At 69.3% G+C, this 111,948-nt stretch carries 111 protein-coding genes and 5 tRNA genes (2 of these 116 cut by a window edge); 36 read left to right on the top strand and 80 right to left on the bottom strand.

Annotated features, from left to right (window positions below; all coding sequences use genetic code 11):
• Both ACTIFV_RS10005 and ACTIFV_RS10000 read left to right on the top strand, forming a co-directional pair.
• Positions 1-341, top strand: partial view of a hypothetical protein gene (locus ACTIFV_RS10005; protein ID WP_439592634.1) — the final stretch only. 619 nt of this gene lie to the left of the window's left edge; only the last 341 of its 960 coding nucleotides appear in the window; its start codon lies beyond the left edge, outside the window; it ends in the stop codon at positions 339-341.
• Between the two features lie 191 nt (positions 342-532).
• Positions 533-2,008, top strand: a complete 1,476-nt coding sequence (locus ACTIFV_RS10000; RefSeq protein ID WP_439592633.1) for a hypothetical protein — start codon at positions 533-535, stop codon at positions 2,006-2,008.
• Here ACTIFV_RS10000 and ACTIFV_RS09995 read toward each other — a convergent pair.
• From ACTIFV_RS09995 to ACTIFV_RS09975, 5 genes are all read right to left on the bottom strand, one after another.
• Positions 1,969-3,060, bottom strand: coding sequence for a hypothetical protein (locus ACTIFV_RS09995; protein ID WP_439592632.1), 1,092 nt, complete (start codon positions 3,058-3,060; stop codon positions 1,969-1,971). The genes ACTIFV_RS10000 and ACTIFV_RS09995 overlap by 40 nt on opposite strands.
• Before the next feature lie 439 nt (positions 3,061-3,499).
• The gene (locus tag ACTIFV_RS09990; RefSeq protein ID WP_439592631.1) at positions 3,500-4,162 is read right to left on the bottom strand and encodes a hypothetical protein; all 663 of its coding nucleotides are present in this window, start codon (positions 4,160-4,162) and stop codon (positions 3,500-3,502) included.
• Between the two features lie 16 nt (positions 4,163-4,178).
• Entirely contained in the window at positions 4,179-5,063 is an 885-nt protein-coding gene (locus ACTIFV_RS09985) for a nuclease-related domain-containing protein (protein WP_439592630.1), read from the bottom strand.
• Between the two features lie 156 nt (positions 5,064-5,219).
• Positions 5,220-6,188 carry a hypothetical protein gene (locus ACTIFV_RS09980; protein WP_439592629.1) on the bottom strand — a complete coding sequence of 323 codons (969 nt, stop codon included), beginning with the start codon at positions 6,186-6,188 and terminating at the stop codon, positions 5,220-5,222.
• Entirely contained in the window at positions 6,181-6,456 is a 276-nt protein-coding gene (locus ACTIFV_RS09975; RefSeq protein WP_439592628.1) for a hypothetical protein, read from the bottom strand. Before ACTIFV_RS09975 ends, ACTIFV_RS09980 begins: the two co-directional genes overlap by 8 nt.
• 94 nt (positions 6,457-6,550) lie before the next feature.
• Between ACTIFV_RS09975 and ACTIFV_RS09970 the strand changes: the two genes are divergently transcribed.
• Complete coding sequence (locus tag ACTIFV_RS09970) at positions 6,551-6,841, top strand: hypothetical protein (RefSeq protein ID WP_439592627.1); 291 nt, start codon at positions 6,551-6,553, stop codon at positions 6,839-6,841.
• Positions 6,842-6,844: 3 nt separating this feature from the next.
• Here ACTIFV_RS09970 and ACTIFV_RS09965 read toward each other — a convergent pair whose 3' ends face one another.
• From ACTIFV_RS09965 to rplU, 12 genes are all read right to left on the bottom strand, one after another.
• Complete coding sequence (locus ACTIFV_RS09965; RefSeq protein ID WP_439592626.1) at positions 6,845-8,170, bottom strand: site-specific integrase; 1,326 nt, start codon at positions 8,168-8,170, stop codon at positions 6,845-6,847.
• On the bottom strand, positions 8,113-8,346 hold the full coding sequence (locus ACTIFV_RS09960; protein WP_439592625.1) for a helix-turn-helix transcriptional regulator: 234 nt from the start codon (positions 8,344-8,346) through the stop codon (positions 8,113-8,115). Before ACTIFV_RS09960 ends, ACTIFV_RS09965 begins: the two co-directional genes overlap by 58 nt.
• 157 nt (positions 8,347-8,503) lie before the next feature.
• Positions 8,504-8,579 (bottom strand) — tRNA-Ala (locus ACTIFV_RS09955).
• Positions 8,580-8,649: 70 nt separating this feature from the next.
• Positions 8,650-9,027: a ribosome silencing factor gene (gene rsfS, locus ACTIFV_RS09950; RefSeq protein ID WP_439592624.1), complete on the bottom strand. Its 378-nt coding sequence runs from the start codon at positions 9,025-9,027 to the stop codon at positions 8,650-8,652.
• On the bottom strand, positions 9,027-10,190 hold the full coding sequence (locus ACTIFV_RS09945; RefSeq protein WP_439592623.1) for a hypothetical protein: 1,164 nt from the start codon (positions 10,188-10,190) through the stop codon (positions 9,027-9,029). The genes rsfS and ACTIFV_RS09945 overlap by 1 nt, the downstream gene beginning before the upstream one ends.
• Positions 10,187-10,783: a nicotinate-nucleotide adenylyltransferase gene (nadD, locus tag ACTIFV_RS09940; RefSeq protein WP_248149525.1), complete on the bottom strand. Its 597-nt coding sequence runs from the start codon at positions 10,781-10,783 to the stop codon at positions 10,187-10,189. The genes ACTIFV_RS09945 and nadD overlap by 4 nt, the downstream gene beginning before the upstream one ends.
• A gap of 12 nt (positions 10,784-10,795) precedes the next feature.
• Positions 10,796-11,020, bottom strand: a complete 225-nt coding sequence (locus ACTIFV_RS09935; RefSeq protein ID WP_439592622.1) for a hypothetical protein — start codon at positions 11,018-11,020, stop codon at positions 10,796-10,798.
• A gap of 66 nt (positions 11,021-11,086) precedes the next feature.
• Positions 11,087-12,349, bottom strand: a complete 1,263-nt coding sequence (locus ACTIFV_RS09930) for a glutamate-5-semialdehyde dehydrogenase (RefSeq protein ID WP_439592621.1) — start codon at positions 12,347-12,349, stop codon at positions 11,087-11,089.
• Complete coding sequence (gene proB, locus ACTIFV_RS09925; RefSeq protein WP_439592620.1) at positions 12,346-13,203, bottom strand: glutamate 5-kinase; 858 nt, start codon at positions 13,201-13,203, stop codon at positions 12,346-12,348. The genes ACTIFV_RS09930 and proB overlap by 4 nt, the downstream gene beginning before the upstream one ends.
• Complete coding sequence (gene obgE / locus ACTIFV_RS09920) at positions 13,200-14,711, bottom strand: GTPase ObgE (RefSeq protein WP_439592619.1); 1,512 nt, start codon at positions 14,709-14,711, stop codon at positions 13,200-13,202. The genes proB and obgE overlap by 4 nt, the downstream gene beginning before the upstream one ends.
• A gap of 80 nt (positions 14,712-14,791) precedes the next feature.
• Positions 14,792-15,055 (bottom strand): 50S ribosomal protein L27, encoded by a 264-nt coding sequence (gene rpmA, locus ACTIFV_RS09915; RefSeq protein ID WP_439592618.1) that lies wholly within the window; start codon positions 15,053-15,055, stop codon positions 14,792-14,794.
• 19 nt (positions 15,056-15,074) lie between these two features.
• Positions 15,075-15,383, bottom strand: a complete 309-nt coding sequence (gene rplU, locus ACTIFV_RS09910) for a 50S ribosomal protein L21 (RefSeq protein WP_439592617.1) — start codon at positions 15,381-15,383, stop codon at positions 15,075-15,077.
• 216 nt (positions 15,384-15,599) lie between these two features.
• Between rplU and ACTIFV_RS09905 the strand changes: the two genes are divergently transcribed.
• Positions 15,600-15,875 carry a DUF4031 domain-containing protein gene (locus tag ACTIFV_RS09905; RefSeq protein ID WP_439592616.1) on the top strand — a complete coding sequence of 92 codons (276 nt, stop codon included), beginning with the start codon at positions 15,600-15,602 and terminating at the stop codon, positions 15,873-15,875.
• 2 nt (positions 15,876-15,877) lie between these two features.
• Here the strand turns inward: ACTIFV_RS09905 and ACTIFV_RS09900 are convergent, their stop codons facing one another.
• Entirely contained in the window at positions 15,878-18,340 is a 2,463-nt protein-coding gene (locus ACTIFV_RS09900) for an Rne/Rng family ribonuclease (protein ID WP_439592615.1), read from the bottom strand.
• 287 nt (positions 18,341-18,627) lie between these two features.
• Between ACTIFV_RS09900 and ACTIFV_RS09895 the strand changes: the two genes are divergently transcribed.
• Positions 18,628-19,245, top strand: coding sequence for a vitamin K epoxide reductase family protein (locus ACTIFV_RS09895; RefSeq protein WP_439592614.1), 618 nt, complete (start codon positions 18,628-18,630; stop codon positions 19,243-19,245).
• Positions 19,246-19,248: 3 nt separating this feature from the next.
• On the opposite strand, the gene ndk is transcribed toward ACTIFV_RS09895, so the two are convergent.
• The 4 genes from ndk to ileS are packed head-to-tail and all read right to left on the bottom strand — an operon-like array spanning position 19,249 to position 24,795.
• Positions 19,249-19,662 carry a nucleoside-diphosphate kinase gene (gene ndk, locus ACTIFV_RS09890; protein WP_439592613.1) on the bottom strand — a complete coding sequence of 138 codons (414 nt, stop codon included), beginning with the start codon at positions 19,660-19,662 and terminating at the stop codon, positions 19,249-19,251.
• 17 nt (positions 19,663-19,679) lie between these two features.
• On the bottom strand, positions 19,680-20,090 hold the full coding sequence (locus ACTIFV_RS09885) for a DUF4233 domain-containing protein (RefSeq protein ID WP_439592612.1): 411 nt from the start codon (positions 20,088-20,090) through the stop codon (positions 19,680-19,682).
• Positions 20,078-21,430 carry a bifunctional folylpolyglutamate synthase/dihydrofolate synthase gene (locus tag ACTIFV_RS09880; protein WP_439592611.1) on the bottom strand — a complete coding sequence of 451 codons (1,353 nt, stop codon included), beginning with the start codon at positions 21,428-21,430 and terminating at the stop codon, positions 20,078-20,080. Before ACTIFV_RS09880 ends, ACTIFV_RS09885 begins: the two co-directional genes overlap by 13 nt.
• Entirely contained in the window at positions 21,427-24,795 is a 3,369-nt protein-coding gene (ileS, locus tag ACTIFV_RS09875) for an isoleucine--tRNA ligase (RefSeq protein WP_439592610.1), read from the bottom strand. The genes ACTIFV_RS09880 and ileS overlap by 4 nt, the downstream gene beginning before the upstream one ends.
• A 271-nt stretch (positions 24,796-25,066) precedes the next feature.
• Between ileS and ACTIFV_RS09870 the strand changes: the two genes are divergently transcribed.
• The 3 genes from ACTIFV_RS09870 to ACTIFV_RS09860 all read left to right on the top strand — a co-directional run bounded on the left by ACTIFV_RS09870 (position 25,067) and on the right by ACTIFV_RS09860 (position 28,646).
• Positions 25,067-25,726: a pentapeptide repeat-containing protein gene (locus ACTIFV_RS09870; RefSeq protein WP_439592609.1), complete on the top strand. Its 660-nt coding sequence runs from the start codon at positions 25,067-25,069 to the stop codon at positions 25,724-25,726.
• 86 nt (positions 25,727-25,812) lie between these two features.
• A complete protein-coding gene (gene valS, locus ACTIFV_RS09865) occupies positions 25,813-28,398 on the top strand; it encodes a valine--tRNA ligase (RefSeq protein WP_439592608.1) in 2,586 nt (861 codons plus the stop codon).
• Entirely contained in the window at positions 28,398-28,646 is a 249-nt protein-coding gene (locus tag ACTIFV_RS09860; protein WP_439592607.1) for a hypothetical protein, read from the top strand. Before valS ends, ACTIFV_RS09860 begins: the two co-directional genes overlap by 1 nt.
• Before the next feature lie 15 nt (positions 28,647-28,661).
• Here ACTIFV_RS09860 and ACTIFV_RS09855 read toward each other — a convergent pair whose 3' ends face one another.
• The 3 genes from ACTIFV_RS09855 to ACTIFV_RS09845 are packed head-to-tail and all read right to left on the bottom strand — an operon-like array spanning position 28,662 to position 30,774.
• Positions 28,662-29,939 carry an MFS transporter gene (locus ACTIFV_RS09855; RefSeq protein ID WP_439592606.1) on the bottom strand — a complete coding sequence of 426 codons (1,278 nt, stop codon included), beginning with the start codon at positions 29,937-29,939 and terminating at the stop codon, positions 28,662-28,664.
• Entirely contained in the window at positions 29,936-30,154 is a 219-nt protein-coding gene (locus tag ACTIFV_RS09850; RefSeq protein WP_439592605.1) for a hypothetical protein, read from the bottom strand. The genes ACTIFV_RS09855 and ACTIFV_RS09850 overlap by 4 nt, the downstream gene beginning before the upstream one ends.
• On the bottom strand, positions 30,151-30,774 hold the full coding sequence (locus ACTIFV_RS09845) for a helix-turn-helix domain-containing protein (protein ID WP_439592604.1): 624 nt from the start codon (positions 30,772-30,774) through the stop codon (positions 30,151-30,153). The genes ACTIFV_RS09850 and ACTIFV_RS09845 overlap by 4 nt, the downstream gene beginning before the upstream one ends.
• 92 nt (positions 30,775-30,866) lie before the next feature.
• Here ACTIFV_RS09845 and ACTIFV_RS09840 point away from each other — a divergent pair, with 92 nt between their 5' ends.
• Positions 30,867-32,918, top strand: coding sequence for a M3 family metallopeptidase (locus tag ACTIFV_RS09840; protein WP_439592603.1), 2,052 nt, complete (start codon positions 30,867-30,869; stop codon positions 32,916-32,918).
• Positions 32,919-32,952: 34 nt separating this feature from the next.
• Here the strand turns inward: ACTIFV_RS09840 and clpX are convergent, their stop codons facing one another.
• From clpX to ACTIFV_RS09815, 5 genes are all read right to left on the bottom strand, one after another.
• A complete protein-coding gene (gene clpX, locus ACTIFV_RS09835; RefSeq protein ID WP_439592602.1) occupies positions 32,953-34,221 on the bottom strand; it encodes an ATP-dependent Clp protease ATP-binding subunit ClpX in 1,269 nt (422 codons plus the stop codon).
• Between the two features lie 200 nt (positions 34,222-34,421).
• Entirely contained in the window at positions 34,422-35,093 is a 672-nt protein-coding gene (locus ACTIFV_RS09830) for an ATP-dependent Clp protease proteolytic subunit (RefSeq protein WP_439592601.1), read from the bottom strand.
• Between the two features lie 30 nt (positions 35,094-35,123).
• Entirely contained in the window at positions 35,124-35,708 is a 585-nt protein-coding gene (locus tag ACTIFV_RS09825) for an ATP-dependent Clp protease proteolytic subunit (RefSeq protein ID WP_439592600.1), read from the bottom strand.
• Between the two features lie 144 nt (positions 35,709-35,852).
• Complete coding sequence (gene tig, locus ACTIFV_RS09820) at positions 35,853-37,271, bottom strand: trigger factor (protein WP_439592599.1); 1,419 nt, start codon at positions 37,269-37,271, stop codon at positions 35,853-35,855.
• 68 nt (positions 37,272-37,339) lie between these two features.
• Positions 37,340-37,413 (bottom strand) — tRNA-Pro (locus tag ACTIFV_RS09815).
• A gap of 254 nt (positions 37,414-37,667) precedes the next feature.
• Between ACTIFV_RS09815 and ACTIFV_RS09810 the strand changes: the two genes are divergently transcribed.
• Together ACTIFV_RS09810 and ACTIFV_RS09805 are read left to right on the top strand one after the other, a co-directional pair.
• Positions 37,668-37,741 (top strand) — tRNA-Gly (locus ACTIFV_RS09810).
• A gap of 296 nt (positions 37,742-38,037) precedes the next feature.
• Complete coding sequence (locus tag ACTIFV_RS09805; protein ID WP_439592598.1) at positions 38,038-38,919, top strand: alpha/beta fold hydrolase; 882 nt, start codon at positions 38,038-38,040, stop codon at positions 38,917-38,919.
• On the opposite strand, the gene ACTIFV_RS09800 is transcribed toward ACTIFV_RS09805, so the two are convergent.
• From ACTIFV_RS09800 to ACTIFV_RS09790, 3 genes are all read right to left on the bottom strand, one after another.
• A complete protein-coding gene (locus ACTIFV_RS09800) occupies positions 38,920-39,270 on the bottom strand; it encodes an A1S_2505 family phage non-structural protein (protein ID WP_439592597.1) in 351 nt (116 codons plus the stop codon).
• Positions 39,271-39,512: 242 nt separating this feature from the next.
• Entirely contained in the window at positions 39,513-40,049 is a 537-nt protein-coding gene (locus tag ACTIFV_RS09795) for a gamma carbonic anhydrase family protein (RefSeq protein WP_439592596.1), read from the bottom strand.
• Positions 40,046-42,190 carry an acyltransferase family protein gene (locus ACTIFV_RS09790; RefSeq protein WP_439592595.1) on the bottom strand — a complete coding sequence of 715 codons (2,145 nt, stop codon included), beginning with the start codon at positions 42,188-42,190 and terminating at the stop codon, positions 40,046-40,048. Before ACTIFV_RS09790 ends, ACTIFV_RS09795 begins: the two co-directional genes overlap by 4 nt.
• Before the next feature lie 162 nt (positions 42,191-42,352).
• On the opposite strand from ACTIFV_RS09790, the gene ACTIFV_RS09785 reads away from it, so the two are divergent.
• A complete protein-coding gene (locus tag ACTIFV_RS09785) occupies positions 42,353-42,838 on the top strand; it encodes a Dps family protein (protein ID WP_439592594.1) in 486 nt (161 codons plus the stop codon).
• Between the two features lie 71 nt (positions 42,839-42,909).
• Positions 42,910-44,181, top strand: coding sequence for an ion channel protein (locus ACTIFV_RS09780; protein ID WP_439592593.1), 1,272 nt, complete (start codon positions 42,910-42,912; stop codon positions 44,179-44,181).
• Here ACTIFV_RS09780 and ACTIFV_RS09775 read toward each other — a convergent pair.
• The 6 genes from ACTIFV_RS09775 to ACTIFV_RS09750 all read right to left on the bottom strand — a co-directional run bounded on the left by ACTIFV_RS09775 (position 44,172) and on the right by ACTIFV_RS09750 (position 49,964).
• Positions 44,172-44,828: a response regulator gene (locus ACTIFV_RS09775; protein WP_439592592.1), complete on the bottom strand. Its 657-nt coding sequence runs from the start codon at positions 44,826-44,828 to the stop codon at positions 44,172-44,174. The two genes, ACTIFV_RS09780 and ACTIFV_RS09775, sit on opposite strands and share 10 nt — an antisense overlap.
• A gap of 4 nt (positions 44,829-44,832) precedes the next feature.
• Entirely contained in the window at positions 44,833-46,188 is a 1,356-nt protein-coding gene (locus ACTIFV_RS09770; RefSeq protein ID WP_439592591.1) for a sensor histidine kinase, read from the bottom strand.
• A gap of 112 nt (positions 46,189-46,300) precedes the next feature.
• Complete coding sequence (locus tag ACTIFV_RS09765; RefSeq protein WP_439592590.1) at positions 46,301-47,785, bottom strand: amidohydrolase; 1,485 nt, start codon at positions 47,783-47,785, stop codon at positions 46,301-46,303.
• Positions 47,782-48,432, bottom strand: coding sequence for an FMN-binding negative transcriptional regulator (locus ACTIFV_RS09760; protein ID WP_439592589.1), 651 nt, complete (start codon positions 48,430-48,432; stop codon positions 47,782-47,784). The genes ACTIFV_RS09765 and ACTIFV_RS09760 overlap by 4 nt, the downstream gene beginning before the upstream one ends.
• A 15-nt stretch (positions 48,433-48,447) precedes the next feature.
• Positions 48,448-49,425: an Fpg/Nei family DNA glycosylase gene (locus ACTIFV_RS09755; RefSeq protein WP_439592588.1), complete on the bottom strand. Its 978-nt coding sequence runs from the start codon at positions 49,423-49,425 to the stop codon at positions 48,448-48,450.
• Positions 49,425-49,964: a ribose-5-phosphate isomerase gene (locus ACTIFV_RS09750; RefSeq protein ID WP_439592587.1), complete on the bottom strand. Its 540-nt coding sequence runs from the start codon at positions 49,962-49,964 to the stop codon at positions 49,425-49,427. Before ACTIFV_RS09750 ends, ACTIFV_RS09755 begins: the two co-directional genes overlap by 1 nt.
• Positions 49,965-50,082: 118 nt before the next feature.
• Between ACTIFV_RS09750 and pepN the strand changes: the two genes are divergently transcribed.
• Positions 50,083-52,626 (top strand): aminopeptidase N, encoded by a 2,544-nt coding sequence (gene pepN / locus ACTIFV_RS09745; protein ID WP_439592695.1) that lies wholly within the window; start codon positions 50,083-50,085, stop codon positions 52,624-52,626.
• A gap of 42 nt (positions 52,627-52,668) precedes the next feature.
• Here the strand turns inward: pepN and ACTIFV_RS09740 are convergent, their stop codons facing one another.
• Positions 52,669-54,543, bottom strand: a complete 1,875-nt coding sequence (locus ACTIFV_RS09740; RefSeq protein WP_439592586.1) for an endonuclease/exonuclease/phosphatase family protein — start codon at positions 54,541-54,543, stop codon at positions 52,669-52,671.
• A 109-nt stretch (positions 54,544-54,652) separates the two neighbouring features.
• Here ACTIFV_RS09740 and ACTIFV_RS09735 point away from each other — a divergent pair, with 109 nt between their 5' ends.
• Genes ACTIFV_RS09735 through ACTIFV_RS09705 form a run of 7 tightly spaced genes read left to right on the top strand, consistent with a single transcriptional unit; the run spans position 54,653 to position 61,588 of the window.
• Positions 54,653-55,564, top strand: coding sequence for an ABC transporter ATP-binding protein (locus ACTIFV_RS09735; protein ID WP_439592585.1), 912 nt, complete (start codon positions 54,653-54,655; stop codon positions 55,562-55,564).
• A complete protein-coding gene (locus ACTIFV_RS09730; protein ID WP_439592584.1) occupies positions 55,561-56,370 on the top strand; it encodes an ABC transporter permease subunit in 810 nt (269 codons plus the stop codon). Before ACTIFV_RS09735 ends, ACTIFV_RS09730 begins: the two co-directional genes overlap by 4 nt.
• A 23-nt stretch (positions 56,371-56,393) precedes the next feature.
• Positions 56,394-57,644: a sensor histidine kinase gene (locus ACTIFV_RS09725; protein ID WP_439592583.1), complete on the top strand. Its 1,251-nt coding sequence runs from the start codon at positions 56,394-56,396 to the stop codon at positions 57,642-57,644.
• The gene (locus tag ACTIFV_RS09720; RefSeq protein WP_439592582.1) at positions 57,641-58,297 is read left to right on the top strand and encodes a response regulator; all 657 of its coding nucleotides are present in this window, start codon (positions 57,641-57,643) and stop codon (positions 58,295-58,297) included. Before ACTIFV_RS09725 ends, ACTIFV_RS09720 begins: the two co-directional genes overlap by 4 nt.
• 45 nt (positions 58,298-58,342) lie before the next feature.
• Positions 58,343-59,431: a mechanosensitive ion channel family protein gene (locus ACTIFV_RS09715; protein ID WP_439592581.1), complete on the top strand. Its 1,089-nt coding sequence runs from the start codon at positions 58,343-58,345 to the stop codon at positions 59,429-59,431.
• Complete coding sequence (locus tag ACTIFV_RS09710) at positions 59,428-59,883, top strand: globin (protein WP_439592580.1); 456 nt, start codon at positions 59,428-59,430, stop codon at positions 59,881-59,883. Before ACTIFV_RS09715 ends, ACTIFV_RS09710 begins: the two co-directional genes overlap by 4 nt.
• Positions 59,884-59,917: 34 nt before the next feature.
• The gene (locus tag ACTIFV_RS09705; RefSeq protein WP_439592579.1) at positions 59,918-61,588 is read left to right on the top strand and encodes an FAD-binding dehydrogenase; all 1,671 of its coding nucleotides are present in this window, start codon (positions 59,918-59,920) and stop codon (positions 61,586-61,588) included.
• Here the strand turns inward: ACTIFV_RS09705 and ACTIFV_RS09700 are convergent.
• Positions 61,585-62,256 carry a hypothetical protein gene (locus ACTIFV_RS09700; protein WP_439592578.1) on the bottom strand — a complete coding sequence of 224 codons (672 nt, stop codon included), beginning with the start codon at positions 62,254-62,256 and terminating at the stop codon, positions 61,585-61,587. The genes ACTIFV_RS09705 and ACTIFV_RS09700 overlap by 4 nt on opposite strands.
• A gap of 107 nt (positions 62,257-62,363) precedes the next feature.
• Between ACTIFV_RS09700 and ACTIFV_RS09695 the strand changes: the two genes are divergently transcribed.
• The gene (locus ACTIFV_RS09695; protein WP_439592694.1) at positions 62,364-63,233 is read left to right on the top strand and encodes an acyl-CoA thioesterase; all 870 of its coding nucleotides are present in this window, start codon (positions 62,364-62,366) and stop codon (positions 63,231-63,233) included.
• Here the strand turns inward: ACTIFV_RS09695 and ACTIFV_RS09690 are convergent.
• The 4 genes from ACTIFV_RS09690 to ACTIFV_RS09675 form a co-directional block, all read right to left on the bottom strand.
• A complete protein-coding gene (locus ACTIFV_RS09690) occupies positions 63,221-63,703 on the bottom strand; it encodes an acyl-CoA thioesterase (RefSeq protein ID WP_439592577.1) in 483 nt (160 codons plus the stop codon). The two genes, ACTIFV_RS09695 and ACTIFV_RS09690, sit on opposite strands and share 13 nt — an antisense overlap.
• 7 nt (positions 63,704-63,710) lie before the next feature.
• Positions 63,711-65,390 (bottom strand): energy-dependent translational throttle protein EttA, encoded by a 1,680-nt coding sequence (ettA, locus tag ACTIFV_RS09685; RefSeq protein ID WP_439592576.1) that lies wholly within the window; start codon positions 65,388-65,390, stop codon positions 63,711-63,713.
• Positions 65,391-65,517: 127 nt separating this feature from the next.
• The gene (locus ACTIFV_RS09680; RefSeq protein ID WP_439592575.1) at positions 65,518-65,844 is read right to left on the bottom strand and encodes a DUF6993 domain-containing protein; all 327 of its coding nucleotides are present in this window, start codon (positions 65,842-65,844) and stop codon (positions 65,518-65,520) included.
• 234 nt (positions 65,845-66,078) lie between these two features.
• On the bottom strand, positions 66,079-66,558 hold the full coding sequence (locus tag ACTIFV_RS09675) for a single-stranded DNA-binding protein (RefSeq protein ID WP_439592574.1): 480 nt from the start codon (positions 66,556-66,558) through the stop codon (positions 66,079-66,081).
• A gap of 232 nt (positions 66,559-66,790) precedes the next feature.
• Between ACTIFV_RS09675 and ACTIFV_RS09670 the strand changes: the two genes are divergently transcribed.
• On the top strand, positions 66,791-67,054 hold the full coding sequence (locus ACTIFV_RS09670; RefSeq protein ID WP_439592573.1) for a hypothetical protein: 264 nt from the start codon (positions 66,791-66,793) through the stop codon (positions 67,052-67,054).
• Positions 67,055-67,058: 4 nt separating this feature from the next.
• Here ACTIFV_RS09670 and ACTIFV_RS09665 read toward each other — a convergent pair whose 3' ends face one another.
• Positions 67,059-68,483 carry a PLP-dependent aminotransferase family protein gene (locus tag ACTIFV_RS09665; protein ID WP_439592572.1) on the bottom strand — a complete coding sequence of 475 codons (1,425 nt, stop codon included), beginning with the start codon at positions 68,481-68,483 and terminating at the stop codon, positions 67,059-67,061.
• Between the two features lie 61 nt (positions 68,484-68,544).
• Here ACTIFV_RS09665 and ACTIFV_RS09660 point away from each other — a divergent pair, with 61 nt between their 5' ends.
• Positions 68,545-69,255 (top strand): YczE/YyaS/YitT family protein, encoded by a 711-nt coding sequence (locus ACTIFV_RS09660; RefSeq protein WP_439592571.1) that lies wholly within the window; start codon positions 68,545-68,547, stop codon positions 69,253-69,255.
• Between the two features lie 62 nt (positions 69,256-69,317).
• Here ACTIFV_RS09660 and ACTIFV_RS09655 read toward each other — a convergent pair whose 3' ends face one another.
• The 3 genes from ACTIFV_RS09655 to ACTIFV_RS09645 form a co-directional block, all read right to left on the bottom strand.
• The gene (locus ACTIFV_RS09655) at positions 69,318-69,530 is read right to left on the bottom strand and encodes a methyltransferase (protein WP_439592570.1); all 213 of its coding nucleotides are present in this window, start codon (positions 69,528-69,530) and stop codon (positions 69,318-69,320) included.
• A 27-nt stretch (positions 69,531-69,557) separates the two neighbouring features.
• On the bottom strand, positions 69,558-69,761 hold the full coding sequence (locus tag ACTIFV_RS09650; protein ID WP_439592569.1) for a hypothetical protein: 204 nt from the start codon (positions 69,759-69,761) through the stop codon (positions 69,558-69,560).
• Between the two features lie 35 nt (positions 69,762-69,796).
• Positions 69,797-69,869: transfer RNA gene (locus ACTIFV_RS09645), tRNA-Arg, on the bottom strand.
• Positions 69,870-69,954: 85 nt separating this feature from the next.
• On the opposite strand from ACTIFV_RS09645, the gene orn reads away from it, so the two are divergent.
• From orn to ACTIFV_RS09620, 5 genes are all read left to right on the top strand, one after another.
• Positions 69,955-70,581 (top strand): oligoribonuclease, encoded by a 627-nt coding sequence (gene orn, locus ACTIFV_RS09640; protein ID WP_439592568.1) that lies wholly within the window; start codon positions 69,955-69,957, stop codon positions 70,579-70,581.
• 37 nt (positions 70,582-70,618) lie between these two features.
• Positions 70,619-70,694: transfer RNA gene (locus ACTIFV_RS09635), tRNA-His, on the top strand.
• A 49-nt stretch (positions 70,695-70,743) separates the two neighbouring features.
• Complete coding sequence (locus tag ACTIFV_RS09630; protein WP_439592567.1) at positions 70,744-71,136, top strand: metallopeptidase family protein; 393 nt, start codon at positions 70,744-70,746, stop codon at positions 71,134-71,136.
• A complete protein-coding gene (gene clpS, locus ACTIFV_RS09625) occupies positions 71,136-71,429 on the top strand; it encodes an ATP-dependent Clp protease adapter ClpS (RefSeq protein WP_439592693.1) in 294 nt (97 codons plus the stop codon). The genes ACTIFV_RS09630 and clpS overlap by 1 nt, the downstream gene beginning before the upstream one ends.
• Positions 71,426-71,911, top strand: coding sequence for a DUF2017 family protein (locus tag ACTIFV_RS09620; protein WP_439592566.1), 486 nt, complete (start codon positions 71,426-71,428; stop codon positions 71,909-71,911). The genes clpS and ACTIFV_RS09620 overlap by 4 nt, the downstream gene beginning before the upstream one ends.
• Here ACTIFV_RS09620 and ACTIFV_RS09615 read toward each other — a convergent pair whose 3' ends face one another.
• The 6 genes from ACTIFV_RS09615 to gatC form a co-directional block, all read right to left on the bottom strand.
• A complete protein-coding gene (locus ACTIFV_RS09615; protein ID WP_439592565.1) occupies positions 71,912-72,505 on the bottom strand; it encodes a hypothetical protein in 594 nt (197 codons plus the stop codon).
• Entirely contained in the window at positions 72,480-72,800 is a 321-nt protein-coding gene (locus ACTIFV_RS09610; protein ID WP_439592564.1) for a hypothetical protein, read from the bottom strand. The genes ACTIFV_RS09615 and ACTIFV_RS09610 overlap by 26 nt, the downstream gene beginning before the upstream one ends.
• Positions 72,801-72,892: 92 nt before the next feature.
• The gene (gene dinB / locus ACTIFV_RS09605) at positions 72,893-74,152 is read right to left on the bottom strand and encodes a DNA polymerase IV (RefSeq protein WP_439592563.1); all 1,260 of its coding nucleotides are present in this window, start codon (positions 74,150-74,152) and stop codon (positions 72,893-72,895) included.
• Between the two features lie 36 nt (positions 74,153-74,188).
• The gene (gene gatB, locus ACTIFV_RS09600; RefSeq protein WP_439592562.1) at positions 74,189-75,706 is read right to left on the bottom strand and encodes an Asp-tRNA(Asn)/Glu-tRNA(Gln) amidotransferase subunit GatB; all 1,518 of its coding nucleotides are present in this window, start codon (positions 75,704-75,706) and stop codon (positions 74,189-74,191) included.
• Positions 75,706-77,217: an Asp-tRNA(Asn)/Glu-tRNA(Gln) amidotransferase subunit GatA gene (gatA, locus tag ACTIFV_RS09595; protein WP_439592561.1), complete on the bottom strand. Its 1,512-nt coding sequence runs from the start codon at positions 77,215-77,217 to the stop codon at positions 75,706-75,708. Before gatA ends, gatB begins: the two co-directional genes overlap by 1 nt.
• Entirely contained in the window at positions 77,214-77,513 is a 300-nt protein-coding gene (gene gatC / locus ACTIFV_RS09590; protein ID WP_439592560.1) for an Asp-tRNA(Asn)/Glu-tRNA(Gln) amidotransferase subunit GatC, read from the bottom strand. The genes gatA and gatC overlap by 4 nt, the downstream gene beginning before the upstream one ends.
• 59 nt (positions 77,514-77,572) lie before the next feature.
• Here gatC and ACTIFV_RS09585 point away from each other — a divergent pair, with 59 nt between their 5' ends.
• On the top strand, positions 77,573-79,273 hold the full coding sequence (locus tag ACTIFV_RS09585; protein ID WP_439592559.1) for a long-chain-fatty-acid--CoA ligase: 1,701 nt from the start codon (positions 77,573-77,575) through the stop codon (positions 79,271-79,273).
• A gap of 6 nt (positions 79,274-79,279) precedes the next feature.
• Here the strand turns inward: ACTIFV_RS09585 and ligA are convergent, their stop codons facing one another.
• The 3 genes from ligA to ACTIFV_RS09570 are packed head-to-tail and all read right to left on the bottom strand — an operon-like array spanning position 79,280 to position 83,944.
• Positions 79,280-81,619, bottom strand: coding sequence for an NAD-dependent DNA ligase LigA (ligA, locus tag ACTIFV_RS09580; RefSeq protein ID WP_439592558.1), 2,340 nt, complete (start codon positions 81,617-81,619; stop codon positions 79,280-79,282).
• A 29-nt stretch (positions 81,620-81,648) separates the two neighbouring features.
• Positions 81,649-82,746 carry a tRNA 2-thiouridine(34) synthase MnmA gene (gene mnmA / locus ACTIFV_RS09575; RefSeq protein ID WP_439592557.1) on the bottom strand — a complete coding sequence of 366 codons (1,098 nt, stop codon included), beginning with the start codon at positions 82,744-82,746 and terminating at the stop codon, positions 81,649-81,651.
• A gap of 34 nt (positions 82,747-82,780) precedes the next feature.
• Complete coding sequence (locus tag ACTIFV_RS09570) at positions 82,781-83,944, bottom strand: cysteine desulfurase family protein (protein WP_439592556.1); 1,164 nt, start codon at positions 83,942-83,944, stop codon at positions 82,781-82,783.
• Positions 83,945-84,000: 56 nt separating this feature from the next.
• Here ACTIFV_RS09570 and glgX point away from each other — a divergent pair, with 56 nt between their 5' ends.
• The 3 genes from glgX (at position 84,001) to glgB (ending at position 90,368) form a co-directional block, all read left to right on the top strand.
• Positions 84,001-86,085 carry a glycogen debranching protein GlgX gene (gene glgX, locus ACTIFV_RS09565; RefSeq protein WP_439592555.1) on the top strand — a complete coding sequence of 695 codons (2,085 nt, stop codon included), beginning with the start codon at positions 84,001-84,003 and terminating at the stop codon, positions 86,083-86,085.
• Between the two features lie 81 nt (positions 86,086-86,166).
• Positions 86,167-88,251, top strand: coding sequence for an alpha-1,4-glucan--maltose-1-phosphate maltosyltransferase (locus tag ACTIFV_RS09560; protein WP_439592554.1), 2,085 nt, complete (start codon positions 86,167-86,169; stop codon positions 88,249-88,251).
• Positions 88,248-90,368 (top strand): 1,4-alpha-glucan branching protein GlgB, encoded by a 2,121-nt coding sequence (glgB, locus tag ACTIFV_RS09555; protein WP_439592553.1) that lies wholly within the window; start codon positions 88,248-88,250, stop codon positions 90,366-90,368. Before ACTIFV_RS09560 ends, glgB begins: the two co-directional genes overlap by 4 nt.
• Here glgB and ACTIFV_RS09550 read toward each other — a convergent pair.
• Together ACTIFV_RS09550 and ACTIFV_RS09545 are read right to left on the bottom strand one after the other, a co-directional pair.
• Positions 90,365-91,303 carry a tetratricopeptide repeat protein gene (locus ACTIFV_RS09550; protein ID WP_439592552.1) on the bottom strand — a complete coding sequence of 313 codons (939 nt, stop codon included), beginning with the start codon at positions 91,301-91,303 and terminating at the stop codon, positions 90,365-90,367. The two genes, glgB and ACTIFV_RS09550, sit on opposite strands and share 4 nt — an antisense overlap.
• Entirely contained in the window at positions 91,300-93,132 is a 1,833-nt protein-coding gene (locus ACTIFV_RS09545) for a glycosyl transferase (protein WP_439592551.1), read from the bottom strand. Before ACTIFV_RS09545 ends, ACTIFV_RS09550 begins: the two co-directional genes overlap by 4 nt.
• A 165-nt stretch (positions 93,133-93,297) precedes the next feature.
• Between ACTIFV_RS09545 and ACTIFV_RS09540 the strand changes: the two genes are divergently transcribed.
• Positions 93,298-94,371, top strand: a complete 1,074-nt coding sequence (locus ACTIFV_RS09540; RefSeq protein ID WP_439592550.1) for an AI-2E family transporter — start codon at positions 93,298-93,300, stop codon at positions 94,369-94,371.
• On the opposite strand, the gene ACTIFV_RS09535 is transcribed toward ACTIFV_RS09540, so the two are convergent.
• The 9 genes from ACTIFV_RS09535 to rpsB all read right to left on the bottom strand — a co-directional run bounded on the left by ACTIFV_RS09535 (position 94,372) and on the right by rpsB (position 101,133).
• Positions 94,372-95,094, bottom strand: coding sequence for an alpha/beta hydrolase (locus tag ACTIFV_RS09535; protein ID WP_439592549.1), 723 nt, complete (start codon positions 95,092-95,094; stop codon positions 94,372-94,374).
• Between the two features lies 1 nt (position 95,095).
• Entirely contained in the window at positions 95,096-95,380 is a 285-nt protein-coding gene (locus tag ACTIFV_RS09530; protein ID WP_439592548.1) for a hypothetical protein, read from the bottom strand.
• Between the two features lie 11 nt (positions 95,381-95,391).
• Positions 95,392-96,099, bottom strand: coding sequence for a transglycosylase SLT domain-containing protein (locus tag ACTIFV_RS09525; protein ID WP_439592547.1), 708 nt, complete (start codon positions 96,097-96,099; stop codon positions 95,392-95,394).
• Between the two features lie 68 nt (positions 96,100-96,167).
• Positions 96,168-96,731 carry a DivIVA domain-containing protein gene (locus ACTIFV_RS09520; RefSeq protein WP_439592546.1) on the bottom strand — a complete coding sequence of 188 codons (564 nt, stop codon included), beginning with the start codon at positions 96,729-96,731 and terminating at the stop codon, positions 96,168-96,170.
• The gene (locus tag ACTIFV_RS09515; protein ID WP_439592545.1) at positions 96,728-97,762 is read right to left on the bottom strand and encodes a phosphatidate cytidylyltransferase; all 1,035 of its coding nucleotides are present in this window, start codon (positions 97,760-97,762) and stop codon (positions 96,728-96,730) included. Before ACTIFV_RS09515 ends, ACTIFV_RS09520 begins: the two co-directional genes overlap by 4 nt.
• Positions 97,763-97,770: 8 nt before the next feature.
• Entirely contained in the window at positions 97,771-98,325 is a 555-nt protein-coding gene (frr, locus tag ACTIFV_RS09510; protein ID WP_439592544.1) for a ribosome recycling factor, read from the bottom strand.
• 52 nt (positions 98,326-98,377) lie between these two features.
• Positions 98,378-99,097: a UMP kinase gene (pyrH, locus tag ACTIFV_RS09505; protein ID WP_439592543.1), complete on the bottom strand. Its 720-nt coding sequence runs from the start codon at positions 99,095-99,097 to the stop codon at positions 98,378-98,380.
• A 110-nt stretch (positions 99,098-99,207) separates the two neighbouring features.
• Positions 99,208-100,035, bottom strand: coding sequence for a translation elongation factor Ts (gene tsf, locus ACTIFV_RS09500; RefSeq protein WP_439592542.1), 828 nt, complete (start codon positions 100,033-100,035; stop codon positions 99,208-99,210).
• A 114-nt stretch (positions 100,036-100,149) separates the two neighbouring features.
• A complete protein-coding gene (rpsB, locus tag ACTIFV_RS09495; protein WP_439592541.1) occupies positions 100,150-101,133 on the bottom strand; it encodes a 30S ribosomal protein S2 in 984 nt (327 codons plus the stop codon).
• 302 nt (positions 101,134-101,435) lie between these two features.
• Between rpsB and ACTIFV_RS09490 the strand changes: the two genes are divergently transcribed.
• Positions 101,436-101,987, top strand: coding sequence for a murein hydrolase activator EnvC family protein (locus tag ACTIFV_RS09490; protein ID WP_439592540.1), 552 nt, complete (start codon positions 101,436-101,438; stop codon positions 101,985-101,987).
• A gap of 36 nt (positions 101,988-102,023) precedes the next feature.
• On the opposite strand, the gene ACTIFV_RS09485 is transcribed toward ACTIFV_RS09490, so the two are convergent.
• The 9 genes from ACTIFV_RS09485 to ACTIFV_RS09445 form a co-directional block, all read right to left on the bottom strand.
• A complete protein-coding gene (locus ACTIFV_RS09485) occupies positions 102,024-102,926 on the bottom strand; it encodes a tyrosine recombinase XerC (RefSeq protein ID WP_439592539.1) in 903 nt (300 codons plus the stop codon).
• A 100-nt stretch (positions 102,927-103,026) separates the two neighbouring features.
• The gene (dprA, locus tag ACTIFV_RS09480) at positions 103,027-104,229 is read right to left on the bottom strand and encodes a DNA-processing protein DprA (protein WP_439592538.1); all 1,203 of its coding nucleotides are present in this window, start codon (positions 104,227-104,229) and stop codon (positions 103,027-103,029) included.
• Positions 104,226-105,752, bottom strand: a complete 1,527-nt coding sequence (locus ACTIFV_RS09475) for a YifB family Mg chelatase-like AAA ATPase (protein WP_439592537.1) — start codon at positions 105,750-105,752, stop codon at positions 104,226-104,228. The genes dprA and ACTIFV_RS09475 overlap by 4 nt, the downstream gene beginning before the upstream one ends.
• The gene (locus tag ACTIFV_RS09470; RefSeq protein WP_439592536.1) at positions 105,749-106,117 is read right to left on the bottom strand and encodes a YraN family protein; all 369 of its coding nucleotides are present in this window, start codon (positions 106,115-106,117) and stop codon (positions 105,749-105,751) included. The genes ACTIFV_RS09475 and ACTIFV_RS09470 overlap by 4 nt, the downstream gene beginning before the upstream one ends.
• A 98-nt stretch (positions 106,118-106,215) precedes the next feature.
• On the bottom strand, positions 106,216-106,539 hold the full coding sequence (locus tag ACTIFV_RS09465) for a DUF2469 family protein (RefSeq protein WP_439592535.1): 324 nt from the start codon (positions 106,537-106,539) through the stop codon (positions 106,216-106,218).
• 22 nt (positions 106,540-106,561) lie between these two features.
• On the bottom strand, positions 106,562-107,221 hold the full coding sequence (locus ACTIFV_RS09460) for a ribonuclease HII (protein WP_439592534.1): 660 nt from the start codon (positions 107,219-107,221) through the stop codon (positions 106,562-106,564).
• Positions 107,218-107,973, bottom strand: coding sequence for a signal peptidase I (gene lepB, locus ACTIFV_RS09455; RefSeq protein ID WP_439592533.1), 756 nt, complete (start codon positions 107,971-107,973; stop codon positions 107,218-107,220). The genes ACTIFV_RS09460 and lepB overlap by 4 nt, the downstream gene beginning before the upstream one ends.
• 163 nt (positions 107,974-108,136) lie before the next feature.
• Positions 108,137-108,481, bottom strand: a complete 345-nt coding sequence (gene rplS / locus ACTIFV_RS09450; RefSeq protein ID WP_439592532.1) for a 50S ribosomal protein L19 — start codon at positions 108,479-108,481, stop codon at positions 108,137-108,139.
• 171 nt (positions 108,482-108,652) lie between these two features.
• Positions 108,653-109,147 carry an MFS transporter permease gene (locus ACTIFV_RS09445; RefSeq protein WP_439592531.1) on the bottom strand — a complete coding sequence of 165 codons (495 nt, stop codon included), beginning with the start codon at positions 109,145-109,147 and terminating at the stop codon, positions 108,653-108,655.
• Positions 109,148-109,265: 118 nt separating this feature from the next.
• On the opposite strand from ACTIFV_RS09445, the gene map reads away from it, so the two are divergent.
• Entirely contained in the window at positions 109,266-110,048 is a 783-nt protein-coding gene (map, locus tag ACTIFV_RS09440) for a type I methionyl aminopeptidase (RefSeq protein ID WP_439592530.1), read from the top strand.
• A 1-nt stretch (position 110,049) separates the two neighbouring features.
• Here map and treZ read toward each other — a convergent pair whose 3' ends face one another.
• Positions 110,050-111,774: a malto-oligosyltrehalose trehalohydrolase gene (treZ, locus tag ACTIFV_RS09435; RefSeq protein WP_439592529.1), complete on the bottom strand. Its 1,725-nt coding sequence runs from the start codon at positions 111,772-111,774 to the stop codon at positions 110,050-110,052.
• Positions 111,771-111,948, bottom strand: partial view of a malto-oligosyltrehalose synthase gene (gene treY, locus ACTIFV_RS09430; protein WP_439592528.1) — the 3' end only. Its footprint extends 2,144 nt past the window's final position; only the last 178 of its 2,322 coding nucleotides appear in the window; its start codon lies off the right edge, out of view; it ends in the stop codon at positions 111,771-111,773. Before treY ends, treZ begins: the two co-directional genes overlap by 4 nt.

Raw genomic sequence — 111,948 nt, 5'->3', positions numbered from 1 at the left:
AGATCGTTCGGGAATCCACCGCAGCGACAGGCATGCGCGGCATGTTCGGGGAAATCGTCTGGCGCGAGATCAGCGGTCTCAGTCATCCGTCGATGCTGCGATCGATCACGTCGATGGATCGCGAAGAGATCGTCGACCACGGTGACGGCACGCTCGGCGCCATGTTCACAAGTAACGCCGGCAAGGCCAAGTATTCAGTCGAGGCTGCGCACCTCGCGTTCAGGGAAGCCATCGAGATCTTCGGCGATCGCAAAATCCGTCGCGGTGACCCTGCATCGTATGTGCCTCCGAAGGTTCACCCAGTGGACCATGGAGGGACTCAAACCAAGATGACCGCATAGGAATACTGCGACGTTCGCGTCCGAGCTAAGGCGACGCCGCCTACTGGTAGCAGAATCTCAACCGCAGGCGGTGAATACACACCACCCGGTGCGCGGTGACGTCGGAAGCGATCGGTACTGTCGCTGCTATCGGCAAGGGCAGCTCCGCCCCAGCGAACCGGCCCAAACTAATGCCAAGAACGGAGCTCCGCGTGAGCGTCGAACACCTCGACTTCGGGGATAGCCTCGCGGGCCTCCTCGTTGACGGCGTTGAAACTACCCCGTATTTCGGAGCGACGCTTCGCCTCAGTGACACCGGCGTTGAGGTGGAAATTCCCTACCTCCCTGGATCCGCGGTCGATCAGTTCGCGCACGTCGATGAGTGGTTTCGGCGAATGAATCCCCAGGAGAACCTGCTACTCCGTACCCGAGAGGGCAACGTCATGCTCTACGGGTGCCGCTGGGCAGGGCATTCCGAGGCGGCGGGTTCGCGGATTGGTAGTGGACGGATCGCGCCGCAGGAGACGCTGCTCTTCGAACGCGATGGCGCTCTCTCGGATCCGCTGACCATCAAAACATGCCGGACTCGGATGGATGGGCTGAATCGGTGGTCCCGGCTCAGTGCAGTGGAGTCCGAGTCGCGTCGGGACGAGAACGGACGCTCCACCGGCGTCGACATCACGGTGGAGAGTCCCGAGCCTGTCGAGTGGGCTCAAGCGGAGGCCAGGATGCGTATCTGCACGACGTGGACGTCGAGCGAAACCAGCGATGGCTACGAGCGATCCCATGTCGTCGCGAACAACGTCGTGATCGAGTCCGAATGGGCAGAGGCTCGTCCATTTTTTGACCACCTCGTCGAGCAGCGAAAGGTCGCGCACCTTCTGGTCTTCTTGTTCGGGACGGCGCTATCTGTTCGCGAGCACCGGGTGCAGGATGAGTCGATTTCGGCGCGCCTGATGGGTGGCGAGGTTTACGACCATCCTTTCGTCGAGCTGATCAGCGCGCGCACGATCCGCGAGAGAGCGCAACCTATGCCGACCGACAAGAAGCTCGGACGGCCACTCCTGGTGCTCCAAGAGGTTGGCACTGAGGGCCTCGGTCGCTGGGCCGAGGTCTACGACCAGTGGGATCGCTTCATCCTGCCCGCCGTCGCGGTGATCGGACGGCGGCAGCGCTTCACAGAGGACGTCGTCATGTCGACATCCATGGCGCTCGAAGCCGCAGGACAACGCATCGGGCAACGTCCGGGCGAGAACGCGACGTACGATCGCGGACGCGGTCGCCCGACGATGGCCACCTACGTCTACCGCTGTCTCGAACTACTCGGTATCCGGTGGGGTGACTACATCCACAGCCAGGTGGGACTGGCTCGCGCGATCTCGAACAACTACAAACGGGTCAAGCACGCTGACAACGGCGCCTTCCCGGATCATGTTGAGACCTATCTCGTGAGCGTGATCAACGAACTTGTGGTGCGGCTCCTCGCCGCCAACCTGACGGGCTCGGCCGACGAGCTGCTCGGCAGGTATCGGGCGGGCTCTGAGCTGTGGACAGTGCAGCAACAGTTCGAAGCCCACCGTGTGCGTATCGGAGACGATCAAGGAGCGTGGGTGTCCACCGCGGACGCTGAGCACACCGATCAACCAGATCAGGCCGCCGACTCTTCACTCCCGAGCTCCAGCTCGTAGACCGTGCGCAGCAGCGAGCACATCAGCATGATCGAGACGACGCAGTTCCGTTCGCTGACCTGGTCCGGGCCCAGATTGTGCGAAACGACGTGCCGCGTGACGTGCGACGGACGGGGTTTGCCGGACTTCTCGTTCCAGTCGTCGTAGAACCGCACGAGCGGCGCCCGGGTCGCCTGCTCCATGAGTCGTGCTGGTCCGTCGGTCGGCCTCAGCGCGTGATGGCGCGGGGCCTTCTGATGATCAGAAGGCCAGCGCAGCGCTTCGACAATGCCATGTATGACCGCGACCGCGCTTATCGCAGCGATCTCCCAATGACCCTCCCTGAACCCGGCCAGCACCTTCTGGGCGATGGGTAGTGTCGGTGCGTCCGCGCCCTCTTCTACGCGGGAGAGCACCGCCTCGCAGTCATCGATAATCTCATTTCGACGCTCGATCAGAATCAGCGAACGCTCGTCTGCCGACGGCGCATTGAGGAGCGCCTCAAGAATCGCAGCCCTCGGTACCCACGCGACCGGGATTCCCTCGCCATCGACGATATCGATAACACCGTTGATCCGATCTTCGATGGCGTCGGTCCAATTGGCGGGCCGGTGAATGTGGCGGAGCCACTCCTGCCACTTGTCGGTTTGCAACGAGCCGATCAGGGCTTGGATCCCGCTCAGATCCGGCATCGGGATCGCTGCAGTCAAGGTGGCCGCAAGTTCCGAGTAAGAGGCTGAATGCGCTGCAGTGACCGACGCGGACAGGGACTGCATGGCTGACTGGAGTCCGGGAATCTGGGGCATCGTGAAACGCGGTAGCGTCGCAGCTGCCACAGCCGCCGACAACGCGGCGACGTGCGCCTGGGCGATGATCGGTGAGACGTTTATCGCGGCCAGTTGCGTGATCCAGGCAGCGTTCTGCAGGCGCGCGGTCTCTGAAATCGCGTTCAGCATCGGCTCAAGCGCCTTCTGGTTGAGTGCTGCCGTTTGCTGTAGCGCAGCGTAAGTGGCGGCGAGGTCACGCCCTGAACGCTGGTCATCCGAGTCTTCTTCGATCAAGATCGTGCTCATTTACCGAGTCCTTCTGGTCTGCGTCACCTCTCATTGGATCAGATGCAACCGACATCGCACAGGCAACAACTACGGCACTCAGATCAGTCGAGACCTTCGCGTGAAGCGGACCGCGGCTTTGTGGTGGCGCCTAGCGCATCCTGGTAACGCGAGCCTGCCGAGCTGGTAGGGGTAGGGCATCGCCGATCTGCTCCCCGAGCGGCTCATTCGGGTGCTCGCGGTCGAAGACCTCCACTCGCCGGGAACGGTTCGATTCAAGAGGCATGCACACATCGGGTCAGAACGCGGTCAGCAGCTGCGTGGCGGCGTTGCTCAGATTTCCAGCGATCGCAAACGTCTGCTCGAGCGCCCGTAGTGGTCCCCGATTCGCTCATTGCTCGGATAGGGATCGGCGGGCGACACAGCGTCCCCTAACCTGGCCTCGCCTCAGCAGCTCGTTCTAGACCGCATGACCGCGGTCGTCGACGGGCTCGACGTCGACGTCCCAATACGCAACGAATCGCGGCTGGCGCCGCCTCCTTGATTGCGCAGTGAAGCGGTCAGCACGTTCATGATCCAGGTCGGGGACGGGCCAGCCGGCAATCGTGGCAACGCTTGCGTGCCGGTACTCAGCGGTGAGTCGCTCGGCAAGTGGCTGGATCAACTCGGCCACGAGGGCGCTCATCCGGTCGACAGCGTCGGCGATGCGGCGAGCCGTGGTCTGCGGAAGATTGTGGCGGATGGTGATCGGCAGCACGTGGCGGACGGTGCCTTCCGGCGTGAGTGTGGCCAGTGGCAGCGACATCGACAGTTCCGATTGCGAATGCGCGATGGTCGTGTTCCGGTAGCCGCGAATCATGTCGTGCGTTTCAACCAGATCGTCAGGGACTGGAACGTGCGCGAGGAGGCCGGACCGGACGTTGGAGTGCGCGAACGCGCGCATGTAGGCAACCACGGCGTAGCTTGTCAGCGGCTGCCAGAGCGGCGATTCGTGTCCTGCTTCCAATGCCTGCTCGATCGCATCACTCGCCTCGGACAAGTCGTCCGAGTAGGAACTCAACTCGGCGAGCAGCCGCGAGTCGGGAGTTTCGGGAAGCATCGCGACGGTCGGGCTCAGCGGCATGAGTCCATCATGCGACCTATCCGCCAAGGAGCGTTGCGTATGCGTTGATGGCGAGAGTCGCGGCCACCACCATGCCGCCAAGCAGACCGGCTGTTCCCCAGAGAATACGCACGCGCCGCGCGGCGCCTACTTCGCGGCGAAGAGCGACGAACGCCGGGAGGTCTAGTTCCGAAGAGGCGCCGGATGTCGTAGCCCACGTCTCCGGGCGCGTCAGCATCTCAGCGAGGCGGTCGCGCGAATCAGCCGTGAGCGTGACTGCGCGGCGGGTGAGCCAGCGGACCAGCTTGGTGTCTCGGAGCACAGTCACGTCCACGGGTCGCTCACGGATAGTGACGCTGCGCGCTCCGACGAGAACGATCGCCGGGTAGACGTCGATCGGCTCCCCCGCGACCGCCATCAGCTTCCTGGCGATCCGCTGCGCCTCGTAGCGGGAGTTGCGGAGGTGGTCGGTCTTCTGGCCGTTGACCAAAAGACGCTTGCTTCCGACCCAGATCCGGGCGTCGTCGTGGAACTTCGTGTTGATCGTGAACACTCCGGCAGGACCGACAACGACGTGGTCGATGTCACTCCCCCGATCGCCGATCGGGACGGAATGCAGCACCGTCCAGTCGGGTCCGAGCTTCGCCAAGCGCTTCGCGACCTCGAGTTCACCGAGTGCGCCGAGATACCAGGGCCGCGAGTCGACCGACAGCGGGGACCGACCGAACACGCGCGACACCTGGGATCGGGCAGGGACACCAGCCTGAGCGCTCAGGCACGCCGAGATCACTGCCGCGGCGGGGACCGAGCCGACCGCATCCGCAGGTGCAGCCGCCGTCATCGGCGGCGACGCCTTCGGGTCGGTGTCAGTTGTAACCAAAGTGCGCCGACGATAATCGCCACGAACAAGATCACCGTCCACGGGTTCGCCGTGATCCCCGCCCACAGCATTCCGAGCCCTCCGGCAATGCCGTCCCAAACGACTTCCCCATAGTCGACCATTCGCTCAGCCTAGACGTGCGCAGCGACGCGACTGCGAAGCGCTCGGCTCTCCCCAGCATGCCCGAACGCGGATCGATCAAAGCGTGATGTCGGGTCGCCGCTTAGTGAGATCGGTCGTGAGCCAGCGAAAAATGGTTATCGATGATGTGGGCGATGCGACATGGGCACGGAGGTAGCCCCGGCTCGCGAACTCCAGCGCATGACGGCGTGGTTCCGTGTAAACATCGAGGGGCAGCATCCCGCCCCGGAAACGCGCGCGGGATACCTCCGCGACCCGCGCGCGCAACTCGACCTCATGATCGGTGAAGTACTCCTCGGCGATCGCAAGAATCTCGCGCGCCACACGCCGGTTCTCGGAACGCTCCCGCCACGCGCGCACCAAGTGCGGAGGAGTCGGCTCGTCCTGGTCTCTGATTCGGGCGATGTCCTCACCGCTCCGCTTTTGCGTGAAGAAGGCGTCGGCAGCGGCATCGTTGTGACGTCGCTCCGGCGCTAGCACCCGGTGAAGCCGACGCTCGGGCAACCCGGCGCGCGCGCGGCGACGCTGCAGGCGCCTTGCTTCGTTCTCCAGCGCACGATGGGTCGCGCGTTGGTCAGGAGTGGGCGACCATGCCGGGTTGCGGCCGGCAGCCCGGGCACGGTCGACCGCGCGGCGTCGAGCCTCGTTCGCCTTCTCCGGGTCTGCGGCCTCACGCGCCCGCCGGCGCTCGGCGATCGCGTCGCGATTGCGGTAGTAGTAGTCGCGCTGAGCCTGCTTGTACGCGTCCGGGTGCTTCTGCTTGTAGCGTTCGCGGGCTTGCTGACGCTCCTCCGGGTGCTCCGCAGCCCACGCCCTCGCGCGATCGATCCCCTTCTGGCGGCGCGCCTTCTCCTCCCGCTCGCGCTGAGCACGATCACGCTCCCGCTCGCGGTTCTTCCGGCGGATGTCCTCGCGATTCCGCTCACGGTACTCCGCGTAGTAGGTCGGGTGCGCGTCGTTCCATACCTTCCGCTGTGCGGCCAGGCGCGCTGCCCGCTCGTGGTCGCTCGGCTGCGCGTTACTCATGGTGGTCCACTGCGAGAACGCCGTCGAACTCCACGAGCGCTGTGAACAAGCTCTCGCGCGTTGCGGTGGGGTCGGTGATCGCTCGTGCAAAGAGTGCGCGCATGCGTTCCCGCTCGGCGTCGGACACATCGCCGAGCCGCGCGAGACACCAATCGATGTCGTCGGCGAGGCTGTAGCTCGGATCATCCACCTCGATGCCGGGGTAGTACAGGAACGCGAGCACAGCTACGTGCTCCAGGACAGCGTCAGCGCGCTCACGATCGCTCATGGCAGGAAGGTGCGCACCCAGCGCCCACGATTCGCGCGGCGACGTCTGCTGGTCGGTCTACGCTCGTGCATGTTCGGCCAGAGGAGGAAGCCTTATGGCCGAACCGCGCCGGTGGCACCCGCTCCTCGCAGCGCAGGAAGGTCCGACGGGCACGTGGACCTTGGTGGACGCGTTCGACCGCGTGTACGGCACCATCGAGATCCGCCGGGTGAACGCCACCGAAGTTCGCTACCGTGCCAGCTTCCGGGGCGAGGTCATCGGCTGGTCAACAACCCTCCGTCTCGCCTGCGAGCGGGTCCACAACGAGTTCCTGCGGAACCACGGCCCGAACGGCGGACCGATCGCGAGTTGGGGCACGAACGTTCGAGGTCAACCGATCGAGTAGGTACTACGCCGCTTCGATGTCTTCGTCGTCGAGGAAGTCGAGCGTCGGATCATCGACCGCTCCGTCGTCGGTCGAGAGCAGCGAGGTATCGGGGTTCACGCGGCGTAGTGTCCGGTCGAGCATTCCTGCCGGCCCCCGATCCACGGTGCGGTCGGGCTCGATGTAATGGCCCTCCGTGATCGCGGTCGATCCGTGGCCGAGGAAGGTGGCGGCAGCGTCGGCGCTCGCCCCGCGCGCGATGACCGTTGCGCCGGTCCGTCGGTACCAGCGAAGTGTGATCCCCTCCCCCGCGAGATCTGCCAGCTCGAGGAACGCTCTGAAGGTACGTCGCACATTGAACGGGCTCAGTGGCCTGCCCGCGCGATTGGCAAAGATGGTCCGTTCCGGGTCGGTACTCAGGATGCCGGCGAGCCGTGCTCGAACGACGTCCGCAGCGAAGTCGGGCACCGCGATTCGGCGGATAGAGTGCTCGGTCTTCGGGTGGTCTTGACGCACGGCACCGCTGCCGGTGCGCAACACGACCGTCCCCGTCACCGAGATCGTCATCCCGCTGGGACCGTCCTCGACGTCGCACACGCGGAGTGCGAGGCACTCGCCGATGCGCAGCGCCGTGCCGAGGAGCACCTCGGTGATGTCGCGCACCTGCCCGTCGGGCTTCGGCCCCTTGATGTCGGGTCCGGTCCGCCAGCGACCCGCGGCATCGCGGATCGCGTTGATCTGCGCGATGGTCAACGCCTGGCGCTCGCCCTTCGGCCGGCGCAATGGACTCGTTCCCTGCACCGGATTCCGCGGGATCGCGTCGTGCCGGAGAGCAAATCCGAAGAGCTGATTGAGAACCGTCCGCGAGTGGTGTGCGCGTGAGGGCGACACCGCATTCTCAGAGCGCAGGAACCATTCCACGCGGCCCGTGGTGATCTCACCGAGCGAGAAGTGTTCGAACTGCGGCCGCACGCGGAGGCGGAGATCATCGCGGTAGTTCTTCTTCGTCCCATCCGACAGCTCCCGCATCTCGAGATCCTCGAGCCACAGATCGGCGAGGTCACGGAAGGAGCTGCTGAGATCGAGCAGACCTCCCGCCCCGAAGCCCGGTCTGTCCAGCAGGCGCTCCCTCAAACGGGCTCGAGCGGCCGACTCCGTGCGGGCCGCGCCCGTCACTCTGCGCAGACGCCCGTCAGCGTCGCGAATGCGCGCCAACGCTACGTACGACGCGCCCCGCCTGGTCACGCTGATGGTTCCGTACGAACCGATCAGGGTGCGCGGCCGCCCCCCGTTCACCACACTCCCCCGGGGTGTCGCTGCTCGTCGGCCAGCTCCATGCGGTGAACCCATGCGTCGATCTCGCTCTTGCGAAACCTCAGCTGCGTGCCGACGCGGAATCCACGGGGGCCACGGCCCTTGCTCCGCAGGTCATAGATCGTCTGGACGGAAACCTTCAGCTCGGCGGCAAGCTCGGCCAACGAGACGTAGTTCCCGTGTCCCGACTCGGAGGTGCCAACAGCGTCCATATAGCGAAGGTGCGCGGGCCTTGCCGCGCACCTTCCAGATACTTCGAGAAGGTCCGAGAGCGAACTGCGGCGACCCGGCGAAGTGTCCAGTAAACGACTACCAAACATTCAAGCTCCCTGATCAGGGAGTGAAGATTCAGTGCTTTACCGGGAGTTTTGGTGGACCTGAGGGGACTCGAACCCCTGACCCCCTGCATGCCATGCAGGTGCGCTACCAGCTGCGCCACAGGCCCGGATGCTCCCTCGATCGCTCGAGGCAACTCGACAAGCTTACTATACGGCTCGCGATGCCTCGAACACGGGTCACTCCGCGGCGGTGTGCTCCGGGAGCTCGATCGGCACGATCGGGCAGTCCTTCCAGAGCCGCTCGAGGCCGTAATAGGTGCGCTCCTCCTCGTGGAACACGTGCACGACCAGATCACCGAAGTCCAGCAGAACCCACCGCGCTTCGGCACGGCCCTCGCGGCGCACGCGCTTGTGGCCCGACTCGAGCAGACGGTCCTCGATCTCGTCGGCGATGGCGGCGACGTTGCGCTCGCTGCGACCGGTGACGAGCAGGAACACGTCGACGAGCGGAAGCGGCTCCGACACGTCGAGGGCGACGAGGTCCTCGCCGCCCTTCGAGTCCCCTGCGGCCGCGGCGATCGCGACCATGTCGTGCGACTGCGCGCCGGCGACCATCAGAACATCCCGTTGACGAAGGCGAGGATGAGCACGCCCACGAGGGCGAGCGCGAGCACGCCGGCCGTGATGGCGAGCCACATCATGAGGCGGCTGCCCTTCTCGGGCGCCGGCGGCTTGATGACGTCGCCGTTGGTCTTCACCGTGCTGATGGCCGCGCTCGCAGCGATCGGCGTGGGCGACGAGTGAGCGGGCAGCTCGCCGTCGACGAGCACGGCATCGGCCTCGTGTCCGTCCGCCGCTCCAGGAGCATGGCCCAGCGAGCCGAGCCCCTCCGGCAGATTGAAGGTCCCCGTCACGAGCACCTCGCCCGTCGCGGTGACGGGAGCGATGATCGGCGACTCGCCGGTGGGCGATGACAGGATGAGCGCGCTCGACGTGCCCACCGAGCCGGTCGAGCCCCGGGCCAGCAGATCGTCGAACGAGGGCGGCAGGTCGACCTGCGTCGCGTCGTCGGAGAAGAGCGCCGAGCCGAACGCGGGGTTCACGACGGGTCGTTCCGCAGGCTCCTGCTCGACCTCGGCGTCATCGGACTTCGCGAAGAGGTCGGCTGCGGCATCCGCATCCTCCTCATCCTCGGCGTCGTCGACGGGCTCGAACGAGGGCTCGTCGACGACGACCACCTCGACCTCGGAGTACGGGTCCTCGTCGGGCTCGTCGTCGGAGAAGAGCCCACGCAGCGCGCTCGTCGACGTGTCGTCGCCCTCGCCGGGCTCGACAACCGCGGGCTCGGTCGGGGTCTCGATCACCTGATCGGTCTCGGTCTCGACGGCCTGATCTGTCTCGGGCTCGACGGCCTGATCCGGCGCGGCGACGGACGGCGCGGTGTGGGCCGCGATGACGTCTGGCGTGATGACGGGAACCGAGGCCGTGCGGATCCGCTCCTGCTGGCGCGCCTGGCGGCGCGTGAGGGGACTCACGCCGAGGTCGACCGCCAGGTCGGGCACGGGCGGCTCGGCGATGACCGCCGGCGCCGCGGCACGCGGCAGCGGCGGCGCGGAGGCAGCGGGCGGCGGCGCGAACGGCGACTCGGGCTCAGGAGCCGGTTCGGCGGGCCCATCGGCGTCGGTCGGAGTGACGACGGGGGTCGCTCCGGTGTTTCGGATGTCGCGCAGCTGCTTGCGCGTGAGCGGAGGTGTATCCGGCTGCTCGGGTTCAGTCATTCCTTGCTCCGGTAGAGGTGGTGCTTCGCAATGTATTGGACAACCCCGTCGGGAACGAGGTACCACACGGGGTTTCCGTGACGTACACGATCACGGCAGTCGGTCGACGAGATCGCGAGGGCGGGGATCTCGAGCTGACTCACGTCGTCCGTCGGCAGTCCGTCCGTGCTGAGCACGTGACCCGGACGCGAGACGGCGACGAAGTGGGCGAGGTCCCACATCTCATCATGGTCCCTCCAACTGAGAATCTGCGCTATGGCGTCCGCACCCGTGATGAAGAAGAGGTCGGCGTCGGGATGGATGACCCGCAGATCCCGGAGAGTGTCGACGGTGTAGGTGGGGCCGTCGCGGTCGATGTCGACGCGACTCACGGTGAAACGGGGATTGGATGCCGTCGCGATGACGGTCATGAGATACCGGTGCTCGCTGGCCGTGACCTTCGCCTTCTGGTACGGCTCGCCGGTAGGTACGAACACCACCTCGTCGAGATCGAAGGACTGCGCGACTTCGCTCGCCGCCACCAGGTGCCCGTGGTGGATGGGGTCGAAAGTGCCGCCCATCACCCCGATTCTCGGGCGGCGCTCGACCGACATGCAGACGCGGCCTTAGTGGCCGTGTCCTGACTGCTGGATGTCGTTCGCGTGCGCCTTCGCGTACGCCTCGGCCTTCGCCGAGTGGCGGTTGGCGACATTGCGGTACGAGAGCGTGACCAGCGCGAGCAGACCGAACGAGATGATCGCCACGAGGCCGTACCAGAACGTCTCGAGCGGCACGTTGCCGTGGTGCTCGGTCTCTTCGGCCGCGAAGGCGATCAGCGTGGCGAGGGTCATTCCAGCTCCGTTCGGATTGCTGCGGAAAGCGGCAGTGGACAGTCTAGCGCGAGGGACGTCGCCGACTCAGGCGCGCACCTGTCCCGCTCCGCGGGCGAGCCACTTGGTGCTCGTCAGTTCGCTGAGACCCATCGGGCCGCGGGCGTGCAGCTTCTGTGTCGAGATTCCCACTTCCGCGCCGAAGCCGAACTCGCCGCCGTCGGTGAATCGCGTCGAGGCGTTCGCCATCACGACGGCCGAATCGACCTCGGCGAGGAATCGCTCGGCGCTCGCGGCATCCTCCGTCACGATGGACTCCGTGTGGTGCGTCGAGTAGCGCCGGATGTGCTCGAGGGCCTCGTCGAGATCGTCGACGACACGCATCGCGATCTCGAGTCCGAGGTACTCAGTCGACCAGTCCTCGTCGGTCGCCGCTACGACGCCGCCGCCGGCGATCGACGAGATCTCTGGGTCGCCGTGCACCACGACGCCGTTCTCCTGCAGTGCGGCGACGACGGGACCGACGACACGGGCCGCGGCATCCCGATGCACCAGCACCGTCTCCACCGAGTTGCACACGCTGGGCCGCTGCACCTTGGCGTTCACGACGATGTCGCGCGCCCAGTCGAGCGGTGCCGTCGCATCGAGCACGATGTGCACGACTCCGGCGCCGGTCTCTATGACAGGGACGGATGACTCGGTCACGACCGTCTCGATGAGCTGCGCACTGCCGCGCGGGACGAGCACGTCGACGATGCCGCGCGCCTGCATGAGGTCCTTCGCCCCTTCGCGGCCGAACTCGTCGACCGTCTGGATCGCCTCGGGATCCAGTCCCTGCGCGACGAGGGCCCCGCGCATCGCACGCACGAGAGCGCCGTTGGTCTGCTCTGCGGCGGTGCCGCCGCGGAGCACCACCGCGTTCCCCGAGCGCAGGGCGAGGGCAGCGATGTCGACGGTGACGTTCGGTCGTGCTTCGTAGATGGAGCCGACGACGCCGAACGGCACCGAGACCTTCGTCACCTCGACGCCGCTGGACAGCGTGCGGGAATCGAGCACCCGCCCGACCGGGTCGGGCAGATCCGCGATGTCGCGGACCGCGGCGGCCAGAGCCGCGATGCGCGGAGCGTCGAGACGCAGGCGATCCAGCAGGCCGGCGGCCATGCCGGAGGCGCGGCCCCGAGCCAGGTCGTCGGCATTCGCAGCCTCGATCCCACTCGCCTCGGCGTCGATCGCATCGGCGATGGCGAGCAGGGCGTCGCGCTTGCGGGCATCGCTCAGCAGGCCGATCGAGCGCGCGGCATCCTTCGCGAGCAGCATGCGCTCGCGCGCGGTCGTCGCAGTCGTCGTCACGCGCCCAGCCTATCGGCGGCGACCGCTTCGCCGGCCGTGCGCACGGGGCCTGTGACGGGAGCGGCCGCGGGCTCGGGATTCGGGGCGAACCAGGTGCCGATGTCGTGGCCCGTCAGCGCTGCGTCCACGAGGTCCGCACTCGTCACGAGCACGCCGATGCCCGAGGCCGTCGCCAGGCGCGCGGCCGAGACCTTGGTCGCGGCTCCGCCCGTGCCGACGCTGTTGACGACGACCGAGCCGAACTCGAACGCACCGAGGTCGTCGCCGTACGCGACGTGGCGGATGGGCTGGGCACCCGGCTCCGACGGCGGCTTGGTGTAGAGGGTGTCGATGTCGCTCAGCAGCACGAGAGCGTCGGCGCCGATGAGCTGCGCCACGAGGGCGGCGAGGCGGTCGTTGTCGCCGAAGCGGATCTCGTGCGTCGCGACGGTGTCGTTCTCGTTGACGATCGGAAGGATGCGCAACCCCATCAGGCGCTCCATCGCGCGGCGCGCGTTGGAGCGGTGCGTGCTGTTCTCGAGGTCGCCCGCGGTCAACAGGACCTGGCCTGCGAGGATGCGGAACCGATCGAGCGACGTCTGATACCGCCACATCAGCACGTTCTGCCCGACGGCGGCCGCCGCCTGCTGCGTCGCGAGGTCGTTGGGCCGCCCGCCGAGATCCAGGAACGGGAGGGCGGTCGCGATCGCTCCGGACGACACCAGGACGATCTCGGTGCCGCGCGCGTGCGCCCGTGCGATCGCCTCGACGATCGTGTCGATGCGGTGCGCCGCGTCACCGCTGATCGACGAGGAGCCGACCTTGACCACGACGCGTCGCGCCGTGGGGATCTGAGCGCGATCGAGCGCGCTCACGCGTCGCCCTCGGCCTCGTCCCAGCCCCGCCCGGCGAGGCGCTCCGACTCGAGCTCGGCTCGGGCCTCGGCTTTCGCGTCCATCCGCTCGTGGTAGCGCTCGCGTCGCTCCGAGGTCGTGCGGCGGTTGTCGGTGAACATGCGGGGGTCGTGCCCGCGCGGCGCGGTCATCACCTCGGCGGCCGATGTCATGGAGGGATCCCAGTCGAAGATGATGCCGTCGCCTTCGCCGATGACGACCGTCGCCCCCGGGATGGCTCCCGCGCGGAAGAGCTCCAGATCGACGCCGAGCTTGTCGAGCCGGTCGGCGAGGTATCCCACCGCCTCTTCGTTCTGGAAGTCGGTCTGCTGCACCCAGCGCTCGGGCTTCACACCGAGGATGCGGTAGAACGTGCCGTAGGAGCCGCCTTCGACCCGCACGGTGAACTCCTTCTCGGAGCCCCGAGGGCGGATGACGATGCGCTCCGGAGCGGGCGCGCTCGCCTGCTCGAGCCGGTGCTTCGCGACGATGTCGCCGAGCGCGAAGTTGAGCTGGCGAAGACCCTCGTGACTCACCGTGGAGATCTCGAAGACGCGGAACCCCCGGGCTTCCAGCTCCGGACGCACGAGGTCCGCGAGATCCTTCGCCTCGGGGACGTCGACCTTGTTCAGCGCGATGATCTGCGGGCGCTCCAGGAGCGGCAGCTGTCCCTCCGGCACCGGATAGGCGCCGAGCTCGCCGAGGATGACGTCGAGATCGGAGATCGGGTCGCGACCCGGATCGAGCGTGGCACAGTCGAGCACGTGCACGAGCGCGGTGCACCGCTCGACGTGACGGAGGAACTCGAGACCGAGCCCCTTCCCTTCGCTCGCGCCTTCGATGAGTCCGGGGACGTCGGCGACCGTGTAGCGCACGTCGCCCGCCTGGACGACGCCGAGATTCGGGTGGAGGGTCGTGAACGGATAGTCGGCGATCTTCGGCCGCGCAGCCGACATCGCGGCGATGAGGCTCGACTTGCCGGCCGAGGGGAACCCGACCAATGCGACATCGGCGACGGTCTTGAGCTCGAGGACGACGTCGCCCTCCCAGCCGGGCGTGCCCAGGAGCGCGAACCCGGGAGCCTTCCGCTTGGGGTTCGCGAGGACCGCGTTGCCGAGCCCGCCGATCCCACCGGGGGCGGCGACGAAGCGCATGCCCGGTTCGATCATGTCGACGAGGACCGTGCCGTCGGGGTCCTTCACGACGGTGCCCACCGGGACCGGCAGCTCGAGCGACTCGCCGTGCGCGCCGGACCGGTGATCGCCCATGCCGAAGCCGCCGTTGCCCGCCGACCGGTGAGGCCCGTGGTGGTACGACAGGAGCGTCGTCACCTGCGGGTCGGCGACCAGCACGACGTCGCCGCCGTGACCGCCGGTGCCGCCGTCAGGGCCGGCGAGGGGCTTGAACTTCTCGCGCTTGACCGAGACGCAGCCGTTGCCGCCCTTACCGGCGCGCAGATGCAGCGTCACCTCATCGACGAACGTGACCACGGGTGTCCTCCTGAAACAATGCAGCGAAGGGGGCGAGCATCAGCCCGCCCCCTTCGCGAAAGATGTGCGCTGTGCGCGGATTACTCCGCGACCGCAGCTGCGACGATGTTGACGACCTTGCGGCCGCCCTTCGTGCCGAACTCGACAGCGCCCGCTTCGAGAGCGAAGAGCGTGTCGTCGCCACCGCGGCCGACGTTCGCACCGGGGTGGAAGTGCGTTCCGCGCTGACGGACGATGATCTCGCCGGCGAGGACCTTCTGTCCGCCGAAGCGCTTCACGCCGAGGCGCTGTGCGTTGGAGTCACGACCGTTGCGGGTGGAGCTTGCGCCCTTTTTGTGTGCCATCTCGAGTCTCTTCCTGGACTTACTTGATGCCGGTGACCTTGACGCGCGTGAGGTCCTGACGGTGCCCCTGGCGCTTCTTGTAACCGGTCTTGTTCTTGAACTTCTGGATGACGATCTTCGGACCGCGCTCCTCACCGAGCACCTCGGCGGTGACGGTGACCTTCGCGAGCTTGTCGGCATCGGTGGTCACGGCGTCGCCGTCGACATGCAGGATGACGGGCAGTTCGATCGAGTCGCCCACCTTGGCCTTCTGGCGGTCGAGGACGACGATCGTGCCGACCTCCACCTTCTCCTGCCGGCCGCCGGCTCGCACAACTGCGTAAACCACTTCACACCTGTTTCGTCTGGGAGCACACGGCTCCGGATTGTCCGTAAAGACGGGGAAATCGCGGTGCGGACTGTCTCCGGCCGGTTGCCGGACTGTCGAGCACACGCCGTGAGGCATGCGCATGGGACGCACCAAAGGACTACTTTACCGGATGCCGGACCAACCCGCAAAAGCAACGGCGACCGTGTCGCGGCATCCGGTCACTAGGCTCTCGCCATGGCCATCCTCATCGACGACGCGCGCTGGCCCGCGCACGGCAGGCTGTGGGCGCATCTCGTGAGCGACAGCGATCTCGACGAGCTGCACGCGTTCGCCGCGGCCAACGGCATCCCGCGCCGCGGGTTCGATCTCGACCACTACGACGTCCCCGAAGAGGCGCACGCCCGCCTCGTGGCCGCGGGCGCGCAGCACGTCGAAGGTCGGGAGCTCGTCCGGCGGCTCATCGCCTCCGGACTGCGCGTGACGGGCAAGGCCCGCCGCGCGCAGTCGTAGCGCTACTCCCCCGTCGGCGGGGTGACCGGCGTGCCGGTCAGCGCTGCGGTCGTCACGCGGCGGCGCCCCCGGCCCTGACCGGGTGCCTTCGGCTCGGGGAGCGCGCTGAGCACGGAGTCCAGCAGCATGTCCTTCTCGGTCTTGGGGGCTCGCGAGGCGGGCTCGCGCTTCTTGCGCGGCTTCTTCGGGCGCTCCGTCGGCGCCTCGACGACCGGCTCGGCGGCTGCCTCGGACGCCGGCTGCTCGTCATGATGATGGATCGTGGATGCCGCGATCTGCGCGAGCGCGGACTTCGCGCCCTCGGTGATCGTATGCGTGCCGCCGTTCGATCCCGCCGCGGGGGCACTGCTGCCGCCGCCGTTGCGGGGACGCCGCCCACCCTGAGCGCTGCCCGTGAGCGGCACGCGGTGCTTGACGACCGGGTCGTGGTGCACGATGACTCCGCGGCCGGCGCAGACCTCGCACGCCTCGCTGAACGTCTCGAGGAGTCCGAGCCCGAGCTTCTTGCGGGTCATCTGCACGAGACCGAGCGACGTGACCTCCGCGACCTGGTGCTTGGTCCGGTCGCGGCTCAAGCACTCGACGAGCCGGCGCAGCACGAGATCGCGGTTGGACTCGAGCACCATGTCGATGAAGTCCACGACGATGATGCCGCCGATGTCGCGCAGCCTCAGCTGGCGCACGATCTCCTCGGCCGCCTCGAGGTTGTTCTTCGTGACGGTCTCCTCGAGGTTCCCGCCCGAGCCGACGAACTTGCCGGTGTTGACGTCGACGACGGTCATGGCCTCGGTGCGGTCGATGACGAGCGAGCCGCCGGAGGGCAGCCACACCTTGCGGTCGAGCGCCTTCTCGATCTGCTCCGTCACACGGTGGGCGTCGAAGGGGTCGATCTCGCTCTCGTAGCGCTCGACGCGCTCGAGCAGGTCGGGTGCGACGCTGGCGAGGTACGACGTGATCGTCCCGTACGCCTCTTCGCCCTGGATGAGCATCTTGGTGAAGTCCTCGTTGAAGACGTCGCGCACGATCTTGACGAGGAGGTCCGGCTCGGAATGCAGGAGCGCGGGGGCCTGGATCGAATCGACCTGCGTCGACACGTGCTCCCACTGGCTCGTGAGTCGCTGCACGTCGAGCGTCAGCTGCTCCTCGGTGGCGCCCTCGGCCGCGGTGCGCACGATGACGCCGGCCGACTCGGGAAGGACCTCCTTGAGGATCTTCTTCAGGCGGGCCCGCTCGGTGTCGGGGAGCTTGCGAGAGATGCCGTTCATGGCGCCGCCCGGCACGTACACGAGGTAGCGGCCCGGCAGCGAGATCTGGCTCGTGAGGCGGGCGCCCTTGTGGCCGACGGGGTCCTTCGTGACCTGCACGAGGACGCGGTCGCCGCTCTTGAGAGCGAGCTCGATGCGCCGCGGCTGGTTGCCCGTCTCGACGGCATCCCAATCCACCTCGCCGGAGTACAGTACGGCGTTGCGGCCGCGACCGATGTCGACGAACGCGGCCTCCATGCTCGGCAGCACGTTCTGCACGCGGCCGAGGTAGACGTTGCCGATGAGCGAGGCGTCCTGGTTGCGCGCGACGTAATGCTCGACGAGCACGTTGTCCTCGAGCACGGCGATCTGGATGCGTCCGTTCTTGGAGCGCACGATCATCTCTCGGTCGACGGCCTCGCGGCGAGCGAGGAACTCCGCCTCGGTCACGACGGCGCGGCGACGACCTGCCTCGCGACCGTCGCGACGGCGCTGCTTCTTGGCCTCGAGGCGCGTCGATCCCTTGATGCGCTGCGGCTCGGTGATGAACTCCACGGCGCGCTGACGGTGGGCCGGCTGCGCGGGGGCCTCGGATGCCTCGCCTCCGCCCTCGCCACCACGACGACGACCGCGGCGGCGCGCGCTCGTGCCCGTCGGCTGCTCGTCGGGCGTCTCGTCGCGCGGCGGCTGACCGGGGCGCGTCGGAAGCGGCACGAACTCGGGCGCGTAGAACATGAGCGACGTCGAGACCGCAGAGACGAAGGTCTCGGGCAGCAGGCCGAGCGAGACCGCGGTGACCGGCTTCTCGGGCTCGGCCGGCTCGGCCTCCTTCTCGGGCTCGGCCGACTCGGAAGTCGCATCGGGCTCGCCGGCCGACTCGGAAGTCGCGTCGGGCTCGCCGGCGGCCTCGGGAACGTCTTCAGGCTCCGTCGCCGGTGCAGGCTCCGCGTCCGCCTCGGGCTCGGAGGTCGCCTCGGGCTGGGCGGTCGTCTCCCGCTCCGAGGTCGTGTCCGGCTCTGCAGCCGCCTCGGGCTCCGTCGCGCCGTCGTCCTGCGGCGCGCCCTCGGGCTCGACCGCCGCCGCGACGTCGGGCGTCGCATCCGTCGACGGATCGACGGACTCGGTCGCGGCGTCCGCCGACGACTCGGTCGCGGGCTCGGTGGTCAGATCTGCGGCCGCGTCGATCTGCGGCTCGTGCTGTTCGTTCGTGTCATCGGCCATCGCTGGCGTACTCCTTGCGGGGCGACACCGCGCATCGCCCGGCGAAATCTCGGCGGCGCCGCACCTGCGGTGCCGCAAACTCAGTCGGTCTGCAGCCGGCTCTGCGGCTCGTGCTGCGAGGGCGTTCGTTGCCCTGAAGTCTTCTGTGATGCGTATGGCGGCGCGGCCGCGAAGCATCATGAGCATTATCGCACTTTCGGGCGTCGATTGCTCGCCTTGGATCCCGCCAGGGCGTTTCACGGCCCGATCGCGGCATGCATCCAGCCGTGCGCTGGGATAATCCGAGCATGGCCCAGCCCCAGACGCACACCCGCCCGACCGCCCTGGCGGTGTGGCTCATCCTCGCCGGAGCGATCGGCTGGTGGGCGGCCTTCTCCCTCACGATCGAGAAGCTCCACGCGCTCGTCGATCCCGACGCGGGCGCCGCCTGCGACATCAGCCCTCTCGTGCAGTGCAGCGCCAACCTGGGCTCGTGGCAGGGCAGTGTGTTCGGATTCCCGAACCCCCTCCTCGGCCTCGCGGGCTGGGTCGCTCCCATCGTCGTCGGTGCGGCCATCCTGGCCGGCGCGCGGTTCGCACGATGGTTCTGGATCGCGTTCTGGGCGGGGATCGCCTTCGCCTTCGGCTTCGTCATCTGGCTCATCAGCCAGAGCATCTACGACCTGCACACCCTCTGCCCGTGGTGCATGGTGACCTGGGCGGTCACGATCCCCACGTTCTACGCCGTGACCCTGCACGTGCTGCGCGCCGGGATCGTGCCGGCGTCCGCTCGAGTGCGCAAGGCGGCGGGCGCCGGCATGGCGTGGGTGCCGCTCGCGGCGATCCTCAGCTACGCGACCATCCTCCTGCTCGCCCAGCTCGAGATGAACGCGGTCGTGCAGATCGTGAACGACCTGTTCCGATAGGACTCAGAACCAGATCGCGAGCTCGCGCGCCGCGGACTCGGGGCTGTCCGAGCCGTGCACGAGGTTCTGCTGGACCTTCAGGCCCCAGTCGCGACCGAAGTCGCCGCGGATGGTGCCCGGCGCCGCGGTCGTCGGGTCGGTCGTGCCCGCGAGCGAGCGGAACCCCTCGATGACACGGTTCCCCGCAAGGCGGATCGCCACCGACGGACCGGACATCATGAACTCGAGCAGCGGCTCGTAGAAGGGCTTGCCCTCGTGCTCGGCGTAGTGCTTCTCGAGCGTGGAGCGATCGGGCTCGACGAGACGGATGTCGACGAGCGCGTAGCCCTTCGCTTCGATCCGTGCCAGGATCGCGCCGGTCAGGCCGCGCGCGACTCCGTCGGGCTTGACGAGGACGAGGGTCTCTTCCGTGGGCATGCGTTGGTCCGTTCGGTTCAGGATTCGTCGGGAGGGGTGGACGCCGCGAGCCGCGCGTTGCGCCGGTCGAGAGCGGCCCCCTTGATGGTGGCATATCCGTAGAGGCCGCCGAAAACGAGGGCGACGATCAGGAGTGCCGGTTCGAGGAATGCGCCGAGCGCGACGACGATCTGCAGCGCCCAGCCCAGTGCGATCCCCCAGGGGTACCGCACGACACGGCCGGTGAGGATCATGATGACCGCGAGCACCGTGCCCGCGACGATCCCCCACCAGGGCTCGATGCCGTCGGGGAGCGCCTTCAAGCCATAGAGCACGAGACCGGCGAGGAACGCCACGACCGACTCGAAGGCGAGCACGATCGAGGCGAGGGACTCCGCCGCGCCCCGCGCACGTCGCGGCCGCGGTGCCGCCTCGCTCACGAGCGCCACCCGCTCTTCCAGTCGTCGGCCTCGGCAAGCGAGATCGCCTCGCCGGCGAGGACGACGGATCCCGCGATGACGACGGCACGTCGATCCGATGCCGCGGCCCACTCGCGCGCCGCCTCCGCCGCGGCCGAGGCATCCGCGTGCACCGTCACCGGCAGATCGCGGGCCTCGGCGAGGTCGGCGACCGCGTCGGCCTCGCTCGCACGCTCCGAATCAGGCGACGTCGCGAACACGTGCGCCGCGATCGGGGCGAGCTCGGCGACGATCCCGTCGGCGTCCTTGTCGGCGAGGATCCCGAGCACGACACCCCACTCGTCGAAATCGAACGAGTCCTGCAGGGCGGCCGCGAGGGCGCGCGCGCCGTGCGGATTGTGCGCGGCATCCACCAGCACCGTCGGATTGGTGCCGACCAGCTGCAGTCGTCCGGGCGAGGTCGCTCCCCCGAGGCCGTCGGCGAGGACGTCGCCCGTGAGAGGCTGCGTGCCGCCGCCGATCAGGGACTCCACCGCAGCGATCGCCAGGGCCGCGTTGAAGCCCTGGTGGGCGCCGTAGAGCGGGAGGTACTGGTCTTCGTAGGTGCCGGCGAGGCCGCGCACCGTGATGAGCTGGCCCCCGACGGCGAGTCGCTGTTCGACGAGCCCGAACTCGGCGCCCTCGAAGGCGATCGTGGCGCCCTTCGTGGCAGCGGCGGTACGCAGCACGGCGGCTGCTGCGGGATGCTGCTGCGCCGAGACGACGGCCGCGCCCTGCTTGACGATGCCCGCCTTGACCGCCGCGATGTCGGGGATCGTCTCGCCGAGGCGGTCGGCGTGGTCGATGTCGATCGGCGCGAACACCGCGACGTCGCCATCGGCGGTGTTGGTCGAGTCCCACGCGCCGCCCATGCCGACCTCGAGCACAAGCACGTCGATCGGCGCGTCGGCGAACGCGACGAACGCGAGCACCGTCAGCAGCTCGAAGAACGTGAGGCGGGCGTCGCCGGCGGCCTCGAGCTCGGCATCGACGATCGCCACGAACGGGTCGATCTCATCCCAGGCATCGGCGATCGCGGCGTCGCCGATCGGCTCGCCGTCGACCATGATGCGCTCGGTGAAGCGCTCCAGGTGCGGACTCGTGAACAGGCCCGTGCGCAGGCCGAGGGCGCGCACGAGACTCTCGATCAGGCGAGCCGTCGACGTCTTGCCGTTCGTGCCCGTGACGTGGATGACCCGGTAGGTCCTCTGCGGATCGTCGAGCAGCTCGAGCACGCGCGCCGTGCGTTCGACACGCGGCTGGACCCATCGCTCGCCCTGACGCTGCAGAAGCGCGGTGTAGACGGCATCCGCCCTCTCGCGATCGCTCACTTCGCGGCCTCCTTGCGCGTCACCGACACCGTGAATGCACCCCTGTTCGCGAACGCTCCGGCCGCGAACTCCGCGAGGTGGTCCGGCACGTCGCTCGGCGGCTCGGAGGTCCACGCCAGCGCCTCACGTCCCGCGATCGCGATCGTGTGCTCCACCGCGAGGGTCTCACCCGCGATGTCGGCGACGTCGAACGCCGACTCGATCGCCGCGCCGTCGGCAGCGTCGGCGAACAGGAGCCCGAGAGCGATGCGGTCGCTCACGTCGAAGCCGGCCGCCTTGCGGGTGTCCTGCACGGCGCGGATGACGTCACGCGCGAGGCCCTCGGCCTCGAGTTCGGGCGTCGTCGTCGTGTCGAGCAGGACGAACCCGGCGCCTGCCAGAAGCGCGAGCGCCTCGCCCTCGGGGCGACCCGAGGTCTCGAGCACGAGGTCGTACTCCCCCGGCTCGAGCGCGAGACCGCCCGCGACGACGACATCGCCTTCGAGCGACCAGTCGCCCGCCTTCGCCCCCTGGATGGCCCGCTGCACATCGCGGCCGAGCCGCGGACCCGCCGCGCGGGCGTTGACAGACAACCGGTGGGTGATGCCGTAGGACGCGGCGGTGTCGTCCGCGAGCTCGACGAGCTCGACGGCCTTCACGTTGAGCTCTTCGCGCACGATGTCGTCGAACTGCGCGAGGGCCGCGGCATCCGCGACCACGACCGTCAGTCGCGGAAGCGGCAGACGTACGCGCTTGCCCTCGCGCTTGCGGAGCGCGTTGGCGACGCTCGAGACCTCGCGGACGGCATCCATCGCCGCGCGGATGTCAGCGGCCTGCGGGAACGCCGTCGCGTCGGGCCAGTCCTGCAGGTGCACGCTGCGGCCGCCCGTGAGGCCCTGCCAGATGCGCTCCGAGACGAGAGGGATCAGCGGAGCCGCGACACGCGTGAGCGTCTCGAGCACCGTGTAGAGCGTGTCGAACGCCTCTCGGCTCTTCGGATCATCGGTGACTCCGACCCAGAACCGGTCGCGCGAGCGGCGGATGTACCAGTTGGTCAGCGCCTCGGCGAAGTCGCGCAGCCGCGCGGCGGCCGTCGTCGAATCGAGGCCCTCGAGGTCGGCGGCGACATCGCGCACGAGGTCGCCCGTGAGCGCGAGGATGTAGCGGTCGAGCACGTCCGTGGAGTCCGTGCGCCACTGGGCGTCGTAGCCGTCGCCGGATGCGTTGGCGTACGTCGCGAAGAAGTACCACGCGTTCCACACCGGCAGCAGGAACTCGCGCACACCGGCGCGGATGCCCTCCTCGGTGACGATCAGGTTGCCGCCGCGCAGCACCGACGAAGCCATGAGGAACCACCGCATCGCGTCGGAGCCGTCGCGGTCGAACACCTCGGAGACGTCGGGATAGTTGCGCAGCGACTTCGACATCTTGAGGCCGTCGCTGCCCAGGACGATGCCGTGGCACGAGACGCCCGTGAAAGCCGGGCGATCGAACAGCGCCGTCGACAGGACGTGCATGACGTAGAACCATCCGCGCGTCTGCCCGATGTACTCGACGATGAAGTCGGCGGGCGAGTGCGCGTCGAACCAATCGTGGTTCTCGAACGGGTAGTGCACCTGCGCGTAGGGCATCGACGCGGAGTCGAACCAGACATCCAGGACGTCCTCGATGCGCCGCATCGTGCTCCTGCCCGTCGGATCGTCGGGATTCGGGCGCGTCAGCTCGTCGATGAACGGGCGGTGCAGGTCGGGCTCCCCGTCGGCGTTGAGCGGCAGCCGGCCGAAGTCGCGCTCGAGCTCCTCGAGCGAGCCGTAGACGTCGATGCGCGGGTACTCGGGGTCGTCGCTCTTCCACACCGGGATGGGCGAGCCCCAGAAGCGGTTGCGGCTGATCGACCAGTCGCGGGCTCCCTCGAGCCACTTGCCGAACTGCCCGTGCTTGACGTTCTCGGGCACCCAGGTGATCTGCTCGTTGTTCGCGAGCATGCGGTCCTTGATGTCGGTCACCCGCACGAACCAGCTCGACACCGCCTTGTAGATCAGGGGGTTCCGGCAGCGCCAGCAGTGCGGGTACGAGTGCTCGTACGACGCGAGCCGCAGCAGGCGCCCCTCGGCGCGGAGCAGGCGGATCAGCGGGGTGTTGGCATCCATCCACAGCTCGCCCGCGACATCCGTCACCTGCGGCAGGAAGCGACCGCCGTCGTCGAGGCTCATGATGAGCGGGATGCCGGCGGCCTCGGTGACGCGCTGGTCGTCCTCGCCGTACGCGGGCGCCTGATGCACGATGCCCGTGCCGTCGGAGGTCGTGACGTAGTCGTCGACGAGGATGCGCCAGGCCCTCTCGGTGCCCCACGTCGCGGCGTCGGCGTAGTAGTCGAAGAGCCGGTCGTACTGCACGTCGGCGAGGTCGGCGCCGACGACGCTCTGCAGGACCGCCTCGCGCGCCGCGTCGGCGGAGTCGTAGCCGAGGTCTTTCGCGTAGCCCGCGAGCAGGTCGTCGGCGAGCAGGTAGCGGTGCGCCGTCGCCCCCTCGGGGTCGTCGCCGGCGGGCACGTCTGCGGCTCCGGCGGGGCCGCCGGGCACGACGACGTACCGGATGCCCGGACCCACCGCGAGGGCGAGGTTCGTCGGCAGTGTCCAGGGCGTGGTCGTCCAGGCCAACGCGCGCACGCCCGTGAGTCCGAGCGACTCGGCCTTGAGCCCGACCAGCGGGAACGTGACCGTGACCGACGGGTCCTGGCGCATCTTGTAGACGTCGTCGTCCATGCGCAGCTCGTGGCTCGACAGCGGGGTCTCGTCACGCCAGCAGTAGGGCAGCACGCGGTGACCCTCGTACGCGAGTCCCTTGTCGTGCAGGGTCTTGAACGCCCACAGCACCGACTCCATGTAGGTCGTGTCGAGCGTCTTGTAGCCGCGCTCGAAATCCACCCACCGCGCCTGCCGCGTGACGTAGTCCTCCCACTCGCGCGTGTAGGCGAGCACCGACTCGCGGGCCTTGTCGTTGAAGACGTCGATGCCCATGGCCTCGATCTCGTCCTTCTCGGTGATGCCGAGCTGCTTCATGGCCTCGAGTTCGGCCGGAAGACCGTGCGTGTCCCACCCGAAGACGCGGTCGACGCGCTTGCCGCGCATCGTCTGGAAGCGCGGGAAGAGGTCTTTCGCGTAGCCGGTGAGCAGGTGACCGTAGTGCGGAAGGCCGTTGGCGAACGGCGGACCGTCGTAGAAGACCCACTCCTCGGCGCCGTCGCGGTTGTCGATGGATGCCCGGAACGTGTCGTCCTCGGCCCAGAACGCGAGCGTGTCGCGCTCGATCTCGGGGAACCGCGGGCTCGGCACGACGGCGGCGGGTCCGAACGAGGACCCGGTCCGGGTCTTGGGGTAGGTCATGTCACTCCAGCAGGTCTGCGTGTCGTGGGCTCGTGCCCACTGCTTCCTGCGAGGACGATCCCCCGGACGGAGGACCGCGGTACCACCCCGCGTGCCGACCAGGTCGGCCACTCTCACTGCGGCTGTGACGGGCCTGCCCCGCTCGGTTCTACTGGGGGCCGGAGCCCTGTTCTTCCGAGAGCTCCCCGGTGATGGCCGGATCGATGCTCGTGCCCCCAGTCTACCGGCCCCGCGCAAGAGCGCTCGCGCCGGATGCCGGTAGCGTCGGGGTATGGCACGTCGAGCCGAATCCCCTGCTCCCCCGCGCGTCTCGCCGCCCGATCTTCCGCCGCGGCTGGACGATGCGCAGGGCCTGCGCCCTCGCGACGAGCACTTCCGTCTCGAGATCACGGGGTTGATGCAGAAGTCGGATGCCTCGCACAGCGAGATCTCGGAGTGTCGCGTGGCCGCGGCATCCGTCATCGATCTCACGCTCACCGGTGCGACGCTCGTCGACGTCGTGATCGACGAGCTTCGTGCGACGACCGTGACGGCGCGGGATGCCCGGCTCAAGCGCGTGCGCATCGCCGGCGGCCGTATCGGCACGCTGGATCTCGCCGATGCCGAGCTCGACGAGGTCGAGCTGCGGGGCGTCCGCATCGACTACCTCTCGCTCGCGAACGCGCAGGTCGACGACGTGCTCATCGCGGACTGCACGATCACGACCCTCGACCTGCCCCAGGCGCGATGCGACCGCGTCGCGTTCGAGAACACGCGGTCCGACGAGGTCGACACCCGCGGACTGCGCGCGGACGACGTGGATCTGCGCGGACTCGAGGCGCTCTCCTACACGGATGCCGCATCCCTCCGCGGCGTCACGCTCTCGTCCCGGCAGATCGAACTGCTCGCGCCCGCCTTCGCCGCGACCCTCGGGATCGAGGTCCAGGACTGATCGGGCACGACCCGGCGGTAGAATCGTGGGACATCCCACACTCAGGCACGCTCACACAGTGCCGCATATATCGCTAGGAGACCTCCATGGCCGATGCATCCATCCCCGAGAAGCCCGCGCTCGAAGGTCTCGAGACCAAGTGGGATGCCGCGTGGCAGCAGCAGGGCACGTACCTGTTCGATCGGCTGCGCGCCGCCGAGGTCGGGCGCGACGGGGTGTTCTCCGTCGACACGCCTCCGCCGACGGCGTCCGGATCCCTGCACATCGGCCACGTCTTCTCGTACACGCACACCGACGTGAAGGTGCGCTTCGAGCGCATGCGCGGCAAGACGGTGTTCTACCCGATGGGCTGGGACGACAACGGTCTGCCGACCGAGCGGCGCGTGCAGAACTACTACGGCGTGCGGTGCGATCCGTCGCTGCCCTACGACGCCGACTTCACTCCGCCGTTCCAGGGCGACGCGAAGAGCCTCAAGCCCGCGGACCAGGTGCCGATCAGCCGCCGCAACTTCATCGATCTGTGCGAAGCGCTGACGCTCGAGGACGAGAAGGCCTTCGAGGAGGTCTTCCGCCAGCTCGGCCTCAGCGTCGACTGGACGCAGACCTACCGCACCATCTCGGACGACACGATCCGCACGAGCCAGCTGGCCTTCCTGCGCAACCTCGAGCGCGGTGAGGCCTATCAGTCGCTCGCGCCGACGCTGTGGGACATCGACTTCCGCTCGGCCATCGCGCAGGCCGAGCTCGAGGACCGCGACCAGCCGGCCGCCTACCACCGTGTCGCGTTCCCCTTCGCGGACGGCTCCGGCTCGATCGAGATCGAGACCACGCGCCCCGAGCTGCTCCCCTCGTGCATCGCCCTTGTGACCCACCCCGAGGGCCCTCACAAGGACGCGATCGGCAAGAAGGTGCTCACGCCCTTCTTCGAGGCGCCGATCGAGGTGCACGGACACCATCTCGCGCAGCCCGACAAGGGCACCGGCGTCGCGATGGTCTGCACCTTCGGCGACGTGACCGACATCGTGTGGTGGCGCGAGCTCCGCCGCACCGACGGCTCCGATCTCCCCAACCTCACGAGCCTGGGACTCGACGGCCGCTTCCTGCCTGACGCGCCCGCCGGGCTGGGCGCGGCGGGTGCGGAGTGGTACGAGGCCGAGATGGCCGGCAAGACCGTGTTCTCGGGCCGCAAAGCGCTCGTGGAGAAGCTGCAGGAGACCGGCGACATCCTCTCGGTGTCCAAGCCCTTCACGCACGCCGTGAAGTTCTACGAGAAGGGCGACCGCCCACTCGAGATCGTGTCGACGCGACAGTGGTACGTGCGCAACGGCGCTCGTGACGAGTCTCTGCGCGAGCGGCTCGTCGCGCTCGGAAAAGAGATGACCTGGCATCCCGACTTCATGCGGGTGCGCTACGAGAACTGGGTCGGGGGTCTCACCGGCGACTGGCTCGTCTCGCGCCAGCGCTTCTTCGGCGTGCCGATCCCCGTGTGGTACGGCCTCGACGAGAACGGCGACCGCGACTTCGACGTCGTCATCACCCCCGATCTCGCTGCGCTGCCGGTCGACCCCACGATCGATGTGCCGCCCGGGTACTCGGCCGATCAGCGAGGGGTCGCGGGGGGTTTCGAGGGCGAGAAGGACATCTTCGACACGTGGGCGACGTCGTCCCTCACGCCGCAGCTCGCGGGAGGCTGGGAGCGGGACCCCGAGCTGTGGGGTCTCGTCGCCCCGTTCGATGTGCGCCCGCAGGGGCAGGACATCATCCGCACGTGGCTCTTCTCGACGATGCTGCGCAGCGCTCTCGAAGACGACCGTGCTCCGTGGTCGCATGCCGCGATCTCGGGCTTCATCGTCGACCCCGACCGCAAGAAGATGTCGAAGTCGAAGGGCAACGTCGTCACGCCGGCCGACATCCTCGCCCAGCACGGCACCGACGCGGTCCGCTACTGGTCGGCCTCGAGTCGTCTCGGCGCCGACGCGGCGTTCGATCCGCAGAACCCGACGCAGGTGAAGATCGGTCGTCGCCTCGCGATCAAGGTGCTCAACGCCTCGAAGTTCGTGCTGTCGTTCCCCGTGCCGGAGGGTGCGCAGATCACGCACGCGCTGGATGCCTCGATGCTCGCGACCCTCGACGGCGTCGTCCGCGAGGCCACGAAGGCCTTCGAGGCGTACGACCACGCTCGCGCGCTCGAGCTGACCGAGTCGTTCTTCTGGACGTTCTGCGACGACTACCTCGAGCTCGTCAAGGAGCGCGCGTACGACCAGACCGACGTCGGTCAGGCATCCGCGGCCCTCGCACTGCGCACGGCGCTGTCGACGCTCCTGCGCCTGTTCGCACCCGTGCTCGCGTTCGCGGCGGAGGAGTCGTGGTCCTGGTTCGAAGAGGGCTCGGTGCACACGGCCCCCTGGCCCGAGCCGCTCGGCATCGAGGGCGACCCGTCCGTGCTCAAGGCCGTGAGCGAGGCGCTCGTGGGCGTCCGCCGCGCCAAGACCGAGGCGAAGGCATCGCAGAAGACACCCGTCGACACCCTCACGATCGCTGCACCCGGTGCGACGATCGCTGCGGTGCAGCTCGCCGAGGGCGACCTCAAGGCCGTCGGCCGGATCGCCGAGATCGTCTACGCCGACGCCGACGCGCTCTCGGTGACCGGCATCGAACTCGGAGAGATCTGATGCAGCTCGGCACGCGCTGGACACCGGGCGACGAGCCGCCGAAGGCGGTGCCGGATGCCGTGGTCCGCGGCATCCGGAGCGTCGACGACAGCATCCCGGGTGACGACCTCGGCCAACCGCGCCCGCGCTGGACGCTCACGTGGCTCGAGGGGCGGCCCATCGCCGAGCTCGACACCGGCATCATCGTGACCCTCGGTCATGACGGCGAACCCGTCGTCACGCACGATGCGGACGACGAGTTCGCCTGAGACCCCTGCACAGGGTCAGTGCTCGGGCTCGTCGTGGTTCGACGCCTCCCGCAGCAGACGCACGCAGACGACCGTGGCGACCAGCGTCACGACCCCCGCGATGGCGTAGGGCAGTCGCAGGTCCGCGCGCGCGACGAGACCGCCCAGGAGCGTGGCGAACGGGAAGAGTCCCCACGTGAAGGTGCGGATGATCCCCAGCACACGGCCGAAGATGCGACCGGGCACGATCGCCTGGCGCAACGCCCCCCACGGCACGTTCCACGTCGACACGGCGAAGGCCATGAGCGCGTACGCAACGATGCCCGTGGCGAGCTCGGGCGCCGCCCACACGCCGAAGAGCGACACCCCGGCGAGCAGGTTGGCCCCCAGCATGACCGCGCCACGACCGAACCGCGCGACCAGCCGCGCCGCGACGAGCGATCCCGCGAGGGCGCCGAGTCCGATCCCGGCCGTCACGACGCCGATCGCGGCGGGCGCGACATCCAGTTCATCGAGGAAGTAGAGGATCGTCGGCGCCTGTGCGAAGGCGAACGCGCAGCCGATGATCGAGGTGAAGATCACCATCGAACGCAGGAACCGGTGATTCCAGAGATACGAGACCGCCTCGCGAGCCGAGACGCCGGATGCCGCGACCTGCGCCGCTGCGTTGTCGAGCGGCTCGACAGCCTCTCGGGAACCCGCCTGCGCACGAGCCGCCGCGAGCGGAAGCAGCAGTGCGAGAGCGATCGGGATCGTGTAGCCGGCCGCCCCCACCCACAGCGGCAGGGCGAGCGACACCGCAAAGAGCAGGCCGGCGATCGGTGTGGCGATGAAGCTGTCGATCGTCACCTGCGCAGCCTGCATGAAGCCGTTGGCGCGATCGAGCGAACGGCGCTCGACCAGGGCGGGCACGATCGCGTTCGTCGCATTGTCGAAGAGCGTCTCGCCGAAACCGAAGACGAGCACGCCGACGAACAGCCACCAGATGGTGAGCGAACCGGTGACCGTGAGCACGGCGAGAGCCACTGCGGTGCCACCACGCAGGGTGTTGGCGATCGCCATGATCCACCGGCGATCCCACCGGTCGACGATCATGCCGGCGGGAAGCCCGAAGACGAGCCAGGGCAGGAAGGCCAGGGCGCCGATCGCCGCGATCGCGAGCGGGTCGCGCGTGAGCGTCGTCGCGATGAGCGGCACCGCGGTGCGCCCGAGTCCGTCCGCGAGGTTGCTGAACGCCGCAGCCGTCCAGAGCTTGCCGAAGTCGCGTGAGAGCGGGGCCTTCGGGGGTGCGCCCGTCGCCGTGGCCGAGGTCACCGGAGCTGGTTCGCGACCGGTGCGAGCAGAGTCGCGCGTGCGCGGACGTCGAGGGCGGCATCGGATGCCGGATCCCGGCGCACCGCGACGGCTCGAGCGGCGCGACGCTCGAGGCGCGCGGCGACGATCCGATCGAGTCGGGCGGCCGTGCCGAGCAGGAAGCGCTCGAACGGGGTCGCGGGCGCGAGCAGGCGGGGGGCGTGAATGGCGGTCATGACTTCTCTCCCAACTCGGGGAGCGGGAACACATCGGCCCGGATGCTGACGGGCCGGACGTTCTCGCCGGTCTGATTGCGGTAGGTGTCCACGGCGTCATCGATCAGCGCCATGATCTTGAGCTGGAGCTCTTTGCTCTGCTCGGGGGTGAGGCGGGTGGTGGCGGTCGAGATCAGCGTGCCGTTCTGCCAGAAGTCCTCGAGGCCGTTGAACCCGCGCTCGACGAAGTCCATGAGCTGCTGATTGCGGCCGCGCAGGAACTCGGTCATGACGATCTGAGAGGCCGCCCGCCCGGCCGGCGTGGCCATGGCCTCGGGGTTGGCGAACGAGACGCCGCCCTCGGGGCGCTCCCACCAGCGCTCTCGGCCCGTGCCCCGGCCCGCGCTCTCGCGGATGAGGTCGTGCTTGGCGAGGGCGCGGAGGTGGTAGCTCGTCGATCCGCTCGACTCCCCCGTCATCTCGGCGAGCGAGCTCGCCGTCTGAGGGCCGTACTGGCTGAGGATGTCGTACATCCGCACCCGCAGAGGATGAGCGAGCGCCCGCAGCGCGCCGCTGTCGAGAACACGGTCCTCGCTGTGACGCGCCTCGGTGGGGTTCACGGCATCCGGCAGCTCTTCCATGTGTCGAAGATAGCAATGCAAAGATGTCTTTGCAAGTACTTCTTTGCAAAGACTCGTAGGTACCCGATCGCGTGCGCGATTAGGCTGGACTCATGGCGTCTGAGAACCCCCTCCTGTCCCCCACCACGCTCCCTTACGGACTGCCCGACTACGCGGCGATCCGTCCCGAGCACTACCTCCCCGCCTTCGACGCGGCATTCGCAGCTCACAAGGCCGAGATCGCGAGCATCACGCGCGTGAGGTCGATGCCCACCTTCGAGAACACGATGATCCCGCTCGAATCCAGCGGCAGGCTGCTCGGCGATGTCGCGCGCACCTTCTACACGGTCTCCTCGGCCGATGCGACCGACGACATCCAGCACATCGAGGAGACGCTCGCGCCCCTCATGTCCGCGCACCAGGACTCGATCCAGCTCGACGCGCACCTGTACTGGCGCATCAAGACACTCCACGAGCAGCTCGACACCCTCGACCTCGATCCCGAGCAGCGGTACCTCGTCGAGCGCCACTTCCGCGAGATGTCGCACGCCGGCGCCGGACTCGACGACGACGCGAAGGCGAAGGTCACCGCGATCAACGAACGCCTGTCCACGCTCACGACGACGTTCGAGAAGAACCTCCTCGCCGACACGAACGACCTCGCGGTCGTGTTCGACTCCGCGGCAGACCTCGACGGCCTCACCGAGGGCGAGCTCTCGGCCGCGGCGCAGGCGGCGGCCGACCGGGGTCTCGACGGCAAGTGGGTCGTGACGCTGACGCTGTTCACGGGGCATCCGTACCTCTCGTCGCTCACGAATCGAGACAGTCGCAGGCGCATCATGGATGCCTCGCGCGCGCGCGGCAGCCGTGGCAATGCGCACGACAACGGCGTGGTACTGCGCGAGATCGTCCGCCTGCGCGCCGAGCGTGCCGCCCTTCTCGGATACGACACCCACGCCGCCTACATCACGTCCGACGAGACGGCCGGCTCACCCGAGGCCGTGCACGACCTGCTGCGCAGGCTCGCCGTGCCCGCCGCCGAGAACGCGCGCCGCGAACAGGCCGCTCTGCAGGCCATCATCGACGCCGAAGCGGAGCCTTTCGCGCTCGAGGCTCACGACTGGGCGTTCTACACCGAGAAGGTGCGCAAGGCGCGGTACGACCTCGATACGGCGGCACTGCGCCCCTGGTTCGAGGCCGAGCGCGTGCTGCAGGACGGTGTGTTCCGCGCCGCGACAGAGCTCTACGGCGTGACCTTCACAGAACGGACGGACCTCGCGGGCTACCACCCCGACACCCGGGTGTTCGAGCTGCACAACGCGGACGGTTCGGCGTTGGGCCTGTTCGTGCTCGACCTCTACACCCGCGATTCCAAGCGGGGCGGTGCGTGGATGAACTCGATCGTCCTGCAGTCGCGCCTGCGCGGCACCGACCCGATCGTCGTCAACAACCTCAACGTGTCCAAGCCCGCGGCCGGCCAGCCGACGCTCCTGACCCTCGACGAGGTGACGACGCTCTTCCACGAGTTCGGCCACGCGCTGCACGGCCTGTTCGCAACAGTGACGTACCCGCACTTCGCCGGCACGAACGTCTTCCGCGACTTCGTGGAATTCCCGAGTCAGGTCAACGAGATGTGGATCTACTGGCCCGAGATCCTCGCGAACTACGCGAAGCACATCGAGACGGGAGAGCCGCTGCCTGCGGATGTCGTCGAGAAGCTCACGGCGAGCGAGGCCTTCAATCAGGGCTTCGCGACGAGCGAGTACCTCGCGGCCTCCTGGATCGACCAGGCCTGGCACTCCCTCGACGCCGACGCCGCGGCGGCCGACCTGGATGTCGCGGCGTTCGAGGCAACCGCCCTCGCCGACATCGGGCTCGACAACCCCGCCGTGCCCACCCGCTACTCGTCGACGTACTTCGCCCATGTCTTCTCGGGCGGCTACAGCGCCGGCTACTACTCCTACATCTGGAGCGAAGTGCTCGACGCCGACACCGTCGAGTGGTTCCGGTCGAACGGCGGTCTCACGCGCGAGAACGGCGATCGCTTCCGCACGCGCCTGCTCGGCGTGGGCGGATCCAAGGACCCGCTCGAGGCCTACCGCGACTTCCGGGGACGCGATGCCGAGATCGAGCCGCTCCTGAAGCGCCGCGGGCTCGCGGCCTGACGAGGGATGAGCGAGAGCGCCGGGCCCCGCGGGGTCAGGCGCTCTTGCGCTTCTCGCGCAGCACGAACGTGGGAGCGGCGCGCTCCTCGACCGAGGCCTTCGTCACGATGACCTTGTCGACGTCGTCGGTCGAGGGGATGTCGAACATGATGGGTCCGAGCACGTCCTCGAGGATCGCACGGAGCCCGCGGGCACCCGTCTTGCGCTCGACTGCGAGGTCGGCGATCGCCTCGAGGGCCTCGGTCTCGAACTCGAGCGCGACGTCGTCGAGCTCGAACATGCGCTGATACTGCTTCACGAGGGCGTTGCGCGGCGAAGTCAGGATCTCCATGAGCGCCTCGCGGTCGAGCGGGTTGACCGACGCCACGACCGGAAGACGGCCGATGAACTCGGGGATGAGCCCGAACTTGTGGAGGTCTTCGGGCCGGACCTCGCTGAACAGCGTGAGGTCGTCGCCCTTGTTGTGCAGCGGAGCACCGAAGCCGATCCCGTGCTTGCCGACGCGGTTGGAGATGATGTCCTCGAGACCCGCGAAGGCACCTGCGACGATGAACAGGACGTTCGTCGTGTCGATCTGGATGAACTCCTGATGCGGATGCTTGCGCCCGCCCTGCGGCGGGACCGACGCGACCGTGCCCTCGAGGATCTTGAGGAGCGCCTGCTGCACGCCCTCGCCCGAGACATCGCGCGTGATCGACGGGTTCTCGGCCTTGCGGGCGATCTTGTCGATCTCGTCGATGTAGATGATGCCCGTCTCGGCGCGCTTGGTGTCGAAATCGGCGGCCTGCAGGAGCTTCAGCAGGATGTTCTCGACGTCTTCGCCGACATAGCCCGCTTCGGTGAGGGCCGTGGCATCCGCCACCGCGAAGGGCACGTTGAGCCGCTTCGCGAGCGTCTGCGCGAGGTAGGTCTTGCCGCACCCGGTCGGACCGAGGAGCAGGATGTTGCTCTTGGCGATCTCGACCTCGTCGGCGCGCTGCTCGGCGGGCTGGATCGTGCCGTGGGCGCGCACCCGCTTGTAGTGGTTGTAGACGGCGACCGACAGGGCGCGCTTCGCGTGCTCCTGCCCGACGACGTACTCCTCGAGGAACGCGAAGATCTCGCGGGGCTTCGGCAGATCGAAGTCCGACACGACACCCGAGGACGACTCGGCCATGCGCTCTTCGATGATCTCGTTGCACAGCTCGACGCACTCGTCGCAGATGTAGACGCCGGGGCCGGCGATCAGCTGCTGGACCTGCTTCTGGCTCTTGCCGCAGAAGGAGCACTTGAACAGGTCGGCACTCTCACCGATGCGCGCCATCAGGCTCCTCCTCGTGAAACAGGGGCGTTCATCCCCCCGAACGTCCTCCGAGCCTAACCGGTCGCGGCGACATGGGGCGGGATTGCTACGGCCATTGTGGAAGCCGGGCGTGGCGCTCTGCCGTGAGCGGATGGGTCCACCCGCATGACGAAACCCCGCCGCCGGCGAACCGGGCGACGGGGTTTCGACGCATCCATCGTCTACGAGGCGATCGCGGCCTGTCCGCGCTTGCGTGTCGTGAGCACCTGGTCGACGATGCCGTACTCGAGCGCCTCGGCAGCCGAGAGGATCTTGTCGCGGTCGATGTCCTTATTGACCTTGGCGACGGCCTGGCCCGTGTGGCGCGCCATCGTCTCTTCGAGCCAGGTGCGCATGCGCAGGATCTCGGCCGCCTGGATCTCGATGTCGGAGGCCTGACCGTGGCCGGCCTCGCCCATCGCGGGCTGGTGCATCAGGATGCGGGCGTTCGGGAGCGCGAGACGCTTGCCGGGCGCGCCGGCGGCGAGCAGCACGGAGGCCGCCGAAGCCGCCTGACCGAGCACGACCGTCTGGATCTGGGGCGACACGTACTGCATCGTGTCGTAGATCGCCGTCATGGCCGTGAAGGAGCCGCCGGGTGAGTTGATGTACATGATGATGTCGCGGTCGGGATCCTGCGACTCGAGCACGAGCAGCTGCGCCATGACGTCATCGGCCGACGCGTCGTCGACCTGGACGCCGAGGAAGATCACGCGGTCCTCGAACAGCTTGTTGTAAGGGTCCTGGCGCTTGTAGCCGTACGCCGTGCGCTCCTCGAACTGCGGGAGCACGTACCGGCTGCCGGGCATCTGCAGACCCTGGTTGGCCAGACCGCCGAAGGTGGGGACGTTCATTCGTTGTTCTCTCTTTCGCCTTCGGTCGTCTCAGGACTTGGTTCCGCCGCCGCCGATGACATCGGCGGCCGACTCGCGGATGTGGTCGACGAAGCCGTACTCGAGGGCTTCCTGCGCCGTGAACCAGCGGTCGCGGTCGCCGTCCTCGTTGATCTGCTCGACGGACTTGCCCGTCTGCGCCGCGGTGATCTCGGCAAGGCGGTTCTTCATCGAGACGATGAGCTGAGCCTGCGTCTGGATGTCGCTCGACGTGCCGCCGAAGCCGCCGTGGGGCTGGTGCAGCAGGACGCGGGCGTTGGGCGTGATGTAGCGCTTGCCCTTCGTGCCCGCCGTGAGCAGCAGCTGACCCATCGAGGCGGCCATGCCGATGCCGACGGTGACGATGTCGTTGGGCACGAACTGCATCGTGTCGTAGATCGCCATTCCGGCAGTGATCGAGCCGCCGGGCGAGTTGACGTAGAGGAAGATGTCCTTCTCCTGGTCCTCGGCCGCGAGAAGCAGGATCTTGGCGCAGATCTCGTTCGCGTTCTCGTCGCGCACCTCCGAGCCCAGCCAGATGATGCGGTCCTTCAGCAGCCTGTCGAAGACGCTCGTCGCGACAAGTGGTTCAGCCATGTGACTTCTCCTGATTCCGTGGTCGTCGCAGTCGAATCTACCGGCGCGTCGCGGGCCTTCCGGCCGTGTTCGCCCTGGGCAGAGCGGCGAGACGAGACGAGGGTGGATGCCGCGGCATCCACCCTCTTCATCCGTCCTGCGCGATTACGCGTCAGCGGCCTTCTTCTTGGCGGGAGCCTTCTTCTTCGGCTTCTCCTCCGCCTCGATGATCGCGTCGGCGTCGGCCGCGGCATCCGCGATCTCCTGCGCCTCGTCCACGACCTCTTCCTCGGCCTCGGCCTCGTCTTCGATCGCGACGAAACCGGTCAGATCGACGGGCTTGCCGTTCGTGTCCACGACGGTGACCTTACCCAGCGCGACCGCCAGGGCCTTGTTGCGTGCGACCTCGCCGATCATGGCGGGCAGCTGGTTGCCCTGCTGGAGCGCGTCGACGAACTCCTGCGGCGCCATGCCGTACTGCGCGGCCGACTGGATGAGGTACTGCGTGAGCTCGTCCTGCGAGACCTGCACGTTGGCCTGCTCGGCGATCTTGTCGAGGATCATCTGCGTCTTGAACTGCTTCTCGCTCGCCTCGGTGACCTCGGCGCGGTGGACGTCGTCCTCGAGACGGCCTTCGCCCTCGAGGTGGTTGTGCACCTCGTCCTCGATGAGCTGCGGCGGAACCGGGATCTCGACCTCGGCGATGAGCTTCTCGACGAGGGCGTCGCGGGCGGCGGCACCCTGCGTGAAGGCCGACTGCTGGCCGACGCGCTCGGTGAGGCTCTCGCGCAGCTCGGCGATGGTGTCGAACTCGCTCGCGATCTGCGCGAAGTCGTCGTCCGCCTCGGGCAGCTCGCGCTCCTTGACGGCCTTGACCGTGACCGAGACCTCGGCCTCTTCGCCGGCGTGGTCGCCGCCGATGAGCTCCGAGCGGAACGTGGTGTCCTCGCCCGCGGTGAGCGAGTCGATGGCCTCGTCGATGCCCTGCAGCAGCTCGCCCGAGCCGACCTCGTACGAGACACCCTCGGCGCGGTCGATCTCGTTGCCGTCGATCGTGGCGACGAGGTCGAGCTCGACGAAGTCGCCGGTCGTCGCCGGGCGGTCCACCGTGATGAGCGTGCCGAAGCGGCCACGCAGGCGGTCGAGCTCCTCATCGATCGCGGCCTCGTCGACCTCGGCCGCGGGGACCTCGAGAGTGAGACCTTCGAACGCGGGAAGCTCGAACTCGGGACGCACGTCGACCTCGACGGTGACCTCGAGGTCGCCCGAGAAGTCCTTCTCGTTCGGCCACGTCACGACCTCTGCCGACGGGCGGCCGATGACGCGGAGCTCGTTCTGCTCCGCCGCCTGGCGGTAGTACGTGTCGAGGCCCTCGCTGACGGCGTGCTCGAGCACCGCGAGGCGGCCGACGCGCTGGTCGATGATGGGGGCGGGGACCTTGCCCTTGCGGAAGCCCGGGATCTGGACGTCCTGTGCGATGTGCTCGTACGCGTGCGCGATGCTCGGCTTGAGCTCCTCGGGCGTGACCGTGATGGTGAGCTTCACCCGCGTGGGGCTGAGCGTCTCGACGGTGCTGGTGACCATGCCTGTTGTTCTCCTCGGTTGGACCGCGCGTGAGCGCGGGGATATGAAGTCTGGGTGAGGGTCGTTCGTCGGGGCGACAGGATTTGAACCTGCGGCCTCCCGCTCCCAAAGCGGGCGCTCTACCAAGCTGAGCTACGCCCCGGGCAGGTCGCGCGCGCACGCGGACACGAAACGGCCCTGAGAAGTCTAGCCGACGCACGTGCAGGGGTTCTGTGCGCGCGTCCGGGCGCGGAAACGTCGGATGATTCGCGTTCGGTCGGAGCATTCCGCCGCGATCCTCCGACGGAAGCCCGGTTCTCCGACCGAGTGTGCGTCCCGCGTCGGCGCGTGCGTCCAGTAAGATTGTGGATGCAGCGACTTCCGGTCGCGCGCATTTCGGCTCTGATCAGCCGAAATGGGGCTGTAGCTTAGTGGTAAAGCCTTAGTCTTCCAAACTAATGATGCGGGTTCGATTCCCGTCAGCCCCTCCAATGCCCCGAAGTGCCGCCGCAGGCGGTGCAGCGGGGCATTCGCGTGGCTGCCGTCGGAACCGATCCCGCGTGCGGGCGGTCCCGCCGTGTCGGAGGCTCCGCGCAGCGCGCAGCGATGCGTGGAGGGACACGGTGGCCGATTCCCGTCAGCCCCTCCAACGCCCCGAAGTGCCGCCGCAGGCGGCGCAGCGGGGCATTCGCCTCGGTGGCTCACGGGCCGGAGTCACCCCGGACGGGTGATTGCCCGAGGGGATCCGCGGCGGGAGGATGAGGCGTCCATCCGCCGGAGGTCACCCATGGCATCCCCTTCGCCTCGAAAGCTGCCGCGCCGACCCGCATCGACACTCGCCGAGAAGTGGACGCGCGTCGACGGCGTCGACGTGTTCTACCGCGAGTCGGCGAGTCCTGCTCCGGATGCCCGTGTGCTGGCGCATCTGCACGGGTTCGGCCTGTCGGGGCGCTATCTGCTGCCCACGGCCGAGAAGCTCGCTGACGAGTTCCACACGCTCGTGCCCGACCTCCCCGGCTTCGGGCGCAGCGGCAAGCGGAAGGACATGCTCGACATCCCCGACCTCGCTCACGCCGCGATGGACTTCTTCGACGATCGAGGGGTCGACAAGGTCTCGCTCGTGGGCAACTCGATGGGGTGCCCGGTCATCCTGGAGTGCGCGCACCACTACCCCGAGCGGGTCGAACGCGCCGTGCTCGTGTCACCCGCGGGCGGCGTGTTCAATCGACCTCTTCGGCGAGCGATGGCGCAGTTGGCGATGGATGCCCCGCGCGAGCCCACACGGATGGCGCGCGTCGCGGTCCCCGACTACCTGCGCTTCGGCGTGCCCAGCACCACGCGGCTCTTCAAGGCGCTCACGCAGTACCCCTCGCTCGAGCGCCTGCTGGCGCTCAAGATCCCGACTCTGGTCGTGCTGGGCGAGAAGGATCCGCTCCTCCCCCATGCGCACCGCATCGACGAGATCGCCGGACAGACCGACTCGCACGTGCTCGTCGTCCTGCTCGAGGGCGCGGCGCACGCGATCAACTTCAGCCACCCCGATCAGCTCGCCCACGTGATCCGCCTCTTCATGGACGACGTCGCGATCGCGAACGACCCCGACTGGCCCGAGCACCTGCGCGTATACGAAGTCCACCGTGGCGTGAACCACCCGCCGGCCCGGGACTGATCAGGTCAGGAACGACTCCGGGAGGACGACGTTGCCGGGTGCCCCCGCGAAGAACCCTCTGACCTCATCGGGGGTGTAGCCGGCGATGCCGCATCCGACCTCCGTCACCAGGAAGCGCAGTCCGGGATGCTCGGCCGCGAACGCGAGGAAGCGTCCCGCCTGCTCCTCGAACACGTGCAGGCCCGACATCGTGTCGATGCCATACGACTGCCCCTGCAGCCCCTCGGACTGACCCCACACCGCGCCGAAGCGGTCGTACGCGAATCGAGCGGCTCCCCCGCCGTGCGCGCCGTTCGCATTCGAGCCGAAGACGAAGACCTCGTTCGGCGCGAGCGACTCGATGCGGCTCATGTCATTCCTCGTCCGACTCCGGACCCTGCGCGCGGTACCAGCGAAAGGTCATCCAGGCGACGATCGCGAGGATGCCCCCCATCGAGATGGCGAAGATCCAGCCGACGGCATCCATCTCTTCATGCAACCAGCCGCGCGCAGAGCGCACAACTGCGGACCCGTCTCGCGACGCGCCGGGCAACCGCGCCCCGCGCACGGCGTGTCGACACAGATCTCCGCATTCGTGCGCGCTGTGAAGGCGCTCAGACCGCGACGGCGTCCTCGTGCTGCGCGGTGTGTGCGAGGTACGCGGCGGCATTGCGCAGCAGCGCGTCCTTCTCGTCGGGGGTGAGCTCGCGCCGCACCTTCGCCGGGACTCCCGCCACGAGCGAGCCGGGAGGCACGACGGTGCCCTCGAGCACGACGGCACCGGCGGCGACGAGGGAACCCGCGCCGATCACCGCGCCGTTGAGGACGACCGCACCCATGCCGATGAGCGAGCCGTCGCCGATCGTACAGCCGTGCACCACGGCGTTGTGCCCGACCGAGACGTCCGACCCGATCAGCACGGGCGATCCGCGGTCGACGTGAACTGCCACGTTGTCCTGCAGATTGCTGCGCGCGCCGACCGTGATCGTGTCGCCGTCGGCGCGCAGCACGGCGTTGTACCAGACGCTCGCGCCCTCGCCGAGGGTCACGGCCCCGATCACGCGCGCGCCGGCGGCGACGAAGGACGTCGCGTGCAGCACGGGTGAGAGTCCGCTGACGGACAGGACGCTGGCGCCTTCGGCTACGGTCATGGCGAAACTCTACCCAGGGCGTCTTCGACGGCTTCGGCGTACCAGGGACCGAGCGTGTCGGCGAAGGTCACCGTGAGGTGGTCCTGGTCGCGGTAGATGTTCGCGCCGCCGACGACGGGAGAGCACACCTCCTCGCCGCAGAAGACGTCGGTGAAGTCCAGGAGAGTCACACCCTCGATTCCGGATGCCGCCGCCCGCAGCGGATCGTCCTCAACGAGCAGTTCCGACCGAGGGCCGTCGCACGCCGAGGCATCCCGCGTCCGCAGGCACTTGTTCGGATCGGTCTCCCACACGGGGTTGTCGACGACCGTGATCACCGGGATGCCGCGATCGAGCACCTCGCCCCACGCGTCCTGGTACCCCGCGACCGCTGCGTCGTAAGACGAGCCGTAGCCGGCCGAGGAGTACGGGGTCGTGGCGATGGCCGCGGTGAAGACGGCATCCAGGTCCGCGTCCGCGAGTTGAGCCCGCACTCCGTCGCGCCATTCCGTGCACGCCGCGCCGAATGCGCCGGGTGTGGACAGGGGGGTCGTGTTCCACGGACACGCGCCCTTGAACCAGGTCGTGAGGTGCCATCCCCTCTCGTCGGCGAGGGACTGGAACGTCGACAGCAGCTGATACGCGTGGCTGTCGCCGATCAGCGCGACGCGCGGCGCATCCGGATCCTCCGAACCGAACTCGCACGACACCGGACGCGCGTCGTTGAGCTGCACGAAGCACTGCGCGGCGTCGGGACGGTCGACGCCGGCGAAGCCGGGCGCCGGCAGGATCGTGTCGCCGAAGTCGGTGCCCGCGCACGCGTCGTCGAGGACGAATGCGGCGCCGAAGCACTCGGGAGGGTTCTCACGCAGCTCCTGCAGCGACCGGACGCCGTCGTTGTAGGTCGATGCGTTCACCGCCCACGCCGTGCCCGCGGCGCCCGCGACGACGAGCATCGCGGCGAGGGACGACCACAGGGTGACGCGCGCCGGCCGCGACGTCAGGACCTTCCAGCTGCGCGCCGGGTCCTCGACGAACCGCTTCGTGAGCCACGCCAGCACGAAGCACAGCACGAGCAGCGCGACGCGGTGGTAGATCGTCAGCCCCCAGAACGGCACCGACGGCGCGATGATGATGAGCGGCCAATGCCAGAGGTACAGCGAGTAGGAGATGTCTCCCACGAACTGCGCGGGGCGCAGCGACAGGATCCGGGTGGGGTACCACCAGCGCTCGGTGTTGGACGCGGCGATGACCGCGGCGGCCCCGAGCGTCGGGAGCAGCGCCATGTACCCCGGGAACGGGGTCTGCCCGTCGAAGCGGAAGGCCACGAACAGAAGAACGAGCACGCCACCCCAGCCCAGGAGGAAGCTCACGAAGGCGTTGCGCACCTGCAGGAGCGGGATCAGCGCGATCATCGCGCCGACGCCGAACTGCCACATCCGCCCGAAGGTCACGAAGTAGGCCGGCGCCGGGTTCGTGATCGTGAACACGACGCAGAAGACGAAGGATGCCACGGTCACGACGCCCAGCGCGATGAGCACCGCCCTGCGACGCGCACCGCGGAAGTACTTCACGCCGATCCATGCCGCCAGCAGCATGATGAGCGGCCACAGGACGTAGAACTGCTCCTCGAGCGACAGCGACCAGTAGTGCTGCACCGTCGTGGGGTCGCCCGCGTGGTTGAGATAGTCGGCGGAGTTGAGAGCGAGGAACCAGTTCTCGACGTAGAAGGTGGATGCGATGATCTCGCGCACCTCGTTGGGCAGCGCGGAGGTCGGCGTGAGGTACGGGGACATCGCGACGAGCGCGCAGACGAGGAGGACGAGGAGGGATGCCGGCAGCAGGCGCCGGGCGCGTCGCGCCCAGAACTGCCCGAGACGCACCGTGCCCGTCGCCGTCAGCTCGCGCATCAGGTGCCCCGTGATCAGGAACCCCGAGATGACGAAGAAGATGTCGACGCCGACGTAGCCGCCCGGCAGCCGCGCCGGCCAGAAGTGATAGAGCACGACGAAGAGCACCGCGATCGCGCGGAGACCCTGCACGTGGGGCAGGAAGCGCGACGGCTCGGCGTGCTCGGGTGAGCGATCGCGCGGTTCACGACGGCGGAGCCGCGCGGGGTCGCCGAGATTCTGCGGGCCGAGGTCGTGATCTGCGGAAGGCACGAGTCGACGCTACCCGGTGGGTCACGGCATCCCGAACCGCCTCTCCGGGGTCGTTTAGCCCAGCCTTCGCTTGCTTGCGGAATGTGCCGGGCTGAGTAGCGTTGAGACCACCAGGGCCCCGTTCGAGCGAACGGACTCCGCCCGAAGATGGAGGCGACAGACATGACGAAGACCACCACGATCCCCGCGACCGCGGCCGACCCCACGATGGCGGCGGGCACCGCTCAGTTCCTGACCCCGCTCGTTCTCGGGCTCCAGGCCCTCGCCGTCAACGGCAAGCAGGCGCACTGGAACGTACGCGGCTCCAACTTCATCGCGATCCACGAGCTGCTCGACACCCTCGTCGCGAACGCGCAGGCGAGTGCCGACCTCGCCGCGGAGCGGATCGTCGCTCTCGGCCTCCCCGTCGACGCCCGCGTCGCCACCGTCGCGGCCAAGACGCAGGCGACGGCCGTCCCGGCCGGCTTCACGCAGTGGCAGACCCTGATCCGCGACGTGATCTCGGACATGGATGCCGTGATCGCCGACACGCAGGCCGCGATCGACGGCCTCGACGAGGTCGACCTCACGAGTCAGGATGTCGCGATCGCGATCAAGGCGGGCCTCGAGAAGGACCGCTGGTTCCTCTTCGCGCACCTCGCGGAGTAGCGCAGACCGTCGAACGGGGTCGGGGCCTTCGGGCCTCGACCCCGTTCGCGTTCCGCCCCTAGGGTGAAGCCGTGAGCGATGAGCCCGCGCCGCTCGGCGCCCCCAGCATCCGGAACCTCGTCCTGCTCGCGATCCCGGCGATCATCATCGGCGTGATCTCGGCGCTCCTGCTGTGGACTCTCGACAGGCTCGCCGAATGGCTGCAGCAAGGGCTCTGGCAGGCGCTGCCGGACGCGCTGGGGCTCTCACGGGAGAGCCCCTGGCTGACGCTCGGCGTCCTGACGATCACGGGGCTCGCGGTCGGACTCGTCGTCCAGTTCGTGCCGGGGCATGCCGGGCCCGACTCGGCGACGACCGAGCTCGACACGCCGCCGCCGCGCCTGCGCGAAGTGCCGAGCATCGCGCTCGCCGTGCTGATCAGCCTCGCGGGCGGGGTGAGCCTCGGGCCCGAGAACCCGATCATCGCGATCAACGGCGCGATCGCGGTCGCGCTGTGCGCGCGGTTCGTCAAAGTCGTCCCGGGCAAGGTCGCGATCCTGCTCGCCTCCGCCGCCACGATCGGTGCGCTGTTCGGCACGCCCGTCGCCGCCGCACTCGTGCTGACCGGAACGGTCGCCGCGGTGCGAGGCGGGGGCTCGCTGTGGGACAAGCTGTTCCTCCCCGTCGCCGCCGCCGGCGCGGGCGCGCTGACGATGCACTGGCTCGGGTCTCCCCCGCTCGCGTTCGACGTGCCCGCCTACGGTGGTCCGTCGCCGTTCGACTTCGTCACCGGACTGCTCGTCGCCTCCGTCTCGGCCGGGCTCGGCATCCTCGCCGCCTTCGTCTTCCCGTACATCCATCGCGCGTTCCACGCGCTGCGTCATCCTGTGCTGTTCACGACGCTCGGCGGGCTCGTGCTCGGGATCCTGGGCATCGTCGGCGGGCAGATCACGCTGTTCAAGGGGCTCGAGCAGACCGGCGAGCTCATCGCGAATCCAGGCGACTACTCGACGGGCCAGCTCGCCCTCTTCACGGTCGTGAAGATCGTCGCCCTGCTGATCGCCGCCAGCGCGGGCTTCCGCGGAGGGCGCATCTTCCCCGCCGTCTTCGTCGGCGTCGCGCTGGGTCTGTTCTTCCAGTCGACCATCCCCGGCATGCCGGTGGGCCTCGCGATCGCGTGCGGTGCGATGGGCGTCGTGCTGCTGGCGACGAAGGACGGCTGGATCGCGCTGTTCATCGGGGTCGCGCTGACGGGCGACATGACGCTGCTGCCGATGCTGTGCATCATCGTGCTCCCGGTGTGGCTCCTCGTGACCAAGGCGCCGGACCTCGCCGTGAAGGCCCCCGCGACGCCTCAGCGCTGAAGGAAGGCCAGCACCGCCAGCACGCGCCGGTGATCCGACCCCGACTCCTCGAGCCCGAGCTTCTGGAAGATCGCGCTCACGTTCTTCTCCACGGCGCCCACGCCGATGAAGAGGCGCTGCGCGATCGTCGTGTTGCTGCGGCCCTCCGCCATGAGCTCGAGCACATCGCGCTCACGGGGAGTCAGCGCCGCGACCGGGTCGGGGCGGGCGGCGATGAGCTGCCGGACGACGAGCGGGTCGAGCACGGTGCCCCCGTCGCGGACCCGCTGCACGGCATCCGTGAACTCCTCGAGCGAGGTCACGCGATCCTTCAGCAGGTAGCCGACGCCGCCCTCGCCCTCCGCGAGCAGCTCGCGGGCGTACACGCCCTCGACGTACTGACTGAGCACCAGGATGCCGACCTGCGGCAGGCCGGAGCGCAGCTGCAGGGCCGCACGGATGCCCTCATCGCGGAATCCTGGCGGCAGTCGAACGTCGAGGATCGCGACATCCGCCTTCGCATCGCGCACCCGCGCGACGATGTCGGCGGCGTCGCCGAATGCGCCGGCCGTGACGTAGCCGGCCTCGTCGAAGAGGCGCACGAGGCCCTCGCGCAGCAGCACGGAATCCTCGACGAGCACGACGCGCAGTGCGGTGGCTTCTGTCATGGCGTCAGGATACGGCGGGCGCCGGGAGCGGGATGTGGATGCTGATCGCGCTCGGTCCGCCGGCCGGACTGTCGACGACCAGCGCGCCGCGCAGACCGGCGACCCGCTCGCGGAGTCCTTCGAGCCCGTGCCCCGGGGCGAAGCGCGCCCCGCCGCGGCCGTTGTCGACGACCCAGATGTCGAGCATGCCGAGCGCTTCGTCGGTGGCGGGACGGAGGGATGCGGTGAGCGTCGCGGCGGCGGCGGCGGAGTGCTTGATGGCGTTGGTGAGCAGCTCGGCGACCGTGAAGTACGCCGTGCGGGCGATCTCCGGGCTCGCCGCCTGATCGATCGCCGGATCGACGTCCACGTGCACCGAGAGCGGCGCCCCCGCAGCGAGCGCGGTCAGCGCGGCGGCGAGTCCGCGGTCCTGCAGCAGCGGCGGCGCGACACCGCTCGAAAGCGCCCGCAGTTCGTCGAGCGCGGCCTTCGCGTGACCGCGCGCCTCGCGGGCGAGCTCGGCCGCGGCATCCCCGTCTCCGGCCTCGGCGCGACGTTCGAGCGCCGCGAGGTCCATCTGCAGACGCACGAGGCGCTGCTGGGGTCCGTCGTGGATGTCGCGCTCCAGCCGCCGCAGCGCGACATCCTCGGCGTGGACGGCCGCGCCGCGCGCGGCGGCCTCGGCCCGCACCTCGGCCGCGAGGTCGTCGGACCGCCAGCGGCCGAGGAGCCCCCGCGCGATGCCGTGGTGGGCGCGGGCGAGTCCGCCGAGCACCCACGGCATCGTGAACGTGAAGACGAGGCCCGCGAGCAGGTACAGCACGACCTCGACGGCCCACCCGTTCCAGCCCGAGAACAGGGGCACGGAATCCGCCACGTAGCGCCCCCACCGCCCGCCGTCGGTGCGTGGGAGGAACAGACCCCAGAACCAGTAGGTCAGTCCGCCGAGTCCGACGCTCAGCCACGTGACCGTCAGCGCGAACGAGATCGTGCTGACGATCGGGCTCACGACCATGCCGTGCACGAGGTAGGTCCAGTAGTGCGCATTGCGGATCGGGCGAGTGAGCGTCGCCCAGAAGCCGGTCGCATCGGGCGCGTCTCGACTCCAGGTGGGCTCATCGATCGCGGGCAGCCCGGTCAGCTGCAGGAGGAAGCGGTCGGCGACGCCGAAACCGCGAGCGATCAGCAGCGTCAGCACGATGAGCGGCAGCCCGATCACGAGGATCAGCAGTCCGACGCCCGTCCAGAACAGCCCCGCGAGGACGCCGACCGCCGCCATCGCCAGGACGAACACCGCGAGCAGGTACACGGCGCTGCCGGGCACTCGCTTCCACGCCTCGCGGTACGAAGCCCAGAAGCCCGGGGCGGGGGGTGCTGTCATGGACGTCCCTGTCGGATCCGCGGTGGACACCATCATCGTCGAACTCATGCCTCCAGCCTGGCGATCGGGCACGGCCTGGGGCATCCGACCCCCTCCCGGACCCGAGCGGGGGCTAACCCCCGTGCGTGATCCGGCCGCCGAGCAGGGTCGCCGTGACGGTCATCTCCCGCAGCCCCGGTTCACTCGCGGCGAGGGGGTTCTCGGCGCACAGCGCCAGATCGGCGGTGGCGCCGACCTCGATGCGGGCGCCCGCCGCCGAGCCGCCGTGCGTGGATGCCGCGAGGGCCGTCGAGGCATCCACCCCCTGCTCGAGGCGCCACGGTGCACGACCGTCGCGTGTGCGATAGACCGCCGCCGCCATCGCCGCCCACGGGTCGAGCGGCGACACGGGCGCATCCGAGCCGAACAGCAGATTCGCCCCGGTGTCGGCGAAGGAGCGGAGCGCGTACGGAAGCGCCGTCTGGTTCGCCCAGATCGCGTCGGTCATGTCCCGGTCGTCGATGGCGTGCTCGGGCTGCACGCTCGCCCCGACGCCGAGCCGGGCGAACCGCGGAATGTCGGCATGGGCGACGAGCTGCGCGTGCTCGATGGTGCCCCACGCGCCGGTCACGGCGAAGGCGTCGAGCGCGTGCGAGTTCGCGACGTCCCCGATCGCGTGGATCGCGCAGGAGAGCCCCGCTCCGGTCGCCCGGGTCATGAGATCGACGAGCGTCGCAGGATCGACCGTCAGCAGACCGTGGTTGTGCGGGTCACCCGGGTACGCGTGCGAGCATGCGGCCGTGCGCGTACCCAGGGAGCCGTCGGTGATCACCTTGAGAGAACCGACGCGGGCGAGATCGGAGGCCGCTCCCCGTGCGACGTCGCCGGTGCGCAGACCCTCGGCGATCGCGCGATCGAGGAACTCGGGATAGATCCCGAACGCGACCTGCAGTCTGTCGAATCCGCCGTTCACCCGGCGGGTCCAGGCATCCTCGTTCCACGCCATGTCGAGGTCGACGAGACCCACGACACCGCGGGATGCGGCATCCCGAGCCATCTCGGCGACCAGCCGGTCGCCGACCGCCGGGTCCACCGCGTTGAGGCGGCGCGAGATCTCGAACGCCGGCGCTTCGCGCAGCATGCCGCTCGCGTCGAGAGGCATCGCCTCGCGTCGCAGCGCGGCGGAGTTGAGCCAGACGCTGTGCACGTCGGCGTTGATGAGGTACGTCGGCACGTCGCCGGTCGCCGCATCGAGCACCGCGAGGGTGGGCTCGTCGCCCCACAGCGCGTCGCGGAAGCCGGTCCCGACGCGTCGGCCGTCGGCGAGAACGGGGGCTGCACCCATGATGGATGCCGCGTGCGCGGCCGATGTCGCGTGCCCGAGCGCCTCGCGCTGCGCGACGAGGGCCCACTGGACGACGTGGACGTGGTGGTCCCACAGGCCCGGGATGAGCCAGGAGCCGTCGGCGTCGAGCACCTCGCCCGCAGGCTTCATCGCTCCCGTGGGGGCGATGTCGGCGATGACGCCGCCGTCGAGGAAGACGTCGACCGCGCCGTCGTCGGGCAGGAGCTCGCGGCCGGCGCCGGCCACGCGCGCGCCGACGATCGTGCCGATCATGTGTTCTCCTTCCGCGCCGCGGCGAGGGCGTCGTGCGCGCGCCGCATCTCGGCGGCCAGCGGAGCGTTCGCCCACGGCTCGTCGCCCGAGAGCTCGGCGATGATCGTCTCGACCACCTCGGGCGTCTTGTTCTGGCTGAGCTTGCGCTTCGCGACGACCTTCGTGGGGGTCAGTCGGAACCCGATCGTGCCCTTCTCGAGCCGTTCGACGAACGCGGGGTCGTTCGGCGCCTGCCACATCAGCCGCGGCTGCGGCATCCCGCCTTCGAAATGCGCGACGAGCTTGTCGAGCACCCGGAGGTTCTCCTCGGGAGTGAGCAGCTCGGGAACCCCCGACAGGTGGGCCGAGACGAAGTTCCACGTGGGGACCTCGGTGCCTCCGTCGTACCAACCGGGCGAGATGTACCCGTGCGGGCCCTGCACCACGACGAGCAGCTCGCCGTCGCCGAGGCCGTGGATCAGATCGTCGGGGCGGCCGACATGCCCCACGATCGTGAGGTCGTCGCGCTCGTCGTCGAGCAGGACCGCGTAGTGGGATGCCACGAGCCCGTCATCGGTCTGGCTCACGAGCGTGACCCACGGATTGCGGGAGATCAGGCGGCGGAGTTCGGCGACATCCGTCATCGCGAAGCTCGGGTTCTGACGCATGGGATCAGCCTAGATTCACGCTTGACAGCGCGGGCACCAGTAGAGCTTGCGGGTCGCCATCTCCTCGACCACGATCGCCGTGCCGCAGACGCGGCACGGCAGCCCTGCACGGTGATAGACCCAGTGCCGATCGTCGCGGCTCGCCATCGCGGCGCGCCACTTCTCGGGCGACAGGTCGTCCATCGTCATCATCTGCCCGGTCTCGACGCCGATCGCGAGCAGCCGCACCCAGTCCCGCCAGATGCCGCGCACGACGTCGGCCGGCACGTCACGGCCGGGCGTGTGGGGGTTCTGCCGGGCGCGGAAGAGCAGCTCGGCGCGGTAGACGTTGCCGATGCCGCTCACGACGGACTGGTCCATGAGCAGCTGGCCGATCGCGGTCGGCTTGCGGGCCACGACCGCGACGACGCGCTCCTCGCCCTCGGTCGCGTCGTCGACGAGCGGGTCGGGCCCGAGCTTGGCGATCGTGGCGGCGACCTCGTCGGGCGTCTGGAGCTCGCACGCCGTCGGCCCCCGCAGGTCGGCGCAGGTCACCTCGGTGAGCAGCCGCAGACGCACCTGCCCGACGACCGGCGGGGGCCACTCGGTGTCCTGCTCCGGGAGTCCCGTGGTCTGCTCGGACATCCGCACGCGCGTTCGGCGGGGAGCGCCGATCGACGTCAGCGAGTTCTCGCCGGCATCGTCGAAGACCGTGCCGCGCTGGTTCGTCTGCCCCATCCGGCCGTTGGCCGAGGCGATCGTGCGATCGGCCAGCACCTCGCCCGCGAAGTCCCACGCGCCGTACATGCCCAGGTGCACGCGCAGCCAGAGGTCGTCGTCGAACTCGAGGAACATCTGCTTGCCGACGGCGCGGACCGTCGTCGCGGTCCGTCCGTCGATGACGGCGGCGCCTTCGGCGAACCTGCCCTGCGGGCTCGACGCCCGGACCACCCGGCCGACGAAGTTGCGATCGAACTGGCGGGCGATGCGATGAACGGAGTGACCCTCGGGCATCAGCCCGCTTCGGGGTCGAAGTCGTCGGCGGACTCGCCGCCCCGCGCAGCGCGCGGCGCCCGGGGATCGGGCTCGAGATGCCCGTCCTGCTCGTAGGCCGCGATCTGGCCGATGCGGCGCACGTGGCGCTCCTCGTTCGAGAACGGCGTCGCGATGAAGCGGTCGATGAACGACGCCGCCTCGTCGAACGTGTGCTGGCGTGCGCCGATCGCGATGACGTTGGCGTCGTTGTGCTCACGGGCGAGCTCGGCGGTCGCGATGCTCCACACGAGCGCGGCGCGCACGCCCTGGACCTTGTTGGCCGCGATCTGCTCGCCGTTGCCCGACCCGCCGAACACGACGCCGAGCGTCTCGATGCCATCGGCCTGGTCGCGCACGACCGCCTGGGCGGCGCGGATGCAGAACGCCGGATAGTCGTCGAGCGGCTCGTAATCCAGCGGTCCGTGGTCGACGACGTCGTGACCCTGGTTCGCGAGATGGTGCTGCAGCTGCGTCGAGAAGTCGAGGCCGGCGTGATCGGTCGCGATGTGGATGCGCATGCCTCTCATCCTAGGGAGCGCACGGCGTCGGAACGGCGGCGCGGGTAGGGTGGGAGGGTTGCCGTCGGCGCCAGCAGCGCCATTCGCGGCATCCACCATCCACCCCATGGGAGCCGTTGTGCCTGGAGAGAACCTCACCCGAATCGAGGCGCAGGAGCGCCGCGCGATCGTCGACACCCAGTCGTACGAGATCGCCCTCGACCTCACGAAGGGCGCCGAGGTCTTCGGCTCGCGCACCGTCGTGCGCTTCACCGCGACGCCCGGCGCGTCGACCTTCATCGATCTGATCGCCCGCGATGTGCGCGAGATCACGCTGAACGGTCGCGCGATCGACCCCGCGACGGCGTTCGCCGACTCGCGCATCGCCCTCGACGGGCTCGAGGCCGACAACGAGCTCGTCGTCGACGCCGACACCCTCTACACGAACACCGGCGAGGGTCTGCACCGCTTCGTCGACCCGGTCGACGGCGAGGTCTACCTGTACAGCCAGTTCGAGGTCCCCGACTCGCGGCGCGTCTTCGCCGTCTTCGAGCAGCCCGACCTCAAGGCGACGTTCCAGTTCACCGTGACCGCGCCGGCGGCGTGGAAGATCGTGTCGAACTCCCCCACGCCCGAACCCGTCGCGACCGGCGCCACCGCGACTTGGTCCTTCGAGCCCACGCCGCGCATCTCGTCGTACATCACGGCCCTCATCGCCGGCCCCTACGAGGTCACGACGTCCGAGCTCACGAGCTCGTCGGGTCGCGTCATCCCGCTCGGCGTCTACGGCCGCAAGAGCCTGTGGCAGCACCTCGACGCCGATTACATCTTCGACAAGACCCGCCAGGGCTTCGCGTACTTCGAGGAGAAGTTCGGCTTCCCCTACCCGTTCGCGAAGTACGACCAGCTCTTCGTGCCCGAGTTCAACGCGGGCGCCATGGAGAACGCCGGCGCCGTGACGTTCACCGAGACCTACGTGTTCCGTTCGAAGGTGACGGATGCCGTCAAGGAGCGCCGCGTCGTCACGATCCTGCACGAGCTCGCCCACATGTGGTTCGGCGACCTCGTCACCATGAAGTGGTGGAACGACCTCTGGCTCAACGAGTCGTTCGCCGAATGGGCGTCGACGATCGCGACCGCCGAGGCCACCGAGTGGACCGAGGCGTGGACGACTTTCAACGCGATGGAGAAGACCTGGGCGTACCGCCAGGATCAGCTTCCCTCGACGCATCCCGTCGTCGCCGAGATCAACGACCTCGAGGACGTGCAGGTCAACTTCGACGGCATCACGTATGCCAAGGGCGGATCGGTCCTCAAGCAGCTCGCCGCCTGGGTGGGCATCGAGGAGTTCTTCGCGGGGGTCGCGGCGTACTTCCAGAAGCACCAGTGGGCGAACGCCGAGGCGGGCGATCTGCTGGCCGAGCTCGAGGCGACCAGTGGCCGCGACCTGTCGACGTGGGCGAGGAAGTGGCTCGACACGGCCGGCGTGAACACGCTCTCGCCGGAGATCACGACCGACGCCGATGGCAAGATCACGCGTTTCGCGATCGTGCAGACGGCGCCCGCCGACTACCCGACGATCCGCCCGCACCGCCTCGGCGTCGGGTTCTACAGTCTGCAGGGCGACGCGCTCGTGCGCGTGCACCACGTCGAGCTGGACGTCGACGGCGATCTCACCGAGGTGCCCGAGCTCAAGGGCATCGCGCGGCCCGACCTCGTGCTGCTGAACGACGAGGACCTCGCCTACGCGAAGATCCGCCTCGACGACCGATCGCTGCAGACCGCGATCGACCACCTCGCGAAGATCAGCGACCCGCTCGCCCGCTCGCTCGTGTGGGGCGCCGCGTGGGATCAGACCCGCGACGCCGAGGCATCCGCCTCCGCCTACCTCGACCTCGTGCTGCGCAACATCGCGACCGAAACCGAGTCGACGACCGTGCGCACGACGCTCGCGCAGCTGCAGCTCGCTGCGAACTCGTACGTCTCCCCCGAGAAGCGGGCCGCCGCCCGCGAGCGCGTCGCCGACGGGCTCTGGACGCTCGCACAGGGTGCGGAGTCCGGCAGCGACAACCAGCTGCAGTTCGTCACCGCCTTCGCGAGCGCGGCGTCGACGCCCGCGCAGTGGTCGCAGGTGCAGGCGCTCCGCGACGGCGCCGTCACGCTCGACGGACTCGAGATCGACACCGACCTCTCGTGGGCGCTGCTCGTCTCGCTCGCCGCCGGCGGCGTCGTGACGGCATCCGACATCGACGACGCCCTCGCTGCCGACAACACCGCCAAGGGCGGCGAGTTCGCGGCGCAGGCCAAGGCGGCGCTGCCGAACGTCGAGGCACGTCGTATCGCGTGGGACGCCCTCATCGAACAGGATGACGCGCCCAACACGATCGTGCGTGCCGCAGCCCTCGGGTTCACGCACCCGGCGGGCGTCGACGTGCTCGGCGGGTTCGTCGCGCCGTACTTCGACATGCTGCTGCCCATCTGGAACTCGCGGTCGTACCAGATCGCTCAGTACCTGATCGTGGGCCTGTACCCGGCGGCGCTCGCGAACACCGAGCTGCGGGACGCGACGCGCGCGTGGCTCGCCGGCAACGCCGACGCCGCGCCCGCCCTGCGTCGTCTCGTCAACGAGAACCTCGCCGGAGTCGAGCGTGCCCTCGCCGTGCAGGAGCGCGATGCCCAGTGATGCCGACCGAACGGCCCGTCTCCTCGAGGGACGGGCCGTTCGTCATTCCACCGTCGCGGTGATCATGAAGTGGTCGGAGAGCTCAGAGACGACGACGGATGCCGCGGTCACGTCGAGTCCTGCGACGAAGAGGTGATCGATCTCGCTGTCGGGGTCGTCTGCCGAGGATGTCAGGGCAGGGCGGATCGAGGCGAGAGCATCCTCGACCCCCGCACCGAGCATGACGTCCCACGCCCGGGTGCCGGGTTCGGTGTTGAGGTCGCCACCCGCGATGAGGGGTCCTTGGGCCGCAGCCTCGGCCATCCGAGCGGCGAAAAGCTCGGCTTGACGAAGAGTGCGATCCTCGCCGTCGGAGTCCGGTTGCAGATGCGTCGAGATGACGCGCACGGGCTCGCCGTTCCACCTGACCGTCGCCGTCGTCATCCCCGCGCCCGTCACTGCATCGAACATCGGGAATCGCTCCGTGCGCACGTCGCTCACGGGCAGGTCCGTCAAGATCGCGTCGCCCCAGACCTGGTCGGCCGCGGGCCCGAACACCGCGCGCATCCCGAGCATCCGTGCCAGGATCGCGAGCTGGTCCTGGCCGCCGTTCAGCAGCCAGCCGCGGTCGATCTCGCTCAGCAGGATGACGCGGGCGCCGCTCGCGCGCAGCTGCGCCGCGACGCCGCTCGGATCGAACGCGCCGTCGATGCCGTAGCCCATGCGCAGGTTGTAGGCCGCGGCGGTCAGCGAATCCGACTGCGCCACGCCGCGTGTCGGGATCGTGAGGGCGGGGCCGACGAGTGCGACCGCGACGGCGGCGAGCCCCGCGATGACGGATGCTCCGGCATCCCGCGCTCCGGACTCGTCGATGCGCACCACCGAGGCGACCACATCGGCGTCGGTCACCGGACCGCCGGAGCGATAGGCGATCGTCCACGCCGCGACACCGATCGCGAGCAGCACGATCGCGATGTCGGCGCGATAGCCGAGGTCGTAGCCGGCGTAGAAGACGAAGAACACCGCGGTCCACACGACGGCTCCGACGCCGGCTGCGAGCGCCGTGCGCCGTGACGATCGCCCGGGCGCGGCGAAGAGCAGCAGCCGCGCAAGGGCCGCCGGGCCGATCAGGAAGCCGACGAGCGCGAAGCCGCTCAGCACCCCGTGCGCTCCGTCGCGCGTCACTTCGGGCAGCATGCTCACGGCGACGGCGCCGACCAGCAGCACGGCCGAGACCCACGGTCGCCGGCGCGGCGACGCCGACAGGGCGACCACGACGCCCGCCCAGGCGCCCGCGACGACCGCGAGCGATCCCCACAGCGGATCGATCGCCGAGCCGCGTCCGACGTTCACGAGCGCGAGCTGCAGCAGGAGCATCCCGGGCAGCACGAGCAGCGCGGTGCGCGGTGCGACCGGCTCCGCACGAAGCCAGCCGACCTCCCGCACGGCGAGGGCGACCAGCAGCGCCTGCACGATGAGGAGGGCGACGGCCCAGGCATCCATCCGCCACACGGCGCCGAACGTGCCGAGCGCGGCATGCGTCGTCGCCGCGACGGCCACGCCCAGCATGACGCTCGGCACGAGGGCGCGTCCGAGCGACGCCGTCGCGAGGCACAGCGCGGCCACCGCCAGCACGACTCCGAGGGAGCTGCCGTACAGCTGCACCGGACCGCCCTCGGGATTCGCCTGCAGCAGGATGCGCACGGCGACGGCCGCCACGAGCAGCCAGGCGGCCAGTCGAGGAGCGCTCCGCGGCACGAACGCGAGGAGCACGAGCGGAGCGGACATCACCGCGAGCGCATACAGCCCCATGAGTTCGGGCGGCGTCTCGGCGGCCCGCCCGAAGATCGTGATGAGCGACGGCGTCCACAGGCGCCAGAAATCGGTCAGGAGCCAGACGGCGACGACACCGAGCGCCGAGAGTGAACGCAGCTGCATGCGCTCAGTCTGGCGTGCCACCGCGTAGTACCGGGGTACCACGCGGCAGGCATGCGAGACCCTCCTCGCGGCCGATGCGGTGAAGAGCGCCCTTTCGTAGCGTGGAAGCATGATCGTCGCAGAGAACCTCAGCAAGAGCTTCGGGTCGAAACAGGCCGTCGCAGATGTCAGCTTCACCGTCAGTCCCGGCAGAGTCACCGGCTTCCTCGGGCCGAATGGCGCCGGCAAGTCCACCACGATGCGCATGATCGTCGGCCTCGACAAGCCGACGGCGGGAAGCGTCACGGTGCAGGGCCGCCGCTACGCACAGCTGCCCTCGCCCCTCACCGAGGTGGGAGTGCTGCTGGATGCCAAGGCCGTCCACACGGGGCGCTCGGCCCGCAATCACCTGCGTGCCATGGCCGCGACCCACGGTCTGCCGATGACGCGCGTCGACGAGGTCATCGAGATCACAGGCCTCTCGTCGGTCGCCCGCAAGCGTGCGGGCGGCTTCTCGCTGGGCATGGGACAGCGCCTCGGCATCGCGGCGGCGCTGCTGGGCGACCCGCACACCCTGATCCTCGACGAGCCCGTCAACGGCCTCGACCCCGAGGGCGTGCTGTGGGTGCGCCGCTTCGTCCGCCACATGGCATCCGAGGGGCGCACGGTGCTGCTGTCGAGCCACCTCATGAGCGAGATGGCGCTCACGGCCGATCACATCATCGTCCTCGGCCGTGGTCGTGTCCTCGCCGATGCCCCTGTCGACGACATCGTCGCGCGCTGGACCCGAACGAGCGTGCGCGTGCGCAGCCCGCACGCCGACGGCATCGCCGGCCTCTTCGCCCGCGAGGGCGTGACCGTCACGAGCCTGGAGCCCGGTCTCCTCGAGATCGCCGGAGTCACGGCAGCCGAGATCGGCGACGCGTCCGCGGCATCCGGATTCAGCCTCCACGAACTGACCCCGACCTCGGGAAGCCTCGAGGACGCCTACCTGACCCTCACCGGCGACGACGTCGAGTACAAGACCAAGGAGATCTCATGACCACCGTCACCGCTCCCCCGCCCCGCACCGTCGCGCGGAGCACGCCCGCCGCGCGGGTGACCTTCCCGCGACTCATGATGAGCGAGTGGATCAAGCTCACGACACTCCGCTCCACCTGGTGGTCGCTCGGCATCGCCGTCGCTCTGTCGGTCGGCATCTCGACCATGATCGCGGCAGCGTCCTCGGAGTTCGGGCCCGGGTTCCCCGCCGTGAGCGCGATCCTCATGCCCACGCAGTTCACGATGCTCGTCGCGGGCATCCTCGGCGCGATCGCCGTCACGGGCGAGTACTCGACCGGGATGATCCGCTCCACCCTCGCGGCGGCCCCGCGCCGAGGCGCCGTCCTCGCCGCGAAGGCCGTCGTCGTCGCGGTGCTCCTCGGCATCGCGACCATCGTGAGCTACGCGATCGCCGTCGCCACGACGGCGCCGCTGCTGCTGACCACGGGGATCGACTGGGCGGATGCGGGCGTGTCGACCATCCCGCTCGGATTCGGCGTGCTCTCGATGATCTGCTTCGCCCTGATCGGCGTGGGCTGGGGCTTCCTCATCCGCAACGGCGCGGGCGCGATCGCCGCGACCGTCGGACTGCTCTTCGTCGCTCCGATCGTCACGAGCCTGTTCACCATCGCGGGCGAGTCGTGGCGGTGGATCGTCGACCTCGGCGACTACCTGCCGATGAACGCCGCCGCAGCGATCACCGCGCCGGGAGCGCAGGACGTGCTGCCCTCGCTCCTCGCCCTCGTCGGCTGGGCCGCTGTGCTCCTGGTGGGCGGCTGGGCGGTGCTGCGCACGCGCGACGCCTGAGTCCGCGCGCGTAGAGTCGATCGATGCCCGAGCAGCCGCAGTTCGTCCCCGCCGCGGGAGCCCCTCCCGGCGAGGACGAACTGCGGCTTCCCCGCGCGCCGGGGGTGATCCGCAGGTTCTGGGCGCGGCATCCCCTCCTCGCCGACGTCCTCATCGCCGTCGCAGCGTTCCTGATCGCGGTGCCGTCCGTCGCAGTGCGCTCGCCGCTCACGGCTCCCGTCAGCGGATGGTGGATCGCGGCGGGCCTCATCCTCTCGATCGTGGGCTGCGGCGCCCTCGTCTGGCGACGTCGCCGGCCGGTCGCGGTGCTGGCCGTGTCGCTGCTGCCGACGCTCGCCGTCGAGCCGATGCTCGCGGCGGCCCTCAGCGGTCCCGCCGCCGTCGTCGCCCTCTACTCCGTCGCCGTCTATCGCAGCGTCCGCTCGTGCTGGATCGCGTTCGGTGTCGCGAGCACGGCGCTGGCGGTCAACGGGCTCGCCCGGATCCTGATCGATCCGTCGCTGTTGAGCGTGCAGCTCAATGTGGTCGTGTCGTCGATCGTGGGTCTGCTGCTCGGGGCGCTCGTGGGCGTGAACGTCGGCAATCGCCGCCGCTACCTCATGGCGCTCATCGATCGGTCGCGTCAGCTGCTGGTCGAACGCGATCAGCAGGCGCAGATCGCCGCCGCCGCCGAGCGCACGCGCATCGCCCGCGAGATGCACGACATCGTCTCGCACTCGCTCACCGTCGTCGTCGCCCTCGCCGACGGCGCGACGACGACGAAGGATCCCGAGCGTGCCGCCGACGCGACGCGCGCGATCGCGCAGACCGCGCGCGAGGCGCTCGCCGAGATGCGGGTCATGCTCGGCGTGCTCCGCGACGACGACCCGGTCCCCCTCGCGCCCCTGGGCGATGCGACGGTGCAGGATGCCGTAGCCACTGCGCGTGCGGCCGGCGCGACCGTGACGCTTCGCGAGACCGGCGATCGCGCCGCAACCGCCACGTCACGACTGGCTCTGCTGCGCATCGTGCAGGAGGGCATCACGAACGCACTGCGCTACGCGAGACCGCCCGCCGACATCCGGATCGAGATCGATCATCGCGACGACGGGATCGACGTCTCGATCGAGAACGACGGAGCGGTCCCGGATGCTCCGTCCCAGGGCGCGGGCCTGGGACTGCGCGGGCTCCAGGAGCGCGTCGCGCACGTGGGCGGAACGATGGATGCCGGATTCCGCGCACCCGGCGTGTGGCGCCTGCACGCTGTCATCCCGGCGAGCGAGGGGCCCGCGTGAGCGAGCGGATCCGCATCCTCGCGGTCGACGACCAGGCCCTCATCCGGATGGGCTTCCGCATGGTGCTCGAGTCCGAGGACGACTTCGAGGTCGTCGGCGAGGCGGCGGACGGTGCGGCGGCGATCACCGAGGCCGGTCGCCTCACGCCCGACGTGATCCTGATGGACGTGCGGATGCCGGGCCTCGACGGCATCGCGGCGACCCGCAGCATCCTGCAATCCCTGCCCGACACCAGAATCCTCGTGCTCACGACATTCGACCTGGACGAGTACGCCTTCTCGGCGCTGCGCGCGGGCGCGAGCGGGTTCCTGCTCAAGGACGCCCATCCGCACGAACTCGTCGCCGCGATCCGCGCGGTGCACCGCGGCGACGCGGTCATGTCTCCGCGCGTGACGCGACGGATGCTGGACCTCGTGGGAGATCGTCTTCCGGCCCCCGACAGTGCGGACCTCGATGCGGCCGCCCTCACGGAGCGCGAGCGGGACGTGCTGCTCGCCATCGCGGAGGGGCTCAGCAACACCGAGATCGCCGAGCGCCTGTTCGTCTCGGAGTCGACCGTCAAGACGCACGTCGGCCGAGTCCTGGCCAAGATCGGCGCCCGGGACCGCGTCCACGCCGTCATCTTCGCGTACGAGAACGGACTCGTCAGCTGACTCTCGCCAGGCGCCGTTCAGGTCCCCGCAAGTAGGATCGTGGCGATGATTCCGTTCTCCGTCGACCCCGCGGCACCGTCGATCACTCAGGCCGAGTTCTGGCAGTCCGTCGGCGCCTTCTTCGCCGCGGCCGGGTGGAAGCTGCTGGCCGTCCTGGGCATCGTCGTCTTCGCCGTCCTGCTCGGCTGGATCCTGAAGCTCGTCATCCGCCGCGTCGTGCGCCGGATCGTCAACGGCGCCAAGAGCAAAGCCAATGTGGACGACACCCAGGCGCTCGATCGCTCGCCCCTGGCATCCGTCCGCCTCGTCCAGCGCACCCGCACGCTCGGCTCGATCCTGCAGAACATCGTCAACGTCACGATCGTCATCGTGTCGCTGCTGCTCATCATCAACGTCCTCGCGCCGAATGCGCTCGCCTCGCTCACCCTCCTGACGGCTGCGATCGGTGCGGGCCTCGGTTTCGGCGCCCAGAACATCGTCAAGGACGTGCTCAACGGCATCTTCATCGTGGCCGAGGACCAAGTGGGCATCGGCGATGTCGTCGACCTCGGACTCGCGACGGGCATCGTCGAGTACGTCAGCGTCCGGATCACGCACGTGCGCGACGTGAACGGGACGCTCTGGTACGTCCGCAACGGCGAGATCACCCGCATCGGCAACATGTCGCAGGGATGGTCGCGGGTCATCGTCGACCTCGCGGTGCCGACCGACGCCGACATCGACGAGGTCGAGTCGCTCATGCTCGGGGCGGCGAAGTCGATCGCGAAGGAGCCCAAGTGGCGCTCACGCATCCTCGAGACCCCGGAGGTGTGGGGTCTCGAGTCGGTCAGCGGTGACGCCCTCGTCATCCGCCTCGTCATGAAGACGCGTGCGAGCGCGAAGGACGACGTCGCCCGCGAGCTGAGGATGCGACTCAAGCGCGCCATGGACGAGCACGGCATCACGCTCCCCGCCATGAACTCGATCATGCTGTCAGGTCTCGAGGGCGCGGGCCGCGTGCGCGGCGCGAATCCCCCGAAGACCAAGCCGCAGCCGATCGCGGTCGCCGACGCCAATCCGGTGTGGCGGCCGAAGAAGGGTGCCGCCAAGAAGACTCCGCACACGCCGCCCGCCGACCCCGGAGAGACGTCATGACGGAGTCCACTCCCCTGAGCTTCTACGAGGAGATCGGCGGTCATGACACCTTCGTCCGCCTGGTCGACGTGTTCTACCGGGGTGTCGCGGGCGACGAGGTGCTGAAGCCGATGTACCCGGAAGAGGATCTCGGCCCTGCGAAGGAGCGTCTCACGCTGTTCCTCGAGCAGTACTGGGGCGGTCCCACCACGTACAGCGACACCCGGGGACATCCACGGCTGCGGATGCGGCACGCGCCGTTCCACGTCAACCCCGACGCGCGCGACCGCTGGCTCGCGCACATGCGCGTCGCGGTCGACGAACTCGCACTGCCCCCGCTGCACGAGGCGACCCTGTGGGACTATCTGCTGCGCGCCGCACACGCGATGGTCAACACGTTCGAGCCGACAGGGATAGGCCCGGCTACGGCAGGTCGCGACGGCGGCTCGCTCCCCCTGCATCCCTCCGCCTGACATCCCCCCGAACCCGACGAAGGAGTCGACCCGCATGGCTGCATCCCCCACGACCCGCTCGACAGACCTGCTCGTCATCGGATGGGGTCTCGCGGGCCTCGTCGCCGCGAGCGAGGCGGTCGCCGCAGGCAAGCACGTCGTCATCGTCGATCAGGAGCCTCGCACGAACCTCGGCGGTCAGGCGTGGTGGTCGTTCGGCGGGCTGTTCTTCGTCGACTCCCCCGAACAGCGGCGGATGGGCATCACCGACTCGATCGAGCTCGCCCGCCAGGACTGGTTCGGCAATGCGGGCTTCGACCGGGAGGAGGATGCCTGGCCCCGCCGCTGGGCCGAGGCCTACCTCCAGTTCGCGCATCACGAGAAGCGCGCATGGCTGCGTGAGAAGGGCATCGGGTTCTTCCCGATCGTCGGGTGGGCCGAGCGCGGCGGGTACACCGCGACCGGACCCGGCAACTCGGTGCCCCGCTTCCACATCACGTGGGGCACGGGCCCCGGCATCGTCGCTCCGTTCCAGGCCGAGGTCGAGGCCGCAGAGGCGTCCGGTCGCCTCACCATCCTCCCCCGCCACCGCGTCACCGAGCTCACCGTCCGGGGCGGCACCGTGACGGGCGCTGCGGGCGACGTCCTCGCCCCCTCCGGCGCGGGCCGCGGCTACGCGTCGTCGCGCGAGGTGGTGGGCGCGTTCGAGATCGAGGCCGGCGCCACGCTCGTGTCGTCGGGCGGCATCGGCGGCAATCACGCCCTCGTGCGCAAGAACTGGCCGAAGCGTCTCGGCAAGGCTCCGACGTCCATGCTCACGGGAGTGCCCGCGTACGTCGACGGCTCGATGCTCGGCGTGAGCGAGACCGCGGGAGCCCACCTCATCAACGGCGACCGCATGTGGCACTACGTCGAGGGCATCGGCAACTGGGATCCCGTCTGGCCCGATCACGGCATCCGGATCCTTCCCGGACCCTCGTCGGTGTGGCTGGATGCCACGGGGCACCGGCTTCCCGTTCCGCTCTTCCCCGGGTTCGACACGCTCGGCACGCTCGCGCATCTGCGCACGACGGGCCATGACCACTCGTGGTTCGTGCTGTCGCAGAAGATCATCGAGAAGGAGTTCACGCTCTCGGGCAGCGAGCAGAACCCCGATCTGACGGGCAAGGACGTCAAGCTGCTCGCGCAGTCGCGCCTGGGCAAAGGCGCAGCCGGGCCCGTTCAGGCCTTCATGGACAAAGGCGCCGACTTCGTCGTGCGCGACACGCTCGACGAGCTCATCGCCGGCATGAAGGCGCTGCCCGGCGGCGACGCGCTGGACGCCGAGCGCGTCCGCTTCGAGGTCGAGGCCCGGGATCGCGAGATCGACAACGACTTCACGAAGGACGCGCAGATCGCGATGCTGCGCTCCGCGCGCGCCTACCGGGGCGACCGGCTCATCCGCACCGCCAAGCCGCACCGCATTCTGGACCCTGCGAACGGTCCGCTCATCGCCGTCAAGCTCCATGTCCTCACGCGCAAGTCGCTGGGCGGCATCGAGACCGATCTGTCCGGCCGTGCGATCGCCGCCGACGGCTCGGTCGTCCCCGGCCTCTATGCGGCGGGCGAGGCGAGCGGCTTCGGCGGCGGCGGCGTGCACGGCTACCGCGCACTCGAGGGCACGTTCGTGGGGGGATGCCTGTTCTCCGGCCGCACCGCTGGTCGCGCGATGGCGGCCGACGTCTAGACCGAGCCCGTCGAACGCACCTCGGTGAGGCCCATGCGGGCCGGACCTCGGACGATGACGTGCCCGCGCGCGAGCGTGACTCGCGTCCAGACCCCCGCGGTGCGGACCACGGCGTCCTCCTCGCCCGCGATGAATCCGAGCGCGAACGCGGCGAACGCGACGCCGAGCGGCAGTCCTCCCAGGGCATCGTCGTGCGCCCCCCAGACGGCGGCGCGCACGACGCGGACGGCGTCTTCGCCGGCATCCTTCGGCACCGTCTCGGCGACGTCGGCGATTCCCCACTGCGCCCTGTTCGCCAGGGTCGCGGCGGCGATGCCCTGCGCCGGCATCCATCCGCCCTGCGGCGGCGACACGCCCGCCCACGACGGCGAGAGTCCCGTCTCGGGGAGTTCGAGTGCACGCGCGTCGTCGGCCGCGGCGGCGAGCGTCGACGCGTCCACCACGAGATCGCACTCGAGCTCGGGGTCGACGGCGAGCACGCGCAGCCCGAGGACGGTGGGAGTCGCGTCGAACAGCCCGCGCGGCGCGAGGGGCGCGCTCGTCATGACGAGGACGCCGCCGTGCGCGCGGAGCCGGACCGCGCCGTCCCCGAGCGGCGTCGTACGGCGGGCGAAGGTGAGGGCGTCGGCCGCGGCATGGGCATCCGCGAAGAGAAGTCGCTGGGGCATCCGCTCTAAACTACCAACCGACCCCTGGCCGAGACGGAGACCGCGTGACCGACGCCTTTCAGACCGTGGAGACGGATGCCGCACCCGAGGCCGATCCGGTCGCCTCGATGCTCGCTGTGCTCGATCTGACGGGCTCCGACGCCCGCACGACCGAAGACATCTTCACGGGGGTCTCGCAGCGGATGCCGCTCGGTCGCGTGTACGGCGGACAGGTGCTCGCCCAGTCGATCGTCGCCGCATCCCGCACCCTGCCGGAAGACCGCGCCGTGCACTCCATGCACGGATACTTCCTGCGACCCGGTGACGCGTCCAAGGGCATCACGTTCGCGGTCGACCGGATCCACGACGGGCGCTCGTTCTCGACGCGGCGCACGCAGGCGTTCCAGGAGGGTGTGCCGATCTTCTCGATGATCGCGTCCTTCCAGGACGAGGACCCGGGCCTCGACCACCAGGAGCCGATGCCCGAGGGCGTTCCGTCGCCCGAGGACCTCCCCGACATCGAGGCGCAGCTCGAGGGCCTGCATCCCATGACGAAGCGGCTCTTCCTCGATCGCCCGGCCGACCTGCGTCACGTGCCGGCGCCCATCTACCTCACGGCGGATGCCGAGGACACGCCGCGCCAGGCCGTCTGGATGAAGGTGCGCCGCCCCATCGGCGACGATCCGCACCTGCACCGCGCGGCGCTCGCGTACCTGAGCGATCTCACGATCCAGGAATCCATCCTCCGCGCGCACGGTCTCGCGTGGGCGACGCCCGGCCTCAAGGTCGCGAGCCTCGATCACGCGATGTGGTGGCATCGCCCCGGACGCGTCGACGAATGGATGCTGTACGTCCAGGAGTCGCCCAGTGCACGCGGCGGCCGTGGCCTTTCGACCGGGCGGGTCTACTCGCGCGAGGGCGTCCTGCTCGCGAGCGTCGCTCAGGAGATCATGGTGCGCGTGCCCGACGGAGTCCGGCTCGCGGATCAGCGCCGGTAGTCGATCGGCTCCCCGACGAACGGCTGCCACGCCGCGCGCTCGGCCCCGCTCAGTCGCGTCGGTCGCCCGGAAGCCGTGTCGACGAGCACGACGACGGCGGATGACCGCGCGTAGAGCACCTGCGGTTCGTCGCCGATGGGACTGAAGACCTCGTAGCAGACCTGGATGCTCGAGCCGCCGATCCTGCCGATCCACAGCTGGACGTCGAGAGGTCGCTGGCCGTACGGAACGGGCCGCAGGTATTCGATCTCCTGCCGCGCGATGAGCGTGGCCCGGGATCCGCCGCCCTCGAGCACCGACATGTCGAAGACAGCCGTGGGCGGTCCGTCCGTGCCGTCCTCGGGCCGCCAGAAGGCGCGGAGCCGCGCTTCTTCGAGAAGCTTGAGCATCGACGTGTTGTTGACGTGCCCGAGGGCGTCCAGATCTCCCCATCGAAGGTGGATGGGGATGTGGAGGCGCGTGTCGTCCACTCGATCGTCAGTCGCGCGTGAGCTTGCGGTACGCCGAGCGGTGGGGCTTGGCGGCATCGGGGCCGAGGCGCTCGATCTTGTTCTCCTCGTACGCCTCGAAGTTGCCCTCGAACCAGTACCATTTGTCGGGGTTCTCGTCGGTGCCCTCGTAGGCGAGGATGTGCGTCGCGATGCGGTCGAGGAACCACCGGTCGTGGGTGATGACGACGGCGCAGCCCGGGAAATCGAGGAGCGCGTTCTCGAGGGACGAGAGCGTCTCGACATCGAGGTCGTTGGTCGGCTCGTCGAGGAGGAGGAGGTTGCCGCCCTCCTTCAGCGTGAGCGCGAGGTTTAGACGGTTGCGCTCGCCGCCGGAGAGCACGCCGGCCTTCTTCTGCTGATCTGGACCCTTGAAGCCGAACTTGGACACGTAGGCGCGGGAGGGGATCTCGGTCTTGCCGACCGTGATGATGTCGAGGCCGTCAGAGACGACCTCCCACAGCGACTTGTTCGGATCGATGTTCGCCCGGGACTGGTCGACGTAGCTGATCTTGACGGTCTCGCCGATCTTGAGGTCGCCGCCGTCGAGCGGCTCGAGACCGACGATCGTCTTGAAGAGCGTCGTCTTTCCGACGCCGTTCGGCCCGATGACCCCGACGATGCCGTTGGGCGGCAGGGTGAAGCTGAGGTCGCTGATGAGCGATCGCCCGTCGAACCCCTTCTGGAGCTTCTTGGCGTCGATCACGATGTTGCCCAGACGCGGACCCGCCGGAATCTGGATCTCGTCGAAGTCGAGCTTGCGGGTGCGCTCGGCCTCGGCGGCCATCTCTTCGTAGCGGGCGAGGCGGGCCTTCGACTTGACCTGTCGGCCCTTGGCGTTGGACCGCACCCACTCCAGCTCCTCCTTGAGGCGCTTGGCGAGCTTCGCGTCCTTCTTGCCCTGGACGTCGAGCCGTTGCCCCTTCTTCTCGAGGTAGGTGGAGTAGTTGCCCTCGTACGGGTAGAGGTGACCGCGGTCGACCTCGGCGATCCACTCGGCGACGTTGTCGAGGAAGTACCGATCGTGGGTGATCGCGATCACAGCGCCCTTGTACGCCTGGAGATGCTGCTCGAGCCACAGCACGCTCTCGGCGTCGAGGTGGTTCGTCGGCTCGTCCAGGAGCAGCAGATCGGGCTTCTGCAGGAGCAGCTTGGCGAGGGCCACGCGGCGGCGCTCACCACCGGACAGGTTGGTGACGTCCGCGTCGGCCGGCGGCGTGCGCAGGGCATCCATCGCCTGCTCGAGCTGGGAATCGAGGTCCCATGCGTCGGCGGCGTCGATCTCCTCCTGCAACGTGCCCATCTCGGCCAGCAGCGCGTCGAAGTCGGCATCGGGGTCGGCCATGAGCGCCGAGATCTCGTTGAAGCGATCGAGTTTCGGCTTGATCGCCACACCGTCCTGGATGTTCTCGAGGACGGTCTTGCTGTCGTCCAGCTCGGGCTCCTGCATGAGGATTCCCACGGTGAAGCCGGGCGACAGCTTCGCTTCGCCGTTCGACGGCGTGTCGAGTCCCGCCATGATCTTGAGGATCGTCGACTTGCCCGCGCCGTTCGGACCGACCATGCCGATCTTCGCGCCGGGCAGGAACGACATCGTCACATCGTCGAGGATCAGCTTCTCGCCGACCGCCTTTCGCGCACGGACCATCGAGTAGATGTATTCGGCCACCGCGGTGTACCACCTTCGAGTCGGGGATTCAGATCCGCCGGATCACGCGAGAGTGTGCGCCGACCCGGCGGGAAGTCAGCATTCAGCCTACCAACCGCGGCCCGCGTCGCAGGCGGCCTGAGCCGGGCTACCAGTCGATCGGCCGCGTCTCGCCGATGAGGCATCCGCCCGTCGTCAGCGCGGGGACCACGACCGTCACGGGGGCGCCCGTCGCAGGCCCCACCTGACCGATCAGGCAATCGTCCCCCCACTGGACGGAGAACTGGATGCTCTCCGCCGCATTGCCGACGGTCGACACGTCGTTGGTCACCTGCATCGCGGCTTTGTCGAACCCGGCGGCGGTCAGCGCATCGATGTACGCGCGCCCCTGGGTCTGCTCGGGCGTGGCCCAGACGCTCGACACGACGGCGGCGAAGAAGGGCAGGTTGTCGTCGGCGGATCCGTCGGGATCCAAGGCGGGTGCGGAGTCGCCCGTCGGTGTCGGGGTCGCGACCGGACCATTCGAGGCCGATCCCGACGGCGACGGAGTAGGTGCGGGCTGCGCGGTGCACCCGACGAGGACCACCGCCGTCAGCGCGGACGCAGCGAGCCACAAGCCTCGATGTCGTGCCGAAGGGCGAGGGCGCTCGGGGTCGTGATGCACGGACAGAGTCTAGGCCGCGCGCCCCCGAGCGCCCGCTGTGAACACTCAGAAGGGCGTGGCGGCCGCAGCCAGCGCGAGGTCGCGCGCGTCGTCGGGCGCTGCCGCGACGTGCCACTCGGCGGCGGCGTCCACGGTCTTCTCGCCGCCACCGTCCGTGCCCTCGGGTGCCGAACCCGTCTTCGTGAACACCGTGGTGCCCCAGAGCAGATCGTGGCCCACGGCATCCGCCTCGATGTCGACGCTCGTGCCCTGCTTCGTGCCGTTCTCCCACTGCCTCACGCGCAGTCGGCCCGTCACGATGACCCGTTCGCCCTTGCGCAGCGACGCGAAGGCGTGTTCGGCAAGACCGCGGAACGCCGAGACCTGGTACCAGTTGGTGCCCGTCTCGCTCCACGTGCCGCTCTCGCGATCGTACTTGCGCTGACTGCTCCCGACGCGGAACGTCGCGATCGGCAGGCCTGCTGCCGAGCGCTTGAACTCGGGAGTCGTGGCCACGTTGCCCGTGATGGTGATGGTGTCGCTCATCGTTCTTCCTTTCGATCGGAGTCCTTCTCCGGTCCGGTGGCGGTGATCCCGTGCCCGTGGATCACCGCCACCTGAGAAGAGGATCCATCCGCGCACGGTCGCGCGAATCGACGGCGCCTCGAACTGGGGATGAGCGAGTCTGCGCGCGCCCCTGGGGAGGAAGCGGCCATCGCCGACCGGGGGTCGCGTGTCGGAGGTCGTATATAGATTCGAATGTGGAAGGAGAACCACCATGCTTCTGACCCTCGAATCACCGACGCTCGCTGCGCCGACCATCTCACCCCGCTCGCCAGTGAGCCTGTCGCGAGCCGCGGCCACGCTGTGGCGCGTCATCGATCGAGACGGGCGGGTGATCGGCCACCTCCAGGCGATCGTCGTCGCCGACGCCGTGCGCTATCGGGCCCGGCGGTTCCATGCATCCATCCGCGGCTTCCGCGATCTGGGCGAGTTCTGGTCGGCAGACGACGCCGTCGACTGCCTCAGGTACGCGCGATGACGCCTCAGACGACGGCGTCGAACCGCTCGACGTGGGCGATCGGCGCGCCGCCGCGCACCCGATCCCACGACTCTCTCAGCAGGACGATCGATCGCGCCAGGTCGTCGGGCGGAGATGTGAACGGCACGCGCAGATGACGGTCGTGACCGCCCTCGACGGAGAACCGAGGTCCGGCCGACAGGAGCACCCCACGCGAACGGACGTCCATGACGAGGCTCGAGCTCAACGCGGCGTCCAGCTCGATCCACAGCGAGACCCCGCCGTCAGTGTGCGGCACGGTCCACTCGGGGAACGCGGCCGCCAGATGCGCGACGACGACGTCGCGTCCCTCGCGCAGCAGATGCGAGCGCTGCGCGACGATCTCGGGGTACCGGGCGAAGAGCGTCGCTGCGACGGCCTGCTCGAATTCGGGCGTGCCGAGGTCGTGCGTCGGGCGCGCGGCCATGAGACGGCGGATGAGATCGGCATCCGCCCGGATCCACCCCACCCGCAGACCACCCCACACGGTCTTGCCGAGCGAGCCAATGCGGACGATGGTCGAAGGGTCCGCATCGTCGAATCCCGGTGTGACGTCTCCTCGGTCGATGTCGAGGTCGGCCGTGGTCTCGTCGAGCACCAGCACCGTTCCCGCCCGCTCCCCCGCCCACGCGATCGCACGTCGCTCCTCGGTGGTCATCGAGCGCCCGGTCGGATTCTGGAAGTCCGGCATCAGGTAGGCCAGGACCGGCAGCGTCCGCGCGAACGCCTGCTCGGCGCGATCGAGGTCCCATCCGTCGCTCGTCGTCACGGGCAGACCCACGAGACGCGCGCCGGCGCGCCGAAGAGCGTCGGCCGCGTGCGGATAGGTCGGCGTCTCGATGAGCGCCCTGTCCCCGCGTCCGAGGAGCACCGAGGCGAGCAGGTGGATCGCGCTCTGCGCTCCGGTCGTGACGAGGATGTCGTCTGCGGCGGTCGGGATGCCGCGCAGACGGTAGCGCGCCGCGATCGCCTCGCGAAGCTCGCCGCGGCCCAGGACGTCGTACCCGACGCGAGAGACGAGCGCGGCCGACGAGAGGGCGACCTCCGACATGATGCCGGCCAGACCCGGCCATGCCGGTGGGCTCGCCTGCTGCAGATCGATCGTGCCCTCCGTGGGCATGGCACGCCCCGGGTCTCGACGCTGCAGCGCACGCGTCACGCTCCCGGAGCCGCGCATGCTCGCGATGTGGTCCGTGTCCCGAAGGCTCCGATAGGCCGCCGCGACGGTGCTCCGGCTGACGCCGAGGGCGACCGCCAGCTCCCGCTCCGCAGGAAGCGCGGTGCGCGGGGCGATCCGGTTGTCGAGACAGAGGAGGCGGATGCCGTCTGCGAGAGCCTCGTAGACCGGCTCGCGTGTGCGCCAGCCGCCGAGCGCGGCCGACAGGGCGCGAGCCGAGATGCGGGAGTCCATCCGGCCACTGTATCGATATTGGACTGCATGAAACAGTCCAATAATGCGATTGGATGGTCGCATGCCTCGCCGCGTCATCCAACTCCTCGTCGGTCTCGTCCTCTACGGCGCCGGCTGCGCGATGACGGTCGAAGCCGGACTCGGCGTCGACCCGTGGACGGTCTTCGCACAGGGGCTTTCTGTCCGCACCGGCATCGGGATCGGGTGGATCACGAACATCGTCGGGTTCCTGGTGCTGCTGCTGTGGATCCCGCTGCGGCAGAAGCCCGGTGTGGGGACGATCGCCAACATCCTGCTCGTCGGCACGAGCATGCAGGTCGTCCTGACGGTGTTCCCGCCCGTCGAAGGTCTCATCGGTCAGTTGGCCACGCTCATGGGCGGCATCGTGCTGGTCGCGATCGCGTCAGGCCTCTACATCGGGGCACGATTCGGCCCCGGTCCGCGCGATGGACTGATGACGGGCCTGCACGCCAAGCTCGGCTGGCCGATCTGGGTGTGCCGCGCGAGCGTCGAGCTCTCGGTGCTGCTGATCGGCTGGTTGCTCGGTGGCACGGTCGGCATCGGCACGGTGCTCTTCGCGGTGCTGATCGGGCCACTCGTCCACATCGCGCTCCCCCTCCTCGACACGCGACGAGGCGAGCGTGCCGACGGCGCGGCGGGCGGGGCACCCGTGTCCACCGCGATCACGGGCCATCCCGCTGCCGCCGAGCGCACGCCGACGGCACGGCGATCGGCCGCTCGGAGCGCGGCGGAGGACGCCGTGGAAGACTGACGGCAACAGTCGGGGCGGGCTCGCGGCCCCCGGTCGCGAACTCAGTGCTCGCCGTTGCGAGATCAGTGCTCGCGGAACTGCGGCCAATCGCTCCCGGGAGTCATCCGCGCGTGGAGCGCGCTCTTCGCGATCTCCATCGTCGGATACGTGCCGGCGGACTCCTCCGCGCCGGCCATCGTGACGGTATAGCCGTCGTCGTCCTTGCGGATGCTGCCCTTCACGCCGCCCGTTCCGTAGGCGACCCAGAGAGCGTGGTGGGTCTCGGTCGTGCTCATGATGCACTCCTTCCGATGACCCCGACGCTACGCCTGCCGATCCGCCTCCGCCAGCATCTCGCCGCGCATCGGCAGGCCGATCCGAGAGAAGACGAACGGCACGATGGAGACGAGGCAGCCGATCGCCGGCACCACGGTGATCGACGCCCGCCCGAACTCGCGCGGCTGCCGCGCCGCGAGTCCGAACAGGATTTCGCGAACCCATCGCCTCCGTCTTTCGGCAGCCGACAAGCCTGGCCGCGGCGAAGAGCGTCCTTGGCGCTGAGTGCCCCCGGCACGATTCGAACGTGCGACCGACAGATTAGAAGGCTGTTGCTCTATCCACTGAGCTACGAGGGCGGGCACCTCTACGGTACCTGCCGGTCCGATCCTTCGAGAAGCCATCCCGGATCCCGCGTCCGAGCCGCTCATTAGGATGGGTCGCATGGTGGGAGCTTCCGAGAACGATCGACTGGTCTGGATCGACTGCGAGATGACGGGCCTCGACCTCGACGTCGATGAGCTGGTCGAGATCGCGGTCGTCGTCACGGATTTCGAGCTGCGCGTGCTCGATCCCGGATTCCACGTCGTCATCAAGCCCGACGCATCCGCTCTCGAGCACATGAACGACTTCGTCACGGCGATGCATGAGAAGTCGGGGCTCCTCGAAGAGATCCCGCACGGCGTCTCGGTCGCCGAGGCCGAGTTCCAGGCTCTCGAGTACATCCAGCGCTTCGTTCCGCTCGAGGGCAAGGCGCCGCTCGCGGGCAACACGATCGGCACCGACCGCATGTTCCTCGCGAAGTACATGCCGCGCGTCGATCGCTGGCTGCACTACCGGAACGTCGACGTGTCGAGCATCAAAGAGCTCTCGCGCCGCTGGTACCCGCGCGCCTACATCCATGCGCCCGCCAAGGGAGGCGGACACCGAGCGCTCGCCGACATCCTCGAATCCATCCGTGAACTCGGCTATTACCGGCAGGCCGTGTTCGTGCCGCAGCCCGGTCCGACCAGCGACGGCGCACGCGCGGTCGCTGCCTCGGTCGTGTCGTCGTTCGTGCCCGAGATATGAGAGAATCGTCTGGTTGCTCGCGCAGGCGGGCGGCATGGTGGGTATAGCTCAGTTGGTAGAGCGCGGCCTTGTGGTGGCCGATGTCGCGGGTTCGAGCCCCGTTACTCACCCCAAGAGAGCGAGGCTGAGCATGCGCCGCATCCTCGTGCCGAGCGGACAACGGTGGCAGCCGCACAGCGACGATCACCCGCGGATGTGAGGCATCCCATGGAGATGGATGCCGCAGCTTTCGAAGCACTCGTCGTCGACGTGCTCGATCGCCTTCCCGATGACATGGTCGATGGCCTCGACAACGTCGTGTTCGTCGTCGAGGATCGCCCCGAGGACGGCAGTCTCGACCTTCTCGGACTCTACGACGGCTGGGCGCTGACAGAGCGCGAGCGCTATGGCGTCGGCGAACTCCCCGATCGGATCATCGTCTACCGCGAGCCCCACCTCGTCGCGTGCGACACCGATGAGGACCTGCGCGACGAGGTGCATACGACGCTCGTGCACGAGATCGCGCACTTCTACGGCATCGACGACGACCGCCTGCACGAACTCGGCTGGGCATGATGGGGGCTTTGGCACAGCCCGACATCGATCGGGACGTCCGCGAAGCCGTCGCCCCGTCGTTGCCCTGGCAGACCGTCGTCTGGAACGATCCCGTCAATCTCATGAGCTACGTCACGCACGTCTTCCGGGAGTACTTCGGGTACACCAAGCCCGAGGCCGAACGTCTCATGCTCGCCGTTCACCACGACGGTCACGCGGTCGTGGCCGAGGGCGCCCGCGAGCAGATGGAGCTCCACGCCCAGGCGATGCACGACTACGGTCTCTGGGCCACGGTGAGAGAGGCTCCGCAGTGACTCCCGAAACGATCGTGCTCGAACTCGCGCGCATCGAGGCGGCGCATCTCGCCGGTCTCGTCGTGCAGTTCGACGAGCTGCTCGAGGAGTCCGATGACTCCGGCGACGACCCCGCCGTGCTGCGGCTCGTCCCCGATGCGTACGACGATCCGGACGCGGCGCGCGAGTTCCGCGCGCTCACCGAGAGCGATCTTCTGGGGAGGCGTCGGTCGGATGCCGCGCGCGTGCTCGCGACGCTGGGCGAGGTCGGCGAACTCGGCGATGATCTCGACGATCCCGCGGTCGCCGAGATCGTCGCGGTCGTGCTCGATCGCGATGATGTCCAGGCGTGGCTGCGCACCCTCGCTGCGATCCGCCTCGTGCTCGCGACGCGGCTCGGGATCGTTGACGACGACGAGCACGACCACGACGATCCGAAGTACGGCATCTACGACTGGCTCGGCTACCGGCTCGACGGCCTCGTGGGCGCCCTCGACGGCTGATCAGGGAACGTCGAACACGAGCGTCGCTCGCTTGCGCGGGTCATCCCGCACGATGTGCTCGTCCTCCTGACGCGCCCACCGCGACCAGTGCGGGCGGTAGGTGTCTCCGTCGCGATCGAGCGCCCGCCGCTTTCGGGACGGATTCGGCGCTTCGAGCCAGACGCGCACGTCGCCGAGCTTCTCGGTGACGGGGGTCAGCAGCCCCGACCCCTCGACGATCAGCGGCAGCGAGGGATCGACGGCGTGCGCCTCGGCATGGGCCGCGGCATCCCAATCCCACCGCTGCCAGACGCCGATGAGGCCGCGTGCGTGCGGACGGAGGATGAGATCCTGCGCAGCGAGCACTCCGTCGTCGAGCCCATCCCATCCCGGATACAGCGAGTCCAGCGCCACCAGCTGCACGCGACCCCGCAGCGGCCAGCGCGCCACGATCTCGCGCGCAAGGCTCGACTTGCCAGCGCCGCTGCGACCGTCGATCAAGACGACGGGATTGCTCGCGCCGAGTCCCGCGACGACCGCGACGATGCGCGCGGCGGCGTCTTCGAGGGCTGCGGCGACGGGGTCGGTGCTACTTCTTGAGGGCGCGGATGACACGGCTGAGCGCGCGTCCTGCGAAGAAGACGAACGGGATCGCGACGGCGAGCAGCGCGACGATGTTCGGTTCGAAGCGCAGGTCGTCGCCCTTGCGGATGTACGCGCCGACCGGGATCGACCAGCCGCCCCCGCCGCCCCCGCCGTTGCCGGCGTCGTCGGATCCGCCGCCGAAGCCCGACCACGATGCCGCGACAGGGATGACCGTGATGCCGCCGACGTCCTGGGCGTCACCGTACGACCCCTTCACGCCGAAGGATGCGGACGCCTTGCCGAGTTCGAGTGCGATGTTGGTCATGCCCCCACGCTACTCGGCCGCACCGCACCTGCCCAGTGCTTGACAAGCCCCGTCGCCGACCAGGAGGTTGCAGCCGCCTGCCGCGACCGGGGTCAGTCCCTGCGGGGCGGTCGGGGACTCGAGGGCAGCGTTCCGCCTCCGCGACGCTTGCCGATCAGGTTGGCGCGGGTGATGACACCCTTGCCGAACCGGGCGGTCGCGCCGTCGAGCGCGCCCTCGACGCGTCGCCACTCGGCGTCGTCGTCCCAGAGCGCGAGCGCCGCACCGCCCGCCGCCTGCAGCTTCTCCGCTCGGACGCCGATGAGTCTCACCGCCTGTCGTCGATCGACGAGCGCGAAGAGCTCGTGCGCGGCATCCCCGATCCTCTGGCTGACGGCCGTGGGCTCGGAGAGCGTCTGCGAGCGACTGATGGTCGTGAAGTCCGCGTAGCGCACCTTGATCGAGATCGTGTGGGCCTCCCACTCGTGCTTCCGCAGTCGGGCGCCGACCTGATCGGCGAGGCGGCGGAACTCGCTGCGCAGGATCGCCGTGTCGTCGATATCGGTGTGGAAGGTCTCCTCGTGGCCGACGCTCTTCTCGACGTGCTCGGTCTGCACTTCGCGTGCATCCAGACCGCGCGCGAGGTGCCAGATGCGGTCCCCCATCGCCGGACCGAGGGCGCGATCCAGAACGGACCGCGGCGTCTCGACGATGTCGGCGACCGTGTGGATACCGCGCCCCTGCAGCGACTCGGCGGCTTTCGGCCCGACCCCCCAGAGGGCGCCGACCGGCCTCGCTGCGAGGAAGCGCGCGGTGTCGTGCTCGGGCACGATGAGCAATCCGTCGGGCTTGCTGAGCGTGGATGCCATCTTCGCGACGTGCTTCGTCGCCGCCACCCCCACGGAGCAGACGAGGCCGGTCGTGTCGAGAACGCGGGCGCGCAGCGTCCGCGCGATGACTCCCGGACTCCCCCACAGCCGTCGTGCGCCCCGGACGTCGAGGAACGCCTCGTCGATCGACAGCGGCTCGACGAGCGGAGTGAAGTCGCGGAAGATCGCCATGACCTTCGCGGACTCCTCGAGGAAACGGTGGAACTCCGGCTGCACGACGACGGCGGTCGGGCACAGCCGCATCGCCTGCGCCATCGGCATCGCCGAGCGCACGCCGAAACGTCGCGCCTCGTAGGAGGCGCTCGATACGACCCCTCGCCCCTGCAGCCCGCCGATGATGATCGGCCTGCCGCGCAGCGACGGATCGTCGAGCACTGCCACCGACGCATAGAAGGCGTCCATGTCGACGTGCAGGATGCCGGTGCCGCTGTCGTCCGCGTCGTCGGGCGATGTCAGCCTGCCCGATCCGTCGCCGCGTCCCATGCATCCATTCTCGCCGCCACCGGCGACATCTTCGGGCTACTGCTGCGCAGCGCGCTCGAGCACGAGCTCGCGCACCCGCGCGGCGTCGGCCTGACCCTTCATGGCCTTCATGACCGCCCCGATGACCGCCCCCGCTGCCTGCACCTTGCCGTCGCGGATCTTGGCGAGCACGTCCGGCTGCGCCGCGAGGGCATCGTCGATCGCGGCGATGAGGGCACCGTCATCGGACACGACCGCGAGGCCGCGGGCATCCACGATCTGCTGCGGCGTCCCCTCACCGGCGACCATGCCCTCGAGCACCTGGCGTGCGAGCTTGTCGTTGAGCGTTCCGGCGTCGACGAGCTTCTGCAGTTCGGCGACGGCGGCGGGCTCCACGAGCTCGACCGGCTCACGGCCCGACGCGTTCGCGACGCGTGTGAGCTCACCCGTCCACCACTTGCGTGCGGCCGCGGGAGACGCGCCGGCCGCGACCGTGGCCTCGACCTCGGCGAGGAGCCCGCCGTTGACGACGTCCTGGAACTCGAGGTCGGTGAAACCCCAATCGCCCTTGAGGCGGCGACGGCGCTCGGCCGGCGGCTCGGGGAGCGCCGCGCGCAGCTCTTCGATCAGCTCGACGGACGGCGCGACGGGCAGCAGGTCGGGCTCCGGGAAGTATCGGTAGTCGTCGGCGTCGGATTTGGGGCGGCCCGGCGAGGTCGTCCCCGTGTCCTCGTGCCAATGGCGCGTCTCCTGCGTGATGGCGCCACCCGCGGCGAGGATGGCCGCCTGCCGCTGGATCTCGTAGCGTACGGCGCGTTCGACCGAGCGCAGCGAGTTGACGTTCTTCGTCTCGGTGCGCGTGCCGAGCTTCTCCTGCCCGCGCGGACGCAGCGAGACGTTGGCATCGCAGCGCAGGTTTCCGCGCTCCATGCGCGCCTCGGAGATGCCGAGCGCGATGACGATGTCGCGGATCGCCGCGACGTACGCCTTCGCGATCTCGGGCGCGCGGTGCTCCGCGCCGAAGATCGGCTTCGTCACGATCTCGACGAGCGGCACACCGGCGCGGTTGTAGTCGACGAGCGAGTACTCGGCACCCTGGATGCGACCCGTCGAGCCGCCCATGTGCGTGAGCTTGCCGGCATCCTCTTCCATATGGGCACGCTCGATCGGCACCGAGATGATGTCGCCGCCCGCGAGCTCGATGTCGACGGATCCCTCGAACGCGATGGGCTCGTCATACTGCGAGATCTGATAGTTCTTGCCGAGGTCCGGGTAGAAGTAGTTCTTCCGGGCGAAGCGGCTCGACGGTGCGATCGAGCAGCCGAGCGCGAGCCCGAGGCTGATGGAGTACTTGACGGCCGTCTCGTTGACGACCGGGAGCGCACCGGGGAGCCCCATGTCGACGGCGGCGACGAGGGTGTTCGGCGTGGCATCGTGATTCGACGCGTGCGCGGGGTTCGCTGCCGCCGAGAACATCTTGGTCTCGGTGTTGAGCTCGACGTGGACCTCGAATCCGAGGACCGGCTCGAACAGCTCGAGCGCCTCGTCGAAGTCCATCAGCTTTGCCTTGCCCATCAGCGGGCACCTCCCAGGATCGGAGCGCGGTCGAGGAGCGGCGCGCCCCACTGGTCGAGCAGGACGGCTTCGAGGGCCGCTCCCACGCGATAGAGACGGGCGTCCTCGCGCGCGGGGGCGAGGAACTGGATGCCGACGGGCAGGCCGTCTTCCGCCGCGAGCCCGGAGGGGACGGAGATGCCGGGAACACCCGCGAGGTTCGCCGGGATGGTCGTGACGTCGTTCAGGTACATCTGCAGCGGGTCGTCGATCTTCTCGCCGAGCTTGAAGGCCGTCGTCGGCGCCGACGGGGTCGCGATGACGTCCACCTTCGCGAACGCCTCGTCGAAGTCGCGCTGGATGAGTGTGCGCACCTTCTGGGCCGATCCGTAGTACGCGTCGTAGTACCCCGCCGACAGCGCATAGGTGCCCAGGATGATGCGGCGCTTGACCTCTTCTCCGAAGCCGGCGTCGCGCGTCTTGGCCATGACGTCCTCGACGGTGCCACCCGGCACGTCGACGCGCAGACCGAAGCGCACCGAGTCGAACTTCGCGAGGTTGCTGGATGCCTCGGCGGGGAGGATCAGGTAGTACGCCGCGACGCCGTACTCGAAGTGCGGGGCGGAGATCTCGACGATCTCGGCGCCCTGCGCCTCCATCGCGGACAGAGCCGCGCGGAAGGACTCCGACACCCCCGGCTGGAAGCCGGAATCGGGGAGCTCGGTGATGACGCCCACCTTCAGCCCCTTGAGGACCTGCCCTGTGGCACCCTCGCGGGCCGCCTCCGCGAACGACGGCCAGGCTTCGGTCAGCGACGTCGAGTCGTGCGGGTCGTGCCCGCCGATGACGTCGTGCAGGAGCCCGGCATCCAGCACCGTCCGCGTCACGGGCCCGACCTGGTCGAGCGACGACGCGAGGGCGATGGCGCCGTAGCGGCTGACGCCGCCGTACGTGGGCTTCATGCCCACGGTTCCCGTGACGTGCGCGGGCTGTCGGATCGAGCCGCCGGTGTCGGAGCCGAGCGCGAGCGGCGCTTCGAACGCCGCGACGGCCGCGGCCGACCCGCCGCCCGAACCGCCCGGGATGCGGTCGAGATCCCACGGGTTGTGCGTGGCGCCGTACGCGGAGTGCTCGGTCGACGAGCCCATCGCGAATTCGTCCATGTTGGTCTTGCCCAGCGGCACCAGCCCCGCCGCGCGGGAGCGCGCGACCACTGTGGCGTCGTACGGCGACATGAAGCCTTCGAGGATGCGGGAGCCGCTCGTCGAGGGCATATCGGTCGTGACGAGCACGTCCTTGATCGCGAGCGGCACGCCGGCGATCGGTCCGAGTTGTTCTCCTGCGGCTCGACGGCGGTCGATGTCGGCCGCGACCTCGAGCGCGTGGTCGGAGACGTGGAGGAAGGCGTGGACATCGCCGTCGACTGCGGCGATGCGGTCGAGGTGAGCCTGCGTCGCCTCGACGCTCGACACCTCGCCGGATGAGAGTTTCGACGCCAGATCGGCGGCGCTGAGACGCGTGAGATCGGTCACTGCTCCTCCCCCAGGATCGCAGTCACGCGGAATCGGTCGCTCGCGGCATCCGGAGCATTCTGCAGCACCTGCGCGACCGTCAGCATGTCGCCGGGCACGTCGGCACGGAAGACGTTCTCGAGAGGGATCGGGTGACTCGTCGCGACGACATCGGGGGTCGCGACCTCGGACACCTTCGCGATGTTGTCGACGATGACGTCGAGCTGGCCCGTGAGGCGCTCGACCTCCGCGTCGCTCAGCTGGATCCGGGCGAGCACGCCGAGATGGCGCACGAGTTCGGGGGTGATTTCAGACACCAGGACAGTCTAGTTGGCGCCACTCGTGCGCCTTCGCGGCCCGGGCATAGGCTGGCATCGTGACCACGTACGACCCTCCTCGCCCTTGGATCGCCAGTTACGCCGAAGGAGTGCCCGACGACCTCGAACCCGTGTCGGGATCGCTCGTCGACATCGTTGAGGCATCCGTGCGCGACTACCCCGACGCGACGGCGCTGCAGTTCTTCGGCCGGGAGACCAGCTACCGCCACCTGCACGAGCAGGTCGAACGCGCCGCCGCGGGCCTCAAGGCGCACGGCGTCACCGCCGGCGACCCGGTCGCGATCGTGTTGCCCAACTGCCCGCAGCACATCGTCGCCTTCTACGCGATCCTGCGCCTCGGAGCCGTCGTGGTCGAGCACAACCCCCTCTACACGCCGCGCGAGCTGCGCAAGCAGTTCGAGGACCACGGCGCGAAGCACGCGATCGTCTGGTCGAAGGTCGTCGGCACGATCCAGGAGTTCCCCGACGACCTCGCGGTCACCACCCTCGTCTCCGTCGACGTGACGAAGGCGATGCCCTTCCGCACGCGCATGGCCCTCAAACTGCCGATCGCGAAGGCCCGCGACGCGCGCAATGCACTGCACGAGCACACGACCGGCGCGACGGCGTGGGAGAGCATCGTTGGCTTCGAGCCCCTGTCGCAGGCGCACCCCAAGCCGAAGACCGACGACCTCGCGCTCATCCAGTACACGAGCGGCACGACCGGCACCCCCAAGGGCGCGTCGCTGACGCATCGCAACCTCCTGTCCAACGCCGCCCAGGCGCGCGCGTGGGTGCCGTCCATCGTGCGGGGACCCGGATGCGTCGTCTACGCCGTCCTGCCGATGTTCCACGCCTACGGGCTCACACTGTGCCTCACCTTCGCGATGTCGATGGGTGCGCGCCTGGTGCTCTTCCCCCGCTTCGATCCCGACATGGTGCTCGAGGTCACGAAGAAGCATCCCGCGACCTTCCTCCCGCTCGTGCCGCCCATCGCCGACCGCCTGCTCAAGGCCGCGCAGGAGAAGGGCGTCTCCCTCGCCGGCACCGAAGTCGCGATCTCGGGCGCGATGGCGCTCCCCCACGAACTGGTCGTGCCGTTCGAGGCCGCGACGGGCGGGTATCTCGTCGAAGGCTACGGCCTCAGCGAGACGTCGCCCGTGCTCATGGCCAACCCCGTCGCACCGAATCGCGTCGCCGGCACCGTCGGCCTGCCTCTCCCCGGCACCGAGTGCCGCGTCGTCGATCCCGACGAGCCGACGAAGGACGTGCCGGCAGGCGAGCGCGGCGAGCTCGTCGTGCGCGGACCGCAGGTGTTCAGCGGCTACTACGGCAAGCCCGAAGAGACCGAGAAGGTGTTCGCCGACGGGTGGTTCCGCACGGGCGACATCGTGCAGATCGATGATGCCGGGTTCGTCCGCATCGTCGATCGCATCAAGGAGCTCATCATCACGGGCGGCTTCAACGTCATGCCCACCGAGGTCGAGAACGCGCTGCGCCAGCATCCCGATGTCGTCGAGGCCGCGGTCGTCGGCCTTCCGAGCGAGCACTCGGGCGAGGAGGTCGTCGCGGCCATCGTCGTCGATCCCGGCAAGGACGTCGACGTCGAGGCGATCCGCGAGTTCGCGCGCGGCATCCTGACGCCCTACAAGGTGCCCCGGCGCCTGTATGTCGTCGACGAGCTCCCGAAGTCGCTCATCGGCAAGGTGCTGCGCCGTCAGGTGCGCGACTCGCTGCTGAGCCTCAACGCGGGCTCGTAGCCGACGTCACCCCGCGTCGGGGGCGAGCGCGTCGAGCGCGGCGGGACCCTGCTCGACGAGGATGCGGAACTGCGCCGCGTCGATGATCCGCACACCGAGCTCCTCGGCCTTGCCGAGCTTCGATCCCGCGCCCGGCCCCGCCGCGACGAAGTCGGTCTTCTTCGAGACGCTCGACGCGGCTTTTCCCCCCGCCGCGATGATCGCCTCCTGCGCACCCTCGCGCGAGTAGCCCTCGAGCGATCCGGTCGCCACGACGGTCAGTCCCTCCAGGACGCCGCCCGTGACACTCGCGGCGCCGGGACCGGGATGCCCGGGCGTCGCCAGCTGCGCGCCCGCGGCATCCCAGCGCTCCACGATCTCGCGATGCCAGTCGACGTCGAACCAATCGATGAGCGCGTCGGCGATGATGCCGCCGACTCCTTCGACCGCGGCGAGCTCGTCGCGGGATGCCGCGCGGATGGCGGCGACCGAGCCGAACCACTGCGCGAGGGCCCGCGCCGCCACCGGGCCGACGTGCCGGACGTTCAGCGCCACGAGGAACCGCCAGAGCTCCTTCGTCTTGGCCCGCTCGAGTTCGTCGATCAGTCGCACCGCCTGCACAGACGGCTGCGGGGCGGTCACGCCGTCCTTCTTCTCGGCGGCCGAGGGGTTGCGGCGGAACGGCGCACGTCGTACCGGCTCGCCCGTCTTCTCATCGACGCGCGGCTCACCCGTCTCGGCGTCGCGCACGACGACCTCGATCGGGACGAGCTGATCTATCGTGAGGTCGAACAGCCCCGCCTCGGTCTCGAGCGGCGGAACGGATGGCACCGTCGGCTGCGTCAGAGCGGCCGCCGTGACCTCGCCCAGCACCTCGATGTCGAGCGCGCCCCGCGAGCCGATGTGCTCGACGCGTCCGCGCACCTGCGCCGGGCACGCGCGGGTGTTGGGGCAGCGCAGATCGATGTCGCCCTCTTTCGCCGGCGCGAGCGGGAAGCCGCACTCGGGACAGTCGGCGGGCATGACGAACTCGCGCTCGGTGCCGTCGCGCAGCTCGACCACCGGGCCGAGGACCTCGGGGATGACGTCGCCCGCCTTGCGCAGCACGACCGTGTCGCCGATCAGCACGCCCTTGGCGCGTACGACGTCCTGATTGTGCAGCGTCGCCTGACGCACGACGGAGCCGGCCACGCGCGCGGGCTCCATGACAGCGAACGGCGTCGCACGACCCGTGCGCCCGACCGAGACGACGATGTCGAGCAGCTTCGTGTTCACCTGCTCGGGCGGGTACTTGTAGGCGATCGCCCAACGCGGCGCGCGGCTCGTCGCCCCGAGCTCGTCGTGCAGGGCGAGCTCGTCGACCTTGACCACGACTCCGTCGATCTCGTGCTCGACGTCGTGCCGGTGCGCGCCGTAGTGGTCGACGAAGGATGCGACTCCGTCGATCGAGTCGGATGTGCGGAAGTATGGGCTCGTCGGCAGACCCCACTCCGCGAGGAGCGCGTACGTCTCGCTCTGGGAGTCGACCGGAGGACGCTCCCACGCGCCGATCCCGTGCACGAACAGACGCAGCGAGTCGATCCGCGCGCGTCCGGCCTCGAGCTCGAGGCCGTCCTTCTTGTCGAGCTGCTGTCGCAGACCGCCACTCGCCGCGTTGCGGGGGTTGGCGAACGACGGGAACCGGCGCTCGGCGCTCAGACGCGCCTTCGCCTCGTCGAAGGCACGCGATCGCGCCCGCGTCTCTTCGACCGCCCGATCGCGCATGTCGGCCTGCAGCGCATTGAGCGCCTCGAACGCGGCGGTGGGGATGAAGACCTCTCCGCGCACTTCGACGAGCGGTGGATGCCCCGACCCCGCCAGTCGTCGCGGGATGCCTGCCACCTGCACCGCGTTGACCGTGACGTCCTCGCCCACGCGGCCGTCGCCACGCGTCGCCGCCGATGTGAGCACGCCGTTCTCATAGCGGAGGTTGATCGCGAGTCCGTCGATCTTGAGCTCGGTGAGCCAGCGCACCGGCCGTCCCGCGCCCGCCTCGGCCTTCGCGCACCACTCGCGGAGCTCGTCGAGCGAGAAGACGTTGTCGAGGCTCAGCATGCGCTCGGCATGCTCGACGGGCGCGAACTGCGAGTTCTGCGCGGCCCCGACGGTCAGGGTCGGCGAGTCCTGGCCCTGGAGCTCGGGGTGAAGGCGTTCGATCGCCTCGAGCCGATGCATCCAGCCGTCGTACGTCGCATCGTCGACGATCTCGGCGTCGGCGCCGTAGTACGCGTCACGTGCTCCGATGATGAGATCGGTGAGGCGCTGCGCTTCGGTGCGCGCACCGTCGAGGTCGAGTCCGTCGAGAGAGGATGCTGCGCCGTCTGCCACCTCGTCAGTCTACGGAGGGGCTCCGACCTTCACACCGGGGCGGGGACCGCCGAGACGGTGTGGGCGATCGTGAACTGGCCGATGACGCGGGTGCCCTCGTACAGCACCGCCGTCTGACCCGGTGCGACGCCATCGAACGGCTCGTCGGGCACGACGGTGATCACGCCGTCGACGAGCGACGCCCGGGCGGGCACCGGATCGGCGTGCGCTCGGATCTGCACGTCGCACGCGAACGACGAGGCCGAGGGCGCGCGACCTGCCCATGACAGCCGGTCACCGGCGATCTCGGCGGTCGCGAGCGCTTCCTTCGGCCCGACGACGACGGTGTTGGACACGGGGCGCACCTCGAGCACGAACCGCGGCTTGCCGTCGGCCGCCGGGACGCCCAGCTTGAGCCCCCGGCGCTGCCCCACCGTGTAGGCGTGCGCGCCCTCGTGCGACCCGACGATCGCGCCGGAGCGATCGACGACGTCACCCGTCGCGGTGCCGACCTTCTCGGCCAGCCAGCCGCGGGTGTCTCCGTCGGGAATGAAGCAGATGTCGTGGCTGTCCGGCTTCTGCGCCACCGACAGGCCGCGCGTCTCGGCCTCGGCGCGCACGACCGCCTTGGAGGGCGTCGATCCGAGCGGGAAGTACGTGTGCGCGAGCTGCTGAGCCGTCAGCACGCCCAGGACGTACGACTGATCCTTCGCGGCATCCGACGCCCGATGCAGCTCGAGGCCGTCCGCGCCGTCCACCAGCGTCGCGTAATGGCCCGTGCACACGGCGTCGAACCCGAGCTCGAGCGCCCGCTCGAGGAGGGCGGCGAACTTGATCTTCTCGTTGCACCTCATGCAGGGGTTCGGCGTGCGACCCGCCTGGTACTCGGACACGAAGTCGGCGATGACGTCGTCGCGGAAGCGCTCGGAGAAGTCCCACACGTAGAACGGGATGCCGAGCACATCGGCGGCCCGGCGGGCATCCATCGCGTCCTCGATCGTGCAGCAGCCCCGGCTGCCGGTGCGCAGGGTCCCACCCGCGCGCGACAGGGCGAGGTGCACGCCGACGACGTCGTGGCCCGCCTCGACGGCACGCGCGGCCGCGACGGCGGAGTCCACTCCCCCGCTCATGGCCGCAAGAATCCGCATGCGTCCAGTCTAGGAGCGCACCCTGGCAGGCGGCTCAGCGCGCGGCGCGAGCGCGCTCGACGGCGGCAGGCAGCGCGGCGAGAGCCGCCTCGACGTCGGCGGACGTCGTCGTGCGCCCGAGCGTGAAGCGCAGCACTTCGCGCGCCTCGGCGTCCGAGCGTCCGAGCGCCAGCACGACGTGGGACGGCTCGGGCACCCCCGCCTGGCACGCCGACCCCGTCGACACGGCGATGCCGGCCCGGTCGAGCAGGAACAGGAGCGTCTCGCCCGCCGCTCCCGCGAACAGCACATGGGCGTTGCCCGGCAGGCGATCCGACGGATCCCCGAGCAGCTCGGAATCCGGGATCGTCGACAGGATGCCGCGCACGAGCTGGTCCCGGAGTCCCGACAGCCGGGTCGCCTCGGTCTCGAGCTCCGCCGCGGCGAGCTCGGCGGCCACGGCGAAGGCTGCAGCCCCCGCGACATCCTGCGTGCCGGCTCTCAGGCTGCGCTGCTGAGCGCCGCCGTGCACGAGCGGTGTCACCCGGATTGAACGCGCCGCCACGAGAGCTCCGACGCCGATGGGCCCGCCGATCTTGTGCGCCGACGCGCTCAGCGCGACGAGGCCCGCGCCGGGCGGGGCATCCCCCCGCCACGACCGGAACGACACCGGCACGTGCCCGAACGCGGAGACCGCATCGAGATGCAGCGGAACGCCGGCAGATGCGGATGCCGCGGCCAGCGCCGCAGCGTCGTTGATCGTCCCGGTCTCGTTGTTCGCGACGAGGGCCGTCGCGAATGCGGCGCCCGTGAGCGCCGCGGTGAACCCGTCGAGGGGAATGCGCCCGACGTCGTCGAGCGCGACCGGTCGCACAGCGGCGCGCTCCGCGCGCTCGAGCCAGTCGACGACGTCGAGCGTCGCGTGATGCTCGCCGCCGGGCAGCACGATCGCGGCATCCCGATCCGTGCGCGACCACCACAGGCCCTTCAGCGCCTGGTTGATCGCCTCTGTGCCCCCGGATGTGAAGACCACCTCGATCGGGTCGCACGCGATCACCGCGGCGAGTCTCTCGCGCGACTCCTCGAGCAGGCGACGGGACGCCTGACCCCCGCCGTGGATGGACGAGGCGTTGCCGACGAGCGCCGACGCCGCGATCCACGCCTCGCGCGCCTCGGGACGCAGCGGCGTGGTCGCCGCGTGATCGAGATAGGCCGTCAACACGCTCCCCCGCCCGTGTAACAACTCCGACGCATGGCCTTACTACTGTAGAGCGCATGCCCAGCACGGACGCCCCCGCCCTGACGACCGCCCCGGGCCTGCTCAGCCCGGAGCTGGACGCCCTCGGCGTCTCGTACGGCCACGACGGCGGAACCCTCCGCGTCTGGTCGGGTGCCGCCGACGCGATCGAACTCGTGCTCTTCGACGACACGGATCTCGACTGGATCACGGATCAGCTGCCGCTCGAACCCGTCGGGGGCGGCGTCTGGCAGGTGACGACGCCGCTGCTGCGTCCGGGCACGCGATACGCCCTGCAGGTCGACGGTCCGCACGCGCCGGGCAACACCTTCAACCGGGGCACGCTGCTCATCGATCCGTATTCGCGGGGGCTCGTCAGCACCGGCTACGAGGGCTGGCGCTCCGTCGCCGTCGACGGCGCGTTCGACTGGGGCGGCGTGGCCAAGCCGAAGGTCCCGCTCGATCGCACGGTGATCTACGAGGGCCACCTCAAGGGCCTCACGAAGCGCCATCCCGGTGTCCCGGGCGCGCTGCGCGGCACATACGCGGGGCTCGGGCATCCCGCCATCGTCGAGCACCTCGTCGACCTCGGCGTGACGAGCGTCGAGCTGCTGCCCATCCATGCGTTCGCCACCGAGCCGCGTCTCCTGCAGCACGGACTCGCGAACTACTGGGGCTACAACACCGTCAACTTCTTCACTCCGCACGCGGCCTACGCCACCGAGGACGCCCGCCGCCAGGGGCCCGAGGCGATCCTGCGCGAGTTCAAGGGCATGGTGCGACTCCTGCACGAAGCGGGGCTCGAAGTCATCCTCGACGTCGTCTACAACCACACGTCCGAAGAGGGCATCGGCGGTCCGCGCACGAGCCTTCGCGGCATCGACAACCGCGCCTACTACCGCCAGAACGAGGACGGCTCGTACGTCGATGTCACGGGATGCGGCAACTCGGTGAACACGGCGACGGATGCCGCAGCCCGCCTCATCCTCGATTCGCTGCGCTACTGGGCGAACGACGTGCAGGTCGACGGCTTCCGCTTCGACCTCGCGGCGACCCTGGGCCGCGACGGCGCGCACACCTTCACCCCCGAGCATCCCCTCCTCCAGGCGATCCTGAACGACCCGGCGCTGGACGGCGTCAAGAAGATCGCGGAGCCCTGGGACGTCGGCATGGGCGGCTGGCAGACCGGCAACTTCGGCGAGGGCTGGCACGAGTGGAACGACCGCTACCGCGACCGTGTGCGCAACTTCTGGCTGAGCGACGTCGACTACGCGAGGCGCGCATCGACGGCTCCCGTCGGCATCGGCGGCTTCGCCACCCGCCTCGCGGGCTCGTCCAACACCTTCAGCGCCGAGCGCGGCCCCCTCGCCAGCATCAACTTCGTCACGGCGCACGACGGCTTCACGCTGCGCGATCTCGTCTCGTACGACGTCAAGCACAACATGGGCAACGGCGAGCAGAACCGCGACGGCGCCGACACCAACCGCTCGTTCAACCACGGCGCGGAGGGCCCCACGGCGAACGAGGACATTCTGGCCACGCGGCGCAAGGCGATGCGCAACCTGCTCGGCACCCTGCTGCTCTCGTCCGGCGTGCCCATGCTGACGGCGGGCGACGAGTTCGCGCGCACGCAGCGCGGGAACAACAACGCCTACTGCCACGACTCGCCGCTCACGTGGCTCTCGTGGGAGCACGCGCCCTGGCAGCTGGAGCTCCGGGAGAACGTCAAGCGGCTCATCGCTCTGCGCGAGGAGAACCCCGCCCTCCGGCCGAGTCGTTTCGCGCGCCTCGGCGAGGTCACGCCGTCGGCATCGGTCATGGAGTGGTACGACGAACGCGGCGAGACGATGGAGGGCGACCGCTGGACCGACCCGACGCACCGGACCCTGCAGTACGTCGCGGCATCCACACCCGAAGTCGAGGACTTCAACCGCATCCTGCTCATGGTGCACGGCAACGAGCGTCCGATCGACGTGACGCTCCCCCAGATCGAGGGCGTCACCCGGTACGTCTCGCTCTGGTCGAGCGAGGAGGAGGTGCCGCTGGCCGATCGTGCGACGCACGCTCCGGGCGACGTCGTCCCCCTGAGCGGAACGTCGATGCACCTCTTCCGAGCCGAGTGAGCGACGGGCCCGCACGATAGCGCCTCGACGCGCGGGGGGCCACGGCTGTCGGCAACCCGGGGGTGGCGGTAGGTTCGAGACGTGGTCACGACGTCGCGCTCCGCGCCATCCCGTCCGTGGCGGAGCGCCTCCGCCCTTCCCGTCCGAGACGCCGTCGCGGCGCCCTCCGCACACGAGACCTCGACGAAGCGCATTCCGCTGAGTCGCGTGACGCCGGCGGTGCCGGGGGGTGAGTTCCGTCCGAAGGCGTTCGACGGCGAAGTGGTGCCGTTCGGCGTCACGGCGTTCCGCGAGGGCCACGACGTGATCGGCGTCCACGTGCGTCTCTTCGCGCCGTCGGGCGATGTGTCGCTGCACCGGCTCTCAGCCCTTCACGACGGGTTCGATCGCTGGCGAACGCAGGTCGCGCTCCTCGAGCAGGGGGTCTGGCGCTTCCGGTTCGAAGCATTCGGCGATGACTTCGCCACGTGGGAGCACGCGGCGGACCTCAAGATCGCGGCGGGAGTGGATGCTCCGCTCATGCGCGAAACGGGTGCTCTCCTGTTCGAGCGCGCCGTGGCCGAGAAGTCGCGGCCGATCGCGGAGCGCCGCATCCTCGAGGCATCCGCCGCCTCTCTGCGCGACGCGAGCGCGACGCACGTCGAGGCCCTCCGGATCGTGCGCGACCCGACGATCGCCGGCTACTTCCGCGCGCGCCCGCTCACGTCCCTCGTCACGATCGGCGACGAGCACGAGCTGCTCGTCGAGCGCGAGCGCGCGGGCGTCGGCGCGTGGTACGAGTTCTTCCCCCGCTCCGAAGGGTCCCGACGGCTCAAGGACGGCACCGTCAAGAGCGGCACGTTCCGCACCGCGATGAAGCGCCTCCCCGCCGTCGGCGCGTTGGGCTTCGACGTGCTGTACCTCCCGCCTATCCATCCGATCGGCACGATCAACCGCAAGGGCCCCAACAACACGCTCGACCCGAAGCCCGGCGACCCCGGCTCGCCGTGGGCCATCGGGTCGGCCGCGGGCGGACACGACGCGGTGCATCCCGAGCTCGGCACCCTCGCCGACTTCCGTGCGTTCGTCCGTGCCGCGCGCAGCGAGAACATCGAGGTCGCGCTCGATCTCGCGCTGCAGGCCGCACCGGATCACCCGTGGGTGGCCGAGCACCCGGAGTGGTTCACGACCCTCCCCGACGGGTCTATCGCGTTCGCCGAGAACCCGCCGAAGAAGTACCAGGACATCTATCCCATCAACTTCGACAACGACCCGACCGGGTTCTACGCCGAGGCTCTCCGCATCGTGAAGCACTGGGTCGCGCAGGGCGTCGCGATCTTCCGCGTCGACAACCCGCACACCAAGCCGCTGCAGTTCTGGGAGTGGCTGATCCGCACGGTCAATGCGGAGCATCCCGACGTCGTCTTCCTCGCCGAGGCCTTCACGCGCCCGCGGGTCATGCAGGGTCTCGCCGCCGCGGGCTTCCAGCAGAGCTACACCTACTTCACGTGGCGCAACACGAAGGAGGAGCTCGAGGAGTTCCTGACGTCGGTCTCGCACGAGACCAGCGATTTCATGCGCCCCAACCTCTTCGTGAACACACCCGACATCCTCACGGAGTACCTGCAGTTCGGCGGTCGCGCGGCGTACAAGGTCCGGGCCGCGATCGCCGCGACCGCGGCCCCCGTCTACGGCGTGTACGCCGGCTACGAGCTCTACGAGAACGTGGCCCGACCGGGCGCGGAAGAGAACATCGACAACGAGAAGTTCGAGATCAAGACGCGCGACTGGGCGGGCGCCGAGGCGCAGGGCGACTCGCTCGCGCCGTACCTGACCAGGCTCAACGAGATCCGTCGGGCGCATCCCGCGCTGCGCCAGCTGCGCAACCTCTCGGTGCACTGGAGCGACGACGACGCCATCCTGGTCTACTCGAAGCACCTCGACGCCGCGCTGTCGCCCACCGGGCGATCGGACACGATCCTCGTCATCGCCAACGTCGACCCGCACTCGGTGCGTCAGACGATGGTCCATCTCGACACGCGCATCTGGGGCGTGGAGCCCGGTGACGCCTTCGACGTCGAAGACCTCGTGACGGGGGCCCGCTGGACGTGGACCGACCACGACTTCGTCAAGCTCGACGCCTTCGTCGAGCCCGTGCACATCCTCCACATCAAGGGGCGCGAATGACTCCCGACGACCGCACGCTCGATACCGTCGCGACGGGCTCGTACCACGATCCGCACAGTGTGCTGGGCCTGCATGCCGACGGCGAGGGCTGGGTCGTGCGCGCGCGGCGTCCGCTCGCTGAGAGCGTGACCGCCGTCTTCGCCGACGGGGACCGCGTGCCTCTCACCCATCTGCGAGCCGGTATCTGGGAGGGCGCGCACTCCGGCGAGCCCGGCCCGTACGAGCTGCTGACGACGTACGCGAACGGTCCCGACTTCGTCGCCGACGACCCGTACCGTCACCTGCCGACCGTCGGCGAACTCGACCTGCACCTCATCGCCGAGGGCCGCCACGAGGAGCTGTGGCGCGTACTCGGCTCGCACATCCTCGGCGACGACGTCTCCTTCGCCGTGTGGGCGCCCAGCGCGCAGGCGGTGCGGGTGGTCGGAGACTTCAACGGCTGGGACGGCCAGGGCCACTCGATGCGGTCGATGGGCGGGAGCGGGATCTGGGAGATCCTCGTTCCCGACCTCCCCGAGGGCACCGCCTACAAGTACGAGATCCTCACGCAGAGCGGCGAGTGGATCCTCAAGGCCGACCCGATGGCCCGCTGGGCGGAGGTGCCGCCCGCGACGGCATCCGTGGTCACGAAGGCACGACACGCCTGGCAGGACGCGGCATGGATGGATGCCCGATCACGCTCGACCCCCGTGTCGCAGCCGATGTCCGTCTACGAGGTGCACCTCGGCTCGTGGCGTCCCGGACTGTCGTACCGCGACGCCGCCGACCCGCTCATCGAGTACGTGACCGCACAGGGCTTCACCCACATCGAGTTCATGCCGCTCGCGGAGCACCCGTTCGGCGGCTCCTGGGGCTACCAGGTCACGGGGTACTACGCACCGACGAGTCGGTTCGGCACACCCGACGATCTGCGCTACTTGATCGACCGTCTGCACCAGGCCGGCATCGGAGTGATCATGGACTGGGTCCCCGGGCACTTCCCCAAGGACGCCTTCGCGCTGGCCCGCTTCGACGGTCAGGCGCTCTACGAGCACCCCGATCCTCGCCGCGGCGAGCACAAGGACTGGGGCACGTACATCTTCGATTACGGCCGCAAGGAGGTCCGCAACTTCCTCGTCGCCAACGCGCTCTACTGGTTCGAGGAGTTCCACGTCGACGGCCTCCGGGTGGATGCCGTGGCATCCATGCTCTATCTCGACTACTCCCGCGAAGACGGCGAGTGGGAGCCGAACATCCACGGCGGGCGCGAGAACCTCGAAGCGATCGGATTCCTGCAGGAGGTCAACGCGACGGCCTACAAGCGCTACCCCGGGATCGCGATGATCGCCGAGGAGTCCACGAGCTACCCCGGCGTCACGGCACCCACCAGCGAGGGCGGACTCGGTTTCGGGTTCAAGTGGAACATGGGCTGGATGAACGATTCGCTCCAGTACATCAAGCGCGACCCGATGTATCGCTCCCACCACGAGGGCGAGCTGTCGTTCTCGTTCGTATACGCGTTCAGCGAGAACTTCATTCTGCCGATCAGTCACGACGAGGTCGTGCACGGCAAGGGCAGCCTGTTCGGGCGCATGCCCGGCGATCACTGGCAGAAGCTCGCGAACATGCGAGCATTCCTCGCGTACATGTGGGGGCACCCGGGAAAGCAGCTGCTGTTCATGGGGCAGGAGTTCGGCCAGCTCTCCGAGTGGTCCGAGGGTCGCAGCCTGGATTGGTGGATGCTGGACCAGCCGTCGCACCAGGAGCTGCTGTCCTTCGTGGCAGAGCTCAACCGCGCGTATCGCGACCATTCGGCGATGTGGTCGCGTGACAGCGACGGCGCGGCGTTCTCACGTCTCGGCGCCCCGTCGTGGAACCCGAACGTCATCGCCTTCTCGCGGCGCGACTGGCACGGCAACGTCGTCGTGGTCATCTGCAACTTCTCCGGCGTGCCGATCGACCACTACGAGATCGACCTGGGAGAGCGCGGCGAGTGGCGCGAAGTGCTCAACTCAGACGCGCAGGCGTTCGGCGGCTCGGGAGTCGGCAACCACGGCGTCGTCCACGCCGATGACAACGGGCGCGCGACGATGATCGTCCCGCCGCTCGGCGTCGTCTGGCTGGCGAAGGGCGCCTAGAACAGCAGGTTCGAGAGCCGGGAGCGCGCCTGCAGGACGCGCGGATCGGCATCGCCGATCAGTCCGAACAGTTCGAGCAGGCGCTCCCGCACGGGTCCGCGCTCGTCCGACGGCAGCACCGCGAACAGATCGAGCAGGCGGCCGAACGCGTCATCGACGTGCCCGCCGGACAGATCGAGGTCGGCGACCGCGAACTGGGCCGCGACATCCGTCGGAGCGGAGGCCGCTGCGGCGCGCGCCTCCTGCAGATCGAGGCCCTGCACGCGGTCGAGCAGACGCACCTGGCCGAGTCCGGCCCGCGCGTCGGCGTCGCGCGGGTTCTCGGCCAAGGCGGCTTCGTACGCGGTGATCGCCCGCGCGTAGTCGCCCTCTTCGATCGCGGCGAACGCCTCGGCGTGCAGCGGCGGGAGCGGCGGCTCGGCCGGCTCGGCGTCAGGGTCGGGGGCGGCATCCGGATCCACCGGCACGACGCCCGTCACACCGTTCTGGGCGGCGAGCTGCAGCAGCTGGGCGAACACCTCGCGCACCTGCTGCTCGGGCACGGCCCCCGTGAACAGCGGTACCGGCTGGCCCCCGACGAGCGCGACGACCATCGGAATCGACTGCGCGCGGAACGCCTGAGTGAGCTGCGGATTCGCGTCGACATCGACCTTGGCCAGTACGAGCCGACCGGCGAGCTCGGTGACGACCTTCTCGAGGATCGGGCTCAGCTGCTTGCACGGGCCGCACCATTCGGCCCACAGGTCGATGACGACCGGCACGGTGCGCGAGAGCTCGAGCACCTGGGGGAATGTCTCATCGGTGACGTCGAACACCAGCGACGGCGCTGCCGGAGCGCGGTTGCCGTCGCCGGGAGCGGGCGCTGCGGGACGATTGCGGAGTGAGGAGAGGTCGACGGCGCCGCGCAGTGCTGCGGCAGGAGTCGGGTCGGTCACTTGATCACCTTCGCGTCGAGGAGTGCGGATGCATAGCCGAGCAGACGGATCTTCTCGCTGGATCCCTGCCCCGGCACATAGAAGAACAGCTGGTCGGTGTAGGTCGTCGAGAAGCCCGTGGGCGACTGATCGGCGCCGGCGAGTGCCTTGACCGTCGGGCTGCTGGGCAGCTTGATGACGGCATCCGCGTTCGTCGGAGTGGCGTTCTCGACCTCGTGCAGGTTGACCGCGACGATCGCCCCGCTCTCGAGGGTCGCGATCGCGAACGGGTCGAACGTGCCGGGTACCGCCGAGAAGGTCAGCTGGCCCGTGTTGGTGCCGGTGGTCATGAAGTCGTCGAGTCGGCGCTGGCGGTCTGCGGCGATGCTGGATCGCAGGTGATCGGTCTCGGAGTCGAACATCCCCGCGAACTCGCTCTCGTCGCCCTTGTCGATGATGTCGGCGTAGGCGGCCGCGACCTGGTCGGGCGGCATGATGAGGAACGGCGAGTCCGGCTGCACCTGCGGTGCGCCGACGTACGACGCGGCGAGATCGGGCATCAGGGTGGATGCCTCGAGGCTGGCCTGATACGTGAGCTTGTAGGGCGACCAGGCGTCGGCCTGCGTCATGATCATGATGCTCGAGGTCTTGGACTCTTCGTCGTCGACGACCGCGAGAACGGACCGCGGCCATTCGTCGTACGACTGGGGCAGCACGATCTCGAGCGGCTTCGTGAGCACCGCCGTCGGCGCCGCGTAATCGGTGATCGCCGCGCGGAGCTTGTAGTTGGTCTCGCGGGCCGCGAGGACCGCCCCGTCCAGACGCGTCGCCGCGAGCGCGGGGTCCATCGCCTCGTCCGCCTCGGCCGCGGTCTTCGCGATCCGCGACAGGATGCGCTCCGCCTGCGCCTTCGTCACCGCGGGGGCGTCCTGCCCTTCCGGCACGATGACACTCGCCGTCGGCGCCGGGGTGGTCGAGGGTGCGAACTGCGGCCAGGAATCGGCGGAACAGCCTGCGAACAGCAGCGCGGACACGGCCACGGCCGGGATGGCGATCAGCGCCTTGCGGCCGGCGCCCAGCGACTTGCGCGTCTGCCCGGCCGAGATCACGCCCTTGTCGGACTGCTCGACAGCGAGATCGATCGGCTCCGTCATCGGCACGGGGAGGCCCTTTCGGCGCGGGCCACGCGCACGACGCACGTGCCGGATGCCGAGGATGTAGAGGAACACGCCCACCGCCATGACGATGGAGCCGGCGACGATGAGGGGTCCGGCCCACGGAGTCCCGTTGCCGATCGGCCAGGAGATCGAGATGTCCGTCGGCGCGGGCTCCGTGCCGTCAGTGGCCACGAGGACGCTCATCTCGGCGGGAAGCTGCAGCGGCGCGATCAGCACGTCGGCCTGCTGGAACTCGTCCAGCCAGAGGTCGGAGCCGATCGGGCTGCGCGCGGGCGTCTCTTCAGCGGCATCCCCCTCGGCGCTCGGCGCCGGCGTGGGTGTCGGTGAGGCGGCCGGCTCCTCGGTCGGTTCGGGCTGGACCAGCTCGGACTGCGGCAGCGTCTCGCCGTCCAGGGTCACGTGGGTGTAGGTGGTGTCCGCGAGCCAGCTCTCCATGTCGGCCGTGCGGCCGTACGCGGCGAAGATGTCGCCGTCTCCGTGAGCACGCAGAGTCTGGGTGCCGGGCAGCGTGTTGAGCACGGCGCCATCGATCAGGACGTACGGCGCGTCGTCTTCGACCGAGATGGTGGTCGTCGACGTGCGGGGGCCCTGGAAGATCGTGCGCTGCGCGATTCCCGCGCCGATCATCACCGTGGCGAGCACGAATGCCGCCACTGCCCATACGAAACGCACGAATTACCCTCTCCCGGCCCGCGCGATGGCGCGGCGGACCTCGATCCGACATTTCAGACTAGCGAAACACGGCTGGAGATCGCCCGAGAGGGGCCAATCCGCCGGCTGGGCGTCGTCAGTGCATAAGGTGAGAGCAGCTACTCGTGGCGACAGTCGGAGGATTCCATGAAGTTCCACAATCCGTTCCGGACGGCGCTCGTCGCGACGCTGGGCGTCGGACTCGGTCTGCTGCTCATCGGAAGCATCCAGAGCCTGTCGACGATCCTCCTCTACGTCGGCACGGCGCTCTTCCTCTCCCTCGGCCTCGAGCCGATCGTCGGGTGGCTCGAGCGCCGCAAGCTGCCGCGCTGGGCCGCGGTGCTCATCACGATCCTCGCGGTGCTGGCGGCGTTCGCGGGGATCATCCTGATGGTGATCCCGATCATCGTCGGGCAGGTCACCCAGCTGGTGCAGACGATCCAGAAGCTCGTCGAGTCCGGCACGTGGGACCCGATCACCGAGCTCCAGCAGTGGATGAAGGACACCTTCCCCGCACTGGCGGTCGACGACATCTTCAAGTACGTCTCGGACTGGTGGCAGTCGCTCGACTACGGCGCGATCGGCGGCTCGATCGGCGAGGGCCTGCTGGTCGTGGGCGGCGCGGTCATCGCCGGCCTCGGCGGCGCCTTCATCGTGCTCATCCTGACGATCTACTTCACGGCATCCACCCCCAGCCTCAAGCGCTCGATCTACCAGATCGTGCCGGCCTCGAAGCGCGAGCGGTTCATCGACCTCGCCGAGCAGATCACCGCATCGGTGGGCTACTACGTCATCGGACAGCTGTCGCTCGGCGTCATCAACGGCGTCCTGAGCGCGATCTTCCTCACGATCATCGGCGCGCCGTTCCCCGCGGTCCTCGCGGTCATCGCGTTCTTCTTCTCGCTCATCCCGCTCGTCGGAACGCTCACGGGCTCGACCATCATCGTGCTGACCTGCCTCATCCCCGGCCTGGCGGGGAACGAGAACGCGTGGTGGATCGCCGCGATCTACTACCTGGTCTACATGCAGATCGAGGCGTATGTGATCTCTCCGCGCATCATGGGTCGCGCCGTCTCGGTGCCGGGTGCCGTCGTCGTGATCGCCGCCCTCGCCGGCGGCTCGCTCCTCGGGCTCCTCGGCGCGCTGGTCGCGATCCCGGTCGCGGCGAGCATCCTCATCATCTACCGCCAGGTGCTCATCCCTCGGCAGAACGAGCGATAGTCAGGGAACCGCCGGGCCGTTCCACTCCGTCGGGAGGGGCAGGGCATCGGGGTTCACCGCCGCGACGATCTCGGTGAGCACACGACGGGTCTGGGTCTCGCCGACCCAGAGGTGCTTGCCGCCCTCGACGGGGATGAGCGTCGCGTCGGGCACGCTCGCGAAGCGCTCGGCTGCGGCATCCGGCCTCAGATAGTCGTCGAGCTCGGGGATGAGCGCGATCACGCGGCGCCTGTCCCCCGACCACGCCGCCACCTCGTCGGGTGTCGCCCGGTGCAGCGGCGGGGAGAGCAGGATCGCGCCTTCGACATCGTGGTCCCGGCCGTACTTGAGCGCGATCTCGGTGCCGAACGACCAGCCGACGAGCCACGGACGCGGAAGGCCGCGGTAGCGGACGAACTCCATCGCCGCCGCGAGATCGAAGGCCTCGGCATTGCCCCCGTCGAACGCACCGTCGCTCGTGCCCCGCGCGGACGTCGTGCCGCGCGTGTTGAAGCGGAGCACCGCGAGGTCGGCCAGAGCCGGCAGCCGCGCGGCGGCCTTGCGGAGGATGTGCGAGTCCATGAACCCGCCGGCGGTGGGAAGAGGATGCAGCGTCACCAGCGTCGCGACGGGCTCGCGGTCTTCGGGCAGGGCGAGCTCGCCGACGAGCGTCAGCCCGTCGAGCGTCTCGAGCTCGATGTCCTCGCGCCGCGCAGGCAGGAGGACCGGTCCGCGGATCTCCATGTCAGCCGATCCTCCAGCAGTGCTCGTGCCAGTGTCTGCGCGCCGCGAGGTCGGCGCTGTCGCCCAGGACGCCGTCGGCGCGCCAGGCCACGACGTGCGCGACGCCGGCGTCGATCGTGCGCCCGCACCCGGGGCACGTGTAGCTCTTCAGTGCCTGCTGTGCCGAGACCGGCTGAACGGTCCACTCCACCCCGCGGCGGGTCTCCTGGCGCTTCCAGCCCGCCAGCAGGCGGTCGAAGGAGTCGTCGCCCGCGCTGTCCGGGCGACGTCTGTGGGATCGTGGCATAGCGGTGAGGCCTACCACCAGTTGTTGCGGATCCAGAAGTCGTACGCGCCCGCCCAGCTGCCGTACCGACCGTTCGCGTAGCCGTTGGCCCATCCGAGATTGACCACCGGGTCGTAGGCGTTGGCGAGCTTGCTGCAGGGATACACCTGGACGAGACCGCACGCGCCCGACGAGCGGTTGGTCGCGTTCGGATTCCAGCCGCTCTCCTTGCGGACGATGTAGTCGACATAGCCCCAATCGGACTCGGCGATCCCCGCGGCGGCCATCCACTCGGCGGGGGATCCCCCACCCGTGTACTGCGGCGGCGCGAACGCGACCGTCGGCGGCTTCACGACGACGGGCGGAGGCTTGGGCTTGACGTAAACCTCGTAGCCGTCCCGTGCGAACTCGACGGGGACGGCCGGTTCGACATCGGCCGGGACCTCCCGGGTCTGCACGTCGCCCAGCGAGCTGGCGAACAGCGATGTCTGCTCGTCGGCGCTCGCCTGGGAGATCGCCATGCCCGCCGGTCCGACGTAGGCGACGACGAACCCCATCGCGGCGAAGGCCGCGAAGACGCCGAGCACGCTCCGGCGCCGGGACCAGCGGGTCGGCGCGGCGGGTGCGACCCGCGGCGCCGCGCTCGGGACGCGGACTGCAGGAGCCCGGACGGGTGCCGGGGTCACGGCATCCGCACGGCTCGATCGCCGCGTCGGAAGCATCTCGTCGCCGGAAGTCACAGTGGGCCGAGTCTACCGAAGGACACCCTGAACGTGCCATCCGAGCGTCGGCGATGGATGCCGGAACCTCACGCGACGGCGAGCATGACCTCGGTCACGGCGTCGAGCACGGCGTCGACCTGCGCTTCGCGGTAGCCTCCGCGCTGCATCCGGAACGCCACATTCCGGACCTGATCGACGGTCACCGGCTCGCCGGTCGCGAGGTAGCGCGTCAGCTTGTCGGCCACGAGATCCACCTCGTCGATCCGATAGCCGTAGCGCAGCGCACCGACCCGGGCGAAGCGCTGGCCCGAGGGACGCGCCAGCCGATCGAGCACGACCTGCGCGGTCTCACGGGCATCCCCCACCCACTCCCGTGCACCGCCCGGGCGTGCTACGGCGAGGTCGCGTTCGCGCGCGGCGAAGGCGTCCTCGATGCGCGTCAGGGCTGTATCGACCGACGCGATGACGTATCCGCGACGGACGAGCGGGAATGCGACCTGACGCACGTCGGCGGCCGTGACAGGTTCGCCGCCCCGCTCGAAGGCCTCGCGCGCCCGTTCCAGGAACGCGTCGACGGCACGAGGCTCGTATCCCTTCGTGCGGCCCCGCGTGAGCGGGAAGGCGGCGGGAGCGGGCTCGGTCGACGTCATGATGCCACCAGGGGGGTGAAGAGGTAGAACAGGGTGAGAGCTGCGACCGTCGACGGGAGGATCGAGTCGAGCCGATCGAGGACTCCCCCGTGCCCGGGCAGCCAGGAGCTCATGTCCTTGATGCCCAGGTCGCGCTTGATCATCGATTCTCCCAGGTCGCCGATGGTCGCCGTGACCAGAAGCACCAGGCCGAAGATCACGCCCATCCACCAGTCGATCCCGATCATGAAGAGCCCGACGAGGACGCCCGCAGCGGTCGTCGCGAGTGCCGCGCCCGCGAAGCCCTCCCATGTCTTCTTCGGGCTGATGCGCGGCGCCATCGGGTGTCGGCCGAAGCTCACCCCGGCGGCGTAGGCCCCGATATCGGCGGAGACCACGACGATGATGAAGCCGAGGACCCACCACTGACCGCCGTCCTCGCGCAGCAGCACGAGGGTGAGACTCGCGAAGAACGGCACGTACAGCTGCACGAAGCCGCCGATCAGCACATCCGAGAGCACATCGCCGTAGGTGCGTCCGTCGGCCGCCGCCATCTGCCCGACGAGGCGCCAGATCGCGACGAACGAGATCGCGACGAACGTGGCGACCCACAGCAGCCAGGGTTCGAGGAACCATCCCGACAGGATGAGCGCCGTTCCGGCGACCAGCTGCGGAATCAGATCGACCCGGCGACCGGCCGTCTGCAGCGCCCTCGTGAACTCGAAGAGTCCGAGCAGCATCGCCGCGAGGGCGAAGGCGACGAAGCCGACCTTGAAGAACACCAGCGAGAGGACGAGCAGTGCCCCGATGGCGACGCCGATCAGCGTCGCGACGATGAGGTCGCGCCCCGTGCGCTGTTTGATGCGCTCGTTCACCTCTTCGAAGTCGGCGCGCGCGTGCGCGACCTGGTTCTCGAACTCGGTGCGAGCGGCGCGCACGTGGGACTGGAAGGCCGCCCCCGCGTCGGGGGTCGCCTCAACCGGCTGCGCCGCCCCGCGGAGATCCTTTCGGCTCGGCGGCGGCGTCTCTGCCGGATCAGCGCCGGATGCCATCAGTTTCCTCAGACCTCGAGAAGCTCTGCCTCTTTGCGCTTGAGCGCCTCGTCGATCGCGTCGACGTGGGCGCGCGTGAGCGCATCGAGCTCCTTCTCGGCGCGGACGAGCTCGTCCTCGCCGAACTCGCTCTTGAGATCGTCGAGGTCGTCCTTGGACTTGCGACGGATGCCGCGGATGTGGACCTTGTGGTCCTCACCCTTCGAACGCACGAGCTTGACGTACTCCTTGCGGCGCTCCTCGGTCAGCTCGGGCATCGTGATGCGCACGATGTTGCCGTCGTTGGTGGGGTTGACACCGAGGTTCGGGATGTCGCGGATCGCCTGCTCGATCGACTTGAGCGCGGACTTGTCGTACGGCGTGACGATGAGAGTGCGCGCTTCGGGCGCGTTCACCGAAGCGAGCTGTGCGAGGGGTGTGGGGCTGCCGTAGTAGTCCACGAGCACCTTCTGGAAGAGCTGAGGGTTCGCGCGGCCCGTCCGCACGGTGGCGAAGTCCTCCTTCGCGCCCTCGACGGCGCGGTCCATGCGCGCTCCGGCATCTGCCAAGACGTCCGCGATCACTATGTCTCCTCCGGTGTTTCGTACGGGGTCGAGTCTACTGGGGCAGCGCGCCTCACGCGGTGACGAGTGTGCCGATCGACTCGCCCAGCAGCGCGCGCGTCACGTTGCCCGCCGGTTCCATCCCGAACACGCGCATGTCCATCCGATTGTCCATGCACAGGCTGAACGCGGTCGAGTCGACGACCTTGAGACCCCGCTGGAGCGCGTCGCGGTACGTGATGCGGTCGATCTTGGTGGCCGAGGCATCCACCTTCGGATCCGCCGTGTAGACGCCGTCGACGCCGTTCTTGGCGACGAGGACCTCCTGCGCATCGATCTCGAGGGCGCGCTGCGCGGCGACGGTGTCGGTCGAGAAGTAGGGCAGGCCGGCGCCCGCGCCGAAGATGACGACGCGGCCCTTCTCCATGTGCCGCTCCGCACGACGCGGGATGTACGGCTCGGCGACCTGGGTCATCGAGATGGCGGACTGCACGCGGGTCGCCGCACCCGCCTGCTCGAGGAAGTCCTGCAGCGCGAGCGCGTTCATGACGGTGCCGAGCATGCCCATGTAGTCGGCCCGACCGCGATCCATGCCTCGCTGGCTGAGTTCCGCGCCGCGGAAGAAGTTGCCGCCGCCGACCACGACGGCGATCTCGACGCGGTCGACGGCCGCTGCGATCTCCTGCGCGATGGCGCTGACGACGTCGGGGTTCACGCCGAGCTGTCCCCCTCCGAATGCTTCTCCGGAGAGCTTGAGGAGGACGCGGCGGCGTCCGGTGGCTTCATCGATCACGGGGGTGGTCCTCTCGTCGCGTGTACAAACTATCGGCCCGGGACGTCACCGGGCAGGTGGCGGGCACGGAAAAGGCCCGCATCGATCTCGATGCGGGCCGTTCCGACGTGCTACGCGCCGACCTTGAAGCGGGCGAAGCCCGTCAGGGTGAGACCTGCGTCCTTCGCGACCTGCGCGACGGAGAGCTTGTTGTCCTTGGCGTAGTCCTGATCGAGCAGCGAGACCTGCTTGAAGAAGGCGTTGACGCGACCTTCGACGATCTTCGGGAGTGCCGCCTCGGGCTTGCCCTCCTGGCGGGAGATCTCGGTGACGATCTCCCGCTCCTTGTCGACGTCGGCCGCGGGGACCTCATCGCGCGTCAGGTAGGACGGGTTGGCGAACGAGATGTGCTGCGCGAGGCTGCGAGCGGTCTCGGCGTCGTCGCCCGAGTAGGCCAGGACCACGCCGACCTGCGGCGGGAGGTCCTTGCTGGTCTTGTGCAGGTAGACCTCGAAGTGGTCGCCCGACAGCGTGCGCACGCGACGCAGTTCGACCTTCTCGCCGATGATGGCGGCCTCGTCGGCGATGAGCTGCTCGACGGTCTGACCACCCGCGTCGGCGGCCAGGGCGGCCTCGACCGAGTCGGCCGAGACGGCGGCCGCGGCATCCGCGACCTTGTCCGCCAGCGCGATGAAGCGGTCGTTCTTCGCGACGAAGTCCGTCTCGCACGCGAGCTCGATGAGCGTGACCTTCCCGCCCACCTCGCGAGCGGCGACGAGGCCCTCGCTCGTGGAACGGTCGGCACGCTTGGCGTTGCCCTTGGCGCCCTTGAGGCGCAGGATCTCGACGGCCTTCTCGACGTCGCCGTCGGCCTCTTCGAGAGCCTTCTTGGTGTCGACCATGCCGGTGCCGAGCTGGTCGCGCAGCGCCTTGATGTCAGCGATCGTGAAGTTTGCCATGGTGTGGCGGCTCCTTGATTGTGGTGAGTTCTCGTGGGATGCCTCGGCGGGACCCTCGTTGCCTCTCGAGGCGCAGTGGATCCCGCCGAGACGGAAGTGCGTTGCGGACGGAGGTTACTCCGCGGCTTCCTTGACGGCCTCGGCCTCGTCGGCCGCGACCTTCTCGGCGGCCTCGTCCTGGACCGGCGCCTCGGCGTCCTGGCTCGCGTCGTCGGCGGCCTCGGCCTCGGCGGCTGCAGGAGCGACCTCGCGGGCAGCGGCACCGGCGCGGTCGGCGTCGGACTCGGTGGCGATGGTCTCGACCTCGGCCACATCGGTGACGATCGCCTCGGCGGCGGGCGTCTCGAGGAGCTCGCGCTCCCACTCGGCGAGGGGCTCGGCGGCCTCGGCCGACTCGTCGGTCGGCTGGTGGCGCTGGATCAGACCCTCGGCCGCGGCGTCGGCGATGATGCGCGTGAGCAGGCCCACGGAGCGGATCGCGTCGTCGTTGCCCGGGATCGGGAACTGGAACTCGTCGGGATCGGCGTTCGTGTCGAGGATGCCGATCACGGGGATGCCGAGCTTGGTGGCTTCGTTGACCGCGAGGTGCTCGCGCTTGGCGTCGACGACCCAGATCGCCGAAGGCGTCTTGGTCAGGTTGCGGATGCCGCCGAGCGACTTGTGCAGCTTGTCGAGCTCGCGCTTCTTGAGCAGGAGCTCCTTCTTCGTGAAGCCGCTGTTGGCCGGGGTCTCGTAGTCGAGCTCCTCGAGCTCCTTCATGCGCGCGAGGCGCTTGGAGATCGTGGAGAAGTTCGTGAGGAGACCACCGAGCCAGCGCTGGTTGACGTAGGGCTGGCCGACGCGGGTCGCCTGCTCGGCGATGATCTCCTGCGCCTGCTTCTTGGTGCCGACGAAGAGCACCGTGCCACCACGGGCGACGGTCTCCTTGACGAACTCGTACGCCTTGTCGATGTACGTGAGCGACTGCTGGAGGTCGATGATGTGGATGCCGGAGCGCTCCGTGAGGATGAAGCGCTTGACCTTCGGGTTCCACCGGCGGGTCTGGTGTCCGAAGTGGACGCCGCTGTCGAGCAGCTGGCGAATGGTGACGACGGCCATGGCCGTTCTCCTGTTCTGGCGCTCTCGCGCCGTGCGGTTGTTTCGCGCCGGACCGAATCGGCCGGCGAGCCTGGTGCCCGGCCACACTCCCGCCCGCAAAAGCAGGACCGTTGGGAGGGTGTGCCGCGCGGCGGTGTTCCTGGGAACCCGCAGCGCTCTGGGCACGCGTAGTCACCCCGATGAAGGGATGCTCCACCAGTGTATCAGCCGCGCGCTCCTCCCCAGCCGCCGCGCGTGCCGCTTCATCCCCGCCATCCGACGCCACGCTCCCCCCGCTGGCCGCGCGCAGGCACGCTGGTCGCATGGGACCTTCCGCTCACCGACGCGCGACGCGAACCGCCGGGCTCGCCGTGGTCGGGCTGCTCCTCTGGTCCGCCGCCCCCGCGGTCGCCGATGCGCGCGCCGGTGCGCATCCGTCCGCCTCTGCGGAGGCGGTCGCCGATGCGTCGCTGCGCTGGGCCTGGCCTCTCGCCGGCTTCCGGCTCGACGCGCCGTACGTCGCCCCCGCACACGCCTACGCAGCCGGCCACCGCGGCATCGACCTCCGGCCGCTCGCGAGAGATGAGGTCCTGGCGCCGACGGATGGCATCGTCGCCTTCTCGGGCGAGGTCGCGGGGCGCGGCATCCTGACCATCGATCATGGCGGCGGCTTCGTCACGACGTTCGAGCCGATCGAGTCCGCTCTCCGTCCCGGCCAGGCCGTCACGCGCGGTGCGGAGGTCGGCGTCGTCAGCCTCGGCGGGCACGCCCCGACCGGTGCCCTGCACTTCGGCGTGCGACGAGACGGTGAGTACATCAACCCGCTTCTGCTGCTGGGCGGGGTGCCACGCGCCGTGCTGCTGCCCTGCTGCTGATCCGCACCTCCCGCCGCCGCCACGTCCGATGGCGGCTCACGCGCGCGGGTGGGCCAGGCGATAGGCCGCCGTGAGCCTCTCGCTCGAGACGTGCGTGTAGATCTGCGTCGTACCCAGGCTCGCGTGGCCGAGGATCTCCTGCACCGTGCGCAGGTCCGCGCCGCCGTCGAGGAGGTGGGTCGCGGCGGAATGGCGCAGTGCGTGCGGTCCGGCCGTGCCTCCCACGACCGGTCCGACGAAGCGCGAGACGACGTCGTACGCGGCGCGCGCGCCGAGCCGTGCGCCGCGCGCCCCCAGGAAGACGGAGCGGGGGGATGCCGTGCCGCCGCGCGCCGCGAGCGCGGGGCGCCCGCGGACCAGATACGCGTCGAGGGCGCGGTGCGCCGCCCCGCCGAAGGGCACGACCCGCTCCTTCGATCCCTTGCCCAGGACGCGCGCGGTGCGCCGAGACCGGTCGATGTCGTCGAGGTCGAGTCCGCAGAGCTCGGACACGCGCATTCCCGTGCCGTAGAGCATCTCGATCAGCGCGTGATCCCGCAGCGCGATCGGGTCGCCGTCGGCCGCGGCGGCTTCGAGTCGGTCGAGCGCGTCCGAGAGCCCGTCCGCCGTGGCGACCGTGGGAAGCGTCCGGCCTCGCTTGGGCGCCACGAGCCGCGCACTCGGGTCGCTCGGCAGCAGCCCGGCGTCCGTCGCCCATGCGAAGAAGCCGCGGGCGGCCGCCGTACGGCGTGCGATCGTGGAACGCGCATCGCCCCGCTTCGTCGCGCGCCACAGCCACTCCCGCAGGTACTCCACGTCGATCGCGGTGAGTTCGGCACCGTTCACGCTCGCCTCGAGGTCCGCGAGGTCGGAACGATAGGCCCGGACCGTCGCGGGAGAGAGCCGACGCACATCGGCGAGATGCCGTGCGTAGGCGTCCGCCGCGTTCGCGAGTTCCACGCTCCCAGCATGCCGCGCGACGGCGGTCGGGGCTCGGCGGCGCACCGCGTCCCCCTCTCGCCACAGCGCTGCGCGTCCTGGCGCACGGCTCCGATGTCACTCACCCGCGCGCCGCCGCCGTAGCCCGGCGCCACCCGCCGGTGCCGCGTTCGATCTCACCCCCGAGATGGAGCATTCCCAGCAGTGCCTCGACCTCGATGCGCGCCATCCCGCTGCGCCGCGCGATATCGCTCGCATCACGCCAGGACCGCGTGCTGAGAGCATCCCGCACGCGCATCGCCGCATCCGTGGCCAGGCGGCCGTCGGTGGGCGGCGGTGTCGCCGTCGGGCTCAATCCGAGCAGTTCGCGGACGTCGTCGGCGCTCGTGATGCAATGGGCGTGCCCCGCGCGCAGCAGCTGGTGAGCGCCGGCAGACGCGGGACTCGTCACCGGCCCGGGCACGGCACCGAGTCCGCGGCCCAGATCGAGGGCGTGGTGCGCGGTGTTCAGCGAGCCGCTGCGCCACCCCGCCTCGACGACGATCGTCGCGTCGGAAAGCGCGGCGATGAGTCGATTGCGCTGCAGGAACCTCCATTTCGTGGGCGTCGAACCGCACGGGACCTCGCTCACGACAGCGCCCGCCCGAGCGATGTCGTCGATGAGCCCCGTATGGCCCGTCGGGTACGCTCGCTCGACCCCGCCGGCCAGGAGTGCGACCGTGCGTCCCCCCACGCGGAGAGCGGCACGGTGCGCCGCGCCGTCGATGCCGTAAGCGGCGCCCGACACGACCGGGATGCCGCCTCCGCTGAGTTCGGCAGCCAGCTCCATCGCGATGTGATCGCCGTAGCCCGTCGAGGCACGCGCCCCGACGATCGCCACCGAAGGATGCGGCGATGGAAGCACCGACACGGCGCCTCTCACCCAGAGGGAGAGCGGTGCGTGACGGCCCAGGTCGTCGACCTGCGCCGGCCAGTGCACGTCGTCCGGGGTGAGCAGCCGAACACCGCGCACCCGCGCGATCGACAGCGAATCGCTGACCGCCGTCGCGTGCAGCCGCGGATGCCAGCGTCGGCGTGCCTGTTCGAGCTCGCGAGCCGTCACACCCTCGATCCGCAGCGTGGGGTCGGCGGCACGTGCAAGCGACTCGGTCGCACCGAGGGTGGCGACGAGCGTGCCGACGACGCCGTCGCCCGGCTCGCTCACGCCGCTCCAGATGGCGCGCGCGTAGCGGTCGATCGCGGCGGCGTCGTCAAGACCGCCGGTGTCGCTGACGCCCGCGAGCGCCCGCCGTGCCGTCGCGGCCGAGAGATCGAACGGTGTCATGTCGTGAGTCCCTTCTTGAGGTAGAGCGCGCGCCCGATGTCGTCGACCCCCAGCTGCGACCGGCCCGCCAGGTCGGCGAGCGACCAGGCCAGCCGCAGGACGCGGTCGTATCCGCGAAGCGTGAGCGCGCCCCGGTGGAGTGCTGCGTCGAGCGGACGGCGCACGGCGGGGCTGGGTGCGGTCGGGCCGTCCCGCAGCCATGTTCCGGGCACCTGGACGTTGAGCGCCCACGGCGTCTCGCGCAGGCGATGACCGGATCGCAGACGAGCCTCGTGCACACGGTCGCGCGCCGCGTCGGTCGTCAGCGCAGAGGTCTCGCGAGCCCGCGCCGCGACCGACACGCGCGCGAGGTGCAGTTCGATGTCGATGCGGTCCAGCAGCGGTCCCGAGAGCCGGCCGAGGTAGCGCCGGATCGCCATGGGCGTGCACGTGCACGCCGCACCCCGCACGCCGTAGTTGCCGCACGGGCACGGGTTCGTTGCGAGGACGAGCTGGAACCGCGCCGGGAAGGAGGCGGAGAAGCCGGCGCGATGGATCTCGATCGCGCCGCTCTCGAGCGGCTGACGGAGCGCGTCGAGCGCGCTGGCCTGGAACTCCCCCGCCTCATCCAGGAAGAGGACGCCTTCACTCGCACGAGCGATGGCTCCCGGGCGGACCAAGCGGGATCCCCCGCCGACGAGCGCCGCGACGCTCGTGCTGTGATGCGGGGCCTCGAACGGCGGCACGCGGGAGAGGGCCGTGACCGGGCGTCCCGCGAGTGAGCGCACCGACGCCGCGGCAAGCGCCGCGTCGTCATCGAGGTCGGGAAGGATGCCGGGCAGCCTCCGGGCGAGCATCGTCTTGCCCGCGCCGGGCGGTCCCGACATGAGCAGATGATGGCCACCCACCGCCGCGACGACGAGCGCGTCGACGGCTTCGGGCTGACCGACGACATCCGCCAGATCCAGGCGGGATTCCGCGACGCTGTCGGTGTCTGGCACTCCGACGGGTGCCTGATCGGGGACCTCGACCTTCGCGCCGTGGAGCGCGGCGACCGCGGCGAGGTTGATCGCGCCCACGACCTCGACGCCGTCGACGAGTCCGGCCTCGGCGAGATTGGCGGCGGGCACGACGACACGACGCACTCCCCCGCGTGCCGCCGCGAGGACGGCGGGAAGGATGCCCGGCACGGGCCGCAGGCGGCCGTCGAGCCCCAGTTCGCCGAGGTGCGCCGTGGATGCGACGGAGGCGGCATCCAACGTCGCCTCGGTCGCCAGCGCCGCGATCGCGATCGCGACGTCGAATCCGGACCCCTGCTTGGGGAGACTCGCGGGCGAGAGGTTCACCGTCAGGCGCCGGCGCGGCAGCGGCAGGCCGCTGTTGGCGCTCGCGTTGCGGACGCGCTGCACGGCCTCGCCGAGCGCTTTGTCCGCGAGGCCGATGATCTTGAACTCGGGGATCTGATTGGACAGGTCGGCCTCGACGTCGACCAGGTGCCCGTCGAGACCTGTCAGGGCCACCGCCCACGTGCGCGCGACGCTCATCGCAGTTCGAGGTCGGGGACGAAATCGAGGGCCGCGGTCGCCGGGTCGGGGCCGGTTAACCCGATCGCCGCGAATTGGAGCCGCCGGCCCTGGACGACATCGCGATGCTGGGCGATCCATGCCATGCCCAGCCGCCAGAGCCGGTTCTGCTTGACCGGGTCGATGGCCTCGAGCGGATGCCCGAAGCCGGCACTGCGGCGCGCCTTGACCTCGACGATCAGCAGGGTCGTCGGCGTCGTCGCGACGAGATCGAGCTCGCCGTCGCGACACCGCCAGTTTCTGTCGACGATCGTGCAGCCGATCGTCTCGAGGTACCGCGCCGCGCGGGCTTCACCAGCTCTGCCGAGGTCGTCTTTCGCTGCCATTCCCCCAGCGTGCGCGCGTCGAATGCCACGCGGCAGCGAGATCGGCGGAACCGTGGATCGAGGACTCTACGCCTCGGCTGTGGAGGAGTCGACGCGGCTCACGTGTCGAGCGAGAGCTCCTCGGGCAGGTGGAAGTCGCGCCGCGAGAGCTCCTCGACGTTGACGTCCTTGAACGTCAGCACGCGCACGCTCTTGACGAACCGGTCGGCGCGGTAGATGTCCCACACCCAGACGTCGGTCATCGAGATCTCGAAATAGAAGTCGTGCTCGGTGTCGCGCCGCACGACGTTGACCTCGTTGGCGAGGTAGAAGCGTCGTTCGGTCTCGATCACGTATTGGAACTGCGAAACGACATCGCGGTACTCCTTGTAGAGCGCCAGCTCGAGTTCGCGGTCGTAGTCCTCGAAGACGTCGTCATCCATGGTGCTTCTATCTTAGGGAGGCTCAGAAGAGCGTCGGGGCGTCGGCGATCGACCACGACGCACGATGCTGCGCCGACAGCCCGTGGGAGCGGATCGCGTCGCGGTGGTCGGGGCTGGCGTACCCCTTGTTGCGCGCCCACCCGTAGACCGGCTCGTCATCGTGCAGTCGCGTCATGAGCGCGTCGCGCGCGACCTTGGCGATGACGGATGCCGCGGCGGCGCTCGCACAATCGCGATCCGCCTTGATGACGGGCCGGACGAGGAGGCCGGTCGCCCCCGCGGGCGTGATGTAGTCGTAATTGCCGTCGAGGATCACGATCGCCTCCTCGGGCACGATCCCATGCGCGCGCAGATCGGCCAGAGCCCGGATCGTCGCGAGCCCGAGCGCACGCATGATGCCGATCTCATCGATCTCGGCCGAGCTCGACCACCCCACGGCGCTCGCCGACACCCACGAGGCGGCGCGGGCCGCGACATCCGCCCTGCGCAGCTCGGGCACGAGCTTCGAGTCGCGGAGCCCCTGCGGGATGCGCTTGCGCGAGCGCGGAGCGTCGATGACCGCGGCACCGACGGCGACCGGCCCCGCGAGCGCGCCGCGGCCGACCTCGTCGCACGCGATGACGATCGGATGCTCCTTGAGCAGCCGCCGCTCGAGAGTCAGACGAGGCTCGGCGACCGTCATGGAGCCGGCACCCCCGAGAAGACCTCGTGGTGGAAGTCCAGGAGGCCGAAGCGGTCGAACGGCCACGTGATGATGAACGCGCGCCCGACCACGTTGTCGATCGGCACGAAGCCCTTGCCGGGCTGATCCTGGTTGTAGCGGGAGTCCTTCGACTTGTTCCGGTTGTCGCCGAGCACCCACAGGCTCCCCTCGGGCACCGTGACATCGAAGGCATCGGCCGAGGCGGGGCTGCCGTCGGGCAGGTTCGTGTACGCGGTCTCGTCGATCGGCACGCCGTTGACGGTGATCTGGCCGATCGCGTTGCAGCACACGACGTGGTCGCCCGGAAGCCCGATGATGCGCTTGACGAGGTGATCGTCGCTGTCGGGCGCCGTCAGCCCGACGAGCGAGAGCACCCAGTCGATCGCCTCGAGAACGGGGGGCCGCGCCGGCTGCTGGCTCGGCGGCAGCCAGCCGCCCGGATCGCGGAAGACCACGATGTCGCCGCGCTCGTACTCGCCGAAACGCGGCGTGAGCTCGTCGACGAAGATGCGGTCGTCGATCATGAGGGTGTTCATCATCGAGCCGGACGGGATGTAGAACGACCGCACGACGAACGTCTTGACCAGGAACGAGACGAGCACCGCGACGAGGATGATGACGACGACATCGCGCAGGAACGTGACCCATCCCCGGCGGCGCGGCGCGTTGCGCTCAGCCTCGGATCGTCGCGTCGGGAGCGAAGCTTCGGGAGCCGTCTGCTCGGTCGTCATCTGGGTCCTTCGAGGTGCTCGCCGCGCGGCGGCGCAGTCGTGTTCCAAGGTTCGCACATCCGACGCGGCGCGGCGCGGCGGCGAGCGTGCATTCGCGGCGTGTTCCCGGCGGAGAACACGAAACCCCGGACCACGTGGGCCCGGGGTTTCGCAGGAGACGCGGTCAGTCGCGCTTCTCCTTGATCTTGGCCTTCTTGCCGCGCAGCTCGCGCAGGTAGTAGAGCTTGGCGCGACGCACGTCGCCGCGGGTCACGAGCTCGATGTGGTCGATGACCGGGCTGTGCACGGGGAAGGTGCGCTCGACGCCCACCTGGAAGCTGATCTTGCGGACCGTGAAGGTCTCGCGCACGCCGTCGCCCTGGCGGCCGATGACGACACCCTGGAAGACCTGGATGCGCGAGCGGTTGCCCTCGGTGATGTTGACGTGCACCTTGACGGTGTCGCCCGGGGCGAAGGTCGGGATGTCGGAGCGCAGCGATGCCGCGTCGACGGAGTCGAGGATCTGCATGATCGTTTCTCTCTGCGGCCGCCACAGGTCGACCGCGGGAAGGAATGGAAAGGATGTCGTGTACCCGATGCCGCCGGCGAAGGCCGGGCGACGGTTCCCCTGAGGCAGAACCTGGTCAGGGCACAAACATCCATTCTGCCATGGATGCCGCAACCGGCCAAAACGCGACGCTCAGGCGTCCGAGGGGCTGCGATTCTCCGACACGACGATGATCTCGGGGCGCTCGGCGGCCGGCTCGGAGGTCGCCATCGGGGGGATGTAGCCGATGCCCTCGTTCGTGCGGAGGAGGATGCTGGTGGGTCGCGCCTCGCGCCACAGCTGGGCGAGCTCACCCCAGAACAGACCGAGCCCGGCGAGCACGGCGACGACGAGGACGGGCGTCCACCACACGGGATCGAAGAAGCCCAGCGCGATGACGAGGGCGTGCCAGACGGTGAAGCCCAGCACATCCCACCACGACACGGCGCGCTGCGCGCGAACGGTCCCGCGCGCGCGGACGAGCAGCGTCAGGATGACCTGCCAGACGAAGACGCCGGGGATCGCGAAGAGCATCCACAGGAACGCCCAGCCACCGGCGCCGGTGACCGCCCAGCCGACGAACAGCCAGAGCGGCAGGACGAAGGCGGCCGGGATGAGCCACCCGAAGAATCCCCGACGAAGCCACATGCCTCAGATGGTACGCCGGTCGGAAGGATCGAGGACCCCCTCCGCGTGCGACGCGAGGCATCCTCCCAGCCAGACGTCGGGGCATCCGACAGAATGGAGGCGAAGAGAGGACGGCCCGATGATCGAGCTGCGCACACCCGCCGAGATCGAGGCGATGAGGCCCGCGGGCAGATTCGTCGCCGAGACGCTCGCGACCCTGCGCGACGAGACGAAGGTCGGCACCAATCTGCTCGCGATCGACCGTCGCGCGCACGACCTCATCCGTCGCGCGGGTGCCGAGTCCTGCTACATCGACTACCACCCGTCGTTCGGCGCGCGTCCGTTCGGCAAGGTCATCTGCACCTCGGTGAACGATGCGGTGCTGCACGGGCTCCCCTTCGACTACGACCTGCGCGACGGCGACCTCGTCTCGCTGGACTTCGCCGTCGCTGTCGACGGCTGGGTCGCCGACTCCGCCGTGTCCTTCGTTGTCGGCGCGCCCCGCGACGAGGACCTCGCGCTCATCTCGACGACGGAGCGGGCGCTGGATGCGGCGATCGCCGCGTCGGTCGTGGGCAACCGCATCGGCGACATCTCGCACGCGATCTCCGCGATAGCCCACGCGGACGGCTACGAGATCAACACCGACTTCGGCGGCCACGGCGTCGGCCGCATCATGCACGGCGACCCGCACGTGCCCAACGACGGCAAGTCCGGGCGCGGGTATCCCCTGCGGGCCGGGCTCGTGCTCGCGCTCGAGCCGTGGTTCCTGCAGTCCACCGACGAGCTGATCACCGATCCCGACGGCTGGACGCTGCGCTCGGCCGACGGCTCGCGCGGCGCGCATTCGGAGCACACCATCGCGATCACCGAGGACGGCCCGATCGTGCTCACCGACCGATCGCACCTCGGCGTCGCCTGAGTCAGCCGAGCACGACCGCCGCCCGCTCGGGGACCTCGAGCGTTCCCCCGCGCGGTCCGCGCACGAGCGTGGTCCGGTGATGCGTGTCGAGCAGCACATCGAGGTCCGCATCGGTCTCGACGCGTGCCGGGCTCTGCGCGAAGTTCGCGATGATCTCGAGCCCGCCCCGACGCAGGCGGAACACGCCCCGCGCGTCGGCTGAGGCATCCAGTGACGCGAAGGACGGATCCGTGAGGGCGGGGATGCGCGCGCGCAGCGCGATCAGCGAGCGGTAGAGCGCGTGGATGCGGGCGTGCCTGCCGCCCTGGCGCTCCTCCCAATCGAGCTTCGAGCGCAGGAACGTCTCGGGATCCTGCGGATCGGGGACGACGGAGCGGTCCCACCCCATCGCGGCGAACTCCGCGATGCGCCCCTCGGCCGTCGCACGCCCGAGCTCCGGCTCGGGATGCGACGTGAAGAACTGCCACGGCGTCGAGGCGGCCCACTCCTCGCCCATGAACAGCATCGGCGTGAACGGCGTCAGGACCGTCAGGACGGCTGCGATCGCCAGTCCGCCCTCGTCGAGCGACTGCGAGAGGCGATCGCCCGCCGCGCGATTGCCGATCTGGTCGTGATCCTGCCCGAACGTCACGAGGCGCGAGGTCGGGATGCGGGGATCGATCGGGTGTCCGTGTTCGCGCCCGCGGAACGACGACCACGTGCCGTCGTGGAAGAACCCTCGCGTCGCGACTTTGGCGAGCGCCGACAGCGGGGCGAAATCGGCGTAGTAGCCCGTCGTCTCGGCCGTCAGCGCCACGTGGAGGGCGTGGTGGTAGTCGTCGTCCCACTGGGCCGTCAGACCGTAGCCGCTCGCCTCGCGAGCCGTGACCAGCCGTGCATCGTTGAGATCCGATTCGGCGATGAGGGTGAGGGGGCGCCCGAGGTGCGCGCTCAGGGCGTCCACTTCCTCGGCGATCTCCTGGAGGATGTGCTTCTCGGAGGAATCCTTGAGCGCGTGGACGGCGTCGAGCCGCAGGCCGTCGACATGATGGTCGCGCAGCCACATGAGCGCGTTGTCGACGATGTATCGGCGCACCTCCGGTTCGTCGAGGTCGATCGAGGAGCCCCACGTGTTGCGCTCGGCATCGCGCAGGTACGGCCCGAACTCGGGAAGGTAGTTGCCGCTCGGGCCGAGATGGTTGTGCACGACGTCCTGGATGACGGCGAGCCCGCGGGCGTGGCACGCATCGACGAACCGCTGATACGCGGCGGGCCCTCCGTAGACCTCGTGGACGGCATACCAGAGCACGCCGTCATAGCCCCAGTTGTGCACCCCGTTGAAGGCGTTGACGGGGAGGACCTCGACGAACGTCACGCCGAGGTCGACCAGGTGATCGAGTCTGCCGATCGCCGCGTCCAGCGTGCCCTCGGTCGTGAACGTTCCGATGTGGAGCTCGTAGATCACACCACCGGCGAGCGGGCGCCCCGTCCACGATGCGTCGCGCCATTCGTGGGCGCCGGGATCGAAGACCGCCGACAGGTCGTGCACGCCCCGTGGCTGCCGACGCGAGCGCGGATCGGGCCGCGCGGTGTCCGCGTCATCCAGCACGAAGCCGTACTCGTCGCCGTCGTCGAGCGCGACGTCGACGCGCCACCAGCCGCCGTCGTGAAGCGAGAGGTCGACATCTTCCAGCGCGGGACGGCGCAGCCGCACTCGATCGACTCGGGGGGCCCACACCTCGATCATGACGGGTCCCCTTCCGGCGCGAGCAGGGCGACGGGGTAGGTCGACAGCAGCTCGGCGAGGGCGATCGCACCGCCGTCGTAGCGCCGGCCCGTGAAGACATCCCGGAGCGAGCCGGACGCGACGAGCACCGCGGCATCCGCCCACCCTCCGCGCCGTGCGAGACCGGTCGGCAGC

Origin of the sequence: Microbacterium sp. (assembly GCF_051860965.1) — a bacterium.
Taxonomy (GTDB): domain Bacteria; phylum Actinomycetota; class Actinomycetes; order Actinomycetales; family Microbacteriaceae; genus Microbacterium.
This window is presented reverse-complemented; position numbering and strand designations above follow the sequence as displayed.

What these genes read in the sequence shown, in the direction of transcription:
- ACTIFV_RS09995 (WP_439592632.1), bottom strand. Translation starts at nt 3,060, where the DNA reads ATGAGCACGATCTTGATCGAAGAAGACTCGGATGACCAGCGTTCAGGG.
- ACTIFV_RS09990 (WP_439592631.1), bottom strand. Translation starts at nt 4,162, where the DNA reads ATGCCGCTGAGCCCGACCGTCGCGATGCTTCCCGAAACTCCCGACTCG.
- ACTIFV_RS09980 (WP_439592629.1), bottom strand. Translation starts at nt 6,188, where the DNA reads ATGAGTAACGCGCAGCCGAGCGACCACGAGCGGGCAGCGCGCCTGGCC.
- ACTIFV_RS09975 (WP_439592628.1), bottom strand. Translation starts at nt 6,456, where the DNA reads ATGAGCGATCGTGAGCGCGCTGACGCTGTCCTGGAGCACGTAGCTGTG.
- ACTIFV_RS09970 (WP_439592627.1), top strand. Translation starts at nt 6,551, where the DNA reads ATGGCCGAACCGCGCCGGTGGCACCCGCTCCTCGCAGCGCAGGAAGGT.
- ACTIFV_RS09965 (WP_439592626.1), bottom strand. Translation starts at nt 8,170, where the DNA reads ATGGGTTCACCGCATGGAGCTGGCCGACGAGCAGCGACACCCCGGGGG.
- ACTIFV_RS09960 (WP_439592625.1), bottom strand. Translation starts at nt 8,346, where the DNA reads ATGGACGCTGTTGGCACCTCCGAGTCGGGACACGGGAACTACGTCTCG.
- rsfS (WP_439592624.1), bottom strand. Translation starts at nt 9,027, where the DNA reads ATGGTCGCCGGCGCGCAGTCGCACGACATGGTCGCGATCGCCGCGGCC.
- ACTIFV_RS09945 (WP_439592623.1), bottom strand. Translation starts at nt 10,190, where the DNA reads ATGACTGAACCCGAGCAGCCGGATACACCTCCGCTCACGCGCAAGCAG.
- nadD (WP_248149525.1), bottom strand. Translation starts at nt 10,783, where the DNA reads ATGTCGGTCGAGCGCCGCCCGAGAATCGGGGTGATGGGCGGCACTTTC.
- ACTIFV_RS09935 (WP_439592622.1), bottom strand. Translation starts at nt 11,020, where the DNA reads ATGACCCTCGCCACGCTGATCGCCTTCGCGGCCGAAGAGACCGAGCAC.
- rpmA (WP_439592618.1), bottom strand. Translation starts at nt 15,055, where the DNA reads ATGGCACACAAAAAGGGCGCAAGCTCCACCCGCAACGGTCGTGACTCC.
- ACTIFV_RS09905 (WP_439592616.1), top strand. Translation starts at nt 15,600, where the DNA reads ATGGCCATCCTCATCGACGACGCGCGCTGGCCCGCGCACGGCAGGCTG.
- ACTIFV_RS09900 (WP_439592615.1), bottom strand. Translation starts at nt 18,340, where the DNA reads ATGGCCGATGACACGAACGAACAGCACGAGCCGCAGATCGACGCGGCC.
- ACTIFV_RS09895 (WP_439592614.1), top strand. Translation starts at nt 18,628, where the DNA reads ATGGCCCAGCCCCAGACGCACACCCGCCCGACCGCCCTGGCGGTGTGG.
- ndk (WP_439592613.1), bottom strand. Translation starts at nt 19,662, where the DNA reads ATGCCCACGGAAGAGACCCTCGTCCTCGTCAAGCCCGACGGAGTCGCG.
- ileS (WP_439592610.1), bottom strand. Translation starts at nt 24,795, where the DNA reads ATGACCTACCCCAAGACCCGGACCGGGTCCTCGTTCGGACCCGCCGCC.
- ACTIFV_RS09870 (WP_439592609.1), top strand. Translation starts at nt 25,067, where the DNA reads ATGGCACGTCGAGCCGAATCCCCTGCTCCCCCGCGCGTCTCGCCGCCC.
- valS (WP_439592608.1), top strand. Translation starts at nt 25,813, where the DNA reads ATGGCCGATGCATCCATCCCCGAGAAGCCCGCGCTCGAAGGTCTCGAG.
- ACTIFV_RS09860 (WP_439592607.1), top strand. Translation starts at nt 28,398, where the DNA reads ATGCAGCTCGGCACGCGCTGGACACCGGGCGACGAGCCGCCGAAGGCG.
- ACTIFV_RS09850 (WP_439592605.1), bottom strand. Translation starts at nt 30,154, where the DNA reads ATGACCGCCATTCACGCCCCCCGCCTGCTCGCGCCCGCGACCCCGTTC.
- ACTIFV_RS09845 (WP_439592604.1), bottom strand. Translation starts at nt 30,774, where the DNA reads ATGGAAGAGCTGCCGGATGCCGTGAACCCCACCGAGGCGCGTCACAGC.
- ACTIFV_RS09840 (WP_439592603.1), top strand. Translation starts at nt 30,867, where the DNA reads ATGGCGTCTGAGAACCCCCTCCTGTCCCCCACCACGCTCCCTTACGGA.
- clpX (WP_439592602.1), bottom strand. Translation starts at nt 34,221, where the DNA reads ATGGCGCGCATCGGTGAGAGTGCCGACCTGTTCAAGTGCTCCTTCTGC.
- ACTIFV_RS09830 (WP_439592601.1), bottom strand. Translation starts at nt 35,093, where the DNA reads ATGAACGTCCCCACCTTCGGCGGTCTGGCCAACCAGGGTCTGCAGATG.
- ACTIFV_RS09825 (WP_439592600.1), bottom strand. Translation starts at nt 35,708, where the DNA reads ATGGCTGAACCACTTGTCGCGACGAGCGTCTTCGACAGGCTGCTGAAG.
- tig (WP_439592599.1), bottom strand. Translation starts at nt 37,271, where the DNA reads ATGGTCACCAGCACCGTCGAGACGCTCAGCCCCACGCGGGTGAAGCTC.
- ACTIFV_RS09805 (WP_439592598.1), top strand. Translation starts at nt 38,038, where the DNA reads ATGGCATCCCCTTCGCCTCGAAAGCTGCCGCGCCGACCCGCATCGACA.
- ACTIFV_RS09800 (WP_439592597.1), bottom strand. Translation starts at nt 39,270, where the DNA reads ATGAGCCGCATCGAGTCGCTCGCGCCGAACGAGGTCTTCGTCTTCGGC.
- ACTIFV_RS09795 (WP_439592596.1), bottom strand. Translation starts at nt 40,049, where the DNA reads ATGACCGTAGCCGAAGGCGCCAGCGTCCTGTCCGTCAGCGGACTCTCA.
- ACTIFV_RS09785 (WP_439592594.1), top strand. Translation starts at nt 42,353, where the DNA reads ATGACGAAGACCACCACGATCCCCGCGACCGCGGCCGACCCCACGATG.
- ACTIFV_RS09775 (WP_439592592.1), bottom strand. Translation starts at nt 44,828, where the DNA reads ATGACAGAAGCCACCGCACTGCGCGTCGTGCTCGTCGAGGATTCCGTG.
- ACTIFV_RS09770 (WP_439592591.1), bottom strand. Translation starts at nt 46,188, where the DNA reads ATGACAGCACCCCCCGCCCCGGGCTTCTGGGCTTCGTACCGCGAGGCG.
- ACTIFV_RS09765 (WP_439592590.1), bottom strand. Translation starts at nt 47,785, where the DNA reads ATGATCGGCACGATCGTCGGCGCGCGCGTGGCCGGCGCCGGCCGCGAG.
- ACTIFV_RS09760 (WP_439592589.1), bottom strand. Translation starts at nt 48,432, where the DNA reads ATGCGTCAGAACCCGAGCTTCGCGATGACGGATGTCGCCGAACTCCGC.
- ACTIFV_RS09755 (WP_439592588.1), bottom strand. Translation starts at nt 49,425, where the DNA reads ATGCCCGAGGGTCACTCCGTTCATCGCATCGCCCGCCAGTTCGATCGC.
- ACTIFV_RS09750 (WP_439592587.1), bottom strand. Translation starts at nt 49,964, where the DNA reads ATGCGCATCCACATCGCGACCGATCACGCCGGCCTCGACTTCTCGACG.
- ACTIFV_RS09740 (WP_439592586.1), bottom strand. Translation starts at nt 54,543, where the DNA reads ATGCAGCTGCGTTCACTCTCGGCGCTCGGTGTCGTCGCCGTCTGGCTC.
- ACTIFV_RS09735 (WP_439592585.1), top strand. Translation starts at nt 54,653, where the DNA reads ATGATCGTCGCAGAGAACCTCAGCAAGAGCTTCGGGTCGAAACAGGCC.
- ACTIFV_RS09730 (WP_439592584.1), top strand. Translation starts at nt 55,561, where the DNA reads ATGACCACCGTCACCGCTCCCCCGCCCCGCACCGTCGCGCGGAGCACG.
- ACTIFV_RS09725 (WP_439592583.1), top strand. Translation starts at nt 56,394, where the DNA reads ATGCCCGAGCAGCCGCAGTTCGTCCCCGCCGCGGGAGCCCCTCCCGGC.
- ACTIFV_RS09715 (WP_439592581.1), top strand. Translation starts at nt 58,343, where the DNA reads ATGATTCCGTTCTCCGTCGACCCCGCGGCACCGTCGATCACTCAGGCC.
- ACTIFV_RS09710 (WP_439592580.1), top strand. Translation starts at nt 59,428, where the DNA reads ATGACGGAGTCCACTCCCCTGAGCTTCTACGAGGAGATCGGCGGTCAT.
- ACTIFV_RS09705 (WP_439592579.1), top strand. Translation starts at nt 59,918, where the DNA reads ATGGCTGCATCCCCCACGACCCGCTCGACAGACCTGCTCGTCATCGGA.
- ACTIFV_RS09700 (WP_439592578.1), bottom strand. Translation starts at nt 62,256, where the DNA reads ATGCCCCAGCGACTTCTCTTCGCGGATGCCCATGCCGCGGCCGACGCC.
- ACTIFV_RS09695 (WP_439592694.1), top strand. Translation starts at nt 62,364, where the DNA reads ATGCTCGCTGTGCTCGATCTGACGGGCTCCGACGCCCGCACGACCGAA.
- ACTIFV_RS09675 (WP_439592574.1), bottom strand. Translation starts at nt 66,558, where the DNA reads ATGAGCGACACCATCACCATCACGGGCAACGTGGCCACGACTCCCGAG.
- ACTIFV_RS09670 (WP_439592573.1), top strand. Translation starts at nt 66,791, where the DNA reads ATGCTTCTGACCCTCGAATCACCGACGCTCGCTGCGCCGACCATCTCA.
- ACTIFV_RS09665 (WP_439592572.1), bottom strand. Translation starts at nt 68,483, where the DNA reads ATGGACTCCCGCATCTCGGCTCGCGCCCTGTCGGCCGCGCTCGGCGGC.
- ACTIFV_RS09660 (WP_439592571.1), top strand. Translation starts at nt 68,545, where the DNA reads ATGCCTCGCCGCGTCATCCAACTCCTCGTCGGTCTCGTCCTCTACGGC.
- ACTIFV_RS09655 (WP_439592570.1), bottom strand. Translation starts at nt 69,530, where the DNA reads ATGAGCACGACCGAGACCCACCACGCTCTCTGGGTCGCCTACGGAACG.
- orn (WP_439592568.1), top strand. Translation starts at nt 69,955, where the DNA reads ATGGTGGGAGCTTCCGAGAACGATCGACTGGTCTGGATCGACTGCGAG.
- clpS (WP_439592693.1), top strand. Translation starts at nt 71,136, where the DNA reads ATGGGGGCTTTGGCACAGCCCGACATCGATCGGGACGTCCGCGAAGCC.
- ACTIFV_RS09610 (WP_439592564.1), bottom strand. Translation starts at nt 72,800, where the DNA reads ATGACCAACATCGCACTCGAACTCGGCAAGGCGTCCGCATCCTTCGGC.
- dinB (WP_439592563.1), bottom strand. Translation starts at nt 74,152, where the DNA reads ATGGGACGCGGCGACGGATCGGGCAGGCTGACATCGCCCGACGACGCG.
- gatB (WP_439592562.1), bottom strand. Translation starts at nt 75,706, where the DNA reads ATGGGCAAGGCAAAGCTGATGGACTTCGACGAGGCGCTCGAGCTGTTC.
- mnmA (WP_439592557.1), bottom strand. Translation starts at nt 82,746, where the DNA reads ATGCGGATTCTTGCGGCCATGAGCGGGGGAGTGGACTCCGCCGTCGCG.
- glgX (WP_439592555.1), top strand. Translation starts at nt 84,001, where the DNA reads ATGCCCAGCACGGACGCCCCCGCCCTGACGACCGCCCCGGGCCTGCTC.
- glgB (WP_439592553.1), top strand. Translation starts at nt 88,248, where the DNA reads ATGACTCCCGACGACCGCACGCTCGATACCGTCGCGACGGGCTCGTAC.
- ACTIFV_RS09540 (WP_439592550.1), top strand. Translation starts at nt 93,298, where the DNA reads ATGAAGTTCCACAATCCGTTCCGGACGGCGCTCGTCGCGACGCTGGGC.
- ACTIFV_RS09535 (WP_439592549.1), bottom strand. Translation starts at nt 95,094, where the DNA reads ATGGAGATCCGCGGACCGGTCCTCCTGCCTGCGCGGCGCGAGGACATC.
- ACTIFV_RS09530 (WP_439592548.1), bottom strand. Translation starts at nt 95,380, where the DNA reads ATGCCACGATCCCACAGACGTCGCCCGGACAGCGCGGGCGACGACTCC.
- ACTIFV_RS09520 (WP_439592546.1), bottom strand. Translation starts at nt 96,731, where the DNA reads ATGACGTCGACCGAGCCCGCTCCCGCCGCCTTCCCGCTCACGCGGGGC.
- ACTIFV_RS09515 (WP_439592545.1), bottom strand. Translation starts at nt 97,762, where the DNA reads ATGGCATCCGGCGCTGATCCGGCAGAGACGCCGCCGCCGAGCCGAAAG.
- tsf (WP_439592542.1), bottom strand. Translation starts at nt 100,035, where the DNA reads ATGGCAAACTTCACGATCGCTGACATCAAGGCGCTGCGCGACCAGCTC.
- rpsB (WP_439592541.1), bottom strand. Translation starts at nt 101,133, where the DNA reads ATGGCCGTCGTCACCATTCGCCAGCTGCTCGACAGCGGCGTCCACTTC.
- ACTIFV_RS09490 (WP_439592540.1), top strand. Translation starts at nt 101,436, where the DNA reads ATGGGACCTTCCGCTCACCGACGCGCGACGCGAACCGCCGGGCTCGCC.
- dprA (WP_439592538.1), bottom strand. Translation starts at nt 104,229, where the DNA reads ATGACACCGTTCGATCTCTCGGCCGCGACGGCACGGCGGGCGCTCGCG.
- ACTIFV_RS09475 (WP_439592537.1), bottom strand. Translation starts at nt 105,752, where the DNA reads ATGAGCGTCGCGCGCACGTGGGCGGTGGCCCTGACAGGTCTCGACGGG.
- ACTIFV_RS09470 (WP_439592536.1), bottom strand. Translation starts at nt 106,117, where the DNA reads ATGGCAGCGAAAGACGACCTCGGCAGAGCTGGTGAAGCCCGCGCGGCG.
- ACTIFV_RS09465 (WP_439592535.1), bottom strand. Translation starts at nt 106,539, where the DNA reads ATGGATGACGACGTCTTCGAGGACTACGACCGCGAACTCGAGCTGGCG.
- ACTIFV_RS09460 (WP_439592534.1), bottom strand. Translation starts at nt 107,221, where the DNA reads ATGACGGTCGCCGAGCCTCGTCTGACTCTCGAGCGGCGGCTGCTCAAG.
- lepB (WP_439592533.1), bottom strand. Translation starts at nt 107,973, where the DNA reads ATGACGACCGAGCAGACGGCTCCCGAAGCTTCGCTCCCGACGCGACGA.
- rplS (WP_439592532.1), bottom strand. Translation starts at nt 108,481, where the DNA reads ATGCAGATCCTCGACTCCGTCGACGCGGCATCGCTGCGCTCCGACATC.
- ACTIFV_RS09445 (WP_439592531.1), bottom strand. Translation starts at nt 109,147, where the DNA reads ATGTGGCTTCGTCGGGGATTCTTCGGGTGGCTCATCCCGGCCGCCTTC.
- map (WP_439592530.1), top strand. Translation starts at nt 109,266, where the DNA reads ATGATCGAGCTGCGCACACCCGCCGAGATCGAGGCGATGAGGCCCGCG.
- treZ (WP_439592529.1), bottom strand. Translation starts at nt 111,774, where the DNA reads ATGATCGAGGTGTGGGCCCCCCGAGTCGATCGAGTGCGGCTGCGCCGT.